The organism is Glycomyces artemisiae (assembly GCF_003002955.1).
Lineage (GTDB): Bacteria > Actinomycetota > Actinomycetes > Mycobacteriales > Micromonosporaceae > Glycomyces > Glycomyces artemisiae.
The window spans coordinates 338173-453515 of sequence record NZ_PVTJ01000001.1 but is presented as its reverse complement, the minus strand read 5'-3'; the positions used below and the strand labels follow the sequence as shown (position 1 = coordinate 453515).

The window sequence follows — 115343 nt, the reverse complement described above, 5'->3', positions numbered from 1 at the left end:
CGGCGACCAGGCCGTACTCGGTCAGCTGCTGGCGGACCTTGGCCGGGTTCGCGTCGGGCAGGTCGACCTTGTTGACCGCGACCACGACCGGGGCGCCGGCGGCGCTGGCGTGGTTCAGGGCCTCGATCGTCTGCGGCATGACGCCGTCGTCGGCCGCGACCACGAGCACCACGATGTCCGTGACGTTCGCGCCTCGGGCGCGCATGGCGGTGAACGCCTCGTGGCCCGGGGTGTCGATGAAGGTGATCGCGCGGTCTTCGCCCTCGTGCTCGACGTGCACCTGGTACGCGCCGATGTGCTGGGTGATGCCGCCCGCCTCGCCCGCCACGACGTTCGTGTGGCGGATCGCGTCGAGGAGCTTCGTCTTACCGTGGTCGACGTGGCCCATGACCGTGACGACCGGGGGACGCGGGACGAAGTCGTCCTTGTCCTCGGCGTCGAGGTCGATGCCGAACTGCGACAGCAGCTCGCGGTCCTCCTCCTCGGGGGACACGATCTTGATGTCCCAGTCGAGGTGGGCGCCGAGGAGCTCGAAGGTCTCCTCCGACACGGACTGCGTCGCGGTCACCATCTCGCCCAAGGAGAACAGCTCCTGGACGAGGGTGCCCGGCAGGGTGCCGATCTTGTCGGCGAAGTCGGAGAGCGACGCGCCGCGGGCGAGGCGAATGGTCTCGCCGTTCCCTCGGGGCGCGCCCGACTGCATCCTCGGCGCTGCGAGGTTGTCGAACTCCTGGCGCCGCTGGCGACGCGACTTGCGGGACTTGCCGCGGGGTCCGCCGCGGCCGAACGCGCCCGCGGCACCGCCGCCGCGCGCCTTGCCGCCGCCGCCCGCGCGACCGCCGCCGCCCCGGTACGGAGCCGGCGCGCCGGTCGAAGGACCGGAACCGCCCGCACCGCCCGCGGCACCGCCGCCGCCGGAACCGCCGAAGTTGCCGCGGTAGTTGCCGCCGCCCCCGCCGGGACGACCGCCGCCGCCACCGGGGCGACCGGCACCCGCACCTGCACCGCGACCGCCGCCGCGGCCCCCGCGGGGACCGCCGTCACGACCGCCGCCGGCAGGGCGGCCGGGCATCATGCCCGGGTTCGGGCGCGGAGGCATCATGCGCGGGCTCGGACGGGGACCGCCCGGGCGCTCGCCGCCGCCGTCCGCGGGACGCGGCTTCGCGGCGGGCGTGCCGCCGCCGACGCCGAACGGGTTCTTGGGGCCGGGCTTCGGCGCACCCGGACGGGCCGCCGGGGCCGGAGCGGGCTTGGGGCCCGGCTTCGGCGCCGCCGCGGCGCGCTTGGCGGCCTCGGCCTGCTCCTGCTGGCGCTTGAGCAGCTCCTCGGCGCGCTTCTGCTCCGCGGCCACCTCGATGTCGCGGGCGGACGCGGGCTTGATCTCGGGCTGGGCCGGAGCGGCCGGGGCCTTCGGGCCCGGCTTCGGCGCCGCCGCGGCGGGCGCGCCCGGCTTCGGGGCGGCCTTCTTCGCGGCCTTCTTGGCCACGGACTCGACCTTCGCGTCGACCTTGGCCTGCATGATCTTGGACGGGCTCGGCGCGGCCGGGCGCGGCTTGGAGGCCGCCGCCGACTTCGCGGGCTCGGGCGTCGGGGATTCACTCTTCCCGGCCGACGCTGCCGGGGCGCCCTGTGCGGCGTCGTACTCCTGCCGCAGCCGACGCGCCACCGGCGCTTCGACCGTGCTCGACGCTGACTTCACGAACTCGCCCATGTCGCCCAGGCGCGAGAGCAGTTCCTTGCTCGTCGTGCCCAGTTCCTTGGCAAGTTCATGTACGCGGGGCTTTGCTGCCACTGCACTCCTCACATTCGAGGCCGTACGGGCAGCGCCCGCCGACCTCAGCCTTCCACTGACAACCAGTTCATCGGGAGAACTTCATCGCGTGGTCTTCATTCGGTCTCTACCTGCTTTTCGTGTGCGGGAGCCGGCCTCTCGGCCGACTCCGACTCGACAAGGGCTCGCACCGCGGCGACGTCCACCGTTCCTTCAATCCTGAGGGCCCTGGCGAACGCACGCTTACGAACTGCCTGGTCAAGGCAGTTCGAAGAGTGGTGCACATGGGCTCCGCGGCCGCTGAGGCGGCGCTGCGGGTCCGGAACCAGGCGGTTCTGGGAACCCTCAGAGCGTCGGACGACGACGCGCAGCAGCTCGGAAGCGGAAGCACGTCTGCGGCATCCCACACAGGTGCGGACTACCGCTGCGTCACGTTGCGATCCGTTAATAAGTCTACCTCCCGGAGCGGCGGCCGCCACCGGCCGGGCCGGTCTCCTCCTTCGTGCCGCCGGACACGTGCGCGTCCGACTTGATGTCGATCCGCCAACCGGTGAGCCTGGCCGCAAGGCGCGCGTTCTGCCCTTCGCGGCCGATCGCCAGCGAAAGCTGATAGTCGGGCACGATCACCTCAGTGGACCGCGTGGACTCGTCCACCACCCGCACCGACAGGGTCTTCGCCGGGGAGAGCGCGTTCGCGACGAACTGCGCCGGGTCGGCGCTCCAGTCGACGATGTCGATCTTCTCGCCGCCCAGTTCGCTCATGACCGCGCGCACCCGCGAGCCCATGGGGCCGATGCACGCGCCCTTCGCGTTGACGTCCTTCGTTGTGGCGCGCACCGCGATCTTGGAGCGGTGACCGGCCTCACGTGCGATCGCCGGGATCTCCACCGCGCCCTCGTCGATCTCGGGGACCTCGAACGCGAACAGCTTCTTGACCAGGGCCGGGTGCGTGCGGGAGAGGGTGATCTGGGGTCCGCGGGCCGTCCGGTTCACCTGGATCACGATGGCGCGGATGCGCTTCCCGTGCTCGTAGGACTCGCCGGGCACCTGCTCGTTCAACGGGAGCGTCGCCTCGATCTTGCCGAGGTCCACGGTGACGATGCCGCGCTCGTTGCGCTCCCCGTGGGCCTGGACGACACCGGTGACGATGTCGCCCTCCTTGCCGGAGTACTCCCCGTAGTTGACCTCGTCGGCCGCCTCGCGCAGCCGCTGGAGGATGACCTGCTTCGCCGTCTGGGCGGCGATGCGGCCGAAGCCCTCGGGAGTGTCGTCGCGCTCGGAGACGAGCTCGTCCTCCTCGTTCAACACTGGCACCAAGACATTCGCGATTCCGCTGTCGCGGTTGACCACGACTCGTGCGCGCTCATCGGCCCCGGGGGTGTGCTTGTAGGCGGTCAGCAGCGCCGATTCGATAGCGCCGAGGATTGTCTCGAAAGGGATGTCGCGCTCGCGTTCCAGCGACCGCAGCGCGGCCAGGTCGATATGCACCCGTTCTCCTTAAGTCTTGAGTTGTCCTCACCGCGGCCGTTCAAGGCGTGCGAGCCGGTGGCGTCGCCTTCGGACGCTCATCGCAGCTCGATCTGCACCTTGCCGGGCCCCAGCTCGGCATAGGTGGCCGAGCGGCGCACGCCGTCGGCCTCTAGTTCAATCCCCCGCTCGCTGGCATCCGCGATCCGCCCTTTCACGGGCTCCTCCCCGATGTTCACGGCTACCAAGCGCCCAATATTACGCCGCCAGTGCCGGGGCTCGGTCAGCGGACGGTCGACCCCCGGCGACGACACTTCCAGGGTATATGCGGTGTCCGCGAAGGGTCCTCCCGTGGAGTCGGCCTCGTCCAGGGCCTTCGAGCACGCTTTCGAGACAACGGCCACATCGTCCAGACTGATTCCGCCGTCCTTGTCCACAAGGACCCTGACGAGCAGGCGCCGCCCGGCCTTCGTCACCGTCAGCCCCTCCAGGTCGTAGCCCGCGGCGGACACCGCCGGGGACAGGATCGACTCCACTTCGGCACGCTGCTCGGATCCCATGCGCACTCCTCTCCTATCGCCTATTTCGCCGAGATTAACCGCCCGGAGTCAGAATGGAAAGGCAGCCTGGGAAACTGGGTGTGTGTTCACGACCCGACGCGGACTCCTGATAGGCGCGGCCGTCCTCACGGCCGCGGGCTGCACCGGTCAGACCGGCCAGATCACCACCGCAGACGCCGACCTCACCGCCGCGCTCCGCACCGCGCGCGCCCTCGCGCAAGGAGCAGAAGCCCTGGGATACAACGAGATCGCCGAGGACCACCGCACCCACGCGGCGACGCTGGAGCGGCTGCTGCGCCCGAACGCGATCGCCGAGGACGAGACCGCGGCGCCCGCCGACGCGGCCGCGCTCGCCGACGCCGAGACCGCCGGGAGCGCCGAGGCCGCCGAGGCGTGCATGACGACCGAGTCCGACTACGCCGTGCTCTTCGGCGAGATCGCCGCCTCCCGCGCGGCCCACGCGGCGGTGATCGCGTGACCGCGATCGACACCGGCCTCGCCGCCGAGTACGCCGCGATCTACGCCTACGGGGCCGCCGCCGTGCACCTCGACGGCGACCCGCGCTCGCAGGCCGAGGCCCTCGAATCGGAGCACCGGTCCCGGCGCGACGTGCTGCTGGACCACTACGCGGCCGCGGGCGCCGACGCGCCTCCGCCCGAGTCGGCCTACGACGTCGGCGTCATCGGCGACGCGGCCGCCGCGCAGGACCTGCTGACCACCGTGGAGGAGAGCGTCGCCGCCACCTGGCGGGCCGGCCTCGCCGCGACCGACCCGGACGAGCGGCAGTTGTGCCTCGACATGTACTCGGCCGCGGCCGTCGCACTCGCGCGGTGGCGGCTCGCCGTCGGCCAGCCCGTCGCCGACCCGTGGCCCGGACGGCCCGAGTAACCCGCTGACCTGGGGCGACACACAGAAGCCATACCGCGTATCCATCATTTGCATACCCGCTATACCCTACTGAGTATCTCTTCACGGTGAAGAGTGTCCCCAGCGATGCGAGGTTGCACATGAGTGTCAAGCACAGCCTCCTGGCGCTGCTCGAACGCGGACCGGCCTACGGCTACCAGCTCCGCTCCGCGTTCGAGAGCGCCACCGGCAACACCTGGCCGCTCAACATCGGCCAGGTCTACACCACCCTCAACCGGCTCGAACGCGACCAGCTCGTCGAGGCCCTGCCCGAGAACGACTCCGGCCAGCGCCCCTACCGGATCACCGCCTCCGGGCGCCGCCACCTCGCGGGGTGGTTCGCCTCCCCCGTGCAGGCCGCCGACCGGCCCCGCGACGAGCTCACGATCAAGCTCGCCCTGGCCGTCACCACGCCCGGCGTCGACGTCGCCGACGTCATCCAGCGGCAGCGGACGGCCACTCTCCGCCTCCTTCAGGAGTACACCCGGCTCAAGGCCGCCGAGGAGCAGCCCGAGCTGGCGTGGCGCCTGGTCCTGGAGTCGATGATCTTCCGCGCCGAGGCCGAGATCAGGTGGCTCGACCACACCGAGGCCGTCGTGGCCCGCACCGTCCGGCCCGAGCCCCGCCCCTTCCCCCAGCACGCCGACGAGACCGAGACCCAAGCCCTCCAAGAGAAGCGGTGACCCACCCCATGTCCGTTCTGCAACTCCAGCGGGTCACCCGCGTCCACGGCGACGGCGAGAACGCCGTCAACGCCCTCGTCGACACCGACCTCGCCATCGAGGCCGGCGAGCTCGTCGCCATCATGGGCCCCTCCGGCTCGGGCAAGTCCACCCTCCTCAACCTCGCCGGGGGCCTGGACGCGCCCACCTCCGGCGCGGTCCTCGTCGAGGGCACCGTCCTCGCGACCCTGAACAAGAAGAAGCTCGCCGCGCTGCGCCGCCGCAGCGTCGGCTACGTGTTCCAGGACTACAACCTGGTCCCCAGCCTCACCGCCGCCGAGAACGCGGCCCTGCCGCTCGAACTCGACGGCATGTCCGCGGGCAGGGCCCGCACGCTCGCGCACGCCGCGCTCGAAGAGGTCGGCCTCGACGCCAAGCAGGGCGACCGGTTCCCCGACGAGCTCTCGGGCGGCCAGGCGCAGCGCGTCGCCATCGCCCGCGCCCTCATCGGCGACCGGCGCCTCGTCCTCGCCGACGAGCCCACCGGCGCGCTCGACTCCGTCACCGGCGAGGAGGTCCTCAAGCTCCTGCGCCGCCGCTGCGACGAGGGCGCCGCCGGGCTCCTGGTCACCCACGACGCCCGGCACGCCGGGTGGGCCGACCGCGTCGTGTTCCTGCGCGACGGCCGCGTCGTCGACTCCTCCGCGCCGCTCGCGGACGCCGAGACCCTCCTCGAAGGGGCCCAGTGATGTTCGCGAGCCAGCGACTCGCCTTCCGCATCGCCCGCCGCGAGGCGTGGCGATACAAGGGACGGTCGGCCCTGTCGATCGCCCTCCTGGGCCTGCCCCTGCTCGGCGCCGCCCTCGCCGCCAGCGCGTACGACACCGCGGACCTCGACGACGCGGAGACCGCCGCGCAGGTCCTCGGCGAGAACGAGGCGTACATCGAGTTCGCCACCCCCGGGGTGCCGCTGGAGCAGCAGAGCTGGAACAGCACCTGGCCCGCGTTCGAGATGGACTGGGAGGACCCGGGCCGCGCGGTCACCGACCAGGAGATCCTGGCGTCGCTGCCGGTCGGTTCCTGGATCGCGCCGTACTCGGTGTCCGCCGGCTCGGGCGAGTCCGCGACCGTGGCGACCCCCGACGGGTTCGGGCAGATCTACACCTTCGGATACAACCTCGGCGACGGGACCTACGAGGACGCCGGGCTCGTGTACCGCGAGGGGTCGGCGCCGGGCCGCGGCGAGGTCGTCCTCAGCACCGCCGCCGCCGAGTACCTCGGCCTGGGGGTCGGGGACGACCTGACGGTCGAGGAGGGCGCCGGCACGGGCGACCACGAGGTGAGCGGCATCGTCGAGTTCCCGTCGGACCTCAACGGGCGCTTCGCGATCGGCGGGATGTTCGCGCCCCAGGCCAGCGGCTGGCTGGTCGACACCCCCGAACCGCTCACGATGGACGACGCGCTCGCGCTGAACGAGCTGGGGATGACGGTCTGGTCCCAGTCGCTCCTGGACACCCCGGCCACCGGCGACTACGCGACCATGGAGGTCGCGATGGAGGAGTCGGAGCTGGCGATCTACGGGCTCATCGTGGTCATCGTCGTCATGGAGGTCGTGCTCCTGGCCGGGCCCGCGTTCGCGATCAGCGCGCGGCGGCGCACCCGCGAGTTCGCGCTCATGAGCGCGAACGGGGCGACCCCGGCGCAGATCCGCACCGTCGTGCTCGCCGGGGGCGTGCTCTTCGGGGTGCTCGCGGCGGTCGCGGCCATCGCGCTCGGCGTGGCCGCGGTCTGGGCCGGGATGCCGCTGCTGGAGCAGTTCGTCGGGCACCGCAGCGCGGGGCTGCGGGTGCTCCCGGCGATCCAGGCCGCGCTGGTGGGCGTCGCGCTCGCCACGGGGCTGCTGTCGGCGCTCGCCGCGGCGATCAGCGCGTCCCGCGTCAACGTCGTGGAGGCGCTGACGGGGCGGGCGGGCCGCCGCAAGGGCTCGAAGAAGTGGCTGTTCGGCGGGCTCGCGGTCTTGGCCGCGGGCATCGCGGCGGGCATCGCCGGCGTCTACCTCTGGATCATGCCGCTGATGGCGGGCGCGATCGTGCTGGCGCAGCTGGGCCTCGTCGCGTGCACTCCGGCGCTGCTGTCATGGGCGTCGAAGCTCGGGAAGTGGCTGCCGCTGGCGCCGCGGATGGCGCTGCGGGAGGCGGGGCGCAACCGCGGCTCCGCGGCCCCGGCCATCGCGGCGGTGCTCGGCGTGGTCGCGGCGGGCATGGCGTTCTCGATGATCGTGACCGCGGACTCGGTGCGGCAGTTGGAGACCCAGGAGAACCTGCTCCCGCAGGACTCCATGACCCTGACGCTGTACGACTTCAGCGAGGAGCAGGACGCGAGCAAGGTCGACTGGGAGGCCGCGGAAGCGGAGGCCGAGCCGATCCTGGAAGGGGAGCTCGGGCCCGTGGACCTGGTGCCGGTGGACACGTACTCGACGCCGATGAACTGCGGCCTGCCCGTCGACCCTGACGACGAGCGGTCCACCGAGTGCCACTGGAACATGGTCAGGCCCGAGGAGAACGTCTGCTCGTACTGGACCGCGGACACCTCCACCCAGGAGCTGGACCGGGCGGCCGTGGAGGCCGCGCGGGAGGACCCGAACTGCGACGAGACGCCCAACGACCTGTGGGGCAGCCTCGACAGCGTGGTGGGCTCGACGGACCCGCACATCGTGGCGACCTACACCGGGCTCGAAGGCGAGGAGCTGGACCGGGCGGTCGCGGTGCTCGAAGACGGCGGGGTCCTGGTGGCCGACCGCCTGTCGATCACCGACGACGGGATGGTGACCCTGGAGAAGACCCTCTCGTACTACGACGAGACCGGCGTGGAGCTCGAAGAGGACCAGGAGACCTCCGAGATCCAGGTGCCCGCGATGTACGTCGAGAAGGGCGAGCTGGGCTACAACCGGCTCTTCCTGGGCCCGGCCGCGGCCGAGCTCATGGGCCTGGAGTCGGGCGTGTGGGGCCACGAGTACCTGGTGGAGGGCGGCGAGGTCGACCAGGCCGCGGCCGAGGCCCTCATGCAGGACTTCAGCCAGGAGCTGGCCGACGGCCAGGTGTTCGCGAGCTTCAACTACGTCGACTACACGGACGACTTCATGTTCTACTTCACGATCGCCGTGACGGGCCTGTGCGCGCTGGTCGCGCTGGGCGCGACGGCGGTGTCGACGGGCCTGATCATCGCGGAGCAGCGCAAGGACATGGCGACGCTCGGCGCGGTCGGCGCGGCGCCGGGGCTGCGCAAGCGGTTCGCCATGTGGCAGACGGTGGTGATCGCGCTGTTCGGCGCGGGGCTGGGCACGGTGGCGGGCGTGATCGGGTACGCGGTGATCCGCGAGGCCCTGAACCGGCCGCTCCAGTGGAACTACCCGTTCGAGACGCTGTACGGCTGGGAGCTGCCGTGGACGAGCTTCGCGATCATGCTGCTGGCGGTGCCGCTGGCCGCCGCCGCGGGGGCGCTGCTGTTCACGAAGGCGACGCTGCCGAGCGAGCGCCGGATCACCTAGGAGTGCAAGGGAAGTGAGGGGCCCGGTCGCGATGTCACGGCCGGGCCCTCCGCTACGCCTGTCCCGCGGGGGTCCCGGCGGGGGCGCCCTCGGTGGGGAGGGTGAGGATCTCGTAGCCGTCGCCGGTGACCAGGAGGGTGTGCTCGAACTGGGCGGACCACTTGCGGTCCTTGGTGACGGCGGTCCAGCCGTCGTCCCACATGTCGTGGTCGGCGGTGCCGAGGTTGATCATCGGCTCGATGGTGAAGGTCATGCCGGTCTCGATCTCGACGGTGAGCCCGGGGTTGTCGTAGTGGGGCACGTAGAGGCCGGAGTGGAACGCGGTGCCGATGCCGTGGCCGGTGAACTGGCGGACCACGCCGTACCCGAAGCGGGAGGCGTACGCCTCGATGACCTTGCCGACGACGTTGAGCTGGCGGCCGGGCTTGACGGCCCTGATGCCGCGCCAGGTGGCCTTCCAGGTGCGCTCGACGAGGTCGCGGGCCTCCTGGGAGACGTCCCCGGCGAGGAACGTGGCGTTGCAGTCGCCGTGGACGCCGCCGATGAAGGCGGTGATGTCGACGTTGACGATGTCGCCGTCGCGGATCACGGTGGAGTCGGGGATGCCGTGGCAGATGACCTCGTTGAGCGAGGTGCAGCAGGACTTGGTGAAGCCGCGGTAGCCGAGCGTCGAGGGGTAGGCGCCCAGGTCGCACAGGTACTCGTGGACGACGGCGTCGATCCGGTCGGTGGTGGCGCCCGGGACGGCGGCCTTCCCGGCCTCCACGAGCGCGTCGGCGGCGATGCGGCCCGCGACGCGCATCTTCGCGATCGTCTCGGCGTCCTTCACCTCGGTGCCGGTGAACGGCGCCGGGCCGGGCTTCCCGACGTACTCGGGGCGGCTGATCGACTCGGGGACGCTCCGGCGGGGACTCTGCTTTCCGGGGCGCAGGGCGGGACGGGAACTCATCGGCACATGCTAGCCGCGTGGGGCGCGGGACCTGCGGGGCGGCTGTTGCACCGTTACGGAGACGACGCGGAAAAGTGCGGTTCGCGACGAGAAAACCTCTTGCGTTTCGAGTCCCGAATGGGCATCCTGAGGGCACCGGTCCGCTCCTTGAGCAGGCCGGACCCCGCGAGGACTCTCTCCTACCGAGCCGACGCGGGGCGCTGCTCCCGCGGTAGTTCCGCCGTCCGGTTCCGACCGGGGCGGCGGTGTACGACACCTCCCGCGGTCGAGCGCCCCGCCTGTCCAACCCAGGCGGCGTGCAGTCGCCCTGCGTCGGCTCACCACTCCCCGCGAACGCCGAAGGCCCGCGTCCCCCCGTCAGGGGCGCGGGCCTTTCGGACGAAGCGGCTAGGCCGCTTCGAGCTCCTTCGTGGGCGCCTCGGCGTCGGCGTCCGCCGCCGCGGCAGCGGCCGCCTCGGGGGCCGTGACCTCCTGCGCGAGCCGCTCCCACAGCATCCCGCCGGAGTGCGCGAGGGCGCCGATGATCGAGGGCACGAACGGGAGCACCCAGTCGGCGAGGAACCCGGTGTGCGGCATGTTGAGCACCAGCATCGCCGAGCCCGCGCACAGCAGGCCCTGGAGGGTGCCGCGCCAGGCCGCGCGGGTGCCGTCGATGACGGCCTCGCGCCGCTCGGTCGCCGGGTCGTGGAACTCCGAGAGCCCCGCGGCGTCGCGGCGGCCGAGGTAGGCGCCGACGACCGCCTGGACCGCCGTGCCCGCCACGACCGCGGCGAGGAGCGTGTTCTTCGTGACGACGTAGATCAGCGCGAACAGCAGCCCGCCGCCGAGGAGCGTCAGGACGCCCCGGATCCAGTCGACCTTCTCGCCGGGGTACCAGTAGTACTTGGTGACGCCCTCGGATATCTGGCGCTCGATCTTGCCCATGTCGATGGCTCCCCTTCCACGGGTGCATGCACGACAGTCATTATGCGTGGCGCCCCGGGGCGGGCAGGCGGAATCCCCCGAGTCACCAATGTGGAATTCTGCACACGATGAGCGGGATGTCCGGTTCGCACCCGGCGTGAACTGCCGCTGTACTCCAGCGTAGGGAACCGTCCCGATGTCGGGAGTCGGCCATCCGACACTCAGTGGACCTTGACGACCGGTCCCGCGAGCTCCTTCAGTTCGTCGGGGAGGTCGGCGCCCATCTCCTCGGCGAGGCGCACGGCCTCCTCGATGAGCACCTCCACGATCTGCGACTCGGGCACGGTGCGGATGACCTCGCCCTTGACGAAGATCTGGCCCTTGCCGTTGCCGCTCGCGACGCCCAGGTCGGCCTCGCGGGCCTCGCCGGGGCCGTTCACGACGCAGCCCATGACGGCCACGCGCAGCGGGACCGGCAGCCCTTCGAGCCCGGCCGTGACCTGCTCGGCGAGGGTGTACACGTCGACCTGCGCGCGCCCGCACGAGGGGCACGAGACGATCTCCAGGCCGCGCTCGCGCAGGCCCAGGGACTCCAGGATCTGGTTGCCGACCTTGACCTCCTCGACCGGCGGGGCCGAGAGCGAGACGCGGATGGTGTCGCCGATGCCCTCCGACAGGAGCGCGCCGAACGCCGCGGCGGACTTGATCGTCCCCTGGAACGCGGGCCCGGCCTCGGTGACGCCCAGGTGCAGCGGGTACTCGCACTGCTCGGAGAGCAGGCGGTAGGCCTTGACCATGACGACCGGGTCGTTGTGCTTGACCGAGATCTTGATGTCGCGGAAGTCGTGCTCCTCGAACAGCGACGCCTCCCACAGCGCCGACTCGACGAGGGCCTCCGGCGTGGCCTTCCCGTACTTCTGGAGGAGGCGCTTGTCGAGCGAACCGGCGTTGACGCCGATGCGGATCGGCGTCCCGGCGTCCTTGGCGGCCTTGGCGATCTCGCCGACCTTGTCGTCGAACTGCTTGATGTTCCCCGGGTTGACGCGCACGGCCGCGCAGCCCGCGTCGATCGCGGCGAACACGTACTTCGGCTGGAAGTGGATGTCGGCGATCACCGGGATCTGCGACTGCTTCGCGATGACCTTGAGCGCGTCGGCGTCGTCCTGCGTCGGGCACGCGACCCGCACGATCTGGCAGCCCGCGGCGGTCAGCTCCGCGATCTGCTGGAGCGTCGGGCCGATGTCGGAGGTCCGGGTCGTGGTCATCGACTGGACGCTGATCGGGGCGCCGCCGCCGACGAGCACGCCGCCGACGTTGAGCTGGCGGGTCGTCCGGCGGGGCGCCAGGGGCTCGATCTCGTGATCGTGGCGCTTGGTGGGGATACCGAGGTTCACTGCGGTCATAGAGCTAGTCTCCACCCAGATTCGCTGGTCAGTTGAAGATAGTGATCGGGTTGACGATGTCGGCGGTGATGGTGAGCAGCATGAAGCCGCCCAGGAGGACGATCACAGCGTAGGTCAGCGGCATCAGCTTCAAGTAGTCCACTCGGCCCGGGTCGGGCCTGCCCCGCTTGGCGGCCACCCACGACCGGAACTTCTCGTACCAGGCGATGGCGATGTGTCCGCCGTCCATCGGCAGCAGCGGCAGCAGGTTGAACACGCCGATGAAGTAGTTCAGGACCACCAGCAGCATGAAGAACATCGCCCACTGGTCGTACTGGACCATCTCGCCGCCCAGGCGGGAGGCGCCCACGACGCTCACGGGCGTGTCCTCGGAGCGCTCCTCCCCCATGATCGCGTCCCACAGCGGCGGGATCTTCGAGGGCAGCTGGCCGAGCGCGACGAACGTCTCGCGGAACATGTCGCCGGTGTAGGAGACGGTCTCGCCGATCCCGGCGATCGGGCCCGCGCCCTCGGCGGTGTACGGGATGGCGGGGTCGACGTAGACGATGACGCCAAGGCGCGCAACGGTCTCGACGGTGCCGTCCTCGTTCTCGGCCTCGGCGGCGTACGGGGTGACCTCGACGGTCTTCTCCGTGCCCTCGTGGTCGACCGTGACTGCGACGGCCTCGCCCGGCTTCAGGTCGGAGACGGTGGCGATGAGCGAGTCCCAATTGTCAACGGCGGTCCCGCCGACGTTCACGATCTCGTCGCCGTCCTCGATCCCCGCGGTGTACGCGGGGCCCTCGATCTGGCCCTCGGCGCAGTCCCCGGCGGTGCCCGAGTCAGGGTCCGAGGTGACGACGCACGGGGCGACCGCGACCGCGACGTTCTTCTCCGATTCACTCTGGGCCGCGGCGTACGCGGGGTTGACACCGATCCCGACGAAGGCGACCAGGATCCACAGGACGACGAAACCGAGGATGAAGTGGGTGACCGAGCCCGCGGCGAGCACGATCGTGCGCTGCCACAGCGGCTTGCGCCAGAAGACCCGCTTCTGGTCCTTCTCGTCGAGGTCTTCCTCCTCCTCTTCGAGGGGGGTCATGCCGACGATCTTGACGAAGCCGCCGAGCGGGACGCCCTTGACGCCGTACTCCGTCTCGCCCTTGCGGAAGGACCACAGGGTCGGCCCGAAGCCCACGAAGTAGCGGGTCACCTTCATGCCGAACGCCTTCGCGGTGAGCATGTGCCCGAACTCGTGGAGGCTCACGGAGATGAGGATCGCCAGCGCGAACAGGGCGATCCCGGTGATATAGGCGGCCAATGCAGCTCCTTCTAACGCTCGGACGCGTCCAAGACTAGCCGTCGGGCGCTCGACCTCGCCCAGTTCTCCGCTTCGAGGACGTCGGCGACACTCGCGGGCTTGCCGAACTCGGGGGCGGCGTCGAGGACCCGCGCGATCGTGTCGACGATGCCGAGGAACGGGAGGCGCCCGTCGCGGAACGCCGCGACGGCTTCTTCGTTGGCGGCGTTGTAGACCGCGGGGCTCAGGCCGCCCGCGCGGCCGGCGTCCTTGGCGAGGGCGACGGCGGGGAACGCGGTCGCGTCGAGGGGCTCGAAGTGCCAGTCGGCGTCCTGCGTCCAGTCGACGGGCCGGGCGGCGCCGGGGAGGCGGTCGGGCCAGGCGAGGGCGTGGCCGATGGGCAGGCGCATGTCCGGCGGGGAGGCCTGGGCGATGGTGGAGCCGTCGGTGAACTCGACCATGGAGTGGATCACCGACTGGGGGTGGACGACCACGTCGATGTCGTCGTAGCCGATGCCGAACAGCTCGTGCGCCTCGATGACTTCGAGGGCCTTGTTGACCATGGTCGCGGAGTTGATGGTGACGACCGGGCCCATGGCCCACGTGGGGTGGGCGAGGGCCTGCTCGACGGTGACGTCGGCGAGCTCGTCGCGGGTGCGGCCTCGGAAGGGCCCGCCGGAGGCGGTGAGCACGAGCTTGGCGACGCGTTCGGGAGTCCCGGAGCGCAGGCACTGGGCGAGCGCGGAGTGCTCGGAGTCGACGGGCACGAGCTGGCCGGGGGCGGCGGCCGCGGCGACGAGGGGGCCCCCGGCGACGAGGGACTCCTTGTTGGCAAGGGCCACTTGGCGTCCCGCTTCGAGAGCGGCGAGGGTCGGGGCGAGGCCGATGGAGCCGTTGATGCCGTTGAGGACCGTGTGGGCCTGCCAGGCGGCGATCTCGGTCATGGCGTTCGGTCCGGCGATGAGCTTCGGCATCTTGAAGCCCCCTGTATCCCAGGAGCGCTCCTTCGCGGCGGCGAACAGGCGCAGCTGGACCGCTTCGAGGGCGGTCGCGTCGGCGACGGCGACGGCCTCGACGCCGAGTTCGACGGCCTGCTCGGCGAGGAGCGCGGGGTTGGACCCGCCCGCGCCGATCGCGGTCACGCGGAAGCGGTCGGGATTGGCGCGGACGATGTCGATGGCCTGGGTGCCGATGGAGCCGGTGGACCCCAGGAGCACGATCTCGCGCTGCTCTACATTCGCGGCTGTCACGCGGCCATTATCCGCTAGCGGAAAACGACCGTGGAGTGGCCGTTGAGCAGAATCCTCTGATCGAGGTGGGCGGCGAGGCCGCGGGCGAGGCAGGTCGATTCGAGGTCGCGCCCGGCGGAGACGAAGTCCTCGGGGGTCATCGCGTGGTCGACGCGGGCGACCTCCTGGTCGATGATGGGGCCCTCGTCGAGGTCGGAGGTGACGTAGTGGCAGGTCGCGCCGATGAGCTTGACGCCGCGGGCGTGGGCCTGGTGGTAGGGGCGGGCGCCCTTGAAGCTCGGCAGGAACGAGTGGTGGATGTTGAGGATGCGGCCGGGGAGCTTCGCGCAGAACTCGGGCGAGAGGATCTGCATGTAGCGGGCCAGGACCACGACGTCGATCCGCTCGGCCTCGATGAGGTCGAGGATCTCCTGCTCCTGGGCCGCTTTGCCGCCGGGGCCGACGGGCAGGTGGTGGAAGGGGACGCCGGAGGACGCGGCGAGGTCGGCCCAGTCGGGGTGGTTGGAGACGACCGCGGCGGCCTCGCCGTGGAGGGCGCCGATGCGGAAGCGGTAGAGCAGGTCGTTCAGGCAGTGGCCCTGCTTGGAGGCCATGATGAGGACGCGGGGCTTGACGGCCCGGTCGGTGAGCTGCCAGTCCATGTCGAACTCGCGGGCGATCTCGGCGAATTCCACGGCCAGCTCGTCCCGCTCGTGCTCGGTCCTGAACTCCACGCGCATGAAGAAGCGGCCTGATCCGTGCTCGGAGAACTGCTGGGAGTCCTCGATGTTCGCGTCGCGGCGGGTGAGGAACCCGGAGACGGCGTACACGATGCCGAGGCGGTCGGGGCACGAGAGTGTGAGCACGAACTGGCTGGTCATCGGTCCAATGATACCCGTGCGGCATGCGGGAGGGGACGGGCGCGGCCCGTCCCCTCGCGTCGTGCGGTGCTAGAGGCGCTTAAGCGCCGATGGCGGTGTTGACCTGCTCGATGAACGACGCGGTCGACTCCTCGACCGTGGCGCTGCCGAACAGCAGGCCCTCGTAGACGCCGCGCATGATGTCCGCGGCGGCGCCGGAGCCGACCGGCGGGACCGCGGGCCCCTCGGCGAGGTCCGGGGTGATCGCCGCGATGAAGTCCGCGCCGAGCTTCTGGTCCGGCGGGAGCTGCGGGAGGATCCGCTCGCGCTGGGCGATGTTGGCCGGCAGGCCGCGGTCGCCGAGCATGAGGTCCAGGGACTCGTCGCTGTTGAGCAGGAAGTCGATGAGCTTGCCCGCCGCCGCCTGGTCGGAGGTGGTGCGCGCGGCGGACCAGAACATGGCCGACTTCAGGAACAGGCCGGGCTGGCTGCCGGTGAACTCCCCCGGCGGGCGCAGCAGGACGAGGTCGGAGCCGAGGACGGTCTGGATCGCGCCGATCTGGTTGGTCCAGTAGAACTCCGAGACGCCGGTGCCGGTCGCCAGCGGCGACTGGTCCTGGCCCGCGGCCGCGTATTCGACGATCTTCGAGGACTCGGGGATGCCCCCGGCCGCCTGGAGGTCGAGGACCATCTGCCACCACTCGTTCATGGTGGCCTCGGTGAAGCCGAGCGTGCCGTCGTCGGTGTAGAGGCTCTCGCCCTTCTGGCGGGCGAACACGTTGAACAGCGACTCGTTGCTCAGCGACAGGCCGGAGCTGCCGATCGCGTCGCCCTTGGACGAGAGGTCGGCGGTCCAGGCGAGGAAGTCCTCCCAGCTCCAGGCGGTGTCGTCGGGCATGGCGACGCCCGCGGCCTCGACCAGCGCCGGGTTGACCAGGAGCGCGAACGCGTTGACGCCGGTGGGGATGCCGTAGGTCTTGCCGTCGAACTGCCCGGTCTTGAGGGTGGCGTCCTCGATGTTCGACAGGTCGATGTCGAGCTCTTCGAGGGCCAGGAGGGCGTTCTTGTCCGCGTAGTCGCGCAGGTAGCGGTCGTCCTGCTGGAGCACGTCGGGGGCGTTGTTGCCCGAGACGGAGACGTTCAGGGCGTCCCAGTAGGCGTCGAACTCGTTGGGGCTGGGCTTGATCGTGACGCCCTCGTTCTTGGCGAGGAAGGCGTCGATGATCTGCTGGGTGTACTCGTGGCGGGGGTCGGAGCCCCACCACCAGAAGTCCAGCTCGCCGTCGCCTTCGTCGGCGCCGCCGCCGCCGTTGCCGCAGGCCGCGAGGAGGGGTGCGGCCGCAGCGCCGAAGATCCCGGCCTTGGCGAGCGTCCTCCGCGAGACGCCCGAGGGGTTGGGTTTGCGCATGCTTCGGTCCTTTCAGGACTGTGTGAGGGAATGTATGCCGGATGTTACTTGATGCCGGTTGTGGCGATGCCCCGGACGAGGTACCGCTGGCCGGCGAGGAAGAACCCGAAGATCGGGCCCAGTGCGACGATCGACATCGCGAACAGGGCGCCCCAGTTGGTGGTGCCCGTGGAGTCCATGAACAGGCGCAGCGCCAGGGGCACGGTCTGGAGGTCCACGTCGCGCAGGTAGATCAGCTGCGAGTAGAAGTCGTTCCACGTCCAGATGAACGTGAAGATGGCGGTCGTCGCGAGCGCGGGCATGCACAGCGGCATGATGATCCGCAGGTAGGTGCCCCAGTAGCCGCAGCCGTCGATCGAGGCGGCCTCGTCGAGTTCGCGCGGCAGGCCGCGGATGAACTGGACCATGAGGAACACGAAGAACGCGTCGGTGGCGAGGAGTTTGGGGACGATGAGCGGCCAGAACGTGTCGACCCAGCCGAGGTTGTTGAACAGGATGTACTGCGGGATGATCACCACGTGGATCGGCAGCATGATGGTCCCGAGCATGATGGCGAACATCATGCCGCGCAACGGGAACCGCAGCCGCGCGAAGGCGTAGGCGGCCATCGAGCAGGACACCAGGTTCCCGACGATGGAGCCGGCCACGATGACCATCGAGTTCCAGATGTACTTCTCGAACGGGTGCGGCAGGGCGTTCCAGCCCTCGGAGTAGTTGGACCACTCCCAGGTCGAGGGGATCAGGCCGGGGTCGGTGAAGATCTCGTCGATGGGCTTGAAGCTGGCGGAGAGCATCCACAGCAGCGGGTAGATCATGACCATCGCGGCGACGGTCAGGAGCAGGTGGAAGACGAAGCGGCGCAGGCCGGTCGCGGCGCCGCGCTCACGGCGGCGGGCCGGGGCGGCGGGGAGCGTCGTCGTCTCAGTCGTTGTCGCCATAGAACACCCAGAATTTCGACATCAGGAAGTTGAGCGCGGTGAAGATCGCGATGATCGCGAGCAGGAGCCAGGCGATCGCGGAGGCGTAGCCCATGTCGAACTGGGTGAAGCCCTGGTCGTAGAGGTACAGCGTCAGGAACATCGTGGAGTCCGCCGGGCCGCCCTTGCCGCTGGAGATGATGAACGCCTGCGTGAAGGACTGGAACGAGTTGATGATCTGGAGCACCAGGTTGAAGAAGATGATGGGCGTCAGGAGCGGGATCGTCACGCTGAAGAAGCGGCGCACCGGTCCGGCGCCGTCCACTTTGGCCGCCTCGTAGTACATGGTGGGGATCTGGCGCAGTCCCGCGAGGAAGATGATCATCGGCGAGCCGAACGTCCACACGTGCAGGATGATCAGGGTGCCGAGGGCGTAGTCGGGGTGGGAGACCCAGCCCTCGCCCTGGATGCCGAACATCGCCAGCAGCTGGTTGACCAGGCCCTCGGTGCCGAAGATCTGGCGCCACATGATGGCGATCGCCACCGAACCGCCGAGCAGCGAGGGCAGGTAGAACACCGAGCGGTAGAAGCTCATCCCGCGCAGGCCCCGGTCGAGGACGATCGCGAGCAGGAGCGCGGCGGCGAGCTGGAGCGGCACCGACACGAACGTGTAGACCGCGGTGACCTTGACGGCGTTGGCGAGCCGCGGGTCGTCGAGCATCCGGGCGTAGTTCTCGCCGCCGACCCATTCGCCGTAGCCGAGGCTGTAGTCGGTGAACGAGAGGTAGAACGAGGCGACCATGGGCCCGATGGTGATGGCGAGCAGGCCGATGATCCACGGGGACATGAAGCTCAGGGCGGCCCAGCGTTCGCGCGTGCGGATCGTCCCGCGGCCCTTGTTCGGGGCCGGGGGCGGCGCGGGCGCGGCGGTCTCGGGCGGTGGGCCCGAGCTGCGCTGCTTCGGGCGCACCACAGCGACATCGTTGTCGGTCATAGGGTATTGGGACCTTTCGGAGGGGGTTGGCTCCTAGATCACATCAATCTATGCAACCGCTTGCCTAAAGTCAATGGCTCAACTTAAATTCTTGGATATTGTTCGGACGGGCGCCCTGGTCGGGCCGCATACCGGGACGCGCCGGGAACGCGCCACTCCCGCAACGGAACGGGCCCGCCCGGATCGCTCCGGACGGGCCCCTGGTTCCCGGTGTGCAGATTCGGTCGGCGCTCAGACCTTGACGGGCGTGCGCTCCTCGGCCGCGGGGGCCTCGTCGGACTCCTTGATGCCGTACTTGGCGTACAGGCGCCCCAGCGGGCCGGGGACCCACCAGTTGGCGCGGCCCAGCAGGCGCATCGTCGCGGGGACGAGGAGCATCCGGACCACGGTGGCGTCCAGCAGGATCGCCACGGCCATGCCGAGGCCGATCATCTTCATGAACGTGATGCCGCTGAACGCGAACGCGCCGACCACGACGATGAGGATCGCCGCCGCGGCGGTGATGATCGAGCCCGTCGACTGCATGCCGCGCAGGACGGCGGTCCGGTTGTCGGCCCCGCGGTCCCACTCCTCGCGCACCCGCGACAGCAGGAACACCTCGTAGTCGGTGGCGAGCGCGAACAGCAGCGCGATCATGAGCAGCAGGTTCGACGGGTCGATGTAGCCCGAGGGCGTGAAGCCCAGCAGGTCCGAGAGGTGGCCCTCCTGGAAGATCCACACCACGATCCCCAGGGCGGCGCCGAGCGAGACGGCGTTCATCAGGACCGCCTTGATCGGCAGCAGGACCGAGCCGAACGCGAGGAACAGCACCACCATCGTGACGATGACGATGTACCCGAGCATGTACGGCAGGCCCTCGCCGATGGCGTCGAGCATGTCGACCCGGTCGGAGGCGCCGCCGGTGACGTACAGCTCGGCCCCGTCGACCTCGATCGCGCGGGCGTCCTCGATGAGGCCGCGGGCGTCGGCGCTGAACGGGTCGAGGTCGTAGAGGACCTCGAAGAGCGTCGCGTCGGCGGTCGGCTCGGCCGCGGGCCGCACCCCGTCGACGAAGTCGAGCGCTTCGAGCTCGGACTGGACCTCGGCGGCCGCGGCCGCGTCGCCGACCGCCATGACCTGGAAGGTCTCCTCGTCACCGCCGGGGAAGTCGGCGGCGATCGTCTCGGTGACCACGCGGGACTCGGCGTCCTCGGGCATGTCGCGCTCGTCGACGCCGCCGAACTGCATGTCGAGCATGGGGCTCGCCAGGAGCGCCATGAACGCGAGGACGGGGAGCAGGACGAGCACGGGGCGGCGCATGACGCCCGCGGCGAGGCCGTGCCAGAAGCCGGTGTCGGTCTTCGGCGCGGCGTTGCGCCGCCACGGCAGGCGGCCCTTGTCCACGTTGCCGCCCAAGAGGTACAGGACCGCGGGGAGGGCGACGAGCGCGGCGAGCATGGCGACGCCGACGGCCGACATGACGCCGTACGCGATGCCGTGCAGGAACGGCACGTCGACCAGGAGCAGGCCGCCCATCGACAGGACGATGATGAGGCCCGAGACCATGACGGTGCGCCCGGCGGTGGCGACGGTGTTCAGGACGGCGGTGCGCTTGTCGCGGCCCTGCGCGAGTTCTTCCCTGAATCGGCGCAGCACGAACAGCGAGTAGTCGATGGACATGCCGAGGCCGATGATGGTGATGACGTTGGCGGCGAACACGGACACGTCGGTGAACTCGGTGATGACGCGGGTGATCGCGAAGCCGCCGAGGATCGACATGCCGCCGATGAGCAGCGGCAGCGAAGCGGCCACGAGCGCGCCGAAGACCAGGATCATGATGAGCAGCAGGATCGGCATGGAGATCATCTCGGCGATCTCCAGGTCGTGCTGGACCTGCTCGTTCAGGTCGGCGAAGATCGCCGCGCCGCCGCCGAGCCGCACCTCCAGGTCCCCGGTGTCGCCCGCGTCGCGCAGCTCCTGCTCGATGCCGGAGAAGACGCCCGCGCGCTCCTCGTCGGAGGCGCCCGCGAGGGTGACCGGGACGAAGGTGGCGTGCCGGTCCTCGGCGACCCAGCCCTCCTGGCCGGTCTCGTAGTAGGACGCGGCGCTCTCGACCTCGTCGATGCCGTTGATGTCGGCGACCGCGCTCTGCACGGCGTCGGCGAAGGCCGGGTCGTCCACCGTGAGGGTGTCGGAGGAGTACAGGACCACGACCTCGGCGCCGATGGAGCCGAACTCGTCCTCGATCGCCTCGGCATCGACGACGGAGCGGGACTCCTGGGAGACGTACCCGCCGTCGGTGAACTCGTCGAAGACGCCGAGGCCCCAGGTCGCGCCGATGGCGAAGACCGCGAGGACGCCGGCCAGGATCACCCAGCGGGTCTTGATGACCGCCCGGCCTAGCAGGGAATACATGAGGTTTCTCCTATGGGTGTTCAACGGAGAGGGAGGCTGCGACCGCTGGTGCCGAAGCGCGACCCGGCGGTACGATGGTAAGCGTCGATAATTTAGCTAACGCCGTTTACTCTAATGAACGCCCCTCATAGAGTCAACGCCGTTAACTGAATCGTAAACAGAGGAGAGCAGTGACTTCCAACACCGCGGGTGGCCCGACCCGCCGCGAGCGCATGCGGGCGGAGACCATCGCCGAGATCAAGGCGAGCGCCCGGCGCCAGCTCCAGGAGCACGGTCCGAGCGGGATCTCCCTCCGCGCCATCGCACGGGAGGTGGGAGTCACCCCGGCGGCCCTCTACCGGTACTTCGACAACCTCGACGCGCTGCTCGTCGCCATCTGCTGCGACCTCTACGACGAACTTATCGCCGAGACCAGGAAGGCGATGGACGCCTCCCCGCCCGACGCGCACCTCGAACGGATGAAGTCCTGGATCTGGGCGTTCCGGGCCTGGGCCGTGGGCAACCGGCGCGAGTTCGAGCTGATGATCTCCTACCCGGAGTCCAACAGCGCCATGGGGATCAACGGCGTGCGCCTGGAGCAGTCCCCCGAGAACGTCGACCCGGTGACCCTGAAGTCCCTGGAGCACTCGCAGCTGTGCGGGCGCGAGATGGCCGCGTTCTACCGCAAGACCGAGACCGGCGAGCTGCCCGCGGCCGGGCCGGTCGAGATGCCGGAGATCTCCGAGGACCTCCAGCGCGAGCTGACGGACAAGTGCTCGGTGTTCATCGTGGGCGAGCCGCTGCCGCTGTCGTGGATCTTCACGTTCACGTCGGCATGGGTGCGGGTGTTCGGGCTGGTCGTCATGGAGGCGTTCGGGTCCCTGCCGGTGCAGGAGAACATCGACGAGTTCTACAAGACGCAGATCGTGGCGATGATGCACGACTTCGGCATCGAGGGGTAGCGCGAAGGGCCGGAGCGCGATGCGTTCCGGCCCTTGGGTTCTCGTCCTAGGAGGCGGCGGGCGCCTCGTCGGCCGGGCAGGAGCGGATGTCGTGCCCGACGGAGGTCATGCACTTGCCGGACTTGAGGTTCCACTTCCAGCCGTGCATCTGGCAGGTGAGGACGCCCTCCTCGATCTTGCCGAACACCGACAGGTCGGCCTTGAGGTGCGGGCAGCGGCGCTGGAGCTGCCACCCGTTCATGGTGATGTCCTCGTCGTCGGGGCGCTGCTCGGCGTACCAGCCCTCGGCGTACTGGAGGCGCTCCTCGCTGAGGCACTTGAAGAACGCGTACACGTACTCGTTGTACTGGCCGATGCGCGCGGCGGTGAAGCGGCACGACAGGAACAGCGAGTTGACCCAGTCGACCTCACGGATGTGGAGCAGGTGCTCGATGAGGCGCCGCTCGGTGCGGAACCGGTAGCGGACCTTCCCCCCGTCGTCGGGGTGGATCTTGCGCTCCAGGAAGTCGAAGACGATCGACTCGACGACCTCGTCGGAGTCCGGCGCGGTCAGGTCGAAGCGCACGGGGCCGCCGATACCGGTGGCGATGTGCTCGGCGGACTCCATGAGCGGCTGGATGCGCTCGCGGAGGGTCTCCAGGACGTCGATCTCGGGGTGGGACCAGGACGCCTTCTCCGCGGCGATGCGCGGCTGCATCCGCTCCTTGAACTCGTCGAGGTGCTGCTTCTTGTTCTCGAACCACTGCTTGATGTCGTCCACAGGGTGCTCGACCGAGCCCCGCCCGTCGGCGAAGACCTCGGCCACGGACCCGGGCAGCAGGATGATGTTCTTGTCGTGCCCCTGCTGCTCCAGCCATTGGACGTACGACATCTGGTCGGGGAAGATGTTCCCCTCGTCGCCGAACACGTCGTTGAACTGGTACAGCTCGTCGTCGAGGAAGCAGGGCGGCCCGGCGATGGGGAAGACCCAGTCGCCCTTGACGTCGTCGATGTAGCGCAGCGAGCGGTCGAAGCCGCGCTCGCGCTTCTGCTTCCCGAAGGCGCGCTTGGCGTTGTCGGGCAGCTCGTAGACCATCGGGAACCAGATCGCGCCGGAGAACTGGAGCAGGTGGGCGTGGATCCTGCCGTGCTTGAGGAAGACGCTCATGTCGGTGGGGCGGGCGTCGTTCTGGTTGAGCAGGCGCGTGCCGTCGGCGTCCTCGACCCACAGCGACGAGTCGCCGATGGGGCCGTCCGTGGGGCTGGTGAGGGCCTGGATCATGACCTTGACGCCGCCGGGGAGCTCCACGATCTCCTCGGACACGGTCTTGATGAACTTGTGGAAGCCCAGGGCGCGCAGCTCGGACTCCAGTTCGGAGGTGGGGTACTCCGGCAGCAGGACCGTGGTGTCCTTGCTGATGTGCTTCGTGAGGTTCTCCTCGTCGAAGTGGTCCCGGTGCAGGTGCGAGACGTACAGGTAGTCGGCCCGGCCCAGCGCGTCCCAGTCGAGCTGCGAGTTGTCGGGGAAGGGGAACCACGACGCGAAGTACGCGGGGTTCACCCAGGGGTCGCACAGGATCGTTCCCGCGGCGGTCTCGATGAACATGCTGGCGTGGCCGGTACCGGTGATTCGCACGGTTACCCTTCCGGACATGGGGACGAGGACGCGTCCAGACTACAAGTCACAGCTCCGGCGGGGCCGGGACGTTGGTCCTTGTGGCGTGGGAGACTGTGCGGGATCAAACGAACGGTTGGAGGAACCAGCATGGCTGCCGAAGAGCAGATTCTCTCGCCCGATCAGCGCAAGCCCACCAGCCGCAAGGCCCTCTACTCCGCGCTGACCGCCGGCATCGTCATCAACCTGGCGTACCTGTTCGGCAACCACCAGGGCTGGGTCGAGGACGCCTTCATCCTCATCACGGTCACCGTGCTGCTGGCCGTCATCGTCACCGACGTGTGGCTCGTCAAGGCGGGCCTGCGCTGAGCGAGCGCTGAACGAAGGGGGCGGGGCCGCGAACGCGGCCCCGCCCCCTTTTCCGTTGCGTCTCAGTGCATCATGCCGCGGCGGGCGAACATCTCGCGGACCTCGCGGAGCGCGGAGTCCACTTCGGCCTCGAAGTAGCCGCCCTGGACGAGCGAGAACTGGCTGGTGTCGAGTTCGCGGTCGGAGAGCGGGACCGGGTTGCGGCCGGTCATCGCCGCGGAGACGGCGTCGAACATCTGGTCCACCTGGCTCGGGTCGTACCCGGAGCCGAAGCGCCGCGGCTGGAAGGCGCGGCGGAGCTGTTCGAGGCGCTGCACGTCGTCGGGCGTGAAGGGGGAGTCCGACGCCCGCATCTCCGTGGTCATCTCTTCGCGGCCGTGGCGGCTGGGCGCCTCGAAACCGCGGCCCTCGTAGGGGTTGCGGCGGCCGAAGTCCGGCGGGGTGGCCGCGCCGCGCGGGCCGGGCCCGGGGGGCGGACCTGCGGGTCCGCCGGCGGGCGCTCCGAAGGCGGACGGGTCGGGGCCGGGCGGCGGGCCGACGGGCCCCCCGAAACCGCCCGTGGGCTCGTGCTGCTGCGGCCCGCGGTCGAAACCGCCCGTGGGCTCGTGCGGCGAGCCGAACCCGCCGGTGGGTTCATGCGGGGACCCGAAGCCGCCCTGGACGGGCGGGCTGGGGACGCCGCCGCGGCGGCCGTACCCGGTGTCCTCGGGCTGCGGCGGGGAGCCGAATCCGCCCTGCTGCCCGTACTCGCGGCCCCTCGGGGCCCCGTAGGGCTCGGGCTGCTGCGGTTCGGGACGGCCCATCGGGCCGCCCTGCTGCATGCCCGGGACCAGGCTCTGCGGAATCGCCTGGGTCGGGGCCGCGGGCGGCATGGGCTCGGGTTCGGGCTGGCCGTACCGGTCGGCGCGCGGGATCGCGCCGGTCTGGTGCGGCGGCTGGCCCATCGGGGACTGCTGCATCGGCGACTGGTGCGGCGGGGCCGCGCGGCGGCTGCCGGTGTCGCTGAACTCGTCGTCGTAGGCCGCGCCGAACCCGGGGGCGGGCTCGGGGGCGCCGCGCCGCGGGCCCTGTCCGTACACGCCCGGCTGGTCGGCGGGGCCGAAGCCGCCGCGCCGCGGGTCGGACTGGAGCGGGAGCTGCTCGGTGGCGCCGTGCGGGGGCCCGGCCTGGGGGCCGTCGTGGCCGCCCGCGCGCGGACCGGCCTGCGGCGGGGGCGCGAAGTCGCCGCGCGGCGAGCCGTACTCGCCGCCGCCGCTGGGACCGCCGCCGTAGACGCCCGGCTCGGGGGCGCCGCCGCGGGGGCCGTAGCCGTTGGCGCCGCCCGGGCCCCGCTGCTGGGCGAAGTCGTCGCGGCCGAAGTCGTCGCGGGGTCCAGGGCCGAAGTCGTCCCGAGGTCCAGGGCCGAAGTCGCCCGGGCCGGGGCCGAAGTCGTCCCGCTGGGGCGCGAAGTCGTTCTGGGGGCCGCCGAAATCGTCGCGCGGACCGAAGTCGTTCTGCGGCCCGCCGAAGTCGCCGCGCCCGCCCGGGCCGCCGAAGTCCTGGCCGCCGCGGGGGGCGCCGCCGCGCTTGGCGAACGGGTCGTCGTAGTCGTCGCCGGGAGGACCGGCGAGGAAGCCGAAGCCCTCGTCGTCACCGCCGCCGCGGAGGTCGCCGAAGCCCTCGTCGTCGGGCGGGGCCGCGGCGGCCCTGACGGGGCCGCGGCCGCGGCCGACCGGTTCGGGGGCGGGCGGCGGGGGGGCCATCTCGCGGGCGGCCATCATCTCCTGCGCGGGGATGACCTGCGTCGCCTGGGTCTCGGGGGCGCGCCGCGAACCGGGGCCCTGCTGCATCGGGGGCTCGTCGAAGCCGCGGCCCTGGGCGGCGGCTTCGGGCTTGCCGTAGTCGGGGGCGGGGGCGGATCCGAGGACGCCGCGCTCCTCCAGTTCGGCGAGCTGCCGCGCGACCCGGTCGAGGTAGACGTCCACCTGCCACTCGTCGTATCCGCCGAAGCGAACCCTGAAGACGACATCGTCGACCTCGTCCGCCGAGACGGGACTGCCCACCGGCTCGCCGGCGAGCGTCGCCTCGACGCGGTCAAGGAACGCGTCGACCTCATCGACCTTGTAGCCCCGGCTCAACGCCCGGCGCCGGAACCGGTCACCATGACTCGCCACTACCAAGCCACCCTTTCCGCCTACTCCGCGGCGCCGGAGGCGCCGGGCGGCTCGGCAGCGGTGCGGCCGGGCGTCCCGGCCTCCCGTACCGAAGCGGCCAGCTGCCCGCAAGCGCCGTCGATCTCTTGGCCGCGCGTATCGCGCACCGTCGTGGAGACGCCCGCATCGCGCAGCCGCCGCACGAACTCCGCCTCAACCGGCTTGGGACTCGCGTCCCACCGGCTCCCCGGCGTGGGGTTCAAGGGAATCAGGTTGACGTGGACCAGTCGGCCCTTCAGGAGCCTCCCGAGCAGGTCGGCCCGCCACGCCTGGTCGTTCACGTCCCTGATCATCGCGTACTCGATCGAGACGCGACGTTTCGTCACCCGAGCGTACTCCCAGGCCGCCCCGAGGACCTCGGCGACCTTCCAGCGGGTGTTGATGGGGACGAGCTCGTCGCGCAGCTCGTCGTCGGGCGCGTGCAGGGACACGGCCAGCCGCACCGGCAGGCCCTCCTGCGCGAGCTTCTCGATGGTCGGCACGAGGCCGACGGTGGACACGGTGACGTTCCGGGCGGAGATCCCGATCCCGTCGGGCACCGGCTTCGTGATGAGGTGCAGCGCCGACTTCAGGCGCGCCCAGTTCGCGAGCGGCTCGCCCATGCCCATGAAGACGATGTTCGACAGGCGGCCCAGGCCGCGCTCCTCGGCGAGGCGTGCGGCGGCGACCACCTGGTCGACGATCTCGGCGGTGGTGAGGTTGCGGGTCAGGCCGCCCTGGCCGGTGGCGCAGAACGGGCAGGCCATGCCGCATCCGGCCTGCGACGACACGCAGGCGGTCACCCGGTCGGGGTAGGCCATGATCACGGACTCGACGAGCGCGCCGTCGTACAGGCGCCAGACGGCCTTGACCGTCTGCCCGTCGTCGCACGAGTCGACGCGGACCGGGTCGAGGAGCCGCGGGAGCAGCGCCTCGCCGATGGCCTCGCGAGCGGCGGCGGGGAGGTCGGTCATGAGCGAGGCGTCGCCGACGTGGCGGCCGAAGTACTGCTGGCGCAGCTGCTTGGCGCGGAAGGCGGGCTGCCCGATCTCGGAGAGGACGGACTGGCACCCGGCCAGGTCGAGGTCGGCGAGGTGCCGGGGCGCGGCCTTGCGGGGGCGCGGTTCGGTCAACGTGAGTGCTACAGACATGTCACGACCTAGTCTCGCATGACAGGCCCGCGGCCCGCCAACCCCGGATCGTCGAATTCACCCCGGGCCCTCCTTCACCGGATACACCAATCAGGACACATCACCCGAGCAGGTAACGGAACCACACATAGGCCACCGGGGCCACCATGAGGATCGAGTCGAGCCGGTCCATCACCCCGCCGTGGCCGGGAATGAGATTGCTCATGTCCTTGATGCCCAGGTCCCGCTTCAGCAGCGAGACCGACAGGTCCCCCAACGTAGCGGCAAGGGCGACGCACACGCCGAACGCCACGCCCAGCGGGAAGGACACGCCGAAGAACAGCCAGAGGGTGACCGAGGCGCCGAGCGCGGCGGCCACGACGGACCCGGCCAGGCCCTCCCAGGACTTCTTGGGGCTGATCCGCGGCGTCATCTGGTGGCGGCCGAAGAGCACCCCGGCGGTGTACCCGCCGGTGTCGGACATGACGACCGCGAACAGGTAGATGAGGACCTGCGCGGCGGCGCCGTCGATCCAGCGGGCCTCGGAGGCCTCGGAGGTCGCCAGGAGCATCACGAACCCGGCCAGGAACGGGACCTGGACGAGCACGAGGGCCGCGGCGGGCACGTCGGTGCGGTAGCCGGTGGCGCCCTCGGAGAGCCGCCACACGTACAGCGCGGCGACGCTGACGGCGGTGCCCAGGAGCAGGCCGGTGGCCCCGCCGAACCAGGCGAGGACCACGATGAGCACCCCGGCGGCCGCGAGCGGGATCACCGGGACGTTCTTGCCGCCCTTGCGCATCGCGGTGCCGGTCTCCCAGCAGGCGACGCCGACGGCGATCACCGCGAGGACCAGGAACGCGACCGGCTGGATCAGCACGGAGGCGATGACGACCGCGGCCATGCCGAGCCCGGCGCCGATGGCGACGGGGAGGTTGCGTCCGGCCTTGGGCCGGGACGCGGGGACCGCCTCGGCGGTGCCGGGCCCGCTCCCGGGGCCGTCAAGCGACGGGCGGGGGCGACGGCCGGGCGGACCGTCGGGAATCGTGCTCATCAGATCTCAAGCAGCTCTGACTCTTTGGAGCCGACGAGCTCGTCGACGTGCCCGGTGAAGCGGCCGGTCAGGTCGTCGAGCTCCTTCTCACCGGAGCGGCCCTCGTCCTCGGAGACCTCGCCGTCCTTGACGGCCTTGCCGATCTCGTCCTTGGCCTTGCGGCGGACGTTGCGGATGGCGATCTTGGCGTCCTCGCCCTTGGTGCGGACGACCTTGATCATCTCGCGGCGCCGCTCCTCGGTCATGGGGGGCAGGTTCAGCCGCAGCTGGGTGCCCTCGTTCGAGGGGTTGACGCCGAGGTTGGAGTTGCGGATGGCGTCCTCGATGTCCTTCATCTGGGAGGTGTCGAAGGGCTTGACGATGACCATGCGCGGCTCGGGGATCGCGATCGAGGCGACCTGCGGGATCGGGGTGGGCGCACCGTAGTAGTCGACGGTGATCCGGTTGAACATGGCGGACGAGGCGCGGCCGGTGCGCACCGCGGCGAACTCCTCCTTGGCGTGCTCGATGGCCCGCTCCATCTTCTCCTCGGCTTCGAGGAGGGTGTCGTCAATCACGGTTCTACTCGCATTCTCTCGCGGCCTGACAGCACTTCTGACCGTACCGTCCCGCCGTGGGTCCTCGGTGGCGCGGAGGTCCCCGGGCGCGGGGTTCGCCGCTTCTGCTGGGTCTAGTCCTGGGCGGCGTGGATGAGGGTGCCGATGGGGTCGCCGACGATGGCGCGCCGCAGGTTCCCGTCGTCGTCGGCGCCGAAGACGCGCATGGGGAGGGAGTTGTCCTTGCAGAGGCTGAACGCGGCCTGGTCGACGACCATGAGCTCGCGCTTGAGCGCCTCGTCGAAGGTGATGTCGTCGAGCCGCTGCGCGTCGGGGTCGGTGCGCGGGTCGGCGGTGTAGACGGCGTCGACGCCGTTCTTGGAGACCAGGACCTCCTGCGCGCCGATCTCCAGCGCGCGCTGGGCGGCGACGGTGTCGGTGGAGAAGTACGGCATCCCGGCGCCGGCGCCGAAGATGACCACGCGGCCCTTCTCCAGGTGGCGGATGGCGCGCAGCGGCAGGTACGCCTCGGCGACCTGGGCCATGGCGATGGCGGTCTGGACGCGCGTGTCGACGCCCTCCTTCTCCAGGAAGTCCTGGAGCGCGAGGCAGTTCATGACGGTGCCGAGCATGCCCATGTAGTCGGCGCGGGCGCGATCCATGCCGCGGCGCTGGAGCTCGGCGCCGCGGAAGAAGTTCCCGCCGCCGACGACCACGGCGACCTGGACGCCCGCGGCCACGCCCGCGGCGATCTGCCGGGCGACGGCCTGGACGACGTCGGGGTCGACGCCGACGGAACCGCCGCCGAAGGACTCACCGGACAGCTTCAGCACGACCCTGCGGAACGTGGCTTGACTCATGGGATCTCCCCTGCTCTGTCTTTCCTTCGCGGCCGTCCGGCCCGCTGTGGTGCGGACATGGAACGAGGCGGCGGCCTGCGCCGCCGCCCCTTCCCATGCTTACGGCTGGAGCCAGTGTAGTCCGCGCCCGCGGACTACCCGCTACTCCTGGCCGACTTCGAAGCGGATGAAGCCGGTGACCTCGGTGCCGGCGTCGGCCAGCACCTGCCGCACGGTCTTCTTGTTGTCGAGGACCGAGGTCTGGTCGAGCAGGACGAAGTCGCGGTAGTAGGCGTTGACCTTGCCTTCCACGATCTTGTCCCAGGCGCGCTCGGGCTTGCCCTCTTCCTTGGCGGTCTCCAGGGCGACGCGCTTCTCGGTCTCCACGATCTCGGCGGGCACCTCGTCGCTGGTGAGGTACTTCGGCCGCATCGCGGCGGCCTGCATGCCGGCCTGGCGGGCGGCCTCGGCGTCGCCGGTGTAGGAGACGAGGATGCCGACGGCGGGCGGGAGGTCGGCGGCCTTGCGGTGCATGTACACCGAGACCTCGCCCTCCAGCGAGCCGACGCGGCCCAGGGCCAGCTTCTCGCCGAGCTTCACCGACTCCTCGGCGATGACCTCGGCGACCGTCTTGCCGTTCAGCTCGGCCTGCGCGAACGCGGGCCCGTCGGCGGGGCGCACCTCGTCGGCGCGCTCCACGAGGGTCTGCGCGAGCTCGATGAACGCGCCGTTCTTGGCGACGAAGTCGGTCTCGCAGAGCAGTTCGAGGATGGTGTTGCCGGACTGGGCCACCAGGCCCTGGGCGGTGGTGCGCTCGGCGCGCTTGCCCACGTCCTTGGCGCCCTTGATGCGCAGGGCCTCAAGCGCGGTGTCGTAGTCGCCGTCAGCCGCTTCGAGGGCCTTCTTGACGTCCATCATCCCGGAGCCGGTGGCTTCCCGGAGCTTCTTGACGTCAGCCATCGTGAAGTTGGCCATTGCTCCCCTTCTTACTTCTCGTCTGGGATCGATTACTCGGCGGAGGGCTGCTCGGTCGCCTCGGGCGCGGCGGCCTCGGCGGCCGGGGCCTCGGCCGGCTTGTCCTCGACGAGGAGCTCCTTCTCCCACTCGGCGAGGGGCTCGCCCTCGGCCTTCTCGCCGACCTGGCCGCCCGAGCGGGCCAGCAGGCCCTCGGCGGCGCCGTCGGCGATGATCTTGGTCAGCAGCGCGACGGAGCGGATCGCGTCGTCGTTGCCGGGGATCGGGAAGTCGACCTCGTCGGGGTCGCAGTTGGTGTCGAGGATCGCGACGACGGGGATGCCGAGCTTGCGGGCCTCGTCGACGGCGATGTGCTCCTTCTTGGTGTCCACGATCCAGATCGCGGCCGGGGTCTTCTCCATGTCGCGGAGGCCGCCGAGCGTGCGCTCGAGCTTGTCCTTCTCGCGCATGAGCTGGAGCATTTCCTTCTTGGTGCGGTTGGCCGCACCGTTGGCCTCGATGATCTCCAGCTCCTTGAGGCGCATGAGGCGCTTCTGGATGGTCTGGAAGTTCGTGAGCATGCCGCCGAGCCAGCGGTGGTTCACGAAGGGCATCCCGACGCGCTGGGCCTGCTCGGAGACGGCCTCCTGGGCCTGCTTCTTGGTGCCGACGAAGAGGACCTCGCCGCCCTCGGCGACGACGTTCTTGACGAAGTCGTGGGCCTTGGAGGCGTAGTCGACCGTCTGGCGCAGGTCGATGACGTAGATGCCGTTGCGGTCGGTGAGGATGAACCGCTTCATCTTCGGGTTCCAGCGACGGGTCTGGTGGCCGAAGTGCACGCCGCTTTCGAGCAGCTGGCGCATGGTGACAACCGACACGGTTGTATTCCTTTCGTTCCCTGGTTCATTCGCGGGAGGCGCCCGAAGTCCGGGCGTCCCGCGCCTGGCGCCCGTCTCCGGCGATCCGCAACCGGGAAGCACCCGGACCTGGGGGATCGCGAGGGCCGGACCGCGCCACCGCAGTGCTCAGGCAATGAGCGGGCGATGGAGGTCGGGCCGCGACGAACGCGCGAAGTCGGTTCGGCGCACAGTGGTGCCGTACCGCTCCGATCAGTGTACTTGGACCCGCGGCGACACCGTCGAGGCGGTGGACCGCAGTGACAGACGCAATGCGCCGACCAGGACGAACGAGTTATCCACAGGCCCAAAAGATTTTTCTGGACGATTCCGGGCACCCGTCTCAACCTTGAGTCATGCGACGACTACACCACGCGATCATCTTCGGCCTCATCACCACCGTGATCCTCGTTGCGTCCGCCTTCACGCAACCCGCCACCGCATCCGCCGCCGAACGCACCTCGGGCCCGTGGCTCCCTCCCACCGGCGGCCTCGACCTCCGCACCGGCTTCGATCCACCGCCCCTCCCCTGGCTCCCAGGCCACCGCGGCGTCGACCTCGCCGCCGCCGACGCCCAGCCCGTGGTCGCCGCCGGGCCCGGGCGGGTCGTCTACGCCGGCGACCTCGCCGGCCGCGGCGTCGTCAGCATCGCCCACGCGAACGGCCTGCGCACCACCTACGAACCGGTCGAACCCGCCGTCGCCGCAGGCGACACCGTCACCGCGGGCCAGACGATAGGAACGCTCCAAGCGGGCCACGCCTCCTGCACCGCCGCCGCCTGCCTCCACCTCGGCCTCAAACGCGGCCCCCGCTACCTCGACCCGATGCTCCTGTTCGGCGACGGCAAAGTCCGCCTCCTCCCCCGCCCCGGCCGCCCCCACGCCGCGTCCCTCACCGAAGGAGCCCGGTCATGACCGCACCGCCCGCTCCCGCCGCCACCGACCTGCGCCGCCTCCGCCCGCACGAACTCGGCCGCCTCGGCGAGCAGCTCGCGGCCGCCCATCTCCAACGCCACCGCATGCAGATCCTCGCCCGCAACTGGCGCCACCGCACCGGCGAACTCGACCTCGTCGCCCGCGCCGCCGACACCGTCGTCGTCTGCGAGGTGAAGACCCGCCGCTCCTCGCGCTTCGGCGGCCCGCTCGGCGCGGTCGACGGCGAGAAGCTCCACCGCGTCGAACGGCTCGCCCGCGCCTGGCTGCGCGAGCACTGCCGCCCCGACCAGCCGTGGCGCATCGACCGGCTCGCGCTCACCGTCACGGGCGCAACGCAACTGGCACTCGAACACCGCAAAGGAGCACGCCGTGGGTTACGCGCGCACCACCACCGTCTGCACCATCGGCGCCTCGTCCGTCACGGTGACCGTCGAGGCCTCGGTCTTCAAGTCCTCCTCCAAAGGCGCCGACACGGTCCGCATGTCGGGCCTGCCCGACAGCGTCGTCAACCAGGCCCAGACCCGCGTCCGCTCCGCGATGGCGAACTCCGCGCTCCGCTTCCCGGACAAGTCCATCTCGGTCAACTTCGCCCCGGCCTCGGTCCCCACGACCGGCTCCGCCGCGGACCTTGCGCTCGCGGTCACCATCATGTGCGCCGACGACCTGCTCCCCGTCGAGCGCCTCGCCGACACCGTCCTCCTGGCGGAACTCGGCCTCGACGGCGGCCTCCGCCCGGTCCCCGGCACGCTCCCAGCGCTCCTGGAGGCCCGCCGCTCGGGCCTGCGCACCGCGATCGTCGCCCCGGAGAACGCCGCCGAGGCGTCGATCGTCGAGGGCCTGACGATCCTCGCCCCGCCGGACCTCGCCACCCTCGTCGCCTGGGTCTTCGGCCAGACTCCCCTCGACCCGGTCCCCCGTCCGCCCCGACCCGAACCGCCCCGCCTCCCGGACCTGTCCGACGTCCGCGGCCAGCCGCTCGCCCGCCGCGCCTTGGAGATCGCCGCCGCCGGAGGCCACCACATGCTCATGGTCGGTCCCCCGGGAGCAGGCAAGACGATGCTCGCAGAACGCCTTCCGTCGATCATGCCGCCGCTCTCCGACGCCGAAGCGGTCGAGGTGACCTCGCTCCATTCGCTCCGCGGCAGGTTCACCGGCGGCTCCGCCGCCCTCATCCACCACGCCCCGTTCGAGGCCCCGCACCACTCGATCACCATGCAGGCCCTGGTCGGCGGCGGCACCGGCGCCATCGGCCCCGGCTCGCTGGCCCTGGCCCACCGCGGCGTGCTGTTCATCGACGAGGCCCCCGAATGGCCCCGCTCGGTCCTCGACTCGCTGCGCCAGCCCCTGGAATGCGGCGAGGTCCGCATCCGCCGCGCCAACACCGCGATCAGCTACCCGGCGAAGGTCACCCTCGTCCTGGCCGCGAACCCGTGCGCCTGCGCACCGAACAAACCGGTCGACTGCACCTGCCCACCGCTCAAGCGCCGCGGCTACCTGACCCGGATCTCCCGCCCGCTCCTGGACCGCATCGACCTCCGGGTCAACCTCCCGCCGGTCCCGCCCTCGGCGATCCTCACCGACCTGACCGAGGCCGAACCGTCGGAGTCCGTCGCGAAACGGGTCCAACGAGCCCGCGAGGCAGCCGCCGCCAGATGGGCGGAGGCGGGCGAGACCTGGGGCCTGAACAGCGAAGTCCCGGGCCCGGCCCTCCGATCGGCCAGGTGGCGCCTCCCCGCGCCGGTCCGCAAGTACGTGGACGAGCTGCTCATGAAGGAGCGCATCACGGCCCGCGGCTACGACCGGGTCCTGAAGCTGGCGTGGACCATCGCGGACCTGCGCGAACACGCCAGCCCGACCGCCGACGACGTGGCCGAGGCGAGCGAACTGCGCCTGGGCTACTCGGTCAGATGAACAGCCGACGAATGTTCGACGACGAGGAGGACCAGTGACCAACCTGCCGAACGACGACCGCCGAGCACTGATGATGCTGTCCGAGCTGATCGAACCCGGAGACGCCGAGCTCGACGACCTCCTCGCCGAGGTCGGCCCGATCGAGGCGGTGAAGCGCATCTGGACGGGCGACGTCCCCGAACGCCTCCACCGCCTCACCAGCGCCGCGGTCTCCTGCACCCCGGACCCCGCCGACCGCGCCGCCCAGATCGCCGCCGCTACCGAGGCAGCGGGCGCCAGAGTCCTCATCCCCGGCGAACCCGGCTGGCCCGAGCAGCTCCGCGACCTCCAACTCGTCTGCGACGCCGACGAACCGCATGTGCGCCCGCCCCGCTGCCTGTGGGTCCGGGGCCCACACGACCTCGCGGAGCTCTGCGCTCGCTCGGTGGCGATCGTCGGCTCAAGGGCCGCAAGCGAATACGGCCAGCACCTCGCCGACGACCTGGCCGCGGACCTGACCAGCGCGGGCTGGACGATCGTCTCCGGAGGCGCCCTGGGCATCGACAGGGCGGCCCACCTCGGCTCCCTCGCGCGGGGCGGCGCCACGGTCGCGGTCCTGGCCTGCGGCCTGGAGATGCCCTACCCCAAGGCGAACCACTCGATGTTCAACATGATCGCCGAACAGGGCATGCTCATCAGCGAGTGGCCGCCGGGCTCGACCGCGATGAAGCACCGCTTCCTCACTCGCAACCGAGTGATCGCCGCACTCACCGCCGGAACGGTAGTCGTCGAAGCGGCCGACCGCTCAGGCGCGAGGAACACGGCCCGATACGCCGCAGAACTGGGCCGGGTCCTGATGTTCACCCCGGGCCCGGTCACCTCATCCCAATCGGTCGGCGTCCACCGCCTCGCCCGCGAACCGTGGGAAGCCCGTCTGGTCACCTGCGCCGAAGAGGTCATCGAAGACGTCACCGGCATCGGCGGCCCGCTCGCCAGCGCCCCGCCGCCCCAGCGCCGCCCGATCGACCGCCTCACCGAAGTCGAAGCCCGCCTGGTGGAGTCCCTCCCCCGCGGCTACGTGGTCGAGACCGCCCGCCTCGCTGCGGTTGCGGGCCTCCCTGCCGACCTCGCGGCCGAGACCCTCCACCGCCTCCAGCGCATGGGCTGGGTCGACAAGATCGACGACCGCTGGCGCCTCGCCAGGAATCCAAGGCCCGCGTTAGGGGATCGGCGGGGTCGGGGGGAGGGGGTATTCGGTGATGACGGTGCGGGGGTCTTCGAGTTCGGCGAGGGGGGCCCAGCATTCGTAGACGCCGCGTTCGACGCAGGTGGCGTCGGCGGCCATGATCGCCTCGATGTCGGGTTGGCTGAGGCGCAGGCGGACCCAGTCCTCGTTGCGGCCGAGGGCGAGGACCTCGATGTCGCGCCAGCGCGCGCGGGTGTGGAAGCGGCGCGGGGCGGTGATGGGGCTGCGGCTGGCGGCGCCGCGGGCGTAGGCGTGGAAGCCGTGGCCGGGGTCGGCGGTGATGGGGACGCGTTCGCCTTCGTGCTCGCCGGTGAGTCCGGCGTGGACGGAGGGGTTGACGCGGAAGAGGGTGCGGCCGGTTTCGAGGCCGGGGATGCGGTTGACGAGGTCGCGGTGGCGGGCGCCGGCGACGCGGTTCCACACGTTGGTCTGCGGCTGGTACTGGAACAGCGCGATCTCGGCGCCGTCGGGCGTGTACGCGAGGATCTCGGCGCGCGCGGAGAGCGGCAGGTCGGCGAGTCCGGCGGTGGCGTATTCGGCGATGAGGTGCGTGCCGCTGGGGAGGAAGCCGGTGCCGAGGACCATGGAGCCGCGGCGTGCGCGGCCGGGGATGCCGACGAGGCCGGGGAAGTTGGCGAGCTCGGAGCTGGTGTAGTCGTCGGGTCCGATGGCGCGCCAGCGGAGGCAGAAGGCGATGTCGCGGACGTCGTCGGGGTCGCCGGAGAGGACGATGCGGTCGCTCGGGAAGCGGAGGTGGGCGACGTCGAACTCGCGGAAGCAGAGGCCGCTGACGAGGGGCGCGGAGGTGAGCTGGCGCGAGACCTGGTGGCGGCTGAGGGGTTTGACCATGCGGGTGCCTGGGGTGATGAAGGCGGTGGCCCGGGTGGCGGAGACGAGGGCGCGTTCGGCGGGGCCGATGCGGGGGTTCTGGCTGTACTGGTGCACTGTGGACGCGGTGATCCCGGGCATGACCGGGATCGACAGCGGTGCGACGCCGGCGAGGAGCATCTCCCCGCCGGGGCTGGTCACTTCGGAGGCGTGGACGAACCGGTGGTAGGTCGATCCCGCGGGCTGGAACCCGGGTTCCGAAGTGTCCGAATAGATCTCGAATGCGGCGCCTCCGGCGGCCGCACGGGCCCGGTATCGCCTGTCATGCCAGACGATCTCGGTGATGCCGGTCTGCGCGGCAGGTGGGGCCTGCATGACGCTGAGTGTACGGAGGCGGGGGAACGTCTCGGTGAACCGAAGGTGAACAGCAGCGGTTGCGGCCCTTCGGAGCTGGGATCACACCGTCTCCGTGACCTTTTTGAGACCTCTTGGGGCGTCGGGGTTCTCGCCGCGCTCGATGGCGAGATGGAGCGCGAGCCGTTGCAGCGGAAGGATGTCGAGGAGCGCGGCGATGCGCTCGTCGACGGCGGGGGTGGCGAGGCGGGCGGTCTGGCCGGGGACGTCGGCGGCGCCGACGATGACGACGTCGGCGCGCTGCTTCTCCAGCCGGGTGAGGACGTTCCACATGGCGTGGCCGCCGGGGCCGGAGCCGACGACGGCGAGGACGGGGACGCCGGGGTCGGCCATGGCGAGGGGGCCGTGGAGGAGGTCGGCGCCGGAGAACGCGAGGGAGGGCAGGTAGGAGGTCTCCATGAGCTTGAGGGCGGTCTCGCGGGCGGTGGGGTAGGCGTAGCCGCGGCCGGTGGTGACGAAGCGGGACGCGAAGCGGTAGCGCCCGGCGAGGTCGGCGGCGCCGGGGTCGTCGAGGACGCTCTGGGCGAGTTCGGGGAGCTTGTCGAGGGCGGCGGCCTCGGCGGTGTCGAGGCGGCCGGTGCCGGTGCGGATGCCTTCGATGAGGAGCAGGAGGGTGAGGAGTTCGGCGGTGTAGGTCTTGGTGGCGGCGACGGCGCGCTCGTGGCCGGCGCGGACGTCGAGGTGGAGTTCGGCCTCGTGGGCGAGGCGCGAGCCGGGGTTGTTGGTGACGGCGAGGGTGAGGGCGCCGCCGGCGCGGGCGGCGGCGACGACCTGGGCGAGGTCGGGGGAGCCGCCGGACTGGGAGACGGCGATGACGAGGCTGTCGGACCAGTCGGGGCGGGCGTCGTAGACGGTGACGACGGAGGGGCTGGCGAGGCTCGCGGGGAGGCCGAGGCGGATCTCGGTGAGGTAGGCGGCGTAGAGGGCGGCGTGGTCGGAGGTGCCGCGGGCGGTGAACACGATGGAGCGGGGGCGCCGCTGGGCGATGAGGGCGGCGATGCGGGCGATCTCGGCGGCGCCGTGGTCGAGCACGTCGGCGTAGACGCCGGGCTGCTCGGCGATGTCGGCGGCCATGCCGGTACCGGGAGCCTCGTCGGCGCCGGTCGAGTCGGGGAGGCCGGCCTGGGGCTGGTTCACGGGTCGCTCCTTGTCGTGTGTACCGCCTGGGGTACCGCAGTAAATATTAAACAAACCTTCAAAATGAAGCCTAGTCCACGCGGGCCACCACCGTCCACCGCCGCCGGGGCGTCCCGCGGACCGGGCGGGAGCCCTTCGCACACCCCCCAAGCGTCCGTCGATTTCACCCCGTCGTCAACGCCCTCCGGACGGTCGCGCAGGTACCGGTAAGGTTGACCCACTGAATTCCCGAGACCACCAAGGAGGAAGCGATGGCGAAAGCAGCTCGCAAGCGCAAGTCGCGTAAGAAGAAGGCCGCGAACCACGGGAAGCGGCCGAACAGCTAGCGCTTGGCGGGGCAGGCGGCCGTGGCCGCGACTGCCCCGCGATGGCACTGGCCGCACCGGACAAGAACGAGACTTGCCCAGATGACCGAGTCGCCGCGCGAACCGCGCGAGCAGAACCAGCCGAGCACCCGCGAGCGGATCCAGCAGACCGCGATCGCGCTCTTCAGCGAGCACGGCTACGAGCACACCTCTCTCAGGGAGATCGCCGAGCACCTCGGCGTCACCAAGGCCGCGCTGTACTACCACTTCAAGACGAAGGAAGACATCGCGGCGAGCTTCTTCGAGTCCTACGCGAACGACCTGGACGGCATCTGCGACTGGGGCGACACCCAGCCGAGGGTCCTGGGCACCCGCACCGAGCTGCTGCGCCGCTACGCGGAGGTCATCCGCGCGCACGTGCCGGTGCTGCGGTTCATGCAGAACAACCAGGCCGCGCTCACCCGCCTCGACCGCATGTCGGTGTTCCGGCTGCGCCAGCGCCGGCTGCACGCGCTGCTGGTCGACGGCGACGCGCCGCTGATCCACCGCATGCGCGCGTGGGACGCGATCACGACGCTGTACAGCAACTGGATCACGTATCCGCGGGTCGACGACTCGGAGGACGAGATCCGCGAGGCGTCGCTCCAGATCTCGATCGGCATGATCGAGGCGAACGCCGCCTGAGCGCAGGGCGCCGGGGCGCGGTCAGCGATCGCGCTCGGCGACCTCGCTGAACAGCTCGCTGACCTGCTCGATGGCGTGGAGCTTCTGGCGGAGGCGCTCCTTGACGTCGTCGGGGGCGACCTCCTTGGAGCAGCAGCGGTGCACGATGGTGCGCACCTCCTGCTCGATGCCGTACTCGGAGAGGCACGGCGAGCATTCGTCGAGGTGGTCCTTGATGACGCCGCGGCGCACGTCGGAGCATTCCTCGTCGAGGTAGAGGTAGACCTCTTCGAGCACCTCGCGACAGTCGAGGTGGGGCTTGTCCGCTTCGCTGGTCACGACTGGCCCTCCTGTGCGGGCGAGAGGCCGCGGTCGGCGGCGTAGGAGCTCAGCAGCTGGCGGAGCTGGCGCCGTCCGCGGTGGAGGCGGGACATGACGGTGCCGATGGGCGTGCCCATGATGTCGGCGATCTCCTTGTAGGAGAAGCCCTCGACGTCGGCGAGGTAGACGGTGAGGCGGAAGTCCTCGCCGAGGCGCTGGAGGGCGTCCTTGACGTCGGAGTCGGGCAGGTGGTCGAGGGCCTCGGTCTCGGCCGAGCGCAGGCCGGAGGCCGAGTGGGACTCGGCGTCGGCGAGCTGCCAGTCGGTGATCTCGTCGGTGGGCGAGGTGAGCGGCTGGCGCTTCTTCTTGCGGTAGGAGTTGATGTACGTGTTGGTGAGGATCCGGTACAGCCACGCCTTGAGGTTGGTGCCCTCGCGGAACTGGTGGAACTTCGAGTAGGCCTTGAGGAAGGTCTCCTGGACGAGGTCTTCGGCGTCGGCCGGGTTGCGCGTCATGCGCAGGGCGGCGCCGTAGAGCTGGTCGATCAGGGGCATCGCGTCGCGTTCGAACCGCGCGCGCCGCTCCTGGGCGGTCTCGCTTCCTGCCTCGGTCACCGTCTCCCTCTCGTCGGCCTCAGAAGCCGAGCCTACGGCAGGGCCCTGGGCGGGGACGGCGGAAATACCTGCGGCGGTGACGCCGCCGACGGGATCGGTCCCGTAGGCGGGGGACCATTCGGGTCCGCTCAGCAGAGCGGCCAGGCGCTCGTCTTCGCGGCCGCGGACGGTGGTGGTCATATGCGATGCGCTCCTTACAGCGAGGTCGGAGACTCGTACCGCTCAACAGCGGCGGGGGCGGGTTCATTCCGCCGGGAGCTGAATGCGGGAGTCGGATCCGCCACAGTGCGGGAACCGGGCTCAGGGTGGGGTGCGAAGCGGGCGATGGGTCGTGGAACCATCCGAAATGATTACTTTGTGGATTGAATCGGTAACTTTCGGTGCGCGGGATCGTTAACGTCAGTGGGCCCGGCAGGGCCTTGATCGCCGCGGCGCGAGCCGGGGCGTGAACTCCCAGTACCTGCCCCGGGCCGGCGGACCAGACACCGCCGCCGGTCCGGGGAGGTTCCTCCCCCTGAGACGGAGAATGGCCGCGACGGTCGCCCCGGGCAGGGCGGTCGCGGCCGATCAGGACCGGGGCGCGCTAGGCGCCGACGGCCAGGGGGTTGATGTCCTTCCAGACCTCGATCATGGCGCGGCGCTCGCGGGGCGCGGTGGCCCCCCAGACGCCGTGGCGGTCGCGGGCTTCGAGGGCGCGCACCAGGCAGGGCGTGCGGACCGGGCAGGACGCGCACATGGCCAGGGCCTCGTCGATGGGCTCGCGGGGCTCGGGGTACATGACGTCGGGCTCGGCCTCGGCGCAGTTGCCGCGGCGGAGCCAGTCGTCGCCGCTCATCCGGTACGAGCCGCCGATGTTCTCGTTGCGGTACTCGGCGGCGTCGAGCAGCCGGGGGTCCTTACGGGCGCGGGCTACTTCCTCGGGGCGGATTCGCCGCATTGCTGCCTCCCTATTTCACTGCCGCCGCAGCCCTTCCGGGCGTCTACGCCGAGACGCGGGGAAGCGTTCCCTTCAGCCGGCGACGGCTTGTACACGAAAGACCGACGAGCTGTGGTACAGATACCGACGCAGCGGTGTGATTGAGTTCACAATCCAGGCGTCACATTCCAGGGAGTGTGGACGGCCCCTCCTCGCCGTCCGCGGGGCGGATGAGCTCCGGCCCGTCGTTCGCGGCGCGGCCGACGCCGCGGCCGACCTTGCGGATCTCCAGGTCCCCGGGCAGGGACGGGAGCGGACCCGCGAGGAGTTCCCCCTCGTCGGCGTCCTCCTCCCCCAGCCAGGCGGCGAACCGCTCGGGCGGGAGGACGTAGGGCATGCGGTCGTGGATGGTCTCCATCGCCTCGCCCATGGCCGGGCACGTGAGCACCGTGAACGTGAGGAGCGTCAGGTCCCCGTCCTTCCAGGTGTCCCAGAGCCCGGCGAGCACCACGCCGCCGGGGCGGGTGAAGAAGTACGGCTGCTTGCCGCCGCCGGGGAGCTTGCGCCACTCGTACCAGCCGTCGGCCGGGACGAGCGCGCGCCGCGTCGCGAACGGCCGCTTGTACGCGCGGGAGGTCGACACGGTCTCGATGCGCGCGTTGAACATCCGCGCCCCGATCGCCGGGTCGGAGGCCCACGGCGGGACCAGCCCCCACCGGGCCAGCTCCACCACCCGCTCCTCGCGGGACTTCGAGCGGCGCACCAGCGGCGCCTGCACCGTGGGCGCGATGTTGTAGCTCGGGGTCCACGCCCCCGCGATCAAGTCCTCCGCGTCGAAGAGCGCCGCCATCGACGGGCTCGACTTGCTGTTCGCGTACCTTCCGCACATGCCCGTACCGTAACCCCCGCCCCCGACAGTCCGGCTCCTCAATTCCGGGCGCGCAGCCGGACGCGGGCCCCGGGCCGCCACCCCGGTCCGGCGACCACCCGGTTCCCGCACACCGGACCACTAGACTGGCGGGTGTGAACGCAACCGCCGCCCCCGACAAGCGCCGCTGGGAGGCCCCGTACGCGGAGGCCGAGCTCGACGCGGTCGTCCGCGTGCCCGGCTCGAAGTCGATGACGGCCCGCGCCCTCATCCTCTCCGCGCTCGCCGCCGGACCCAGCACCATCGAGCGCCCCCTCATCGCCCGCGACACCCTCCTCATGGTCGAAGGGCTCAGAGCGATCGGGGTCGGCGTCGACACCTCGGACGACGACGCGTGGACCGTCACACCGGGCGCCTTCAAGGGCGGCACGTCCGTGGACTGCGGCCTCGCCGGGACCGTGATGCGGTTCCTGCCGCCGGTCGCCGCGCTCGCCGACGGGCCCGTCGCCTTCGACGGCGACCCGCACGCCCGCAAGCGACCCAACGACGGCGTCATCAAGGCCCTCCGCGGCCTCGGCGTGGGCATCGAGGACGGCGGACGCCTCGCCCTGCCGTTCACCGTCGAAGCCACCGGGACCGTGCGCGGCGGCGCCCTCGACGTGGACGCGTCCAAGACCTCGCAGCTCGTGTCCGCGCTGCTCATGGCCGCGCCGCGGTTCACCGAGGGCATCGACCTGCACCACACCGGCGACCGGCCCGTGCCCAGCCGCCCCTACCTCGACATGGTCGTCCAGATGCTCCGCCAGGCCGGGGCCGAGGTCGACGACTCCGAGCCGAACCGCTGGCGCGTCGCCCCCGGCGAGCTCCAGGGCCGCACCTGGACCATCGAGCCGGACCTCCAGAACGCCGCGCCGTTCCTCATCGCCGCCGCCGCCGCGGGCGGCACCGTCACCGTCGAGGGCTGGCCCACCGAGACCACCCAGGCCGGGGACGCCGTCCGCGACCTCCTCACCGAGCTGGGCGCCCGCGTCGAATGGAGCCGCGGCGGCCTCACCGCCGTCGGCTCCGGCGAGCCGATCCCCGGCGAGCTCGACCTCGCCGACGCCGCCGAACTCACCCCCGCGCTCGCCGCGCTCTTCGGCGTCAGCCAGGGGCCCTTCACGATCCGCGGCGTCGCCCACATCCGCGGCCACGAGACCGACCGCGTCTCGGCCCTGGTCACCGAGCTGCGCAAGATCGGCGCCGACGTCGACGAGTACGAGGACGGCTTCCGCGTCAACTCCGGCGGCCGCGGCCCCGGCGGCACCTGGGCGACCTACGCCGACCACCGCATGGCCCACGCCGGCGCCGTCGCCGGACTCGTCGTCCCCGGCCTCGTCCTCGACGACGTCGCCTGCACCTCCAAGACCTGGCCGGAATTCGCGGAGGTCTGGGAGCAGGCCGTGCGCGGGAAGGAGTAGCCGTTGCCGAGGCCGGACTGGGACGTCGACAGCGACGACGACGAGGAGTGGGACGAGGACGACGTCAAGGTGCGCGCCTCCCGCCGCTCCCGCCCCCGCACCAAGATCCGGCCCAAGCACGCGAACGCCAAGGAGGGCTTCGTGACCGCGGTCGACCGCGGCCGCTACACCTGCCGCGTCGGCGACACCGCGGTCACCGCCATGAAGGCCCGCGAACTCGGCAAGCAGTCCATCGTGGTCGGCGACCGCGCCGGACTCGTCGGGGACCTCAGCGGCAACCCCGGGACGCTCGCCCGCATCGTCAGGATCGAACCGCGCCACGGCGAACTGCGCCGCTCCGCCGACGACGAGAACGCCACCGAGCGCGTCGTCGTCGCCAACGTCGACCGCCTCGTCGTCGTCGCCTCCACCGTGGACCCGCCGCTGCGGTACGGGTTCGTGGACCGGTGCCTCGTCGCCGCCTACGACGCCGGGGTCTCCCCCATCCTGTGCCTCACCAAGAACGACCTCGCCCCCACGATGGTCGACGAAGTGCGCGCCTACTACTCGCAGCTCGACCTCACCATCGTCGCCACCGAGCCCGACAGCCCCCTCGACGAGCTCATCGGCCTCCTGCGCGACAAGGAGAACGTGTTCTTCGGGCACTCCGGCGTCGGCAAGTCCACCCTCGTCAACCGCCTCGTCCCCGGCGCCGGGCGCGCCGTCAGCGAGGTCCGCGCCATCGGCAAGGGCTCCCACACCTCCACCAGCACCGTCTCCTTCGAGCTGCCCGGCGGCGGCTGGGTCATCGACACCCCCGGCGTGCGCTCCTTCGGCCTCGCCCACGTCACCGCCGACTCGATCCTCAAGGCCTTCCCCGAACTCGCCGAGGTCGCCCGCGACTGCCCGCGCGGCTGCACCCACACCCCCGAGATCGGCGACTGCGCCCTCGACGCCGAGATCGGCCCCGACGACCCGCGCGCCGGACGCCTCGCCTCCTTCCGCCGCGTCCTCGCCTCCCTGCACGAAGCGGACACGAAGAACTGACCGCGGGGGCCGGGTCAGTAGGATGAGCCCATGCCCTCTTCCAGCTACAACGACGATCTCGGCCTCGCGCATCTGCTCGCGGACTCGGCGGCCCAGATCGGTACGAGCCGGTTCCGGTCCTCGGACCTCCGGGTCTCGTCGAAACCGGACATGACCGAGGTCTCCGACGCCGACACCACCATCGAAGAGGTGCTGCGGTCCACGCTCGGCCGCGCCCGCCCCCGCGACGGGATCTTCGGCGAGGAGTACGGCGACAACCCGGGCGCCTCCGGCCGCAAATGGGTCATCGACCCCATCGACGCCACCCGCAACTACGTGCGCGGCGTGCCGATCTGGGCCACGCTCATCGCCCTGTTCGACCGCGGCGAGCCCGTCGTCGGCGTCGTCTCCGCGCCCGCCCTCGGCCGCCGCTGGTGGGCCATGAAGGGCGCCGGGGCCTTCGCCGGGCGCGACCAGCGCGCCGGGAAGCGCATCAGCGTCTCCAAGGTCGGCAAGCTCGGCGACGCCTCCGTGAGCATCTCCTCGATCACCGGCTGGGCCAAGATCGACCGCCAGGGGGCCATGCTCGGCCTCCTCCACGAGGCCTGGCGCGAACGCGGCTTCGGCGACTTCTACTCGTACTGCCTGCTCGCCGAAGGCGCCGTCGACGTCGCCGCCGAACCCGAAGTGGCCCTGTGGGACCTGGCCCCGCTCGCCCTCATCGTCCAGGAGGCCGGCGGCACCTTCACCGACCTGCGCGGTCGCCCCGGACCCGACGGCGGCTCCGCGCTCGCCACGAACGGGCTCCTCCACGACGAGGTGCTGGAGCGGCTCAAGATCCGCGAGGCATAGGAAAGGGCGGGACCCGCGGGCCCCGCCCTCCTTCGTTCTCCTAGCGCAGTTCGGCGAGGAACTTCAGGTGCTCGCCCCGCTGGTGGACGCCGCCGCCCTCGTGCTTGTTCCAGGGCCACACGGTGATCCGCTTCTCGCCCTGCCAGCGGTTGTACGCGGCGAAGACCGTGGACGGCGGGCAGACGTCGTCCATCAGGCCCACCGAGTACAGCGCCGGCGCGGTGCCGCGGGCCGCGAAGTGCAGGCCGTCGAAGTAGTTGAGGGTCGCGAAGACCCGGTCGGCGCGCAGGCGCTGGCCCGAGAGGAACTCGACGATCTCCTGGTACGGGAACGCGTCGGTGATCGTCACGGCGCGCTGGAAGTGCGTCAGGAACGGCACGTCGACGATCGCGCCCGCGAGGTCGCCGCGCAGGCCGCCCACGGCCTGGGTGATGCCGCCGCCCTGGCTGCCGCCCGCGACCACGATCCGGTCCGGGTCGATCCCGTCGAGGCCCTTCGCGACGTCCACCGCGCGGTACGCGTCGGTGAAGACCCGCCGGTAGTAGTAGTGCTCGGGCGATTCGAGGCCCTGCGTCATCCAGCCCTTGTTCGTGGGACCGGTGGTGCCGTAGGGGTCCGCGGTGTCGCCGGGCTGCCAGTTGCCGTAGCCCTGGCCGCGGGTGTCCATGACGAAGTGGGCCCAGCCCGCCGCCGGGAACGTCGTGTGCGACCACGGGTAGGAGCGGCCGCCGGAGTAGCCGATGTACTCCACGACGCACGGCAGGGGCCCCTCGATCCCCTTGGGCTTGACCAGCCACGCCTTGATCGGGTGGCCGCCCCACCCGGCGAAGGTGACGTCGTGGACGTCCACGGCGACCAGGCCGGCGTCGAAGGGTTCGAGCCGCACGTCGAGGCCGAAGGAGCCCGCCTCGCTCAGGGTCGTCTTCCAGAACTCGTCGAAGTCGGCCGGTTCGGGCACGTCGGGGCGGTACTCGCGGAGCTGTTCAAGGGGGAGGTCGAAAAGAGCCATGGAGAGTTTGTAGCACGACGCAACAAAATTGTCGACTGCAACCGGTTGCCTTTTCAGGCTTGCCTTGTTAGCATATCGATTCATTTCCATGTATTTCTGGGCAAATCCCGGAAATGCCACGAAACGTCAACCGAAAGGAACGCAACGTGAGCACCAACCCGGCAGTTCCGCGAATCAAGCGGCGCGTGCTCCTCGCCTCAAGCGCGGGCGCGGCGGCGGCCGCCAGCGGCATCGGCGCCTGGGCGGCCCAGCACGCCGGCGCCGAGGAGGCGGACCCCGCCGACCTCGGCGCGGCACAGAACGGACCCGTCGGCTGGGCGAGCCAGAACGGCGGCGTCACCGGCGGCTCGGAAGAGGTGAGCGTCTCGAACGCCTCCGACTTCCTCGCCGCGATCGGCGAAGGCGGCCTCATCGTCCGCCTCACCGGCTCAATCAGCATCTCCGGCATGAACGACGTCGCGTCCGACACGACGATCGTGGGCGCCTCCGGTTCCCGGATCACCGGCGGCGGCCTCGACGTCTCGGGCCAGTCGAACGTCATCGTCACCAACCTCGTCTTCGACGACTGGGACGACGACGCGGTCAACGTCCAGGAGTCCTCCACGAACATCTGGATCCACCACAACACCTTCGGCGTCGGCTACGACGGCTGCGTGGACGTCAAGCGCGGCTCCGACTTCGTCACCGTGGCGTGGAACCGGTTCGACGGGCACGACAAGAACATGCTCCTGGGCCACTCCGACGACAACGGGAGCCAGGACGAGGGCCACCTGCGGGTGACCTACCACCACAACTTCTTCAACGGCACGAACCAGCGGAACCCGCGCGTGCGCTTCGGCGAGCAGGTCCACGTGTTCAACAACTACTACAAGGACGTCGGGTCCTACGGGATCGCGACCACGATGGACGCGGGCGTGATCGTGGAGGCGAACTACTTCGAGAACACCGAGGACCCGACCCACATCGGCGAGGGCGACTCCGCCGACGGCCGCCTGGTCGCGTTCGACAACGTGCTCGACGGCTCCGGCGAGATCCTCACCAACGGGTCGGTGGACACGAGCCTGCCGTACTCGTACTCGGCGGACCCCGCGGACCAGATCCCGGGGATCGTGGAGGGCGGCGCGGGCGCCTCGTAGCGACTGCCGAGGCAGGCGCCGCCCCGCCAGTACCAGCGCTTGCCACCAGTCAGACGGGGCCGGTGCCTTCCCGCCGGCCCCGTCTCTTTCTATTTCGGACGGACCCCTTGCAAACGCTGTCCGGTCGGGCCTACCGTGAGAAATAGACGCATATCGATATGTTGCGTCTCCCCCCTCCAACGAAAGGAAGTCCGTCAATGTCGACGATCGTCTCCCTCGCGGCCAGACGGGTCCTCGGACTCGTCGCGGCGCTCGCGCTGGCCGCGCTGTCGGTCACCGCCCTCGACCCGGCACCCGCGTTCGCCCAGACCGGCCTCACCGGCTGGGCCACGCAGAACGGCGGCACCACCGGCGGCGCGGGCGGCCCCACCACGACCGTGTCGAGCGCCTCGGCGTTCACCTCCGCGGTGGCCTCCAACAGCGCCAAGATCGTCCGCGTCAGCGGCACGATCGCCCTGTCCGGCATGGTGAACGTCGGGTCCAACACCACGATCATCGGGAACTCAGGCGCCACCTTCACCGGCGGCGGCCTGAACTTCGACTCCGACCGCAACGTGATCGTCTACAACATGCGGTTCAACAACTGGTCCGACGACGCCATCAACGTCCAGGACTCGTCCACGAACCTGTGGTTCGACAACAACACCTTCGGCACCGGCTACGACGGCGCGCTCGACATCAAGCGCGGCTCGGACTTCATCACGGTGTCCTGGAACCGGTTCAACGGCACCGACAAGACGATGCTGCTGGGCCACTCCGACGACAACGGCGGCCAGGACATCGGCCACCTGCGGGTCACCTACCACCACAACTGGTTCAACGGCACGAACCAGCGCACCCCGCGCGTGCGGTTCGGCTCGACCGTCCACGTCTACAACAACTACTACGTCAACATCGGCTCGTACTGCGTCGCCACCACCGAGAACGCGGGCGTCCTGTTCGAAGGGAACTACCTGGAGAACGCGGACGACGCCGTCCACATCGGCGAGGGCTCCTCGGACCCGGGCCGCATCCTCTCCAGGAACAACTACCTGGTGAACACCGGCACGCCGGCGTCGAGCGGCTCGGTCAGCGGCGTCCCGTACGGGTACTCGCTGACGACGCCCTCGCAGGTGAAGTCGGTGGTCACCGCCAGCGCCGGGGCCAGTTAGCGGTCTTGGCAATCGAATGCACGACGGCCCCCGGCGCGAGCCGGGGGCCGTCTTCGCTTCAGGCCCAGGGGAGGCCGAGCTCGCTGTAGAGCTTTCCCTGGGTCGCGGCGTCGACCACGGCCCGGTCGACGCCCTTGAGGATGGTCACGGGGTCGTCGCCGACCCGTTCGAGGTGCTTCTCGTCGACGAGGCGCGGCACGGGCGAGGTGAGGACCTGCTCCAGGACGCCGGTGAAGGGCTTGGAGCGGCGCAGGCCGGAGATGAGGCCGACGCCGCGGCGGCGGTGGGCCAGGAGGTTGTCGAGGAGGTTCGTGGAGCCGTACTGCTTCGCCTCGGTCTCACCGGGGAGGCGCAGGAGGTCCTCGCGGAAGCCGTACCAGGCCTCGCCCTCGGTGCCCTTGATGTAGATGTCGCCTTCGACTTTCCTGTCGCCGCAGAGGGTCACGGCGACGGTGATGCGCACGCCGTTCTTGTTGACCGCGCGCCAGGCGGCGGTGTCGTCGACCTGGATGGATTCGCGGGTGCGGAGGCGTTCGAGTTCGACGGGGCCTTGGAGGGGCCAGTCGCCCGCGAGGGCGATGGCCTGCTGGGAGGCGTGGGCCCAGGGGTTGGCGAGGGCGCCGTCGGCGACGAGGGTGCCGTTGAGTTCGCGCTTGCCGGCCCAGGCGGAGCGGCGGTAGTAGGAGTCGGGGCGCTGCCAGGACCCGGCGACGCCGATCGACTCGATCTCGCCGAAGCGGCCCGCTTCGATGGCGTCGCGGACGGCGTTGAACGCGTGGGAGCCGAGGGCTTGGAAGCCGACTTGGACGTTGCGGCCGGTCTCGGTCATGACGTCGTAGAGCCTGCGGTACTCGTCGAGGTTGGTGACCGGGGGCTTCTCCAGGTAGATGTCGGCGCCGTGGCGCATGGCGTCGCCCGCGATGGGCAGGTGGGAGGGCGGCGGGGTGGCGATGATGACGACGTCGGGGTCGGTGGCGTCGAGCATGGCCTTGTAGTCGTCGAAGACGGGCGTGTCGCCGATGGGGGCGCCGGGGCGCTCCTGGATCTCGGCGGTGTCGCACATGCCGACGAACGCGAGTTCGCCGCGTTCGACGCGGGGGGCGAGGTTGTGCTCGCGGTGGTGGAGGCCGAAGCCGTTGGCGCCCACGAGGGCGACGCGCGGGATGCTCGTTGTCACAGGTGCTCCAGGGTGGTGGCGACGCCGTGCCGGTCGAGTTCGCGCAGCCATTTGGCGGCGGCCCGGCGCAGCTGGTGGTTGTCGGCGAGGGGTTCGGGGACGATCTGGCGGAGGCCGAGGATCGCGTCGATTCTCGCCGCCGGGTTCGGTCCGGCCGCGGCGAGGCTCTGTCGGATGACGTCGCGCAGCGGGTCGTCGAGCGGGAGGTCCGCGCCGTCGTCGGTCTTCCCGGCGCAGAAGCGGGTCCAGGCGGCGAGCGGCAGGGCGATCAGGTCGAGGTCGACGTGCGCTTCGGCGAGGTCGCCGATGGTCGCGAAGAGCCGCTGCGGGAGCTTCTGGGAGCCGTCCATGGCGATCTGGATGCAGCGGTGGCGGATGCCGGGGTTCGCGAACCGCTCCAGGACGCTGTCGCCGTACGCGATGGTGTCCTGCCCGTCGGGGGGCGTGAAGGACGGCGCGATCTGCTCGGAGATGAGCCAGCGCGCGAAGTCGGCCGCGCCGGGGAGGGCGAGGGCTTCGGCGACGGTCTCGGTTCCGGCGAGGGCGCCGAGGTAGGCGAGCGTGGAGTGGACGCCGTTGAGGGTGCGCAGTTTCAGGCGCTCCCATCCGGCGACGTCGGCGGTGTAGGTGGCGGCCCAGCCGGGGCGGGGCCCGGCGAAGTCGTCTTCGATGACCCACTGGGAGAACGGCTCCGCTTCGACGGCGGCGAGGTCGGGGACGCCGAGTTCGGCGAGGGCCCGCTCGTAGGTGGCCTGTGTGGAGGCGGGGACGATGCGGTCGACCATGCTGGACGGGAAGGTGACGTTGGTCTCAGCCCAGGCGCGGGTGGCGTCGTCGAGGAGGGGTTCGACGGCGGCGCGGGTGGTCTTCCCGTTGTCGGGGAGGTTGTCGCAGCACAGGATCGTGAGCGGCGGGCCGTCGGCGGCGGCGCGGCGGGCGAGGCCGTCGGCGAGGAGGCCGGGGACGCCGCGCGGGTCGCGGTAGGCCTTCTCGGTGACGGTGAGGGTGACGACGTGGGTGGCGGGGTCGGCGACGAGGTCTGCGGCGCGGTCGCGTTCGGTCGCGACGTGGACGGTGTCGACGATGGAGCCGATGACGCGGAGCGCGGCGCCGTCGGGGCCGAGGGTGGCGACGGAGAAGAGGCCGTCCTGGGCGGCGAGCGCGTCGATGACGCCGCGGGAGTTCGGGGCGGCGACGGTGATGCCCCAGTCGGTGTCGTCGGTGTAGACGGCCTGGTGGGCGCGGTGGAAGGCGCCCGCGCCGAGGTGGAGGATCCCGGAGCGGTCGGGGCGGTCCCCGGGGACGGTGACGTCCCCGGGGAGCCGCTTCAGGACCTCGTTGGTCAGGACGGGGTTCAAGAGTTCAGCCACGCCGGGCCGTTCGGGTAGGAGTACTCGGCGATCGACTCGGCCTTGAGGGTGACCGAGTATCCCGGCTGCGTGGGGAGCCGGTAGCGGCCGTCCACGACGGTGACGGGGTCGGTGTAGTGCTCGTGCAGGTGGTCGACGTACTCGATCATGCGTCCCTCCAGGGTCTTCCCGATCCGAAGGTATTCGAACATGCCGAGGTGCTGCACGTATTCGCAGAGTCCTACTCCTCCCGAATGCGGGCATACGTCCACGCCGTGCTTGGCGGCCATGAGGAGGGTGGCGAGGACTTCGGGGACGCCGCCGACGCGGCAGGCGTCGATCTGGCAGACCTTGATGGCCTCGGCCTGGAGGAGCTGCTTGAAGATGACGCGGTTGGCGGCGACCTCGCCGGTGGCGACGCGGATCGGGTCGACGGCCTTGGCGATCTTGGCGTGGCCGAGGATGTCGTCGGGGTGGGTGGGCTCCTCGATCCAGTACGGGTCGAACGCGGCGAGTTCGCGCATGTTGGCGATCGCTTCGGGCACCGACCAGATCTGGTTGGCGTCCATCATGAGGAGCCGGTCGGGGCCGAGGACGTCGCGGATGATGCGGGCGCGGCGCACGTCGTCGGCGACATCGGGCGAGCCCACCTTCATCTTCGCGGCGGTCCAGCCTTCGGCGACGGCCTGCTCGGTGAGGGCGCGGACCTTCTCGTCGGAGTAGCCGAGCCAGCCGACGGAGGTGGTGTAGGCCGGGAAGCCGTCGTTCTCCAGGACTTTGAGGCGGTCTTCGTAGCCGATGCGGCCTTCGTCGAGGATCGCGACGGCCTCGTCGTAGGTGAGCTCGTCCTCGATGTGGCGGTAGTCGATCTGCGCGGCGAGCTCGGCGGAGTCCATCTCGGCGAGGAGGCGCCACATGGGCTTGCCTTCGAGCTTGGCGCGCAGGTCCCACACGGCGTTGAGGATCGCGCCGACGGCCATGTGGGTGGCGCCCTTCTCGGGGCCGAGCCAGCGGATCTGCGGCTCCTGGACGATCGAGCGGGAGAACTCGACCGGGTTCGCGAAGATCTCCTCGACGGTCTTGCCGACCACCAGGGGCGCGTAGGCCTTGACGGCCTGGACGCAGATCTCGGTGCCGCGGCCGCCGGTGAAGGTGAAGCCGGTGCCGGTGGGGCCCCCGTCGGTGAACAGCTCCACGTAGCAGGCGGAGTAGTCGGCCCGGTTGATCGAGTCCGAGCCGTCGCCTGCGGTCGCGGTCGGGAACCGGACGTCGTGGACTTCGAGGCGTTCGATTCGAGTCGGCACTTACTGTTCCAATCCGTAGATCTTGCGGGGGAGGTGGTACGCCAGGTCGATCGCCGTCTCGGCGGCCTCGCTGTCGGTCATGCGGTGCTCGGCGACGAGGCGCGCGAGGTAGGACGCGTCGATGCGGCGGGCCAGGTCGTGGCGGGCCGGGATCGAGCAGAACGCGCGGGTGTCGTCGACGAACCCGGCGGTGTTGTAGAAGCCCGCGGTCTCGTGGATCGCCTCCCTGAAGCGGCGCATGCCCTCCGGGGAGTCGAGGAACCACCAGGGCGCGCCCGCGAAGACCGCCGCGTAGCCGCCCGCGAGGGGCGCGATCTCGCGGCTGAAGACCGTCTCGTCCAGGGTGTAGAGGACGATGCGGAAGCGCGGGTCGTTGCCGAACGCGTCGAGGAGGGGCTTGAGGGCCCGCGTGTACTCGGTGGCGTCGGGGATGTCCCCGCCGACGTCGCGACCCCAGCCCTCGTACAGCCACTGGTTGTGGTTGCGGTTGGCGCCCGGGTGGAGCTGCATGACCAGGCCGTCGTCGACGCTCATGCGCGCGAACTCGACGAGCATGAGCGCGGGGAAGCGCAGCACCTCGTCGTCGGTGGCCTCCCCGGCGAGCGCGCGGGCGTAGATGCCCGCGGCGGCCTTCGGGTCGTCTTCGGTTGCGGCCGTGAGGTTCCCGTGGTCGGTGCAGGTGGCCCCGGCGGCGATGAAGTCCTGGCGCCTCTTGCGCAGGGCGGTGAGGAACCCGTCGAAGGTCGCGGTGTCCTCGCCGGTGATCGCGGCGAGCTGCTCGACGCGGTCCTTCCAGCCGGGCCAGCCCGGTTCGACCAGGTTGTCGGGCCGGAACGTGGTGACGACCTTGCCGCCCTTGCCGCCCCACTTGCGGCCGTCGGCGCCCTGGAGGGCCGCGAGGGCCGCGTGCGGCTCCAATGAGTCCACAGGGGACTCGGTGGTGGCGAGGACCTCGATGTTGAACTTGTCGAACAGGGCCCGCGGGCGGAACGCCGGTTCGGCGAGGCGCGCGGAGAGGTGGTCGTAGAACTCGTCTGCGGTGTCGGGGCCGAGGTCCTTGTAGATGCCGAAGACCTCCGCGAACGTGTAGTCGAGCCACAGCTTCGACGGCGTGCCGCGGAACAGCCTGTAGTGCTCGGCGAACCGGCGCCAGATCGTGCGTCCGTCCGCTTCGGCCGGCTCGCCGGTCGCGGAGGGGACGCCGAGCTCGTCGGGGCGCACGCCCTGGGAGTACAGCATCCGGGTCAGGTAGTGGTCGGGGACCACGAACAGGCGGGCCGGGTCGGGGAACGGCCGGTTCTCCGACATCAGCCGCGGGTCGACGTGCCCGTGCGGGCTGACCAGCGGCAGGTCCGCGGTGTTGCGGTGGAGCTCCCGCGCGATCGCGCGGGTGCGCTCGTCGGCCGGGAAGAGTCGGTCGGGATGCAGGGCCATGCGTTATTTCTCCAGCTTGAAGAGGTCTGCGACGGCAACCGATTGCCCAGTGCGGATCGACTCGTTGGACGCGAGGCCGGCGGCCAGCGCGTTCACGCCGTCCTGGGCGTTCGCCGAGCGGTCGTGCGGGTCGGTGTCGCCGTCGAAGAGGACGCCGAGCATGCGGGTGTCGCCGCCGCCGTGCCCGGCGCGCTGGTACTCCCCCAGGTCGATCTTCTCGGGCTTGGCCCAGAACGGGTGGACGGTGAGCTCGTACCAGCCCTCCTCGGCCGCGGCGTGGGTGCCGTGGATGCTGGCGCCGTTGGGGCCCTTGAGGGCCGGGTTGACGTGGTCGTTCTCGACGACGAGGAGTTCGAGCCGCCCCTGGGTGCCGTTGAAGTGGACCCGGTAGCCCTCCCAAGGGGAGTAGGCGGTGAGCCGGTACGAGAGCGTCACGCCCGAGTCGTAGTCCACGAGGGACATCATGTCGTCGTAGATGGTGATGCCCGGTGCGAACACGGACTGGTCGCGCACGTAGCCGTCCTCGTCCTCCGCGTCGAGGTACAGGGCCTTGAGGGTCGGGTTCTCCTCCATGTGGAGCGCGAACGGGTCGTCCTTCGCGGCCTCGGCGCCGTGGACGCGGGCGTAGCCGCGGTCGTGGCCGCTGGCCTTCCCGTTCTCGCCGTAGAAGGCGAGCTTCCCTTTCGCGAAGGCGCGCACCGGGGCGGCGTCGAGCCACCAGTTGACGAGGTCGAAGTGGTGGCCGGACTTGTGGACGAGCAGGCCGCCGGAGTTGGCCTCCTCGCGGTGCCAGCGGCGGAAGTAGTCGGCGCCGTGGCGGGTGTCGAGGAGCCAGTCGAAGCCGACGGAGGTGATCTCGCCGACCGCGCCGTCGCGCAGGAGCTCGGCGACCTTCTCGTGCAGCGGGTTGTAGCGGTAGTTGAAGGTGACGGTGACCGTGCCCTCGGACTTCGCCTCCGCTTCGAGGATCTGGGCGGCGTGCTCGGCGGTGGTGGTCAGCGGCTTCTCGGAGATGACGTCCTTGCCCGCGGCGAGCGCGGCGAGGATGTACTCGTGGTGGGTGGCGTCGACCGAGGTGACGATGACGGTGTCGGGGTCGGTCTCGGCGAGGAGGCGCTCGAAGTCCGCGGCGGCGTACAGGGCCGGGGCGGGCAGGCCCGCTTCGGCGACGGCGGCGGCGTGGTGGGCGATCCGCTTCGGGTTCGTGTCGGCCAGCGCGACGAGCGCGGTCCGGTCACCCCGCTCGATGATGGCCCTGACGTACATCGTGGCGCGCGATCCGGTCCCGACGATGGCATAGCGGTGCGGGGTGCCTGACATGTGACTCCTTCGTCTGCGAGGTTCTGGTAAACGCTATCTGAGAACGTCGCGCCAGGCAAGGTCAGGGTAAAGGCACGTCTATTTGGGAGTGGCTTTCGTGAAGGGGGGCTTGACGACTCGCACCGGCAGGCGCCGCCCGCGCACGTCGAGTTCGAGCTCTGCGCCGGGCTTGTAGGCGGCGTCGAGGAGCGCGAGCGCGACCCCCTTCTTCAGGGTCGGCGCGTGGGTGCCGGAGGTGGTCTCACCGACTTCGGCGTCGCCGTCGAGGACGGTCATGTGGGCGCGCGGGACGCCCTTGCCGGTGGCCTCCAGGCCCCACAGGCGGCGGCGCGGCCCGGCGGCCTTCTCGGCGTCGAGCGCGGCCTTGCCCCAGTACTCGGGCTTGTCCCAGCCGACGGCCCAGCCGAGGCGGGCCTGCACGGGGGTGATGTCGAGGCTCAGGTCCTGGCCGTGGAGCGGGTAGCCCATCTCCAGGCGCAGGGTGTCGCGGGCGCCGAGGCCGCACGGGGAGGCCCCGGCGACGAGCATCGCGTCCCACAGGTCCCCGGCGGCCTCGTTCGGGACGACCAGCTCGAAGCCGGTCTCGCCGGTGTAGCCGGAGCGGCAGACGATGACGTCGGCGTGGTCCACGAGGTGCTCGCGGAAGCTCATGTAGTCGTGCTCGTGGGGCAGGCCGAGGTATTCGAGGATGCGCGGCGACTCGGGGCCCTGGACGGCGAGCACCGCGAAGGACCGGTGGACGTCGCGGACCTCGATCCCGGCGGGGGCCGCGGCGGCGAGGCGGCGGGCGACCTCGGCGGTGTTGGCGGCGTTGGGGATCAGGAAGACCTGGTCGTCGGCGAAGCGGTAGGCGATGAGGTCGTCGACGACGCCGCCGCTCTCGTCGAGGCACAGCGTGTACTGGGCGCCGCCGGGGCCGATCCGGTCGAGGTCGTTCGCGAGGCAGCGGTTGACGAACGTCGCGGCGCCCTCGCCGGTCACCCAGACCTTGCCGAGGTGCGAGACGTCGAAGACGCCGACCCCGGTGCGCACCGCCTGGTGCTCGGCGAGCACGCCGCTCGGGTACTGGAGGGGCATGTCCCAGCCGGCGAACTCGGCGAACTTGGCGCCGTGTTCGATGTGGCGGGAGTGGAGCGGTGAGGTGAGCAGCGACGGTTCGGACATGGGACAGAGCCTATCGCGTGCGTCCCAGTGGCTAGGATCGGAGCATTTGGTCCCCGAAACAGCTAAGGAACGATCGTGACTGATCTGCTGAGCGCCTCCGGCGACGCCGCGAACGCGGACGTCGAGGTCCTCGTCGTGGGCGTCTTCTCCGGCGAGGACGCGCCCGTGCTCCCCGAGAGCCTCGCGGGCGTCGACGCCGCGTTCGACGGGCGGCTCGCCGCGCAGCTCGCGGCCCTCGGGAACACCGGGTCGGCCGGGTCCCTCACCCGCCTGCCCGCGCCCGAAGGGCTCGGCGCGGCGCTCGTGTACGCGGTGGGCCTGGGCGACGCCGACGACCTCGACGACGAGACGCTGCGCCGCTCCGCGGGCGCGGCCGTGCGCGCCGCCTTCGGGAAGGGCTCGGTCGCGATCGCGTTCGAGGGCGACCCGGAGGCGACCGCCACCGGCGCGGTCCTCGGGGCGTACAAGTACGAGGGCTTCAAGACCGACGGCGGCGGCGACGCGGCCCCCGGGACGGTCAGCGTCTACGGCGCGTCCGAGGAGGCCGTGACGCGGGCGCGCGTCCTCGGCGAGAGCGTCGCCCTCGTCAAGGACTGGGTGTCCTCCCCCGCGAACCTGCTGCGCCCGCCGACGTTCGCCATCGAGATCGAGCAGGCCGCCGTCGCCGCGGGCCTGGAGGTCGAGATCCTCGACGCCGAGGCGCTCTCGGCGGGCGGGTACGGCGGCGTCCTCGCCGTCGGCGGCGGCTCCTCCGCCGAGCCGCGCCTGGTGCGGCTGTCGTACCGGCCCGAGGGCGCGCGCAAGCACATCGCGCTCGTCGGCAAGGGCATCACGTTCGACTCCGGCGGCTACTCGATCAAGCCGACCGCGGGCATGTGGGAGATGAAGTACGACATGGCCGGGGCCGCGGCCGTCGTCGGCGCGACCCTCGCCGCCGCGAAGCTCGGCCTCGACGTGAACGTCACGTGCACCGTCGCGCTCGCCGAGAACCTCGTCTCCGGCTCGGCGTACCGCCCCTCCGACGTGCTCACCATTCGCAACGGCATGACCGTCGAGATCCTCAACACCGACGCCGAGGGCCGCCTGGTCCTCGCCGACGCGCTCTCGCGGGCCGTCGAGGACGAGCCCGACGCGGTCTACGACGTCGCGACCCTCACCGGCGGGCAGCTCATCGCCCTCGGGCGGCGCACCATGGGCCTCATGGGCACCGACTCCGAGACCGAGCGGGTCCGCCGCATCGGCGAGGAGACCGGCGAGCACGGCTGGCCCATGCCGTTCCCCGACGACCTCGTCAAGCTCATGGAGTCCTCGATCGCCGACGTGTCGCAGTGCGCGGCCGGCCTCAAGCGCGACGGGCACATGATCCAGGGCGGGATCTTCCTGTCGAAGTTCGTGCCCGAGGAGATCCCGTGGGCGCACCTCGACATCGCGGGCCCCGCCGACTCGGACTCGGCGCACGGGTACACGGCGAAGGGCGCGACCGGCGTGCCGGTGCGGACGCTGGTGGCGCTCCTGGAGGAGCACGCCCGCTAGTCGACCGCGGCTCACCGCCATGTGGCGGGAGAGTGCACGAGGATTCACGAGCGGCCGGTCCGAGAGGACCGGCCGCTCAAGTCACTGGCGGCGCTGCTGTTCCAGCTTCTTGCGCGCATCGTAGTCGCGCTTGCGCTGCGGGTACCCGACCTTCGCGACCTCGTACACGGGGACGTTGTACTTGCGGCCCAAGGCGAACGCGCCCGCGGGGCCGTCGACGCGGCGCCGCGTCCACTCGCCGTCGTGCGCGATGAGCATGACCGTGGTCTCGGTGACCGTGGTCTTCGGCTCCACGTACGCCTCGACACCGGTGCGCGTGCCGATGAACTCGACCAGGTGGCGCTGGTCGCCGTTGTCCGAGGCGCGGTCCAGCGTCCCGTCGCCCTGCTTCTTCTTCCGTCCGAACCAGCCCACGACCGCTCCTCACGCACCCGCCGATGTCGACTTTCAAGCGTACACATGCGCTATGACGCCTGTGTCCAGCCGCACACGAACTTGACTTTCCGAAGCTCCCAGCAAGCGGTTGAATGGTGTTGCACACTCCAAGCACCGGGTCTGGGCGACCACGAGACGCGCCCGGTGGAAGGATGGGCAGCGAACCTAAGCATCGTTAAGTGGGGAGAGCAATGAGCGACCCGAACGCAGGATACGACGTCGTCATCCTGGGCGGCGGCAGCGGCGGCTACGCGGCGGCGTTCCGCTCCGCTGAGCTGGGCCTGAAGGTGGCCCTGATCGAGAAGGACAAGGTCGGCGGCACCTGCCTCCACCGCGGCTGCATCCCCACCAAGGCGCTGCTCCACGCCGGCGAGGTCGCCGACACCGCCCGCGAGTCCGAGCAGTTCGGCATCCTCGCGGAGTTCAAGGGCGTCGACATGCCCGCGGTGAAGAAGTACAAGGACGACGTCGTCTCCAAGCTGTACAAGGGCCTCCAGGGCCTGGTCAAGGCCCACAAGGTCGACTTCATCCAGGGCACCGGCAAGCTCGTCGGACCGAACGCGGTGCAGGTCGACGGCGGCCAGACCGTCACCGGCAAGAACGTCATCCTCGCGACCGGCTCGTACTCCAAGACCCTCCCCGGCCTGGAGATCGACGGCGAGAAGATCATCGCTTCTGAGCACGCGCTCGAACTGACCGAGCTGCCGAACAAGGCCATCGTCATCGGCGGCGGCGTCATCGGCGTCGAGTTCGCCTCCGCCTGGAAGTCGCTGGGCGTCGAGGTCGAGATCATCGAGGGCCTCCCCCGCCTCATCGCGGCCGAGGACGCCGACTCGTCCAAGCAGCTGGAGCGCGCGTTCCGCAAGCGCGGCATCAAGTTCCACACCGGCAAGTTCTTCGAGAAGGTCGAGAAGACCGCCTCCGGCGTCCAGGTGACCATCCAGGGCGGCACCGTCGTCGAAGGCGACATCGTGCTCGTGGCCGTCGGCCGCGGCCCCGTCACCGCGAACCTCGGCTACGAGGAGCAGGGCATCACCCTCGACCGCGGCTTCGTCCCGGTCAACGAGCACCTCCAGACGAGCGTCCCGGGCGTCTACGCCGTCGGCGACATCGTCCCCGGCATCCAGCTCGCGCACCGCGGCTTCCTCCAGGGCATCTTCGTCGCCGAGCACATCGCGGGCCTGAACCCGGCCGTCATCGACGAGACCGGCATCCCGCGCGTCACGTTCACCGAGCCCGAGGTGGCCTCCATGGGCCTCAACGAGGACAAGGCCAAGGAGAAGTACGGCGCCGACAAGATCAAGTCGGTCAACTACAACCTCGCGGGCAACGGCAAGTCGAACATCCTCAAGACCCAGGGCTTCATCAAGCTCGTGGCGGTCGAGGACGGCCCGATCGTCGGCGTCCACATGGTCGGCGCGCGCATCTCCGAGCAGATCGGCGAAGCGGAGCTGATCTACAACTGGGAGGCGTACGCGAACGACGTCGCCCAGCTGATCCACATGCACCCCACCCAGAACGAGGCGATCGGCGAAGCGGCGATGCTGCTGGCCGGCAAGCCGCTGCACGCCCACGACTAATCCACAACCGCAGGAGTTGAACGAACGATGCCGACATCGGTAACGATGCCCGCTCTCGGTGAGTCGGTCACCGAGGGCACTGTCACCCAGTGGCTCAAGAAGGAAGGCGACACCGTCGAGGTCGACGAGCCGCTCCTGGAGGTCTCGACCGACAAGGTCGACACCGAGGTTCCTTCCCCGGTTGCCGGCGTGCTGCTGAAGATCGTGGTCCCCGAGGACACCGACGTCGAGGTCGGCGGCGAGCTCGCCATCATCGGCGACCCGTCCGAGGCCGGCGGGGACGCCCCTGCGGCCCCGGCGCCCGCGCCCGCCCAGGAGCCGCTGCCCGAGCCCGAGGCGCCGAAGGCCGAGGCCGCTCCGGCCCCCGCCGCCGAGCCCGAGCCCGCCGCGGCCCCCGCTCCGGCCGCCGCCGCGTCCGGTACCGAGGTGCTGCTCCCCGAGCTGGGCGAGTCCGTCACGGAGGGCACCGTGACCACTTGGCTCAAGGCCGTCGGCGACACCGTCGAGGTCGACGAACCGCTGCTGGAGATCTCGACCGACAAGGTCGACACGGAGATCCCGTCCCCGGCCGCCGGGACCCTGCTGGAGATCCGCGTCGCCGAGGACGAGACCACCGAGGTCGGCTCCGTGCTCGCGATCATCGGCTCCGGCGACGCCGCCGCTGCCGCCCCGGCTCCCGAGCCGACGCCCGCGGTGAAGTCCGAACCGGAGCCCGCTCCGGCTCCGGCGCAGGCCGAGTCCACGCCGACCGCCCCGGCCCCGGCCGCCCCCGAGGTCGCCGAGGCCCCGGTCAGCGCCCCGGCCGCTCCGGCTCCCGCCGCGCCCGCGTCCAAGCCCTCGGGCTCGTACGTGACGCCGCTCGTGCGCAAGCTCGCCGCCGACAACGGCGTCGACCTCGCGCAGGTCACCGGTTCCGGTGTGGGCGGACGCGTCCGCAAGGAGGACGTCCAGGCCCTCATCGACGCCAAGAAGGCCGAGGCGCCCGCGCCCGCCGCTGCCGCCCCGGCGAAGGCCGCCCCGGCCCCCGCCGAGGTCAGCCCGCTGCGCGGCCGCACCGAGAAGATGTCTCGCCTGCGCCAGGCCGCCGCCAAGGCGCTGCTCCAGTCGATGCAGACCACGGCGCAGCTGACCACGGTGCGCGAAGTGGACGTCACGAAGGTGGCGAAGCTCCGCGCGGCCAAGAAGGACGAGTTCCTCGCCCGCCACGGCGTGAAGCTCTCCTTCCTGCCGTTCTTCTCGATCGCCGCGATCGAGGCGCTCCAGCAGTACCCGGTCGTCAACGCCACCATGAACATGGAGGAGAAGACGATCACCTACCCCGAGGCCGAGCACGTCGGCTTCGCGGTGGACACACCGAAGGGCCTCATCGTCCCGGTCGTCAAGAACGCCGGCGACCTGAACATCCCGGGCCTGGCCAAGCGGATCGCCGAGATCGCCAAGAAGGCCCGCGACGGCGGCCTCGCGCCCGACGACCTGTTCGGCGCGACCTTCACCATCACCAACACCGGCTCGGTCGGCGCGCTGTTCGACACGCCGATCGTCCCCGTCGGGCAGTCCGCGATCCTCGGCACCGCCGCGATCGTCAAGCGCCCCCGCGTGATCAACGACCCCGAACTGGGCGAAGTGATCGCGGTGCGCTCGGTCATGCACCTGACGCTGAGCTACGACCACCGCCTGATCGACGGCGCCGACGCGGCCCGCTACCTCGAAGCGGTCACCAAGCGCATCGAAGAGGGCAACTTCGAGCACCAGCTCGGCCTGTAAACAAGATCCACAGGGGCGCGGCGGGAGTCATTCCCGCCGCGCCCCTTGGCGTTTCAGAAGTTACCAGCGAGGAACATGACCCATCCGCAAGTTTCCTCCCCAAACCGCGCCGATTACCCGTAACCGGAATCTCGTGTCTTCGTTGTTCCTACAACCCACCTTTTGTGACCCCACGCGGAAGTTAGGAACTCGAATGTCGATCGAGTACAACGAACTCCTCGCCATGCTGATGGAGACCCGCCCCGAATTCGCCACAGAGCTGTACAACTTCACCGACGGCCCCGACCTCCCCGACTACGACGACATCGCCATCAGCCGCAGGACCCTCACCCTCCCCGAACAGCAGGGCCGCCTGCGCGTGTGCGTGGCCGCGGCCTACTCCAAAGGCGGCGAGCGCGTCATCGCGCTCCTCTTCGACGCCGTCCTCGAACCCGATCCGGCGCAGGCGGACTCGTGGCTCCAGTTCATGACCGACGCGCAGCGGGCGCTCAGCTGCATGGTGGCGTTCGTGGTCCTGTGCCGCGACGCCAGCACCGCCCGCTGGGCCCTCACCCGCAGCGAAGTCGGCGACATCGGCTGCTATGTACTGCCCGTGGTCATTCCATCCTTGCTCGCGAGCGCCTAGAATAGACCCCGGCCCTCGCAGCCGCCCCCACCACGGCCGCGAGGGCCCCTTCCTTCCCCCTAAACCGATTGCGGCCCCGCTGAACTGCGGCCACACTCTCCACATGCCCCGATTCGGACCCCCGGTCCCCTACGACGCCACCGCCGACCGCGCGGGCTGGGAGACCCTCCCGGAACCCGTGCGCGCCATCATCACCGGGGAACTCGGCGCCCCGCCCGCCGACATCCGCACGGCCGGAAGCGGCTTCGGCAGCGCCTTCGCCGCCCGCGTCCGCTCCGAGACTGGCGCCGAACTCTTCATCAAGGCCGCAGGCCCCGACCGCCCCTGGGCCCTCGCGGCCTCCCGCCAGGAAGCCCGCATCAACGCCGCCCTCCCCGCCGCCGTCCCGGCCCCCCGCCTGGAGTTCGCGGCGGACATCGACGACTGGAGCGTCCTCGGTTTCGAAGCGGTGCAGGGCAAAGCCCCGACGCTCCCGATGACCCCGCACGACCTCGATCTGATGCTGCAAGCCTGGGCCGACGCCGCCGAAGCCCTGACCCCGGCGCCGCGGTCACTGCTCGACATCGGCGTCACCGCCCGGCCGATCGGCCCCGAGCTGCGCCAGTTCGCGTCCATCGACGCGGGCGAGATCCCCCCGTTCCCGCTCCCGCCGGCGTTCGACGGCCGCATCCCCGAACTCGCGGCGATCGAGCAGGACATCGACGCCGCCCTGACCGCCGACTCCGTCATGCACTTCGACCTGCGCCCGGACAACATGATCGTCGGGGCCGACCAAGCGTGGATCTGCGACTGGAACTGGGTCGGCGTCCACTCGACCTGGTTCGACACCGTGTGCTTCCTCATTGCGGCCCACGGCGACGGCCACGACGCCGACGCCCTCTTCCGCGACCACCCCACCGCCGTCGGCGTCACCGACGACGACCTCGACACCGCCCTCGCCTCGATCACCGGCTACTACCTCAGCCGCTCCGCCGAACCCCCGCTCCCCAACACCTCCCCGCACCTCCGCGCCCACCAACGCTGGAGCGGCCTCGCAGCCGCCGACTGGCTCGCCCGACGCCGCGGTTGGTCATGAGCCGCTTCGGACCCGCACCGAGGATCGACGCCACCGCGGTCAGGCCTGCGTACACGGACCTGCCGGTCCCGGTGCGGGAACGCATCCAGCGCGAACTCGGCGGCGCTCCGGTCCACGTCGGCATCGCGGGTGGCGGCTTCACGAACGGCTTCGCGGCCCTCCTCCGGTCCGACTCGGGTGCGGCGCTGTTCGTGAAGGCGGCGGGCCCGGACTCGCTCCACCGCCCGGCCTACGAGGCGGAGGCGCGGCACACTGCCGCGCTCCCTGCGAAGGTGCCGGCGCCGAGGGTCGAGTTCGCCGCCGACGTCGACGGCTGGGCCGTGACCGGATACGAAGCGGTCCAAGGCGTCCCTGTGGCGCTCCCGATGAGTCCGGAGACCGTGCGACTGCTGCTCTCCACATGGGCCGATGCCGTCGAGGCCCTCAACCCGCCCCCAGCAGCGCTCCGGGGCCTCGCCGTCAAGACGGGAAGGAGCTTGAAGGCGTTCCGCGACGTCGCCGCGGGAGCACAGCCGTTCCCGCTCCCTGCATCGCTGTCCGGCAGGCGCGACGAACTCGCGGCGCTCGAATCCCGGATCGACGAGGTCCTCTCATCGGCCGAGATCGCCCACACCGACCTCCGTCCCGACAACATGATCGTCGGCGACGGCCGCGCGTGGATCTGCGATTGGACCTCGCCGAGGCACATGGCGCCGTGGGTCGACACGGTGCTGCTCCTGCTCACCGCCCACGCCGACGGCCATGACGCCGACGCCCTCTTCAGGGGCCATCCGACCGCCGCCGAGGTCTCGGACGAGGAGCTCGACACCGTGCTCGCGGCCATGTCGGGCGCGCTGCTCCGAGGCTGGCGCGACCGCCCCGCGAGCCTCCTCTCCCCCGCGATCGACGACCACATGCGCTGGAGCGGCCTGGCGGCCGCCGACTGGCTCGCCCGGCGCCGCGGATGGTGACCACATAATGAAATCGTTCTCCCATTAGCTGATACGGCAGAGGTAGTCTCTGCGGCATGGCACACGAGACTGCGAAGTACATCCACGGCCACCACGAATCGGTGCTGCGCTCGCACGCTTGGCGCACGGCCGAGAACTCGGCGGGGTATCTGCTCCCGTACCTCAAGACGGACCACACGATCCTCGACATCGGGTGCGGGCCGGGCACGATCACTGCGGACTTCGCGGAGATCGCGCACGGCGGGCAGGTGACCGGGGTGGACTACGTCGCGGACATCCTGCCGAAGGCCGAGGCCGCGGTGGCCGAGCGCGGGCTCACGAACACGAGGTTCGAGCAGGCCGACGTCCACAGTCTCCAGTTTCCGGACGACACGTTCGACATCGTTCATGCGCACCAGGTGCTCCAGCACGTGAGCGATCCCGTCCAGGCCCTGCGCGAGATGCGCCGCGTCGCGAAGCCCGGCGGCCTGATCGCGGTGCGCGACAGCGACTACGCGGCCTTCACCTGGTTCCCGGAGTCGGAGGGGCTGACCGCCTGGCTCGACCTCTACGAGACCGTCGCCCGCGCGGGCGGCGGCGAGCCCGACGCCGGCCGCCGCCTCAAGTCCTGGGCGCTGAAGGCCGGGTTCCCCGAGACGGCGATCGAGGCGACCTCGTCCACTTGGACCTTCTCCGACGAGCCTGACCGCACCTGGTGGGGCGGCCTCTGGGCCGACCGCAGCCTCCACTCCGACTTCGCGAAGCAGGCCCTCAACGGCGGTCACGCCACTGCCGATGAGCTCCAGGCGATCTCCAACGCCTGGAAGGCCTGGGGCGCCGCCGAGGAATCCTGGCTGATGATCCCCCACGGCGAGATCCTCTGCCGTGCATAGGTTCCCGTGAACCGGGCAGACAAGAGCCCGGTTCACGGAGAGACCCTGACCACACCACCCTCGCAATTAGTCGAGAACTGTCGGTAGTCGTCCATACCCTCTGAGTTGCCGCAAGCACAACTGCACACCCAAAGGAGCAACCCGATGGAGACACCCAAGGCCGAATACCCCGAACTCGATCAACTCGCCGACGCCATCACCACCCTCGCCGGGGCGCGCCACCGCATCCCGCTGACGCAGCTTCTGCGCGAGACGGCCCTCAACGTGCTGATCCTCTCCCGCATCGCCACCAACCGCCTCCCCGACAAGCTCCGCAAGGACGACGTCGAGGCCGCGGCCGACCACCTGGTCACCCAGCTCCGCCACGCCGCCTGGGAGCTCCCCCCACCCCCGACCGAACTCCCGGGCCCGCCGCAGTAGTCGAAACTCTTCAAGCAAGCCTGGTAAAGAAGGCTTGAACAACTAGGCGCTTCGCATGTCAAGCCCAGGAGACTCGTCGCCGAACATCGCCCGCGACCTGCGGGCGGTGTTCGGCCGCCTCTACCGGCGCTTCAAGGAGCTCTCCGACAACCAAGGACTCACACCCTCCCAGGCCTCGCTCCTCAGCCGCCTCGGCAAGGAGGGCGACGCCTCGGTCAGCGCCCTCGCCGCCGCCGAACGCATCCGCCCCCAAGCGGTCGTCCCCACCCTCGCCGCCCTCCAGGAACGCGGCCTCATCGAACGCCGCCCCGACCCCTCAGACGGCCGCCGCCAACTCATCTCTCTCAGCCCCACCGGCCGAACCATGTTCCAAGGCGCCCAGCTAGAGGGCGACGAATGGCTGGGAACAGCCATCCGGGACCGCCTCACCCCGGCAGAGCGAACCACGCTCGCCGAAGCCCTCAAGCTCCTCGAACGCCTCACCACCGACTAGAAAGCACCCAGGAACATGCCGATCACTAAGCTCGACGAGCGAACCGCGCTCCTCATCATCGACCTGCAAAAGGCAGCGAATCACGCCCTACGGCCCCCAACAAGCTCGCCGACGTCGTCGTCTCGACGGCCTCGCCCACCCCGCCGACACCGTCATCACCAAACGAACCTGGGGCTCCTTCCACGCCACCGACCTCGACCTCCACCTCCGCCGCCACGCCATTACCCACCTCGTCATCACCGGCATAGCCACCACCCTCGGAGTCGAATCCACCGCCCGCTCCGCCCACGAACACGGCTACAACCTCACCATCCCCGCCGACGCAACAACCGACCTCACCACCGAATCCCACACCCACGCAACGACCAAGATCTTCCCCCTAATAGCCGAAACCGGCACCACAGAAGAAGTCCTTCACGCTCTGCAGGCTAAGCGCTGTCCCGTAAGTTGACTGTCCGCCTGTTCCGTTGAGGTGCTCGCGGTGTGTCAGTCTTCGAGGGTGAGGTTGTGGAGCCGGGCGATGCCGGCCATCGCTTCGGCTGATCCATTGCCGCGTAGTCGGCAGTCGCGCAGCACTTTCCAGACCTTCATCTTCGCGAAGGTGTGTTCGATACGCGCGCGGACCTTTCGGTGGGAAGCGTTGTGCGCCTCCTTCCAGTCGACAAGTGACTCGTCCTTAGCCCTGCGCCGGTGGGGGATCACCGCTCTGGTGCCTTGGTAGCCGCCGTCAGCGATGACTGTTGCGGTGCGGGTGGCGTGGTCGACGCCGGAGGCGGCGAAGGCGATCGAGTCGTTGCGGTTGCCCGGCAGGGGCTCCCCTACGACGACCACCAGTCGGGTGTCAGCATGGATGACCACCTGATGGTTGGTCGAGTATCGGTAGTTCTTCGACTTGGCCGCGACGGCGTGATCCCTGGTCGGAACCAGCGTGCCGTCAACGATCAACACCGTCTCCGGCGCATACCGCTGCCTTGGGCGGAGCGCGAGTTTCGGCGCAAGGTCATCGATGATCCGGTCGGCAGCCGACTTCGAAGTGCCGAACAACGCCGCAATCTGACGCATCGTGAGGTTGGTACGCCAGTAGGCTGCGACCAGCAGCACCCGATCCTCAAAGGTGAGTTTCCAAGGGCGGCCCCGGACTGCAGGATCGGCACCTTCCCGGCGAAGCTGACGGACCAGGTTCGCGAACCGGCCAGGACTCAGCCCGCTGAATAGGAGCACCATCGAATCGTCCCCCGCCGAGATCACTCCTGACACAACATCATGATCTATTGCGCTCCAACGGCGTTCGATTCGGGAGGCTCGAAATCAGCGAGCGGTCGGAGATACCCGTTTGATCTGCAGGATGTCTGTGAGAACCTGTCGCAATGAGTACGTATGGCGAGGTAGAGGTGGGCGAGCTGCTGCATCGGGACGGCTGGCGGAAGGCGTTCACCGTCGCTGAGATGGTCGACAAGTGGGAGCGACTGGTGGGCGAGGTTGAACAGGGCTACAGCCACACCATCCACGAGTACACCAACGACCTCTACAGCCGGAATTGGCTCTGGGAGGCGTCTGGGCTGCTCCATGACTTCGTAGTCCAGGATTGGACACCGAGGTTGATGGCCCTGGACAACCGCTTCACGGCCGCGACCATCGCCGACGACGGCGCAGCGCTCTCCCATTTCCATAAGCTCCGCGAGCCCGACTGGTGGTGGTGGCGCCGGTATCCCCGCAACCTCACCGGGCCGCTGGGGAAGTCGCTGCGCGATGCTGGCGCCACCGGAAGCGCCCCAGAAGCGAACTGACCAAGGCTCCACCGAGCACTTACGGGACAGCCCTTAGCCGGTAGTGACCTTTGCATAATGGAAGACGTCCGCAGGTAGCTCATGTTCGAGCTCCCATTCAATCTGGATAGGGTTCTCGCCTTGATGGCTTCGATAGTGCATCGGGCCGCAATACAGGAAGGGTCCGGAGTCTTCTTTGATGTGACGAATGAAGAGGTGGATCGAGTTCTTCAGCTGGTCGTGATTGATGTACCGCTGGCCGGTAGGAGAAGCCAACGAAGTGTTACCTTGCGACTCCCATTGAAAGCGGGTAAGTGAAATTGCCCTGTCGTTGTACATCGTTGATGGCTTGAACCCTGTACCACTCTTGTCGATGGTAACCATGAAGACATCAGCCGCTTCCTCGGGCACATACCGGACTCCTGCGACCCAGTAACGAGGCCTGTCCATACCGAACGCCGTCAACAATTCGTCCTTCGTGTAACGGGCATGCAATCGGAGCGGCAAGTGAGCAACTACATCAACTGGCTTCGCAACTCGGTGGACCCGGTCTTGGAGGATCTCCGTAATCTCAATGAGTTCGTCTTTTCGGACGGGGTTTCCCCACAGTCGTTCCAGAGTCGTGCTGATGCTGGCGATCGGCTTCGTGCTGTCGATACCCACATGCAGCATCGCAAGCATCCGCTTCTCGAAGTCGCTGAACTCGGAGTACTGAGGCGGAGTGTCACCTTGGAGAATGCCCCGGAGGAACTCAAGGCGACGCGGGTCATCGATGTGGAGCATGCGGTTGAATGCTTTTCCAAGCTGCTTGTCAAATGCCTGGTCACTGAGCGGTCGCGATTCCATGCCTGCCTCGCGTCGCAGGCGGGCCCAACCACCTCGGTCTCCGGCGTAGAGGTCCTCAAGTTCTCGGCCAGACTCATGCAGGTACTGCCGAAGGCTGATCCTGCCCAGGCTGCGAAGCTCCTCGCTCGCATCCCTGATGCTGTAGGCCAGCGACTGCTTGATGTTGGCGAGCACGATCCGGCTGACTTCACGGTCGAGGTCGATCGAGCAACCGGCAGGCAAAGTCGGGAACCCCGCCTCGACTCCATCTGCCAGTCGACCCCGGGCGATGCCGGTGAGCGCAGTGAAGCGCTTGTCAAATCGAAACTCCCGGTGTTGGTTCCCCACGAAATCCAGGACCGTGAGGACCGCCTTGTCCTTGGTCAGACGGAGCCCCCGGCCAAGCTGCTGGAGGAACACCGTTGCACTCTCCGTAGGCCGCAAGAACAGGACCGTGTCGATGTCGGGTACGTCGACACCCTCGTTGAATAGGTCCACGGTGAATACAGCCTTCAGCATGCCGTTCTTGAGCTGCGCCAACGCCTCTGCTCGTTCCACCGAGGTCATCTTGGAGGTGATGGCTCGTGAAGGGATACCGTGGTGTTCGAACCGTTCAGCCATGAAGTTGGCATGTTCGATGCTCACGCAGAACCCCACCGCCTTCATCGCGCCTATATTTCCGACCTTGTCTTTCAGCGCCTGTACGACGAGGGGCACTCGGGTATCGATGCTCATGTAGCGTTGGGCCAGTTCGGCGGGAACATACCCCTGACCACGTCTCCAGGCAACTCCGGAAAGATCGACGTTGTCATGGATCCCGAAGTAGTGGAACGGAACAAGGAGACCTCGTTCGAGCGCCTCCCAAAGTCTGAGCTCCACCGTCGGCTTGTTGTCATCGAACCAGTGAAGGATGTCCTGCCCGTCAGTCCGCTCCGGCGTTGCAGTAAGGCCCAGCAGGACCTTCGGGTCAGCGTGGTCGAGGAGCTTCTCGTAGGACTTCGCAGCAGCATGATGGAATTCATCAATGATGATCATGTCAAAATGATCTGGTTCTAGATCAGTCAGAGAACCAAGTGATTGAATTGATGCGAACACATGCTGCCACTTTGAAGGTCGGTTGCCGTCGACCATGAGTTCACCAAACGAGCCATTCTTCAGTACGGTTCGAAAGGTTGCCAGGCTTTGTTCGAGGATCTCCTTGCGGTGTGCGACAAAAAGCAAGGTTTTCACGGTTCCCGCTCGTTGCAGCCGGTCATAGTCCAGCGCAGCAACAATCGTCTTACCCGTCCCGGTTGCCATGACAGCCAAGTTCCGCCAGTGGCTGTGTTCTTCCCTTGCCGCGGCTAGCTCATCCAGGATTTCACTTTGATAGGGATATGGGATGACGTCGATGTTAGCGATCGTCAGCTGATCGATCTTGACTCCATTTTCCGCGTCGAGCGCTTCCTTCAGTCGAACACGATCGTCTTCGGACTTGTATGGCTCGAATGAAGGATCGTTCCAGTACTCCTCGAACGTCGCAGCGAAGGTGTCAATGAGATGCGGCTGCTCAGCACGCGCCAGCCGGACGTTCCATTCAAGGCCATCGAGCATGGCCGATCTTGAGAGGTTCGAGGAACCCACGTAGGCGGTGTCCAGGCCCGATGCGCGGTGAAATAGCCACGCCTTGGCGTGCAAGCGGGTTCGGCGCGTGTCGTATGAGACCGCAACCTCGGCCCCCAGGTCACGCAGACGTTCAACAGCCGCCGCGTCAGTGGCGCCCATGTAGGTGGTCGTGATGACCCGCAGCCGACCACCTCGGTCGATAAAGTCGGTCAGCTCTTTCTCGATAAGTCGAAGGCCATGCCACTTCACGAAGGCACACAGGAGATCAACTCGATCAGCCGTCCGCAGCTCCATGGCGACCTCATGTCCGATTTGTGGTTGCTCCCGGCCGTTGACCAACAAGGCGCTGCTGGTGAGGGCAACCTGCGGCCGGGACGGGAAGTTCACCGATCCATCAGGAAGCCGATTCTCCGCGATATCGAGCAGGACCTTCGGATGCTCCGTGACCAGCCGTGAGTCGTTGTCTCCTTCGTCCTCGTGGATCGCAGCGAGGGCCTCAACAATGCGATTCGTGATACTGACTTGGTTCGCCAGCTCCCCGTCTGAGCCTCCGGCCCGCCTGAGCACTTTGCGCGTAAGGTCTCCGAGGAACCGCGCCAGCATCTCCTCATAGTCGAATTTGTCGAGATCCGCCTGTCTGATCAAATCCGCATCGAAAGACGCCAACTTCTCTCGAATCGCTTCCGTCACAAGGGCCTCATGCACACCGGGTTCGAGCTCAGACATGCGCAAAGTCTAATGGCACAAGGACAAGCCGGCTCACCACGCATTTTCCAGGTTGGTTGACGGAGGTTCGAGGTACTGATATACCTCTGCTACGCGCCGGTAGGGGTGTATTCGCTGCTTGGGAAGGTGGTCGGGCGATGGGCAGTGACGTCGTTGTCGTCGGGGGTGGGTTGGCGGGGTTGGTTGCTGCCTCTGAGTTGGTGCGGCTGGGGAAGACGGTCACGGTTGTCGATCAGGAGGGCGAGCAGTCGCTTGGGGGGCAGGCGTTCTGGTCGTTCGGGGGGTTGTTCCTGGTTGATTCGCCGGAGCAGCGGTTCATGGGGATCAGGGACTCGCGGGAGCTGGCGTGGCAGGACTGGGTCGGGACCGCGGGGTTCGATCGGGATGAGGACGCGTGGCCTCGCAAGTGGGCCGAGGCGTATGTCGACTTCGCTTCGGGCGAGAAGCGGGCGTGGCTGCACTCGTTGGGGGTGCGGTTCTTCCCGGTGGTGGGGTGGGCCGAGCGCGGGGGGTACACGGCGCAGGGGCATGGGAATTCCGTGCCGCGGTTCCATATCACCTGGGGGACCGGGCCGGGGATCATCGAGCCGTTCGTCAGGTTGGTGCGGCAGGCCGTCGGCGATGGGCGGTTGCAGCTGAAGTTCCGGCATCGCGTCGATCGGCTGGAGGTCGAGGGCGGGCGGGTCACCGGAGTCTCCGGGACGCTGCTTTCTCCTGACGAGTCCGCTCGCGGGGTGTCGACGAGCCGGGAAGCGCTCGGGGAGTTCTCCATCAGTGCCGGCGCCGTCATCGTTGCCTCCGGGGGGATCGGCGGGAATTTCGATCTGGTGCGGCAGAACTGGCCGGAGCGGTTGGGGACGCCTCCCAAGCGGCTGATTTCCGGCGTGCCAGCGCATGTGGACGGGCGGATGCTGGGGATCGCCGAGGACGCCGGGGCGGAGGTGATCAATCGGGATCGGATGTGGCATTACACGGAGGGGATCGAGAACTGGGATCCGATCTGGCCCAAGCACGGCATCCGGATCCTGCCGGGGCCGTCGTCGCTCTGGCTGGACGCGACGGGGCGCCGGTTGCCCGCTCCTTACTTCCCGGGGTTCGACACCTTGGGGACCTTGGAGCACATCATGACGACCGGGCACGAGTACACCTGGTTCGTGCTCACGCAGAAGATCCTGGAGAAGGAGTTCGCCCTGTCGGGGTCGGAGCAGAACCCCGATCTGACGGGGAAGGACGTCAAGCTGCTGCTGAAGCGGGTGCTGCCGGGGGCGCCAGGGCCGGTGGAGGCGTTCAAGAAGCACGGGGCCGACTTCGCGGTGGCCCGGACGCTGCCGGAGCTGGTGGCGAAGATGAACGCGATCACCGGGGAGGGCCTGCTGGAGTACGAGACCGTGCGGGCGGCGGTCGAGGCGAGGGACGCCGAGATGGGGAACAAGTTCACGAAGGACTTGCAGGTGACGGCGTTGAGGGGCGCCAGGAACTACCGGGGCGACAAGCTGATCCGGGTCGCGTCGCCGCACCGGCTGCTCGATCCGAAGGCGGGGCCGCTGATCGGGGTGCGGCTGAACCTGCTGACGAGGAAGACGCTGGGCGGGCTGCACACCGACCTGGACAGCAGGGTCCTGAAGGCCGACGGGGAGCCGCTGCCGGGGCTCTTCGCGGCCGGGGAGGCCGCCGGGTTCGGCGGGGGCGGGATGCACGGATACCGGTCCTTGGAGGGGACGTTCCTGGGCGGGTGCCTGTTCTCGGGACGGCAGGCCGCCAGGGGTGCCGCGAAGTAGCGGGTGAAATGGGTCACGGGGACGGAACGCCGTGATCGGCGGTGGTGTCCGGAATGTCGCCGCAAGGGGCGGTACCAGGCGCGGTGGGACGGAAGCAGAGTCGCACCGGCGGTCTAAGGTGGGCGATAAGCGGCCTTCCTCACCCGCGAATCCGAGCACTCCTCGCCTACCGGGCGTGGTCCGCTAGCATCCAAGGTTCTGCGGGTGCCGGCCGGACCCACCACCCTTCGGCAGCGCTCGCCGAAGCCGACTCGGACCGCGCGTCGAGGACCGGCACCTCACAACTCGTGGATGGTTGAGCATGAGCGACGTTTACCGCCCCGCCCAAGGCCCCTCGGCCGGACCTCCCGGACCACCCGCAGGGCCTCCGGCAGGGCCGCGACCCGGCTTCCAGGCGAGCCCGCCGCACGGGCTCCCGCCGGGCCACGGCGCACCGCCGCCGCCGATGGGCCCGCCCGCCGGGCCGCCGCCCGGACCGCCCGCAGGGGCCCCCGCCGGGCCCCCGCCGGGCCCCGTAGCAGCGGGCCGCGCCGGGGTCGGGCGCGCCTCCGTCGTCGGCGCCGCCAGGCCGAAGTCCGGCCCGGGCACCCCGCCGCCGGGCGGCAGGAAGCGGAAGAAGAAGATCTCCGTGCGCCGCCGCCGCGTCTACGCGGCGCTCATCATGGTGTGCCTCATGATGCTCGGCGCGGTCACCGTGGCCGGCTCCTGGTTCTTCCAGAACGTGCCGGCCCCGAAGGACCTGAAGTTCGGCGAGTCCACCTCGATCACCTACTCGGACGGCACGCTCGTGGCCGGGTACGGCGAGTACACCCGCAAGCTCGTGGACTCCTACGAGGACCTCCCCGACCAGGTCGTCTGGTCGCTGCTCGCCCTGGAGGACAAGGACTTCTTCGAGCACGACGGCGTCGACTACAAGGGCACCATGCGCGCCCTCGTCAACAACGTCACCGGCGGCGACACCCAGGGCGCGTCCACCATCAGCCAGCAGTACGCGGGCATGGTCATGGACATCCGCGACGACCTCTCCTACGGCCGCAAGGCCCGCGAGGCGGTCATGGCGATGAAGCTGGAGCAGCAGTACTCCAAAGAGGACATCCTGTTGCACTACCTGAACCTGAACTTCTACGGCCGCGGCAGCTACGGCATCGCCGCCGCCGCCGAGGTCTGGTTCGGCGTGCCGGTCGACGAGCTGACCTGGGGCCAGGCCACGATGCTGACCATGCAGGTCAAGGCGGGCGACGGGTCCTTCGACCCGCGCCTGGCGGGCGAGGACAGCACCGCGCCCCTCGACCGGTGGACGCACGGCATGGAGTCGCTGCTGACCATCGAGACCCTCAGCGACGAGCAGAAGGCCGACATCCAGGCCGAACTGGACGCCGGGATGCCCGAGACCCGCGAGGCGCTGGAGAACCCGGGCACGTGGGGCCACGACGTGGCGACCGGCTTCATCACCAACCCGAACGACGGCTACATCTGGGACGAGCTGGAGAGCCGCTACGGCCTCACCCAGAACGACTTCTACGGCAAGGACGCGGGCACCGGCGGCTACACCGTCCAGCTGACCCTCGACCCGCAGATCCAGCAGCTCGCGTACTCCACGGCCAGCCGCGGCGACCTCAAGCGCGTCACGGACGAAGACGGCAACATGCTCAACGTCGACGGCGAGATCGTCACCGACATCAACGAGGCCGAGGTGTACGTCAACGACGACGACTTCTTCGAGTTCACGAACTCGAACGACGACGCCGCGCTCGCCGACCAGAACAAGTCGATGGCCGACGCCGTCGTCGCCGTCGAGCCCGGCACCGGCCGGGTCCTCGGCTACTACGGCGGCGAGAACGGCCTCGGCATCGACAAGGCCGGCATGGAGAACCCGCACCCGCCGTCCTCGACGTTCAAGATGATCACCGCGGCGACCGCGATCGAGCACGGCGCCTCGATCGACTCGTGGTGGAATTCGGACTCGCCGCGCGAGTTCGACACCATGGAGGGCATCGGCGACGGCACGATCTCGAACGCGGGCCGCAACGAGAACACCGACATGACGCTGACCGACGCGGTCCGCAACTCTCGCAACACGCCCATGTACGCGATCGCGGAGAAGTACGGCGCCACCGCGATCCTGGAGAACGCCATCCAGATGGGCCTGCGGACCATGACCCAGAACGAGGACGGCGTGGCCGTCACGTACCGGTTCTACATCGAGGGCGACGGCACGATCACCTACTCGCGCCACGGCACCAAGCAGAACGAGGACGGCTCGTACGTGACCGACTCGAACGGCAACGTCGACCCGCTCGCGCCGCTCGACGAGGTCAACGAGGACGGCTCGCCCGTGCGCACCCCGCTCGACCTGGACTCGCCGAACTCGCCGTTCTACTACCACATCGCGTTCGGCCAGTACCCGACCTCGGTGCTGGACATGGCGTCCGTGTACGCGACCATCGCGAACGACGGCACCTACAACGAGACCCACTTCGTGGAGAAGGTCCTCGACCGCGACGGCAACGAGATCCAGCCGATCCGCGAGCTGGAGGAGACCCCGGCCCTGGACGCGAGCATCGCGCGCAACCTCCAGTGGGTCGGCTCCGAGATCGACGGCGACGCCGGCCCGATCGACCGGCCCTTCACCGGCAAGACCGGTACGTGGGAGGCCACGGCCGAGGGCTACGAGGACGCCAACGCCCACACCTGGTACGTCGGTGCGATCCCGCAGCTGAGCATCGCCTCATGGGTCGGCAACGCGACCGCCGAGTCGGCGCCGCTGCTGAACAAGAACGGCGGCACCGACAACGTCTTCGGCGGCACCCTGAGCTATCCGGTGTGGAAGCAGTTCATGGAGGGCGCCATCGACGCGAAGCAGTACGAGACCCAGGGCTGGACCGACGCCGAGCACGTGGGCTCCGCGATCATCGACGACATCCTCAACGAGCAGGGCATGGTCGACGCGGACAGTCCGTACTGCGCGGCGAAGCCGGGCGACTCGCACTGCGTCCAGGAGGGGCCGCCGGGAGGCGGCGGGAACGAGGAGTGCACGCCGATCATGGAATGGCTGGGCCAGTGCACCACCGGCGGCGGGAACGGCAACGGCAACGGCGGCCGCGACGATTAGCACGACGTGAACGGGCCCGGCGGGAGTACTCCCGCCGGGCCTGTTCGTTCGCGTTGCGGCTCAGACGAACGCGCGGCCCTCGCCGCGGTAGGTCGGGACCTCGTCGACGACCTCGCCGCGCCGGATCAGGTGGATCGTGTTGACGCGCTCGGCGAGCTCCCCGGCCTTGGCGTGGCGCATCCAGATGCGGTCGCCGATGGCGAGCGCGTCGGCGGCGCGGCCGCGCAGGGGCGTCTGGACCTCCCCGGCGCCCTCGGTCTTGGAGTAGCGGAGCCCGGCGGGGAACGCGGGCTTGGGGAGGCGGTCGGGGCCCGGGACGCCGGAGGCGATCCAGCCGCCGCCGAGGGCGGTCACGATGCCGCGCTTGGGCCTGCGCACGACAGGCAGCGCGAAGAACGCGGCCGGGAGCGGCCGGATCGAGCGGTAGCCGTCGAACAGGGCGGGCGAGTAGAGGCCGGACCCGGCGGCGATCTCGGTGACCGACGGGTCCGCCGCCGTGGAGGCGACCGAGCCGGTGCCGCCGCCGTTGACGAATTCGAGGTCGGTGACGCGGCGGACCGCCGCGACGGCCTCGGCGCGGCGCTCGGCGAGTTCGGCTTTGGAGACGGTCTGCATGAGCCGCACCAGGGGCGAGCGCAGCGCAGCGGCACTGAAGGCGTCCTGGACGCCCGCGATCTGGCCCTCGTAGCCCATGATGCCGACCAGGCGCACACCTGGGCGCTTGTCGATCTCGTGGGCCAGGTCGAGGGCCTGGTCGGGGGTGCGGACCGGGGACCGGTAGGCGCCGATGTGGATGCGGCCGCCGAGGAGTTCGAGCGAGACGTCGAGTTCGAGGCACAGGCGCAGCGGCCGCGACGGGCTCGGCTCGACGTGCCGGGCGAGGAAGTCGAGGTGCTCGACGGAATCCACCATGAGGGTGATGCGGCGGGCGAGGCGCTCGTCGGCGGCGAGCGCGCGGAGCGCGTCGGTGTCGGCGGTGGGGTAGGCGACGACGACGTCGTCGAACTCCTCGGCCAGCCACAGGGCCTCGGGCAGCGTGAACCCGAGGATGCCTTTGAAGCCGGGCTGGGCGAGCGCGCGCCGCATGAGCGGGCGGCAGCGCAGCGACTTGCTGGCGAGGCGCAGCGGTTTGCCGATCGCATTGCGGCGCAGGATGGCCGCGTTGGTGTCGAACGCGTCCAGATCGACCGCGGCGAACGGGGGCTGTATCCCCCGCGTCGCCCGGTTGAGGACGTCGAACCGCTGGTCGGCGGCGCCTTCGACGGCGGCCCCTGGCGAGCCCGTTGCTTCCTGATAGCCCATCCGACTTCCCTTCCGCAGGTCAAGTGGGGTTAGATGAAAGCTACCGTGAAGTACACCTCGTATTCAACAGAGCCGTTGGAAGGACCGCCGCCATGGGGACCCCCGTCGCCGAGAACGCACACTGGCAGAACTGGTCGCGCACCGAGGGCGCCGAGCCGGTGCGGACGGTGCGCCCGTCGACGTCCGAGGAGCTGGCGGCCGCGGTGGCCGCCGCCGCGGAGGACGGGCTGCGGGTGAAGGCGGTCGGCTCGGGGCACTCGTTCAGCGCGATCGCGGTGCCCGAGGGCGTGCGGGTGGACATGGGCGGGCTCGATCAGGTCGTGGCGGCGGACGCGAAGTCGGGGCTGGTCACGGTCGAGGCGGGGATGACGCTGGCGGCGCTGAACACGGTCCTGGACGCGCACGGGCTGGCCCTGGAGAACATGGGCGACATCGACGCGCAGACCGTCTCGGGGGCGATCTCGACGGGGACGCACGGCACGGGCGACCGGTACCGGGGCTTCGCGTGGCAGGTCAAGGGCCTGAAGCTGGTGCTGGCGAGCGGCGAGACGGTGCAGTGCACGGAGTTCGAGCGGCCGGAGCTGTTCGCGGCGGCGCGGCTGGGCCTGGGCGCGGTGGGGGTGATCGCGGAGGTGACGCTCCAGTGCGTGCCGGCGTTCCGGCTGCACGCGGTGGAGCGGCCCGAGCGGCTCGGGGCGGTCCTGGAGGGCCTGGACGAGCTGGTCGCGGAGAACGACCACTTCGAGTTCTACTGGTTCCCGCACACGGACCGGACGCTGACGAAGCGGAACAACCGGCACGCGATGTCGGAGCCGTCGCGGGCGCCGAGCCGCCTGTCGTACTGGTGGAACGAGACGTTCACGGAGAACGCGCTGTTCTCGGCGAGCAACCGGGTCGGGGTGCGGTTCCCGTCGATGGTGCCGCGGCTGAACCGGGTGGCGGGGCGGGTGTGGAGCGCCCGGGAGTACACGGACCGGTCGCACCGGATCTTCACGTCGCCGCGGACGGTGCGGTTCCGGGAGATGGAGTACGCGCTGCCGCGGGAGGCGCTGCCGACGGTGCTGCGGGAGTTGCAGGCGATGGTGGAGCGGGAGGGGCACACGGTGTCGTTCCCGGTGGAGGTGCGGTTCGCGGCGGCGGACGACATCTGGCTGTCGACGGCGCAGGGGCGGCGGACGGCGTACGTGGCGGTGCACCAGTTCTTCCGGCACGACCACGTGCCGTACTTCCGGGACTGCGAGGCGGTGTTCGACGCGGCCGAGGGGCGCCCGCACTGGGGGAAGATGCACACGCTGGGCGCGGAGCAGCTCTCGCGCCGGTACAAGCACTTCGAGGACTTCCGGCGGGTGCGCGACGAGGTGGACCCGGAGCGGCGCTTCGCGAACGCGTACCTGGAGAAGGTGCTGGGGGCCTGACGCGGGTTCGGGGCGCCGCTGTCGGAGGGGTGGGCTAGGTTTCAGCGGTGGCAGACGTGCTGTACCGAAAACTCGATGAACTGACCGACGACGAGGTCTACGAGGCCTACGCGCCGCCCGGACCGGACTGGCTGCGGGTGAACTTCGTGTCCAGCGCCGACGGAGCGGCGACCCTGGAGGGCCTGTCGGGTCCCCTTTCGGGTGAAGAGGACAAGCGGGTGTTCAAGGTCCTGCGGGCGCGGTGCGACGTGCTCCTGGCGGGGTCGGGGACGGTGCGGGCCGAGGGGTACGGGCCGCTGGTGCTCTCGGAGGACCGGATGGCGTGGCGGCGGGCGCAGGGCCTGCCGGAGGTGCCGGTGATGGCGATCGCCTCGCGCACGGCGAGCCTGGACCCGGGGGCGGGGATCTTCACGCAGGCGCCGCGGCGGCCGATTCTGATCGTGCCCGCGGACCTGCCGGAGGCCGCGGTCGAGCCGTTCCGGGACGTCGCGGACGTGATCGCCGCGGGCACGGGCGAAGTGGACTTCACGGCGGCGGTGGCGGCGCTGCGCGAGCGGGGGCTGCGGCAGGTGCTGTGCGAGGGCGGGCCGCACGTGTTCGGGTCCTTGATCGCCGCGGGGCTCGCGGACGAGCTGGACCTGACGATCTCGCCGCTGCTCGTCGGGGCGGGCCCGATGCGCGTCGCCGAGGGCGAGGCGGCTCCGGAGGCGGTGCCGCTGCGGCTGCGACACGTCCTCGAAGCCGGGGGCAATCTGATCCTGCGCTACGTGCGAGGATCGAGCGATGAGTGAATCGGTGGGCCGCGTGCTGGGCACGGAGGACGCGACGCCCCTGTCGTTCTGGGTCGGCGTCGGGCCGGAGGCGTACGCGCAGCTCGACGACGTGCTCACCACCGAGCGGCAGGTCCCGGGGGTCGGCACGGTCCGCATCTCCGGGGTGGTCACGTCGGTGCGCAGCCGCCACGAGGGCGCCCAGTTCGACTCCGACGTGTTCGACATCGCCGGGGGGCTGCTCCCGGCGCAGGTGCAGGAGGCCGCGGAGGTCACGGTGACCCGCGTCGAGCCGGAGGTGTTCGTGCCGCCGCGCCCGGGCGCCGAGGTGCAGCGGGCCTCCGGCGAGGACCGCGACCGGGCCCTGTACTTCGACGGCATGGCCCGCCAAGTGCCCCTTGGGTTCTCGCGCGACGGCCAGCCGGTGTTCCTGAACCCGGACTTCCTCGACGGCACCCGCGGCGCGCACGTGTCGATCTCGGGCATCTCCGGGGTCGCCACGAAGACCTCGTTCGCGACGTGGATGCTGTACTCGCTGCTGCACTCGGGCGCGCTGGGCGCGGAGGCCGCGAACACGAAGGCGCTCATCTTCAACGTCAAGGGCGAGGACCTGCTGCTCCTCGACCACGACAACACGAAGATCGACGAGACGGTGCGCGACTCGTACCGGCGCCTGGGCATGGAGCCGGGCGCGTTCAAGTCCGTGGAGGTGCTCGCGCCGCCGCGCGAAGGGGACTCGAACGGGGTGCCCGACGTGGCGTGCCGGTCGACGGGCGTCGACGCGTTCTACTGGACGCTCGCCGAGTTCTGCCAGCTCAACCTGCTGCCGTTCGTGTTCGCCGACGGCGACGACGACCGCCAGCAGTACACGATGGTCGTCCACCAGGTCGCCGCGCGGCTGCGGAAGGAGGCCCGACCCAAGGACAACGGCGCGATCAGCGTCGACGGGCGGCTCCTCACCAGCTACCGGGACCTCGTCGACCTCATCTGCGAGCGGCTCGCCGACGACGAGACCCGCACCGAGTGGGCGGGTTCGGCGATCGGCCTGGGCACGGTGAACGCGTTCATCAGGCGGCTCATCGCCTCCGGGCGCGACATCGGACGGCTCATCCGCGGCGACCTGCCGCCCCGCGGCGCGGCGTTGTCGTCCGACGCGCAGGTGACGGTGGTCGACCTGCACAACCTGCCCGACCGGGCGCAGCGGTTCGTCGTCGGCGTGGTGCTGCGCAGCGAGTTCGAGCGCAAGGAGAAGGCGGGCACGGCCCGGCCGCTCCAGTTCGTGGTCCTCGACGAGCTGAACAAGTACGCGCCGCGCGAGGGCACCAGCCCGATCAAGGACATCCTGCTCGACATCGCCGAGCGCGGCCGGTCCCTCGGGGTGATCCTCATCGGCGCCCAGCAGACCGCGTCCGAAGTGGAGCGGCGCATCGCGTCGAACTCGGCGATCCGCGTCGTCGGCCGCCTGGACGCGGCCGAGGCCACGCGGCCCGAGTACGGGTTCCTCACGCAGGCGCAGCGCATGCGCGTGCTCATGGCCAAGCCCGGCACCATGTTCGTGGCGCAGCCCGAGCTCCCGGTCCCCCTCGTGGTGAACTTCCCGTTCCCCGCGTGGGCCACCCGCCCCGCCGAGGCCGGGTCCGCCCCGGCCGCCACCGCACGGTCGGTTACCGCCAAGGTCGACCCCTTCGACCTCGCCGGCGACGACGAAGACGACATTCCGTTCTAGGGGTTCAGCAATGCGGATTCTCCACACGTCCGACTGGCACGTCGGCGTCACCTTGAAGGGTCGCCCGCGGCTCGACGAGCAGCGCGCGGTCTTCAAACAGCTCGTCGACGTCGCCAAAGCCGAGGACGTGGACCTCGTGATCGTCGCCGGGGACCTGTTCGACACAGCCTCGCCCTCCAGCGAGGCGCAGAAGCTCCTGACGGCGGCCCTGTCGGCCCTGCGCCGCACCGGCGCCGAAGTGGTCGTCGTCGCCGGGAACCACGACAACGGCAAGGCCCTCGACGCGCTGCGCGAATGGGCCCACGCCGCCGGAATCCACCTGCGCGGCAGCCTCGGCAAGGCCGCCGACCACCTCATCACCGGGGAGACGAAGGACGGGGAGCGGTGGAAGTGCGCGGCCCTGCCGTTCATCGCCCAGCGCCACGCCGTGCGCGCCGCCGAGCTGTTCGAGCTCGGCGCGGCCGGGGCCGAGGCGAACTACGCCGACCACCTGCGGCGCCTCGTCGCCGCGCTCACGCAGGACTTCGGCGCCGACACCGTCAACCTGTTCACCGGGCACCTCACGGTGGTCGGAGGGAAAGTGGGCGGCGGCGAGCGCGAGGTCCACACCGTGGCCGACTACGCCGTGCCCGCCGCGATCTTCCCGCCCACCACTTCGTATGTGGCCCTGGGGCACCTGCACCGGGCGCAGGCGATCGTCGGGCCGTGCCCGATCCGGTACTCCGGGGCGCCGATCGCGGTGGACTTCGGCGAGGAGGACCACACGCCGGGCGTCGCGATCGTCGAGGTCAGCGCCGGCATCCCCGCGAAGGTCCGCACCGTGCCGCTCACCGAGGCCGTGCCGCTCCAGACCGTGCGCGGGAACCTGGAGACCCTCGCGAAGACCGAAGTGGACGAACGGGCGTGGCTGCGCGTGTTCGTCACCGAGCCCGCCCGGGCCGGGCTCCGCGCCGAGGTCGCCGACCTGTTCCCCAGCGCGGTCCAGATCCACATCGACCCGGTCATGCGCCTGGAGCAGAAGACGCCGCGCGAGCGGCGGTCCGGGAGGAGCCCGGGCGAGCTGTTCGGCACGTACCTGACCGAGAACGGGCACGACGACCCGGCGGTCGCCAAGCTGTTCTCGGTCCTGTACGAGGACACCCAGACCGTCTCCGAGGAGGCCTGATGCGCCCGATCCGGCTGGACCTCAACGGTTTCGCGTCCTACACCGGCACCGAGACCTTCGACTTCACCGACGTCGACTTCTTCGCGCTCACCGGGCCCACCGGCGCCGGGAAGTCCACGGTGCTCGACGCGATCTGCTTCGCGCTGTACGGGCGCACGCCGCGGTGGCGGGTCAACACCACGCAGAACGCCCTCGCGCCGTCCGCAGTGGAGGGACGGGTGCGGCTCGTGTTCGCCGCCGCCGGAACGCACTACGTGGCGACCCGCATCCTGCGCCGCGACCGCAACGGCAAGGTCAAGACCACCACGGCCGCTTTGGAGCAGCTCCCCGACGGCGTGAACCCCGCCGACGACGAATCGCTCGTCGAGGGCCTCGGCCGCGCGCTCGCGGGCAGCCCCAGCGAGGTCAGCAGCGCCGCCGAGCGCGTCATCGGCCTGCCGTTCGAGCAGTTCACCAAGTGCGTGCTCCTCCCCCAGGGCGAGTTCGCGGAGTTCCTCCACGCCTCCCCCGCCGACCGCCGCAAGATCCTGGAGAACCTCCTCGGGCACAGCGTGTACCGGCGGGTCCAGCAGCTCGCGGGCGCGAAACGGGACGCCGCCACGACCGCGATGAAGACCCTCGAAGCGCAGCTCGCGCGCGTGCCCGCCGTCACCGACGCCGAACTGGCCGCCGCCGCCGAACGCGTCGAGCGGCTGGAGAAGCTCACCGAGCCCGTGCGCGACAAGGCGAACGCCCTCGACGGGCTCGCCGCGGCCGTGGACGCCGCCCGCAGGCGCCTCGCCGAAGCGGAGTCGAACCTCGCGTCCCTCACCTACATCAAGCGGCCCGAGGGCGTCGCCGACATCGCCGCGCAGGTCGCCGACGCCGCTGCCGCCGCCGCGGACAAGGCGTCCGAAGTGGAGACCACCGAGGCCGAGGACGAGCGCCTCCGCGGCGAACTCGACGGCCTCGACCTCGCGCTCATCGAACGCCAGCTCAAGGCCTGGGCCGAACTCGCCGAGACCCAGTCGAAGCTGAAGACCGGCCTGGAGCTGACCGAGGAGCTGCGCGACCAGTTCGCCGAGGCGAAGGAGCTGGAGGAGGCCGCCGGGGAGGAGGTCGAGATCCAGCACGCGTCCCTCCACAAGGTCCGGATGGCCGAGCTCGCCGGGACCCTCCGGGCCGGGCTCAGCGTCGGCGACGAGTGCCCCGTCTGCGACCGGCCCGTCGACACGGTGCCCGAGCACGACCTCTCCGAGTCCATGCAGCAGGCCGAGGAGGCCTCCCGCACCGCCACGATCGAGCACCGCGACGCGCAGGCCGCCGTCGTCGCGCTCCAGACGAAGCTGGAGAACTACGAGGAGCGGCTCACCGAGCTGCGACTCGCCGAAGGGCGCCTGAAGAAGCGCCTCGAAGGCGTCGACGACCCGCCTGCGCTGCAAGCGAAGCGAGCGTCCTCCGAGGAGGCCCGCCAGCAGCTCGCGGGCACCGGCGCGGCCCTCAAGGCCGCCCGGCGGGCCCTGCGCGAGGCCGAGAAGCGCAAGCAGGCCGCCGACGAGCGGCAGCAGCGCGCCTGGAAGGAGTTCCAGCACGCCCGCGACCAGGTCGCCGCACTGGCCCCGCCCGCCGCCGGAGACGACCTGGCCGCGAGCTGGGACGCCCTCGTCGGCTGGGCCGCGGCCTCGCTGGAACGGGCCGGGGCCGAACGCGAAGCGGCCCGCACCGAGCTGACCGGACTCGACGGCCGCGCCGCGACCCTCCGCGGGGAGCTGCGGCTCTCCTTGGGCGAGTTCGACATCGAAGTGCCGCGCACCGGCACCGGCGGCGACTACGTCGGCAGGCACGCCGCCGCCGTCGAGTCCGCCAAGGCCGCGTCCGCGCGGCTGCGGGACGCCCGCGCCCAGCGCGTGGACCTGGAGGCCGAGACCCGCCGCTTCGCGCACGAAGCCGAGGTCGCGAAGGCCCTCGCGTCCCACCTGGAGGCGCGGCGGTTCATGGAGTGGCTCCTGTCGGAGGCCCTCGACGAGCTCGTGGCGGGCGCGACGGTGATGCTCAACCAGATCACCTCGGGCCAGTACGACCTCATCTACCGCGAGCAGGACTTCTGGGTCGTGGACCACCACGACGCCGACATGGCCCGCCCGGCGCGGAGCCTCTCGGGCGGCGAGACCTTCGCGGCCTCGCTGTCGCTGGCGCTCGCGCTGAGCGACCAGCTCGCGAGCCTCGCGCGCCACGGCGCGTGCCTGGAGTCGATCATCCTCGACGAGGGCTTCGGCACGCTCGACCCCGAGACCCTCGACGCCGTCGCGACGACGCTGGAGGCCCTCACGCTGTCGGCCGGGCGCACCGTGGGCCTGGTGACGCACGTGCCCGAACTCGCCGAACGCGTGCCCGTGCGCTTCCGGATCACCAAGGACGCCAAGGGGTCCCACGTCGAGAAGAGCTGGACCTAGACGCGGGCCCGCCCCGGCGTATGCCGGGGAGCACATCGGAATCGTTCACCTCCTGTTCGCCCGCGCGGCAGGAGTATCCCTGAATCGTGAAATCTCTCAACGTTTCCGGCAATCGCCGCAAGCTGCTCACCGGCGCCGCGGCGATCGGCACCGGTTCCGCCCTCGTGCTCGCCCTCGACGCCTGCTCCACCGACACCGGGGGCGCCGCAGCCTCCGAGACCGCTTCCGCCGCAGCCGAAGTCCCGGACCTCAAGGACCTGGAGACGGCCGAGGAGATCTGGGACGCCCTCCTCGAAGGGAACCAGCGGTGGGCCGCCGGGGAGTCCGCCCACCCCGACGCCGACGTCGAGACCCGCCAGGAGCTCGTCGAAGGCCAGGCGCCGCGCGCCGCGGTCTTCACGTGCGTCGACTCCCGCGTCGCCCCCGAACTGGTCTTCGACACCGGCGTCGGCGACATCATGGTCACCCGCACCGCCGCGAACACCTTCGACCCGCTCGTGTCCGAGTCCGTGTCCTACGGGCCCGCGGCCCTGGAGGCCCCGCTGCTCGTCGTCCTGGGCCACCAGAAGTGCGGGGCCGTCACCGCCGCCCACGACGCGCTCGCCGCCGCCGACGCGGGCGAGGAGGCCGAGGAGGCCGAGGACCACGGCTACCACCTCCCCGAGATCGTGGAGGCCCTCACGCCCGCCTACGAGGCCGCGAAGGAGGAGTCCGGGGACCCCGTGGACGCGATGATCGCCGCGAACGTCGCCCTCACCGTGCAGGCGCTCAAGGAGCACCCGAACCTCGCCGAACTCGTCGCCGACGGGGAGCTGACCGTCGTCGGCGCCGTGTACTCGCTGGAGACCGGCGTCGTCACCGAGATCGAGGTCTGAGCGTGCAGGGAGGGCCCCGGCCCTCCCTGCGCGCCGCGCGCGTCGACGATGGGAAGTAGGCTGGGCCGCAATCGACCTGAAAGCAGGTGCGCCTTGCAGATCACCGTCGACGCGTGGGACCCGTCCTTCGCCGACAACCCCGAGTCGCCCTCGCGCACCGGGGGCACCGTGCGCACCGAGATCGAGCTCGACCCCGAGGACTGGCGCCCCATCGACGCGCCCGCGACGGGCCCGCGCCGCATCGTCGTGGTCGACGGCGTGCGCCGCATCGACGCCCGGGTCGAGCTCCTGGAAGGCGGGGAGCGCTGGCCGGGCCTGTGCGTCTCCTGGGCCGCCGGGGCGGTGGCCTGCGACCTCGACGGGCACGTCTCCGCCGTCGCCGAGGCGGACGTGGAGCGCGGCCTGTTCGCGGCCGTCGACCCCGGCGCTGACTTCGGGCGGTACCCGTACCGCAAGGTCGAGTCCGCCGACCCGGGCGAGCTGATCTCCGCGGCCCAGCACGCGATGGCCTCTCTGGAGGCGAAGGTCGCCTCGATGGTGGCGATGGACGCCGAGCTCGCGGTCCTCGACGGGCCGCTGCGCGGGCGCGACCAGCTCTCGAACTCGGTGGGCTACATCAAGAGCCACTCCAGGTCCTACCTCAAGGGCGAGCAGAACGCCGTGGTCGAGAAGCTCGCCCCCGGCCAGCGCACCCCCGTGTTCCACCTGGTGTCGGGCTGGCCCCGCTACACGTGGTACCTGCGGCTGCCCGGGACGAGCTCGCGCGGCTGGTCGGGCGTGGCGCGCCTGGAAGCCTCCGACGACCTCACCGACGAGGCCGCGATCGCCCTCGCCGACGCGACCGCCGCGGCGCTCCCGCCGCTGGGGTCCGCGGCCCACAAGGACGCCCGCGCGCCGCAGAACCTGACGCCGATCGCGGGTCTGGAGCGGCGCCTGAAGCGGATGCTCGGCGACCCGCGGCTGCTGCTGCGCTCGGTGCGGGCGGCGTCGATGGAGACCGGCGGCTGAGGGAAGCGTTCGGGCCCTGGCGGTGTTCGGTCTGGCATGACCGACGCACCCGTGCACGGCACGGCGACCCTCTCGCGCGACCTGGACGCCCCTCCCGAGCGGGTGTGGGCCGCGTTCGCCGACTTCGCGCTCCGCGACCGCTGGTTCCGCATCCCGGGCAAGGACGGCACCCATGAGCTGGACTTCCGCGTGGGCGGCGGCGAGACCTCGACGGGCGTGTTCGCGGCCTCGGGGGCGCCGGAGCTGGTGGAGTGGCGGTCGCGGATCTTCGACCTGGAGGAGCCCCGGCGGATCGTCTTCGGGTACGAGCTGAGCGTGGACGGCTTGCGCCGCAACGTGTCCCTGGTGACGGTGGCGCTCGCCCCCGTGGGCGGCGGCACGCGCCTGGACTACACCGAGCAGTACGTGCTCACGGCCCTCACCGGGGAGCCGGGCCAGGACGAGGCGCACCTGCGCGGGTCGCTCCAGTTCCTGCTCAACCGGCTCGAAGGGGCGCTGCGGGAGAGGCAGGAGGCCCCGGCGCGGCTGCGCCGGGGCCTCCCTGGGTCAGCGAACTCCGGGTTCGCGTCGGATCGAGACTAAGGGACTGCTAGTACCAGCCGTTGGACTCGCTGTGCGACCATGCGCCGCACGGGCTGCCGTAGCGGCCTTCGATGTAGTCGAGGCCCCAGGCGATCTGGGTGGCCGGGTTGGTCTCCCAGTCGTCGCCGTTGGCGGCCATCTTGTCGCCGGGGAGCGCCTGCGGGATGCCGTAGGCGCCGGAGCCGGAGTTGTAGGCGGACTCGTCCCAGCCGGACTCGCGGTTCCACAGGTCCACGAGGCACTGGAACTCGCCCATGTCCCACCCGGCGTCGAGCGTCATGGTGCAGCCGATGGCCTGGTTGCCGGAGTAGTCGGAGCACTCGGCCGAGATGTCGACGCTCGGCCCGGACGACGAGTCGTCCGAGGTCTCCGCTTCGGCGGCCGGCTCCTCTTCCTCGGGGACCTCCGCGGGGTCGGACTGCGCGGTCCCGGGGGCCGCTTCCGCCTTCTCGGGCAGGATGCTGTCCATGGACTCCACGTCGTCCCACTGGCGGTCGGCGGTGCCGGCGTCGGCGACGATCTGCTCGGCGAGCCGTTCCTCGGCGGTCGGGTCGTCGGTGGCGATGATCGCGGCGCTCGCGCTGCTCGCCGAGCCGACTGCGAGCAGTACGGCCGCCGAGGACACGAACACCCGGGTGCGCACCACGTGCCGGAGGCCGCCGGGGCGGCGCTCGTCGGAGCGGTGCTTGGCTCGGGTCGTCTTCATGCGGGTAAACATCGGGGGTAACCCTAAAAGGACCCGCAGCCGGTTCCGTACCGCTCGGTAACGGCGACATTACGGCACATTGCCGCCTGTACCGCAAGGGCTTCCGTGCCCGTCTCGCCCGATAGCGGGAGTATCGCGAAGGGCACCCCAAAGGCCGGGAACCGCGGGCCGGCGACTCGGCCGAACGGGCCATTGACAGTGCCCGGGACGCTTCTTCTTTCTTCCACTTAGGTCCACGGAGAGCAATGTCACAGGAGGCAACGGACCGGCCCCGCCCTGGTGCGGGCGGGGCCGGTGTGGCGGGTGGGGGCTAGTCGGTGGTCGGGTCGGCCTCGCTCGGGGTGGCCTCTGCCGTGGTCGGCTCATCGGACGCCGTCGGGTCGGGCTCGTCGCTCGGGGACTCCTCCGGGGCCTCGGTGGTCTCGTCGGCGGTCGGGGACTCGCTCGGTCCGGCGGTGGGCTCCCGGTCGTCGGAGGGCGTGGCTTCGCCCAGGGCCTCTTCCGGGGTAGGGCACAGCGGGTACAGGTAGCCGTGTTCGCCGTACGGGTCCGTGTACTGGTCCCCCGAATCGCACCGGTACGGGTCGCCGAGGAGCACCGGGTCGCCGTTCTGGTCGAAGAGGTAGAACCCGTCGATCGGCTCGCCGTTCTCGTCGTAGGCGCGGAGGTCCTCGATCTCCAGGGAGCCGTCGTCGTAGGAGTAGGACGCGGACGGGACGTACCGGTCCGGCAGCCCGCCGGTGTAGACCCACGCGAACTGGTAGGCGGCCAGGGCCATCAGGCCCGCGCCGAGCCAGGCGGTCCACAGCTGCGAGGTGCGGCCCCAGCGGGTCGAGGCGGTGCCGATCCGCAGGGAGATCCAGACGCCGAGGAGCACCGCCGCGAGCCCGAAGACCAGGCCCGGGAACGAGCCGAAGATCCAGAAGTCGGTGAAGCCGTACTGGACCGAGGAGAACCAGTAGAGCAGGAGCAGCGCGCCTACCGCGCCGCGCACGGCCCACCAGCCGGGCCTGACCTTCTCGCGGAACTCGGCGAAGTCCCCCATGCCCGCCGAGCGGGTGGCCGCGTCGGCGGTCCTGGCGACGGCGGCGCGGGCCTCCGCGATCCGGTCGCGGCGCGCCGCGACCGGCTCGGAGTCGCCTTCGACGACGACGGTCTCCCGGAGCTCCGCGGCGTACGCCGCCGGGGCGCCGAGGCGTCCGGCGAGCGTGGCGCCCGGTTCCAGGTCGGCGGCGACCTCGTTCAGGTGGGCTTCGAGGTCGGCGAGCAGGTCCTCGCGGACCGCGGGCGGCAGGTCGGCGAGGTGGCGGCGGACCTCCGCGAGGTAGGTCGCCGCCTCGGTGCCGCGGGGTGAGTCGGTCATCGTCAGCCTTTCTCGGGGGAGTCGAGGAGGGCGCGCATCTTGCCGCTGACGTCCTCCCATGCTTCGCGCATGGCGCGCAGGCGGGTGCGGCCGGTCGCGGTGAGCGCGTAGTACTTCCGGTGCGGTCCGGCGTCGCTGGGCATCACGTAGGTGGACAGGTGTCCGGCCTTGAACAGCCGCCGGAGCGTCCCGTACACCGTGGCGTCCCCGAGCTCCTCGAACCCGGCCTTGCGCAGGCGGTGGAGGATCTCGTAGCCGTACGCGTCCTCGTCGGCGAGGACGCGCAGCACGATGATGTCGAGCAGTCCTTTGAGCAGTTGCGATCGGTCCACGCATACGACAGTACCATGCATTGCACAGTAGTGTGCTAAGCGGAGCCCCTGGAGACAGGACCGGCCCCGCACGCCAGTGCGGGGCCGGTCCTCCTTGCGGCGCTTACAGAGTGGCGCGGGCGGCGCGCAGGCGCGCCATACTCACGTCCTTGCCGAGCAGCTCCATGGACTCGTACAGCGGCGGCGAGACGGTCTTGCCGCTGATCGCCACGCGGACCGGCCCGAAGGCCTTGCGCGGCTTGAGGCCCATGCCGTCGACGAGCGCGGCCCGCAGGGCCTCCTCGATGCTCGCGGTCGTCCACTCGATGCCGTCGAGCGCGGCGATGGAGGCGTCGAGGACCTGCGCGGCGTCGTCCTTGAAGGTCTTCTTCGCCGAGTCTTCGTCGATCGCGACCTCGGTGCCGCAGAACAGGAAGCGGAGCATCTCCACGGCCTGCGCGAGCGTCGAGCAGCGCTCCTGGACGAGCGGCACGGCCACGTCGAGGACGTGCGCCTCGGCCGCGGTCGGGGCGTCCCCGATGAGCCCGGCGTCGCGCAGCCGCGGCAGCAGCAGGCGGGTCAGCTCCGCGGGGTCGGTCATGCGGAAGTGCTCGGCGCAGATCGCGTCGAACTTCTTCTCGTCGAACCGCGCCGGGTTGGATTTGACGTCGTGGAGGTCGAACGCCGACAGGAACTCCGCGACGGTGAACGTGTCGCGGTCGCCGGAGATGGACCAGCCGAGCGTCGCCACGTAGTTGAGGACGCCCTCGGGCAGGTACCCGGCCTCCTTGTACTGCAACAGGTTCGAGCGGGGGTCGCGCTTGGACATCTTCTTGCCGCGCTCGTCGACGATGAGCGGCAGGTGCGCGTACTCGGGCTCGGCGTCGGCCAGGCCCAGCTCGATGAGCGCGTGCCACATGACGATCTGGCGGGGCGTCGAGGGCATGAGGTCCTCGCCGCGGGTGACCATGTCGACCTTCATGAGCGCGTCGTCCACCGGGTTGGTGAGCGTGTACAGCGGCGAGCCGTCGCCGCGCGCGACCACGTAGTCGGGGACGGTGCCCGCGGGGGTGCGGACCTCGCCGCGCACCGCGTCCTGGAACACGATGTCCTCGTCGGGCATCCGCATGCGCAGCACGGGCTTGCGGCCCTCGGCGCGGAAGGCGGCCTTCTGCTCCTCGGTGAGGTCGCGGTCGAAGTTGTCGTAGCCGAGCTTCGGGTCGCGGCCCGCGGCCCGGTGCCGGGCCTCCACTTCCTCGTTGGTGGAGAACGCCTCGTAGGCGTAGCCGCCGTCGAGGAGGCGCTTGAGGACGTCGGCGTAGATGTCGAGGCGCTGCGACTGCCGGTACGGCGCGTAGGGGCCGCCGATGTCGGGCCCCTCGTCCCAGGTCATGCCCAGCCACGAGAGCGCTTCGAGGAGCTGCTCGTAGGACTCCTCGGTGTCGCGCGCCGCGTCGGTGTCCTCGATGCGGAACACGAACGAGCCGCCCTTCGCGCGGGCGTAGCCCCACGAGAACAGGCAGGTGCGCACCAGGCCGACGTGCGGGGTGCCGGTCGGGCTGGGGCAGAAGCGGGTGCGGGCGTTACTCACTGGCGATCACCTTGTTGGTCAGCGTGCCGATGCCGGCGACGGAAACGGAGACGGTCTCGCCGGCCTGGATCGGCCCGACGCCCGCGGGCGTCCCGGTGAGCACCACGTCCCCGGGGAGGAGGGTCATGATCTGCGAGACGTACGCGATGAGCGCGGGCACGTCGAAGATCATGTCCTTCGTCGAGCCGAGCTGGCGCACCTCGCCGTTGACCTCGCAGCGGACCTCCGCGTCGGCCACGTCGGCGTCGGTCTCGATCCACGGGCCCAGCGGGCAGAACGAGTCGAAGCCCTTGGCGCGCGTGAACTGCACGTCCTGCTTCTGGAGGTCGCGCGCGGTCACGTCGTTCGCGCACGTGTAGCCGTAGATCGAGGACTTCGCGGCCTCGCGGTCGAGGCCGCGGGCGCCGTGCAGGCCGATGACGACCGCCAGCTCCGCCTCGTGCTCGACCTGGTCGGACACGGCCGGGAGGCGGATCATCTCGCTCGGGCCGATGACCGAGGTCGAGGGCTTGAGGAAGATCAGCGGCTCCTTGGGGACCTCGTTGCCGAGTTCGGCGGCGTGCTCGGCGTAGTTGCGGCCCACGCACACGACCTTCGACGGGAGGATCGGGGCGAGCAGCCGCACGTCGTCGAGCGCCCAGCGTTGGCCGGTGAGCTTGATCTGCGCGAACGGGTGCCCCTCGATCTCCGCGGCGGTGGCCCCGGGCCCCTCCCCTTCGAGGACTGCGAACGACATGCCGGTGGGGTGAGCGATCCGCGCGATCCGCACAGTCGGCCCCTCTCTAAGACTGGTTCGAAACCTTGCGGGCCCAGCTTAGTTCGCGCGGCGGCTGCGGGCGCGGCGCTCCCGCGCGCCGGACTCGCCGGTCACGCCGAGGCCGCACTAGCGCAGGAGCAGGAAGAGGCCCGCGATGACGACGGTGCCGACGAGCGCGCCGACGACGATGCCCATGCCCATGCGGCGCACGCGGCCGAACATGCCGACGAAGAAGCCCAGGACGCACGTGAGCGGCGCCGCGACCAGCAGCGACAGCGAGGTCGCGCCGAGGCGCACCCGGAGGGTCTCGCTCAGGCCGCCGACGAGCACGAAGCCCAGGACGACGGCGAGGACCACGACGATCACCAGGCCCAGGAAGAACCCGGCGCCGAAACGGCGGCGTCCGTACACGGCCGAGTCCGCGGCGAGTGCAGCCGCGCGGGCGCGATCGGTCTTGTAGGAAGTCACACCTCAACTGTAGTACGACGGGGCAATCGGGCGGGTCACCGCATTCCTCCGCTGTCCCCTGACGCGCCGTCACGAATCCGCCGCGGGGCGCCGTCCGCGTGGAAGACTGCCGCAATGCGCCGTCTGATCACCATCTCAGCACTTTTTGCGGCCCTGCTGTTCGTGCAGGCCCCGGCCGGGGCGATCGACTCGAACCTGCCGCAGGCGACCGCCTCCTTCAACGACCAGGTCGTCAAGGTCGCCTACAACGGCGACACCGTCTACTCCGGCGGCCTGTTCACCCGGGCCAAGCAGACCGACGGGACCTACGCGGACCGCACGTACCTGGCCGCGGTGAACTCGCGGACCGGCGCGCTGCTGCCGTTCGCGCCGGTCCTCAACGGCACCGTCCACGAGGTGAAGACCGGCGGCGGGTACCTGTACGTCGCCGGGAAGTTCACCGAGGTCGACGGCACCGCGATGTCCCGGATCGCCCGGTTCAGCCTGTCCACCGGGAAGCTCGACACGGCGTGGCGGCCGAACCCGAGCGCCACGGTCTACTCGATCGAGCCCGTCGGGTCCACCGTGTACCTCGGCGGCACGTTCACGAAGGTGGGCTCGCTCGCGCAGCCGCGCCTCGCCGCCGTCGACGCGTCCACGGGCGCTCCCATCGCCGCGTTCAAACCCGAGGTGTCCGAGGGCGGCGTGCGCGACGTCCAGTCCGGGCACGGCCGCCTCTACGTCGCGGGCGTGTTCTCGATGATCGGCGGCGACAAGAAGTACGGGAAGCTCGGCGCGGTCGACCCGGTGACGGGCGCGGTCGACACGGGATTCTCCGCGAAGGTGTACGTCCTCACCCGCGAGGTCGTCGTCGCCGGGGACCGCGTGTACGCGGCGCTCGACGGGCGCGGCGGCGAGATCCGGGCGTTCACGACCACCGGCGAGACGCTCTGGTACCAGGCCGTGGACGGCGGGATGCAGACCGTCGCCGTGTGGGGCAACACCGTCATCGGCGGCGGCCACTTCGACGAGGCGTGCAACACCAACCACGCAGGTCCCTTGGGCCAGTGCGTGGACGGCATCAAGGCGCACCGCGGGAAGCTCCTCGCGGTCGACATGAACGGGAACCTGCTGCCGTGGAACCCGGGCGCGAACGGCGTCGTGGGCGCCTGGGACGCCACGGTCCACCCGTCGGGCGCGAACATGACCGTCGGCGGGTCGTTCACGACCTTCGGCGGCGGCGCCATGGAGCAGAAGAGGATCGCGGTCTTCAACTGACGCAACGCAAGCGATAGGGGCCCGATCATCGATCGGGCCCCTTCATTCGTTCGCCCTCCCGCACGGTCGGCGCGGGCCGGGCAAGGGGGACGGTCTCGTGGACCGTCCCCGGTCTCGGCGGCTCGTGGCCTGAAGTCAGCGGCGGTTCAGCCCGTAGGCGAGGCCGTCCGCGAGGGCGTTCCAGGACGCCTCGATGAGGTTGGGGGCGACGCCGACGGTGGTCCACTCGGCTTCGCCGTCGCTCATGGAGATGAGGACGCGGGTGACCGCGTCGGTGCCGGTGGACCCGGCGAGGATGCGGACCTTGAAGTCCGAGAGCGTCAGCTCGGCCAGGCGCGGGTGCCGGGCGGCCAGCGCGGAGCGCAGCGCGGCGTCGAGGGCGTTGACCGGGCCGTTCCCCTGCGCCGTGGAGATGACGCGCTCGCCTTCGACGTCGACGCGGACGGTGGCCTCGGCGACGGTGGCGCCGTTCGGGTCGTGGTCGACGATGACGCGGTACGTGTCGAGTGTGAAGGGCCGCGGCAGGCCGCCTTCCACTTCGTCGCGCACGAGCAGCTCGAAGGAGGCGTCGGCGGCCTCGAAGGACCAGCCTTTGGATTCGAGTTCCTTGACGCGCTTGGTGATGCGGTCGAGGGCGTCCTTGTCGCCGGCGAGGTCGATGCCGAGTTCGCGGCCCTTGAGTTCGACGGAGGCGCGGCCGGCCATCTCGGTGACGAGGATGCGCATGTCGTTGCCGACGAGCTCGGGCTCGATGTGGTTGTACAGGGCCGGGTCGGCCTTGATCGCGGAGGCGTGGATGCCCGCCTTGTGGGCGAACGCGGCGTGGCCGGTGTAGGGGGCGTGCTCGTCGGGGGTCATGTTGGCGATCTCGGCGATGGCGTGGGAGACGCGGGTGAGCTTCTCCAGGCCGCCGTCGGGGAGGACCTTGCGGCCGAGCTTGGTCTCCAGGTTCGCGATGACGGTGAAGAGGTTCGCGTTGCCGGGGCGCTCGCCGTAGCCGTTGGCGGTGCCCTGGACGTGCATGGCCCCGGCCTCGACGGCGGCGACGGTGTTGGCGACGGCGCAGCCGGTGTCGTTCTGGGCGTGCATGCCGAGGCGGATGCGCTCGGGCGGGAGGTCGGCGGCGAGGCGGGCGCGCAGGTCGGTGAAGGCCGCGGTGATGTCGGAGGGGATGGAGCCGCCGTTGGTGTCGCACAGGACGACCGCTTCGGCGCCGACGTCGAGGGCGGTCTTGACGACGAGGGCGGCGTAGACGGGGTCGTGGCGGTAGCCGTCGAAGAAGTGCTCGCAGTCGATGAAGACCTGGCGGTCGTGCTCGCGTCCGGTGCGGACGGAGTCGGCGATCATGGCGAGGTTCTCTTCGGGGGTGGTCTTCAGGGCCTGCTCGACGTGGCGCATGTCGGACTTGGCGACGAGGCACAGGACGGGCGCGCGGGAGTCGAGGAGGGCCTTGAAGCCGGGGTCCTCGGCGGCGGTGGAGGCGGCGCGCCGGGTCATGCCGAAGGCGACCAGCCTGGCGTGCTTGAAGTTCAGCTCGTCCGCGGCGCGGGCGAAGAATTCGGTGTCCGAGGGGATCGCGCCGGGCCAGCCGCCCTCGATGTAGTCGACGCCGAGCTCGTCGAGGAGCTCGGCTACCGCGAGTTTGTCGGCGACGGAGTAGCGCAGGCCCTCCATCTGGGCGCCGTCGCGGAGCGTGGTGTCGAAGACGTGGAAGTCCCCGGCGCCGGTCTCTGCCTCGCCGGGTTTGGTAGCGGAGTCTGCTTGCGTCACTTGGTGCTCCAAGTCCTGTCTGCCGATGGGTCCTGTGCTGCGCGTCGGACCTGAACGTTCGTTTGCCCTGAACGAAAAAGACCCCCTGCGGGCGCAGGAGGTCTGGCGTTCGGCGATGGCATTACGGCCTCGCGGAACGCCCGCAGCTAATCATGAGCTGGAAAGTCACGAGAGGAAGTATGCCACCGGCGGACCGGGCCGCCCAGCATTTCCCACATCTCGGGAATCACTGTGTCGCTGTGGACGATGCGCTACCAGTCCGAGCGGAAGGCGCGGCGGCGCTGCCACCACAGCAGGAGCGCGGTTCCTCCGGCGAGGGCGATGGCGCCCGCTGCGAGGACGGCGCCGAGTCCGGCTCCGGTGGTCGGCAGCTGCGGCTGGGCCGCGGGCGGCGTGGTCGATGGGGCCTCCGACGAAGGCGTCTCTGAGGGCGTGGGCGTCTCGGGCGGGACGGCGGCGAACAGCCACTCTTGGAAGTGGCGGGAGGGGCTGGCGCCGTCGCCGAGCGCGACGGCGACGACCTCGGCGCCTTCGACGGCGTCGGCGTCGTCGGTGAGGCCGAGGTAGTAGCCGTCGGTACCGATGAACCGGAAGTCCTCATTGGACTGAGCGTCGTCGAAGACGACGTTCCAGGCGTCGGCGCCCGCGCAGTCGGCGAGGAACACGGGGGCGGTCTCGCCGCCGCCGGAGACGTCGGCGGAGAGGCACTTCCCGTCGCTCTCGCGGACGACCTGGTACTCGCCGAGATCCTGGAGGGCCTCGACGGCGCGGAGCGTCCACAGGTCGCCGTCGGCGGCGAGGCGGACCGCGCCGTTCTGCTGGGCGAGCGTCAGGTCCGGGTGGTCCTTGAGGTACATGCGGACCGGTTCGTCGGGGACCGGGTCCGCGGCTTGGGCGGGCGCGGCGGGAAGCAGGGCGGCGGCAGCGGCGAGCGTGGCGGGAAGAATACGGGCTTTCACCCGGAGATTACACCAAATTAGACATATTCACGTACGAGGGCTCAGGCGCGCTGCTCGCCGATCCGGCCGCGGATCTCGCTCGCCGCGTCGCCCGCCGCGCGCAGCCGGTCGGCCGCGTCGGTGAGCATGTCGAGGGTCTCGTCCGCGCGGTGCGCGGTCAGCTCGTGCTGGAGGCCGATCGACCCGGCCAGGCACTCCCCCGCCGCGGTCACCATGTCCTCGTAGGCGGTCACGCCCGATTCGAGCCGCTCGACCATCCGGTCCAGGCCGTCCTGGAGGCCCGTGCGCTTCATCGACGGCGACACCGCGAGCGCCTGCTCGACGTCCTTGACGCTCAAGGCGAGCTGGTACAGCTCGCGCCCGGCCTGGCCCGCCCCGGCGAGGATCGCCACGGCCTCCTCGTTGCCCTGCAAGCGGTTCGCCATCCGCTCGGCCGCGATGGACGCCTGCTCCAGGCGCTCGTAGGGCCGCAGCGCCCGGCTGCGCTTGAACTGGTCCCGGATGCGGCCCCGGCGGATCGCGTCGGCAGCCTCGCCGAACAGGCCCTTCGCCTCACTCGCGAGCTTCGCCGGGCCGTGCAGCTCCAGCGACGCCCGCTCCGACTCGGGCAGCGCCCGCGCCAGGCGCCGGTAGTCGAACCAGCGGACCACGGCCATCGCCGTGGAGAACCCCGCGACCGTCACCCAGATCCCGTCGGGCGCACCGAGACCCGCATAGGGAATGAAGAACGCACTGCCGGCGGCGGCGCCGCCGGCAGTGGTGGTCCAGGACTTGGCGGAAGCCAGGCGGGAGCGCAGGCGCTTGAACGCGCGCTTGCGTTCCTTGGCGTCCACCGGGCGTCCTTAGCTGTTGGTCTTGTCCGCCTCCGCGGTCCCCTCGTCGAGGGACGCGCGGATGTCGGCGAGGCGGGCGTTCGTGACCGACTCCTTCGACTCGATCTGCGCCTTCTCCTTGCCGCCCGAGAGCTGGTCGCCCTCAAGGGAGGCGCGGATCTGCTCCAGGCGCGAGGCCCCCGCCATGTCGCGGGTGGCGCGGTTCACTTCGAGGAGGCGGCCCTCGACCGAGTTCGAGGCGAGCTCGGCGCGGCCCATCGCGTTCGAGTACCGGCCCTCGATCTTGTCGCGGATCTCGTCGAAGTTCGGCACGTTCCCGGGCGCGGCGGTCTGCGACATCTGCTCCAGGGACGAGGCGATCGTCTCCTGCATCTTCGCCTGCTCCAGCTGGCCGAGCAGCTTCGTGCGCTCCTGGAGCTTCTGCTGGAGGATCATCTGGTTGTTCTCGACGGCCTTCTTCGCCTGGTCGGCGGCCGTCAGCGCCTGGTCGTGCATCACCTTCATGTCCTCAAGGGACTGCTCGGTGGAGACCAGCTGCCCGGCGAGGATCTCGGCGGTCGACTCGAACTGCTGCGCCTTCGCCTCGTCGCCGTCGGCGCGGGCCTTGTCCGCCAGCACGAGCGCCTGGCGCGCCTGCGCCTGGAGCCGCTCCACCTCGGACATCGAGCGGTTCAGCTTCATCTCCAGCTGCCGCTGGTTCCCGATCACCGAGGCGGCCTGCCCCACCAGTGCCTGGTGCTGCTTCTGCGCCTCCTCGATCGCCTGCTGGATCTGGATCTTGGGGTCGGCGTACTCGTCGATCTTCGCACCGAAGAGCGCCATCATGTATTTCCAGCCCTTGACGAACGGATTGGCCATTATCGGGGTCCTTCCGGTGCTCACTTGGCGAAGCTTGCGAGCCATACATTTTGCAACTGCAACGCCGACTTGCCTCTAGTGTCGGACATCGGCGCCACTCTTGCGGGACAGGGGTGACGCCTCCATCGCAAAACTACATCATCGGGTACGGCGTTCAGGTACGCAGTCAGGCGGCCGCGCGGACCACCGAATCGGACACCTCGCCACGGCGGTGGCGGGACCGGACCTGCGCTATGGCGGCGGCCGGACGGCGGCGCCGCGACTCCTCCGCGGCGGCGGCCTGCTCCCGCGACGGCAGCAGCACCGGCACCTGCCTGGCCTGCGGGTGCTGCGGGGCCTCGTCGCCGCGCTCGTGCGCCGCGACCTCCCGCGACACCTCCGCGAGCACCTCCGACAGGCGCACCTGGAGCGCCCCGCACACGGACGCCAGCAGCTCGCTCGACGGCTCCTTGTGGCCCCGTTCGATCTCCGAGAGGTAGCCCAAGCTCACATTCGCCTGCTTCGACACGTCACGCAGCGTCCGCTTCTGGGCGCGGCGACGACGACGCAGGGTCTCTCCCAGCAGTTCCCTCAACAACACCATAGGGTTCTCCTCCACGCCGCGGTCGCTCATATGAGCCTAAACGGGTCCTGCAAGCCTAGCTCGACCGGTTCGGCTCGCTCTCCCTAGATTTGAATGCTTTCCAGAGGTAATCCATTCCCGTCAGGACCGTGAGGATCGCCGCCGCGTACATCAGCCACAGCCCCGCCGCGTCCAGCGGCGCCGGCCACGGGAACAGCATCCACGACACCGCCGTGATCTGGAGGACCGTCTTCAGCTTCCCGCCGCGGTCCGCCGCCACCACCGTGCGGTTGCGGATCGTCATGCGCCACACCGTGATCCCCAGCTCGCGCACCAGGATCACCACCGTCACCCACCACGGCAGGGCGCCGTAGTAGCTCAGCAGCACCAGGGCCGTCCCGATCAGCGCCTTGTCCGCGATCGGGTCCGCCAGCTTGCCGAAATCGGTCACCAGGCCGCGCGAGCGCGCCAGCCACCCGTCCACGAAGTCCGTCGCCGAGATGAACACGAACAGCAGGCAGGCCGCGACCCGCCACCCCGTGTGCTCCATCCCCGACAGGACCACGAACACGGCGAACACCGGCACCAGGAAGATCCGGGCCACGGTCACCACGTTCGCGATGTTCCACGGCGAGACCGGGGGGTCGGCGGTCACCAGGCCTCCTCGACGAGCTCCGCCACCAGGTCCACGCCGTGCGAGTCCACGACCTTCGCGGTCACGAAGTCGCCGGGCTCCAGGCCCTCGACCTCGCCGACCAGGGCGACCGTGCCGTCGACCTCCGGCGCCTGGTGGGCGCCGCGGCCGTCCACGCCGTCGTCCTCCACGGACTCGACGAGCACCGTCATCGTCTCCCCGACGCGGTCGGCGGCGCGCTGGCTCACCAGCTCGTCGACGAGCATCGCGACCCGGGTGTGGCGGTCCTGGACCTCGTCCTCGGGGACGTGGCCGTCGAGGTCGACCGCCTCGGTGCCGTCCTCGTCGGAGTACGCGAACACGCCCGTGGAGTCGAGGCGGGCCGCTTCGAGGAAGCCCATGAGCTCCTCCACGTCCTCCTCGGTCTCGCCGGGGAAGCCGACGATCACGTTCGTGCGGGCGCCCGCGAGCGGGGACACCGCGCGGATCTGGTCGAGCAGCGCCAGGAAGTTCTCGGTCGATCCGAAGCGGCGCATGCGGCGCAGGACCTTCGCCGAGGAGTGCTGGAACGACAGGTCGAAGTACGGGACGACCTTCTCCGTGCGGTGCATCGCCTCGATGAGGCTCGGGCGCAGCTCCGCGGGCTGGAGGTACGACAGGCGGATCCACTCGATGCCGTCGATCGCGGCCATGCCTTCGAGGAGGTGCTCCAGGGCCTGCGTGTCGGGCAGGTCCTTGCCGTACGAGGTGGTGTTCTCCGAGACGAGGTTGAGCTCCTTGACGCCTTCGGAGGCGAGCCACGCGGCCTCGGCGAGGATCTCCTCGGGCGTGCGGGACACGAACGAGCCGCGGAACGTGGGGATCGCGCAGAACGTGCAGCGCCGGTCGCACCCGGACGCGAGCTTCAGGTTCGCGACGGGGCCGTCGGTGAGGCGCTTGCGGACCACCGCGAGGTGCTGCGGGGCGCCCGCGGCCGGCGCGGCGCCGTCGGCCTGCGCGGCGCGCGAGTGGCCGGGCACGACCGCGGCCGCGGCCTGGCGGGCGGCCGGGGCCAGCGGCAGGAGCTTGCGGCGGTCACCGGGCTGGTGCGACTCGATGGTGCGGCCCGCGAGGATGTCGTCGAGGCGCGCGGCCATGTCCGGGTAGTGGTCGAAGCCGAGGACGGCGTCCGCTTCCGGGAGGCTCTCGGCGAGCTCGCGGCCGTACCGCTCCGCCATGCAGCCGGTCGCCACGACCTTGGCGCCGGTGTTCGAGGCCTCCAGCAGCACGTCGATGGACTCGGTCTTGGCCTGCTCGATGAACCCGCAGGTGTTGACCATGACCACGTCGGCGTTCTCGCCGTCGTCGCTGATGCGCCAGCCGCCGGCGGCCAGGCGCGCGGCCAGCTCCTCGGAGTCGGTCTCGTTGCGGGCGCAGCCGAGCGTCAGGAGCGCGACGCTCTTGCCTGCGGCGCGGGAGTTCGAATCGGCGGTCGAATGAGCTGATGACACCCAGAAAGCGTACCCAGGGGCGGCAGGTGAACGCCCGGGGCGGCGGGCAGCGTCACGGTGGTCCGGGGCGTAGAGTGGCCGACCCCACTCAGGGGCCGCTCCGGGCCGGTCACGGACGGTATGCGCCGAATGCCCGGCGGACGAATCGGGCCGTTCCCGGCCCTCCTGCGCTGGGGCAACATCGGATCACCGGGCGTCGCACCCATACTTTAGGCTGGTCCCATGTCCCCCAAAGGCATCGCCCCAGCCGACAGGATCCCCCGGAACAGCCCCGCCCGCAGGGCCGCGTTCGCGGCGCTCGCCGCGGCCGCCGCGCTCGGCGCCGCCGCGTGCGGCGAGGTGCCCACGGGCACGCTGAACACCCGAGCGGGCTACTCGGTCGCCAGCGACGAAGTGCCCGTCTCGATCTGCCCGAGCGAGGGCGGGCACCGCTTCGAGGGCGACGAGGGGCTGCTGCGCGGCGCGCACTTCGCGCTCCGCGTCGAGTGCGTGGCCTCGTTCGACGAGGTCCCCGCGGACTTCCAGCTGGAGTACCTCATCGGCGAGGACCACCCGATCACCGTGCCGCCGCCGCCCGGGTACGAGTTCACGCTCGTGCAGTTCGCGCCCGAGCCGGGCGTGGAGGCCCCGTACGCGGTGGACGACCTCACCGAGCTCTCCGGGAAGCTCGTCATCGGCTCCGAGGAGTGGGAGTTCGCGGGCACCGCGCCCGTGGCCGGGGCCGCGTACCTGGCGGTCGTCGAGAAGGACGCGCCGGTGACGCTGGAGATGACCGACTCCGAGCGGACCCAGACGATGGACCTGCGCGCGCGCACCCGCGAGGGGCTCGTCCAGGCCCTGTACAACGGGTCCGCGGACACGGTGACCACCGACGTCGTGGAGAACTCCGTCGACGGCTACACGTCGACCGGCTCGTACGAGTACTGGTTCGACGACTGGGTGTACTCCACCGAATTCACCCTCACGCGTGAGGTGTACCAGCCCGGCGAGGGCTGGGTGGCCGAGAACGACGGCGCGGTCCTCGCGCTCCAGTTCGGGTGGCTCCAGTCCGGGTCGGGCCTGGAGTGGAACATCGATCCCGAAGAAGCCCTCGCCGTCGCGGACGCGAACGGGGCGCTGACGGCGGCCTCGGTGGAGCACACGGACGAGGAGTGGGGCGACGGGATCTGGCGCACGTACTTCCTGGAGTACGCGGTCCCGGCCGACAGCCTCGTGTTCACGCTGACGTTCCACCCCGAAGGGCCGGTCGAATGGCCCGAGGAGGGCATCTCGATGCCGATCAGCGGCGACAAGACGCACGAGCTGACCGCCAGCTTCGAGTAGGGGCCCGGTCCGGTCGGACCGGCCCCTCCTCGCTTCCTACGCCTGCTCGCCCTGAATCGAGGCGATGACCGAGTCGAGCTCGTCGGGCTTGACGAGCACGTCGCGGGCCTTCGTGCCCTCCGAGGGGCCGACCACGCCGCGGGTCTCCATGAGGTCCATGAGCCGCCCGGCCTTCGCGAAGCCGACGCGCAGCTTCCTCTGGAGCATCGAGGTCGACCCGAACTGGGTGGTGACGACCTGCTCGATCGCCTGGATGAGCACTTCCAGGTCGTCGCCGATGTCCGGGTCGATCTCGCGCGTCGAGCCGGGCGCGGCGGTGACCTCCTCGATGTACTGGGCGTCCATCTGGGCCTTCGCGTGCGCCACGACCGCCTCGATCTCGTCGTCGGAGACCCACGCGCCCTGGATGCGCTCGGGCTTCGAGGCGCCCATCGGCAGGAACAGGCCGTCGCCGCGGCCCACGAGCTTCTCGGCGCCGGGCTGGTCGAGGATGACCCGCGAATCGGCGAGCGAGGAGGTCGAGAACGCCAGACGGGACGGCACGTTGGCCTTGATGAGGCCCGTGACGACGTCCACGGAGGGCCGCTGGGTGGCGAGCACCAGGTGGATCCCGGCGGCCCGCGCGAGCTGCGTGATGCGCACGACCGAGTCCTCCACGTCGCGGGCCGCGACCATCATCAGGTCGGCCAGCTCGTCGACGATGACCAGCAGGTACGGGTGCGGGCGGAACTCGCGGCCCGACGCCGGGTGCTCCTTCAGCTCCCCGGAGCGGACCTTCCGGTTGAAGTCGTCGACGTGCCGGACGCCCGCCGCCGCGAGGTCCTCGTACCGCATGTCCATCTCCTTGACGACCCATTGCAGCGCGTCCGACGCCTTCTTCGGGTTCGTCACGATCGGGTGGACCAGGTGCGGGATGCCCTCGTAGTTCGACAGCTCGACCCGCTTGGGGTCGATGAGGAGCAGGCGCACCTGCTCGGGCGTGGACCGCACCAGGATCGACGTCAGGAGCGTGTTGATGCACGAGGACTTGCCGGAGCCGGTGGCGCCCGCGATGAGCATGTGCGGGGTCTTCGTCAGGTTCGTGAGGACGTAGCCGCCCTCGACGTCCTTGCCGAGGCCCACGATCATCGGGTGCGCGTCGGCCTGGGCGGTCGGCGAGCGGAGCACGTCGCCGAGGGCCACGTCGTCGCGGTCGGTGTTGGGGATCTCGACGCCGACGGCGCTCTTGCCGGGGATCGGGTTGATGATGCGGATCTCGGCGCTCTTGACGGCGTACGCGATGTTCTTCGAGAGCTGGATGATCCGCTCCACCTTCACCGCCGGGCCCAGCTCCACTTCGTACCGGGTGACCGTGGGGCCGCGCGTGAAGCCGGTGACGGCGGCGTCCACGTTGAACTGCGCGAAGACCTCCTGGAGGGCCGCGATGACGACCTCGTTTGCCTTCGAGCGCTTCTTCGCGGCCGGGCCGGTCGGGAGCATGTCGAGCGGCGGCAGGCGGTAGTCGCCGTCCATCGCGCCGTCCGAGAGGGTCGGCTGCTCCACCTTCTTCGGCGCGGGCGTGTGCTTCGGGGGCTCGCGGACCGGCTCGGGCGCCGCGATCGGCGCGGACCGGCGCGGCGGCGGGGGCTCCTCGTCCTCCTGCCCCAGCTCCGGGACCTCCTCGGGCGCGAGCCGCGGCAGGACCGTGGTGGGCCGGTGGACGCGGCGGGCCTCTTCCTCCTTGAGGCGCTTGGCCTCCCGGCTCTCGGCGCGCGTCATGCGCGGCTCGGCGCCGCCCTCCTCGTCATCATCCTCATACGACTCCACTTTGCCCGTGGCGAGGCCCCACAGGTGCGCGAGCTTCGTCGGCACCTGGTTCAGCGGCGTCGCAGTGACCACGAGGACCCCGAACAGCAGGAGCAGCACCAGGAGCGGGAACGCGACATATGCGGAGACGGCCAGCGCGAGCCCGCCGCCGACGAGCCAGCCGAGCTGCCCGCCCGCGACCATGCGCTCGCCCATGTCGGCGGGGAGCCCGGACATGAGGTGGAGGAGGCCGAGGCTGGAGAGCCAGATCGCGGTCCAGCCGACGAGCGAGCGGCCGTGGGCGCCTTCGGGGGGCGTCTGGCGCATGACGCGGATGCCCCACAGCACCAACAGGACCGGGAGCGCGCGGGTGGCGAGGCCGAGGAGCCAGTCGAGGATGAACGCGAAGCGCTCGCCGACGGGCCCGGCTACGTCGAACCAGACGGCGCACGCGAGGACGATCGCGGTCGCGACGAGGAGGAGCCCGAGGCCGTCGCGGCGGTGCGCGGGGTCGATCTCGCGGGCGGTGGCGGCCTCCTTGCCGACGGAGCGGGCCATCCAGCCGGTGGTGCGGGCGGTGCCGATCCACAGGCCGCGCAGGCCCATGCCGAGGGCTTCGAGGGGACCGGGGATCGCGTCGGCGCGGGTGCGGCGCTTGGCGGCCTTCTTCGCGGTGCGCTTGGCGGCGTTCGCGGTCGTCTTCTTGGCGGGCCTTCGGGCCGCGGTCTTCTTCGCGGCGGTCTGCTTGGCGCCGCTTGAGGAGGCGGTGGGCTTGCGGCGCGCCGCGGGCGCGCTCGACTTGCGGGCGGTGCCGCCCTTGCCGCTCGTCCTGGCCATCATGGCCCTTACGTTACCGCCCGCACGCCGGTCGGCGTTGACGTGAAGGGCTACACGGGAGGGGCTAATGTGACGGCATGTCAAAAACTATCCTGGTCACCGGCGCGGGGCGCGGCCTCGGCCGGACCCTGGCGGAGCGGCTGAGCGCGCGCGGCGACACCGTGATCGCGCACGCCCGCAGCGAGTCGGCGCTCGCGGGTGTGCCGCACGCGAAGGCGCTGGTGGCGGATCTCGCGGAGCCGGGGACCCTGGCGGACGCGGTGGCGGCGGCGGGCGTCGAGCGCCTGGACGCGCTCGTCCACAATGCGGGTGTCCTCAATGTCAACTCCGTGGAGGACGAGACCCTGGAGTGGTGGCAGCGGACGCTCGCGGTGAACGTGGTGGCGGTGGCGGAGCTGACGCGGCTGCTGCTGCCCGCGCTGCGGGCGGCGCGCGGGCACGTGGTGTTCCTGAACTCGGGGGCGGGTCTGAACGCGGCGCCGAAGCTGGCGTCGTACGCGGCGAGCAAGCACGCGCTCAAGGCGATCGCGGACGCGCTGCGCGCGGAGGAGCGCGGGAACGGGCTGCGGGTGACGAGCCTCTATCCGTCGCATTTCGACACGGACATGCAGCGGGGCCTGCGGGACCAGTACGACTCGGACTACGACCCGGCGCGGGCGATGAGCCCGGAGTCGGTGGCCGCCCAGATCACCGCGGTCCTCGACGCCCCGGCCGACATGGTCGTGAACGACCTCCGCTCGGAACCCCCGAACCCGCTCCCGATCAGCCCCAAAAGCTAGTAAATACCACTATAAGCTGATAAATCCCCCTTAAGGGACCCCTGGCGCAACAGTAGCGCGGGGGTACGACAGCGAGGCGGGGCCGCTCCCTCCCGGGAGCGGCCCCGCCGCTTACATGAGACTCACTCAGACATCGGGGCGGAGCCGCCCCGGTCGTTCTCTCATATGCCGAGGCCGGTCGGCCTCAAGTCCGTGCGCCCCTCAAACTTCAAGGACGTGGGGAACGATCATAGGCCGTCGCCGGTACGTGTCGTTGACCCACTTCCCCACAGTGCGCCGCAGGATCTGCTGGAGCTGGTGAGGATCGGTGATCCCGTCCTGCGCGGCGCGCTCCATGGCGTCGCCGATCAGCGGCAGGACCCCGTCGAACGCCTTCGGGTCCTCCGAGAACCCGCGCGCCGACACCGTCGGGCCGCCGACGACCTTGCCGTTCTCGGAGTCGATCACGACCGTCGCGGCGATGAAGCCGCCGTCGCCGAGGACGCGGCGCTCGTTGAGCACCGGCTCGCCGACGTCGCCGACCGACAGGCCGTCGACGTAGATCAGGTTGTTCGGGATGTGCCCGACCAGGCGCGCGCGCCCGTCGATCAGGTCCACCACGTCGCCGTTCTCGATGACGATGACCTGGTCGGCCGGGACGCCCGACTCGATCGCGAGGCGCGCGTGCGCCTGGAGGTGCCGGGCCTCGCCGTGCACCGGGATCATGTTCGAGGGCTTCACGACGTTGAGCACGTACAGCAGCTCCCCCGCGGGGGCGTGCCCGGAGACGTGGACCTTCGCGACGTCCTTGTGGATCACCGTCGCACCCGTGCGCGCCAGGCGGTTGATCACGCCGTACACGGCGGTCTCGTTGCCGGGCACCAGCGACGACGCGAGGATGACCGTGTCGTCGGGCTCGACGGTGATGTGCCGGTGGTCGCCGGAGGCCATGCGGCCCAGGGCGCTCATCGGCTCGCCCTGGGAGCCGGTGCTCATGTAGACGATCTCGTCGGCGGGCAGGCGCACCGCCTCGTCCATGCTCACGATGAGGCCGTCCTGGACGTGCAGGAGGCCGAGGTCGCGCGCGATCGCCATGTTGCGCACCATGGAGCGGCCCACGAACGCGATCTTGCGCCCGTGCGCGTACGACGCGTCCATGACCTGCTGCACGCGGTGCACGTGGCTCGCGAAGGACGCGACGATGATGCGGCCCTTGACGTCCTCGAACAGCTTGTCGAGGACCGCGCCGATCTGGCGCTCGGAGGTCACGAACCCGGGGATCTCCGCGTTCGTGGAGTCCGACAGGAGCAGGTCCACGCCCTGGTCCCCGAGGCGCGCGAACCCGGCGAGGTCGGTGATGCGCCCGTCGAGCGGCAGCTGGTCCATCTTGAAGTCGCCGGTGTGGAGCACCAGGCCGGCCGGGGTGCGCACCGCGACGGCGAGCGCGTCCGGGATGGAGTGGTTGACGGCGAGGAACTCGCACCCGAACGGGCCGAGCTGGAGCGTCTCGTTCTCGGCGACGACGATCCCGGCGGGCTTGATGCGCCGCTCGCGCAGCTTCGCCTCGACGAGCGCGACGGAGAAGCGGGAGCCGACGACGGGGATGTCGTTCTTGTGCTCCAGCAGGAACGGGATCGCGCCGATGTGGTCCTCGTGACCGTGGGTGACGACGATGGCCTCGATGTCGTCGAGGCGGTCGAGGATCGGCGTGAAGTCCGGCAGGATCAGGTCGACGCCGGGCTGGTCGACGTCGGGGAAGAGCACCCCGCAGTCGACGATGAGCAGGCGGCCCTCGTACTCGAAGAGGGTCATGTTGCGGCCGATGGCGCCGAGGCCGCCGAGCGGGATGACCCGGAGGGCCCCGTCGGGGAGGGCGCCGGGTTCGCCGAGGTTCTTGGGTCGGGTCAGGCCCATCGGGCCTCCTTCAGGTCGGCGAGTCGGGCGGCGATGAGGGCGGAGAGGTCGGCGTCGGCGGGGAGCAGCGGCAGGCGCGGCTCCCCCGCGGGCAGGCCCGCGGTGGCGAGGCCGGACTTGACGGCGGCGAGGCCGGGCCCGCTGAAGACCGCGTCGGTCAGCGGCAGCAGGGCGTCGTTGATCGCCTGCGCCTTGGCGGTGTCGCCGTCGTCGAAGGCGTCGAACATCGCGTTGATGTGGCGGCCGACGAGGTGGGCGGTCACGGAGACGACGCCGACCTGGCCGGTGGCGTACGCGGCGAGGTTGAGCTCGTCGACGCCGCAGTAGGCGGCGAGGCCGGTCTGGACGCGGACGCGCTGGGCCTTGACGACGTCGCCGGTGGCGTCCTTGAACGCGATGATGTTCTCGTGCTGCGCGAGGCGCGCGAAGGTGTCCTCGGCGATGCCGAGGACCGAGCGCGGCGGGATGTCGTAGAGCATCGCGGGCAGCGAGACGGCGTCGGCGATGGCCTCGAAGTGGGCGGCGATCCCGGCCTGGGTGGGCTTGTTGTAGTAGGGGGTGACGAGGAGGAGCCCGTGCGCGCCGGCCTTCTCGGCGGCCTGCGCGAGGCGCACCGAGTGGCGGGTGTCGTAGGTGGAGGCGCCCGCGACGACGTGGGCGCGGTCGCCGACGGCTTCGAGGACGGCCTCGATGACCTGGGTCTTCTCGGCGTCGGTGGTGGTGGGCGACTCGCCGGTGGTGCCGTTGAGGACGAGGCCCTCGCAGCCCTGCTCGTCGACGAGGTGGCGCGCGAGGGCGGCCGTGCCGGGGACGTCGAGTTCCCCCGAGGGCGTGAACGGCGTGATCATGGCCGCGAGTGTTCGCCCGAAGGGGCGCGTTGTGTTGCGCATCTGCTTTCACCAATGCTGGTTCCGGCGGCGGGGGCGCTTGCCCGGCCGCTCGTTTCGTATAACTGTCTCAAGTTCGTGGCGCCCGCGGCTCGGAACCGGGCCCCGCGCGGAGGCGGGGGCCGGAGGCTGCGGGCGGTGCGCCTGGCGGCTCTACCCCTCGGTGACGTAGGGGCTGGAGGCGACCTCGGTGCCGTCGTCGAGCTTCGCGATCTGGAAGTCGGCGAAGACGTTCGCGGCCTTGTCCTTGAGCTGCTTGAGGCATTCGACGGCCAGCGCCCGGATCTCGACGTCGGCGTGCTCGGAGGCGCGCATGGCGATGAAGTGCCGCCAGGCGCGGTAGTTGCCGGTCACGACGATGCGGGTCTCGGTGGCGTTGGGGAGGACCGATCGCGCCGCTTGGCGCGCCTGCTTTCGGCGCAGGGTGCCGTTCTTGACGTCGGCGAACTTCTTCTCGAGTCCTTCGAGGAGGTCGTCGTAGGCGCTCTGGGCGGCGTCGGCCGCGGCGAGGAAGCGCTCGTGGAGCTCGGGGTCGTTCGCGATCACTTCGGGCTCGACCATGTGGGCGTCGCGCTCGGGGACGTAGCGCTGCGAGAGCTGGGAGTACGAGAAGTGGCGGTGGCGGATCAGCTCGTGGGTGAGGGAGCGGGAGATGCCGCTGAGGTAGAAGCTGACGGTGCCGTGTTCGAGGACCGAGAGGTGTCCGACTTGGAGGATGTGGTCGAGGTAGCCGGCGTTGGTGGCGGTCTTGGGGTTGGGCTTGGTCCACGACTGGTAGCAGGCGCGGCCGGCGAACTCGGCGAGGGCCTGTCCGCCGTCGGCGTCGGTGTCCCAGGGGACGTCTGCGGGCGCCTCGAAGTGCGTCCAGGCGATGAGTCGGACGTCCATCGGTACGATTTCGGGCATCCCCGCTCCCCCTCGTTCGTGTTCGCTGGCTGTTAGTGCTGGTTCTCGACTCTCTGAGGGTACTCGGCGGCGGAGTGTGGTCCTGCACGCGCCCGGCCGCGGGGTGCGTCGGGGTGTGCCCTGTGGGGCGGGCGGGGCGGGCGCCGCGTCCCGGCTCCAGCGCGCCGCTTGACAGACGTCAGAAATGATGTCATCATGGTGTCATGGACTTGACGCCGTATATCGAATCGCTCCGCCGGAGCCTCACCGCCGCCGCCGCGCCGGGCGGGGAGGACGCCGCGCGGACTGCGGAACTGCTGTCGGAAGCGCTCGACGCGGGTGCGCGCCTGGCGCTCATGGAGGCGCTCTCGGAGGCCGCCGCGGAGATCACCGCCGGGTTGGACCAGGCCGGATCTTCGGCGTCGGTCGATCTGCGGGTGCGCGGCAAGGAGGTCGACCTGCGCGTCAGCGGCGGCGAGACCGCCGAGGCCGCGCCGCCGCCGGCCCCGCCGGTGGACGACGACGTCGCCCGCATCACGCTGCGCCTGCCGGAGTCGCTCAAGGAGGACGTCGAGCGCGTCGCCTCCAAGGACGGCGCGTCGGTCAACGCCTGGCTGGTGCGCGCGATCAACAACGCGGTCCACGCCTCGCGCACGTCGGGGCAGCCCGCTGGCGCGAAGTACAGCCAGCGCATCACCGGCTACGCCCGGGCTTAGGAGCAGCAAGGATGAACGAGTACACCGAATTCACCCACGACGGGCCGGTCACGGCGGCGATCACCCTCGCCGACGGCTCGGTCACCGTCACCGCCCACGAGCTGGACACGGTCCTCGTGGAGGTGAAGCCCGCGCAGCGCCGCTCGGACGGCGACGGCGACGCGGCCGACCTCGCGAGCGTGTCGTTCGAGAACGGGCACCTGCGCGTGGTGGCCCCCGAGAAGGCGCAGAACTGGTTCTTCCGCAAGGAGATCGGCGTGCACCTCTCGGTGAAGGTCCCGGTCCGCTCGGAGGTGTCGGTCAAGACGACGTCGGCGCCGATCAGCCTGCACGGCAAGCTGGGCGCGGTCTCGATCAACACGGTGGCCGGGTCGGCGACCGTGGAGAGCGCGACGAGCGTCAAGGCGAACACCGTGTCGGGTTCGATCAGCGTCATCGACGCGATCGAGGACTTCCGCGCGAACACCGCCTCGGGGCAGGTCAAGGCCGACCACGTCGGCGGGGACTTCTCGGCGAAGACGGTGGCGGGCTCGATCTCGGCCGAGCGGCTGGACTCGAACGCGAACGTGAACACCCTCTCTGGCGGGATCGAGCTGGGCGCGCTGCGCTCCGGTTCGGTCCGGGCGAACACGGTCTCGGGGCGCATCAGCCTCGGCGTGGTCCCGGGCACCGACATCTGGGTGGACCTGGACGCGAAGGCCGGCTCGGTGACCTCGGAGCTGGCGACGGGCGACACGTCCCCGGCGCCGTCGAGCGACGGGACGAGCCTGGAGGTGCGGGCGCGCTCGGTGTCGGGCGACATCTACCTGCACCGCGCGAGCGCGTTCGCGTAGAAGCTTCGATCAACACCCACTAGCGGGCCCGGTCACCTCGGTGGCCGGGCCGCTTCGCGTTCAGACGTAGAAGAACGTGAAGGGGTCCCAGGGGAGGTTGCGGAGGATGAAGAACGCGGCCCAGGCGGAGAGGAACGCGGTGACGACGCCGGGGGTGAGATGGACCGTGGGGAGGCGCCAGGTGAGGCGGGGGAACAGGCGCGGGAGGGCCCAGGCGAGGTACATCCAGGCGAGGAACGGGGCGGCGAAGACGGCCATCATGTGGTGGCGGGCGGCTTCGGGCAGGTTCAGGGTGAGCACGTAGTAGAACGCGCGGGTGCCGCCGCAGCCGGGGCAGTCGAAGCCGGTGGCGAGTTTGAACAGGCACGTGGTGGGGCCGGTGTCGTCGGTGGGGTTCGTGGCGACCACCCCCGCGGCCGCGCCCGCGAAGCAGGTGAGGATGAGCAGCGGCGCGAACCACGGCCGCACGACCATGTCGGCCACCCAGCGTTTGACCGGGTTGCCGCGCCCCGGTTCCGGCTGCTCCGGTTCGGGCCGCGACTCCAGGGTCGCCTCATCGACTGCGCACACGGGTCCTCCTCCCCCACAGACTAACCTCCGCGCGCGAGTGCGCAAAAGCGCTGTTTCGTCTGTTTCGCGGGCTTAGGCTCGGGGGCATGCTGGGTATTGCTCGACGGGTGCTGACCGGTGCCGCCGCGGTGGGAGTGCTGGCCGCCGCCTCCGGGTGCGTCAGGCTCGACCTGGGGCTGGAGGTGCGGCCCGACGACACGGTCGGCGGGGAGTTCACCGCGGCGTGGAGCGACGACTTCCTGGAGCAGGCGCAGGACGAGGGGCTGAGCCGCTCGGAGCTCGACGCGTTCCTGGACGCGCTGCTCGACGGCGTGCCGGGGACCGAGCGGGTGCCGTACCGGGAGGGCGGGTTCACCGGGCAGACCGCGTCGTTCACCGACCGGCCGCTGTCGGACTTCGCGGAGTTCGGCGGCGACGAGTGGGGCTACCTGCGCATCGACCACGACGGGCGCGAGTACGGGCTCGAAGGCTACTGGGACCTGCGCGCGGCCGGGTTCATCGACCCGGAGGCGTTCGAGGACGCCGAGATCCTCATCAGCGTGAACTTCCCGGCCACCGTCACCGAGCACAACGGGGAGCTCGACGGCCGCACCGTCACGTGGCGGATGGTCCCGGGCCAGGACTACGACCTGAACGCGACGGCCGTGGAGAAGAACGGCTGGGCGTTCGTGATCGCCGGGATCGGGTCGGTCGTCGTCATCGGGGCGCTCCTGTGGCTGTGGCAGTGGTTCGCGCTGCGGCGCCACTCCACGGGCCTCACCCGCTGACCCGTCCGCGGGCCCCTCTGCGGACCCGTTAGTTCGCGCACAAACCGTAGTCGCTCCGTGCACGGCCCGTATCCTGGTGAGTCCGTCCGCGTCGCGGAACGATCACGACAACGGGGAGGGCCGTTGACTCAGTACCGCTCGAAGAGCAAGGGCCACAAGGACAAAGAGCCCGGCCTGGAACTGAGCATCGGACAGGTCCTGGCCGCGGCCGGCGCCACCGTCATCGGCGCGCTCCTCGCGAAGGTCCTCAACATCTGGGGCACCGTCGCGGGCACCGCCGTCCTCAGCGTCTGCTCCTCGATCGGCGCGGTCCTCATCCTCCGGGCCATGCGCTCCACCGGCGAGCGCATCAAGTCGCAGATCGCGGCCATGGCCCCCACTGCCCGCGGCAAGGTCACCGCGGCCACGGTCGAGCACGCGGCAGAGCAGGCCCCCGAGACCGGGAGCGCCAGCGCGACCGCGAAGATCCCCGAGACCGCGCAGCTCCACTCCACGCGGGACGAGACCGTCGAGATGGAGGTCCCCGACCTCGAACCCGAGGGCCGCGTCACCGACGTGAACTCCCGCAAGAAGACCGTCCTCGCGATCGCGATCTCCAGCGTCCTCGTCTTCGGCCTCACCGTCGGCACCCTGTTCCTCCTCGGGATCTTCACCGGCGACCCCGGCCGGTTCATCCACGACGACAACCAGGCCACCGTCTCCGACACCCCCGACGAGACCGCCGACACCACCGAGACCGACGCGGTCGACCCGACCGAGAGCGCCTCCGAGGACCCCACCGACTCGGCCACCACCGATGAGCCGACCGGCGACGCGACGCCCTCGGAGTCGACCTCCCCCAGCGACGACGCGTCGACGCCGAGCGAGGAGACCACCACCGAATCCGGGCAGGGCGGCTCCGAGCCGACCCCCAGCACCAGCCCCGAGGAGCAGGCGGGCACCGAGAGCCCCACGGCCTCGGAGTAGACGGCGCGCGAAAAGGCGCCCGCCGTTCTGGCGGGCGCCTTTTCGCGAATACTTCAGTCGAGCAGGTCGTCCAGGCCGACCGTCAGGCCCGGGCGCTTGACGACCTCGCGGATCGCCAGCAGCACGCCCGGCATGAACGACTCGCGGTCGAGCGAGTCGTGGGAGATGACGAACCGCTCGCCGGGCCCGCCGAAGCGGACCTCCTGGCTCGCCACGTACCCGGCCGAGCGGATCGCGTGGACGTGGACGCCGTCGACGTCGGCGCCGCGCGCCCCCATCGGGTCGGTCTCCGTCGCATCCGGCATCCCGTCGAGCCCGGCCTCGGCGCGCGCCGCGGCGATGAGCCGCGCCGTGTGCACGGCCGTGCCCGAAGGCGCGTCGACCTTGCGCGGGTGGTGCGCCTCGATGATCTCGGCGGAGTCGAAGTGCTTCGCGGCCTTCGCCGCGAACTGCATCATCAGGACCGCGCCGATCCCGAAGTTCGGGGCGATCACCGACCCGACCTCCGGGTCCGCGGCGAGGATGCCGCGGGCCGCGTCCAGGCGCTGCGCGTCGAACCCGGACACGCCGACCACGGTGTGGATGCCGCGGTCGGTGCACCACGCGAGGTTGTCCATGACCGTGCCCGGGAGCGTGAAGTCCACGACCACGTCGCATCCGGCGACCTTGTCGAGCGGCTCGTCCCGCACCACCGTCGCCGTCAGCTCCAGGTCGTCCGCGGCGTCCACGGCCTCGCACGTCGCCCGGCCCATCCGGCCGCGGGCGCCGAGCACCCCCACCTTGATCATCGGAAGTCCTTCTCGTCGAACGGCCCCACGGCCGCGATCGTCATCGGCTGCGACAGGATCTCCGCGGACACCGACCGGATCTGCTCCGACGTGACCGCCTCGATGTCCGCCAGCTCCCGCTCCAGGCTCAGGTGCTCGCCGTACAGCAGCTCCGCGCGGCCCAGCGCGTTCATGCGCGAACCGGAGTCCTCCATCGACAGGACCATGCCGCCGCGGCTCATGCCCTTGCCGCGCAGCAGCTCCTCGTCGGTGACGCCCTCGGACGCCATCCGCTCCAGCTCCGCGAGCACGAGCTTGCGCACCTGGTGGACCTTGTCGGGGTTCGACCCGGCGTAGACGCCGAACGAGCCCGTGTCCGCGAAGTACGAGGTGAACGAGTACACCGTGTACGCCAGGCCGCGCTGCTCGCGCACCGACTGGAACAGCCGCGAGGACATGCCGCCGCCGAGGATGTTGTTCATGACCTCGAACGCGTCCTTGCGGGGGTCGTGCCGCGAGAACAGGCGGCAGCCGACCACCAGGTGCGCCTGCTCGGTGTCGTGGCGCTCCACCAGGAGCCGCCGCGGCCCGGGCAGGACCGACTCGTCGTGGCGGCGCTGGCGCGGCACGTCGGCGCCGCCCAGCAGCGGCGCGAACGCCTCCTGCACGAGCTTGACGGTCTCGCCGTGGTCGACGCCGCCCGCGGCGCACACCGTCAGGTTCGGGGCCTGGTAGTGGTGCCGGTAGAAGTCGTTGATCTGCGCGCGCGTCAGCGCCCGCACGGTCTTCGGGTCGCCGGCGATGTCGCGCCCGAGCGCGCCGTTCCCGAACAGCGCCTGGGAGAACAGCTCGTGGACGACGTCGGAGGGCTCGTCCTGGGACGCGGCGATCTCCTCCAGGATCACGTCGCGCTCGACCTCGACGTCGGCGGGCGTCACGAGCGACGCGCACATGGCGTCGCCGAGCACGTCGACGGCGATCGGCAGGTCGTCGTCGAGGACCCGCGCGTAGAAGCAGGTCAGCTCCCGCGCGGTGTACGCGTTCGATTCGCCGCCGACGGCCTCGATCGCCTCGGCGATCTCCGTGGCCGTGCGCTTCGCGGTCCCCTTGAACAGCAGGTGCTCCAGGAAGTGCGAGACGCCGGCGAGCTCGGGGGCCTCATCGCGGGCCCCCACCCCGACCCACACGCCGACGGAAGCCGAGCGCATGGTCGGGACGGTTTCGGTGAGCACACGCAAACCGCCGGGCAGCACGGTCACTCGGACCGTGCCGCCCAGCGGATCGTCGATGAGCGTGCGAGTCTGGGGGCGACTCATCTACTCTTCCGAGCCTCCGGCGTCCTCGGTGCGGCGGGTGCGGCGACGGCGGCGCTCGCCGTCGCGGTCCCCGCCCTCGGAGCGCTCGGAGCGCTCGCCGCGGTCGCGGCGCTCGCCCCGGTCGCCACCGCGCTCGCGGTCGCGGCGCGGACCGCGGTCACCGCGGTCGCCCCGCTCGCCGCGGGACTCCTTGCGCTCGGCCGGGCGGCCCTTCTTGTAGCCCTCGGGCTCCTGGCCCTCCGGGTAGACCTTGTCGAGGTAGATCTTCCCGCGGTTGTCGATGTCGCCGATCTCGACCTCGATCTTGTCGCCGACGCCGAGGACGTCCTCGACCCGCTCGACGCGCTTGCCGTCGCCGACCTTCGAGATGTGCAGGAGGCCGTCGCGGCCCGGCACCA

The 115343-nt window shown here is 70.5% G+C and carries 105 protein-coding genes and 3 pseudogenes (2 of these 108 only partly in view); 46 read left to right on the top strand and 62 right to left on the bottom strand.

What is annotated here, in order from left to right:
* From infB to rimP, 4 genes are all read right to left on the bottom strand, one after another.
* Positions 1-1792: the 5' portion of a translation initiation factor IF-2 gene (infB, locus tag B0I28_RS02095; protein WP_106362146.1), read on the bottom strand. It extends 1121 nt beyond the left edge of the window; 1792 of the gene's 2913 nt are visible here — the first part of the coding sequence; it begins with the start codon at positions 1790-1792; its stop codon lies beyond the left edge, outside the window.
* 95 nt (positions 1793-1887) lie between these two features.
* On the bottom strand, positions 1888-2178 hold the full coding sequence (locus tag B0I28_RS28410; protein WP_342761190.1) for a YlxR family protein: 291 nt from the start codon (positions 2176-2178) through the stop codon (positions 1888-1890).
* A 46-nt stretch (positions 2179-2224) separates the two neighbouring features.
* The gene (gene nusA / locus B0I28_RS02085; RefSeq protein ID WP_106362145.1) at positions 2225-3259 is read right to left on the bottom strand and encodes a transcription termination factor NusA; all 1035 of its coding nucleotides are present in this window, start codon (positions 3257-3259) and stop codon (positions 2225-2227) included.
* Positions 3260-3336: 77 nt separating this feature from the next.
* Positions 3337-3798 (bottom strand): ribosome maturation factor RimP, encoded by a 462-nt coding sequence (rimP, locus tag B0I28_RS02080; RefSeq protein WP_106362144.1) that lies wholly within the window; start codon positions 3796-3798, stop codon positions 3337-3339.
* An 82-nt stretch (positions 3799-3880) separates the two neighbouring features.
* On the opposite strand from rimP, the gene B0I28_RS27050 reads away from it, so the two are divergent.
* From B0I28_RS27050 to B0I28_RS02060, 5 genes are all read left to right on the top strand, one after another.
* The gene (locus B0I28_RS27050; protein WP_181245604.1) at positions 3881-4276 is read left to right on the top strand and encodes a hypothetical protein; all 396 of its coding nucleotides are present in this window, start codon (positions 3881-3883) and stop codon (positions 4274-4276) included.
* Positions 4273-4686, top strand: coding sequence for a DUF4439 domain-containing protein (locus tag B0I28_RS27045; RefSeq protein ID WP_181245603.1), 414 nt, complete (start codon positions 4273-4275; stop codon positions 4684-4686). The genes B0I28_RS27050 and B0I28_RS27045 overlap by 4 nt, the downstream gene beginning before the upstream one ends.
* A 119-nt stretch (positions 4687-4805) precedes the next feature.
* Positions 4806-5387 carry a PadR family transcriptional regulator gene (locus tag B0I28_RS02070; protein ID WP_106362142.1) on the top strand — a complete coding sequence of 194 codons (582 nt, stop codon included), beginning with the start codon at positions 4806-4808 and terminating at the stop codon, positions 5385-5387.
* Between the two features lie 8 nt (positions 5388-5395).
* Positions 5396-6115: an ABC transporter ATP-binding protein gene (locus B0I28_RS02065; protein ID WP_106362604.1), complete on the top strand. Its 720-nt coding sequence runs from the start codon at positions 5396-5398 to the stop codon at positions 6113-6115.
* A complete protein-coding gene (locus tag B0I28_RS02060; protein WP_106362141.1) occupies positions 6115-8913 on the top strand; it encodes an FtsX-like permease family protein in 2799 nt (932 codons plus the stop codon). Before B0I28_RS02065 ends, B0I28_RS02060 begins: the two co-directional genes overlap by 1 nt.
* A 52-nt stretch (positions 8914-8965) precedes the next feature.
* Here the strand turns inward: B0I28_RS02060 and map are convergent, their stop codons facing one another.
* From map to B0I28_RS02010, 10 genes are all read right to left on the bottom strand, one after another.
* Entirely contained in the window at positions 8966-9862 is an 897-nt protein-coding gene (gene map, locus B0I28_RS02055) for a type I methionyl aminopeptidase (RefSeq protein WP_106362140.1), read from the bottom strand.
* 387 nt (positions 9863-10249) lie between these two features.
* On the bottom strand, positions 10250-10786 hold the full coding sequence (locus tag B0I28_RS02050; protein ID WP_106362139.1) for a hypothetical protein: 537 nt from the start codon (positions 10784-10786) through the stop codon (positions 10250-10252).
* A gap of 200 nt (positions 10787-10986) precedes the next feature.
* On the bottom strand, positions 10987-12168 hold the full coding sequence (gene ispG / locus B0I28_RS02045; RefSeq protein WP_106362138.1) for a flavodoxin-dependent (E)-4-hydroxy-3-methylbut-2-enyl-diphosphate synthase: 1182 nt from the start codon (positions 12166-12168) through the stop codon (positions 10987-10989).
* A 28-nt stretch (positions 12169-12196) separates the two neighbouring features.
* Positions 12197-13468 carry a M50 family metallopeptidase gene (locus B0I28_RS02040; RefSeq protein ID WP_106362137.1) on the bottom strand — a complete coding sequence of 424 codons (1272 nt, stop codon included), beginning with the start codon at positions 13466-13468 and terminating at the stop codon, positions 12197-12199.
* 11 nt (positions 13469-13479) lie between these two features.
* Complete coding sequence (gene dxr / locus B0I28_RS02035; RefSeq protein ID WP_342761189.1) at positions 13480-14664, bottom strand: 1-deoxy-D-xylulose-5-phosphate reductoisomerase; 1185 nt, start codon at positions 14662-14664, stop codon at positions 13480-13482.
* Between the two features lie 47 nt (positions 14665-14711).
* Complete coding sequence (purU, locus tag B0I28_RS02030; protein ID WP_106362135.1) at positions 14712-15557, bottom strand: formyltetrahydrofolate deformylase; 846 nt, start codon at positions 15555-15557, stop codon at positions 14712-14714.
* 79 nt (positions 15558-15636) lie between these two features.
* Positions 15637-16944, bottom strand: coding sequence for an ABC transporter substrate-binding protein (locus B0I28_RS02025; protein ID WP_106362134.1), 1308 nt, complete (start codon positions 16942-16944; stop codon positions 15637-15639).
* Positions 16945-16988: 44 nt separating this feature from the next.
* On the bottom strand, positions 16989-17882 hold the full coding sequence (locus B0I28_RS02020; protein ID WP_106362133.1) for a carbohydrate ABC transporter permease: 894 nt from the start codon (positions 17880-17882) through the stop codon (positions 16989-16991).
* Positions 17866-18855: a carbohydrate ABC transporter permease gene (locus B0I28_RS02015; protein WP_106362132.1), complete on the bottom strand. Its 990-nt coding sequence runs from the start codon at positions 18853-18855 to the stop codon at positions 17866-17868. The genes B0I28_RS02020 and B0I28_RS02015 overlap by 17 nt, the downstream gene beginning before the upstream one ends.
* Positions 18856-19086: 231 nt before the next feature.
* Positions 19087-21249: an MMPL family transporter gene (locus B0I28_RS02010; protein ID WP_106362131.1), complete on the bottom strand. Its 2163-nt coding sequence runs from the start codon at positions 21247-21249 to the stop codon at positions 19087-19089.
* A gap of 170 nt (positions 21250-21419) precedes the next feature.
* On the opposite strand from B0I28_RS02010, the gene B0I28_RS02005 reads away from it, so the two are divergent.
* The gene (locus B0I28_RS02005) at positions 21420-22190 is read left to right on the top strand and encodes a TetR/AcrR family transcriptional regulator (protein WP_106362130.1); all 771 of its coding nucleotides are present in this window, start codon (positions 21420-21422) and stop codon (positions 22188-22190) included.
* Between the two features lie 46 nt (positions 22191-22236).
* Here B0I28_RS02005 and B0I28_RS02000 read toward each other — a convergent pair whose 3' ends face one another.
* Positions 22237-23805, bottom strand: coding sequence for a Rieske 2Fe-2S domain-containing protein (locus B0I28_RS02000; RefSeq protein ID WP_106362129.1), 1569 nt, complete (start codon positions 23803-23805; stop codon positions 22237-22239).
* A gap of 129 nt (positions 23806-23934) precedes the next feature.
* On the opposite strand from B0I28_RS02000, the gene B0I28_RS01995 reads away from it, so the two are divergent.
* The gene (locus B0I28_RS01995; protein WP_106362128.1) at positions 23935-24153 is read left to right on the top strand and encodes a hypothetical protein; all 219 of its coding nucleotides are present in this window, start codon (positions 23935-23937) and stop codon (positions 24151-24153) included.
* A gap of 1859 nt (positions 24154-26012) precedes the next feature.
* Here B0I28_RS01995 and B0I28_RS28585 read toward each other — a convergent pair.
* From B0I28_RS28585 to rpsB, 7 genes and pseudogenes are all read right to left on the bottom strand, one after another.
* Positions 26013-26306: pseudogene (locus tag B0I28_RS28585) on the bottom strand (DivIVA domain-containing protein); the annotation flags it as partial.
* A 20-nt stretch (positions 26307-26326) separates the two neighbouring features.
* A complete protein-coding gene (gene rlmN, locus B0I28_RS01985) occupies positions 26327-27475 on the bottom strand; it encodes a dual-specificity RNA methyltransferase RlmN (protein WP_106362127.1) in 1149 nt (382 codons plus the stop codon).
* A gap of 100 nt (positions 27476-27575) precedes the next feature.
* On the bottom strand, positions 27576-28505 hold the full coding sequence (locus B0I28_RS01980) for a phosphatidate cytidylyltransferase (protein ID WP_106362126.1): 930 nt from the start codon (positions 28503-28505) through the stop codon (positions 27576-27578).
* Entirely contained in the window at positions 28505-29062 is a 558-nt protein-coding gene (gene frr, locus B0I28_RS01975) for a ribosome recycling factor (RefSeq protein ID WP_106362125.1), read from the bottom strand. Before frr ends, B0I28_RS01980 begins: the two co-directional genes overlap by 1 nt.
* Before the next feature lie 113 nt (positions 29063-29175).
* On the bottom strand, positions 29176-29901 hold the full coding sequence (gene pyrH / locus B0I28_RS01970) for a UMP kinase (protein WP_106362124.1): 726 nt from the start codon (positions 29899-29901) through the stop codon (positions 29176-29178).
* 141 nt (positions 29902-30042) lie between these two features.
* Positions 30043-30855, bottom strand: a complete 813-nt coding sequence (gene tsf, locus B0I28_RS01965) for a translation elongation factor Ts (protein ID WP_106362123.1) — start codon at positions 30853-30855, stop codon at positions 30043-30045.
* A gap of 32 nt (positions 30856-30887) precedes the next feature.
* Positions 30888-31712 carry a 30S ribosomal protein S2 gene (gene rpsB, locus B0I28_RS01960; RefSeq protein ID WP_106362122.1) on the bottom strand — a complete coding sequence of 275 codons (825 nt, stop codon included), beginning with the start codon at positions 31710-31712 and terminating at the stop codon, positions 30888-30890.
* A 374-nt stretch (positions 31713-32086) separates the two neighbouring features.
* Here rpsB and B0I28_RS01955 point away from each other — a divergent pair, with 374 nt between their 5' ends.
* The 3 genes and pseudogenes from B0I28_RS01955 to B0I28_RS01945 all read left to right on the top strand — a co-directional run bounded on the left by B0I28_RS01955 (position 32087) and on the right by B0I28_RS01945 (position 34576).
* A complete protein-coding gene (locus tag B0I28_RS01955) occupies positions 32087-32644 on the top strand; it encodes a murein hydrolase activator EnvC family protein (RefSeq protein WP_106362121.1) in 558 nt (185 codons plus the stop codon).
* Positions 32641-33018, top strand: a pseudogene (locus B0I28_RS28405) (YraN family protein); the annotation flags it as partial. The gene B0I28_RS01955 and the pseudogene B0I28_RS28405, both read left to right, overlap by 4 nt.
* Positions 33019-33034: 16 nt before the next feature.
* Positions 33035-34576 (top strand): YifB family Mg chelatase-like AAA ATPase, encoded by a 1542-nt coding sequence (locus tag B0I28_RS01945; protein ID WP_106362120.1) that lies wholly within the window; start codon positions 33035-33037, stop codon positions 34574-34576.
* Here B0I28_RS01945 and B0I28_RS27760 read toward each other — a convergent pair.
* Positions 34569-34934, bottom strand: coding sequence for a hypothetical protein (locus B0I28_RS27760; RefSeq protein WP_245888849.1), 366 nt, complete (start codon positions 34932-34934; stop codon positions 34569-34571). The two genes, B0I28_RS01945 and B0I28_RS27760, sit on opposite strands and share 8 nt — an antisense overlap.
* On the opposite strand from B0I28_RS27760, the pseudogene dprA reads away from it, so the two are divergent.
* Positions 34824-35465: pseudogene (dprA, locus tag B0I28_RS28580) on the top strand (DNA-processing protein DprA); the annotation flags it as partial. The gene B0I28_RS27760 and the pseudogene dprA overlap by 111 nt on opposite strands.
* Here the strand turns inward: dprA and B0I28_RS01935 are convergent.
* The 3 genes from B0I28_RS01935 to B0I28_RS01925 form a co-directional block, all read right to left on the bottom strand.
* Positions 35436-35702 carry a hypothetical protein gene (locus tag B0I28_RS01935; protein ID WP_106362119.1) on the bottom strand — a complete coding sequence of 89 codons (267 nt, stop codon included), beginning with the start codon at positions 35700-35702 and terminating at the stop codon, positions 35436-35438. The pseudogene dprA and the gene B0I28_RS01935 overlap by 30 nt on opposite strands.
* Before the next feature lie 72 nt (positions 35703-35774).
* The gene (locus B0I28_RS01930; protein ID WP_106362118.1) at positions 35775-37004 is read right to left on the bottom strand and encodes a hypothetical protein; all 1230 of its coding nucleotides are present in this window, start codon (positions 37002-37004) and stop codon (positions 35775-35777) included.
* A gap of 81 nt (positions 37005-37085) precedes the next feature.
* Positions 37086-38117: an SIS domain-containing protein gene (locus B0I28_RS01925; protein ID WP_106362603.1), complete on the bottom strand. Its 1032-nt coding sequence runs from the start codon at positions 38115-38117 to the stop codon at positions 37086-37088.
* A gap of 314 nt (positions 38118-38431) precedes the next feature.
* On the opposite strand from B0I28_RS01925, the gene B0I28_RS28575 reads away from it, so the two are divergent.
* Complete coding sequence (locus B0I28_RS28575) at positions 38432-38506, top strand: 50S ribosomal protein bL37 (protein ID WP_374209694.1); 75 nt, start codon at positions 38432-38434, stop codon at positions 38504-38506.
* Between the two features lie 81 nt (positions 38507-38587).
* Positions 38588-39169 carry a TetR/AcrR family transcriptional regulator gene (locus tag B0I28_RS28180; protein ID WP_106362117.1) on the top strand — a complete coding sequence of 194 codons (582 nt, stop codon included), beginning with the start codon at positions 38588-38590 and terminating at the stop codon, positions 39167-39169.
* Between the two features lie 21 nt (positions 39170-39190).
* On the opposite strand, the gene rsrA is transcribed toward B0I28_RS28180, so the two are convergent.
* The 4 genes from rsrA to B0I28_RS01900 form a co-directional block, all read right to left on the bottom strand.
* Complete coding sequence (rsrA, locus tag B0I28_RS01915; RefSeq protein WP_106362116.1) at positions 39191-39487, bottom strand: mycothiol system anti-sigma-R factor; 297 nt, start codon at positions 39485-39487, stop codon at positions 39191-39193.
* Positions 39484-40263, bottom strand: a complete 780-nt coding sequence (locus tag B0I28_RS01910; RefSeq protein WP_106362115.1) for a sigma-70 family RNA polymerase sigma factor — start codon at positions 40261-40263, stop codon at positions 39484-39486. The genes rsrA and B0I28_RS01910 overlap by 4 nt, the downstream gene beginning before the upstream one ends.
* A gap of 403 nt (positions 40264-40666) precedes the next feature.
* On the bottom strand, positions 40667-41020 hold the full coding sequence (locus B0I28_RS01905) for a WhiB family transcriptional regulator (protein WP_106362114.1): 354 nt from the start codon (positions 41018-41020) through the stop codon (positions 40667-40669).
* Positions 41021-41180: 160 nt separating this feature from the next.
* Positions 41181-41888 (bottom strand): SOS response-associated peptidase, encoded by a 708-nt coding sequence (locus B0I28_RS01900; RefSeq protein ID WP_106362113.1) that lies wholly within the window; start codon positions 41886-41888, stop codon positions 41181-41183.
* Positions 41889-42022: 134 nt separating this feature from the next.
* Here B0I28_RS01900 and aroA point away from each other — a divergent pair, with 134 nt between their 5' ends.
* Genes aroA through hisN form a run of 3 tightly spaced genes read left to right on the top strand, consistent with a single transcriptional unit; the run spans position 42023 to position 45184 of the window.
* Positions 42023-43327: a 3-phosphoshikimate 1-carboxyvinyltransferase gene (aroA, locus tag B0I28_RS01895; RefSeq protein WP_106362112.1), complete on the top strand. Its 1305-nt coding sequence runs from the start codon at positions 42023-42025 to the stop codon at positions 43325-43327.
* A 3-nt stretch (positions 43328-43330) separates the two neighbouring features.
* Positions 43331-44353, top strand: coding sequence for a ribosome small subunit-dependent GTPase A (gene rsgA, locus B0I28_RS01890; protein WP_106362111.1), 1023 nt, complete (start codon positions 43331-43333; stop codon positions 44351-44353).
* 30 nt (positions 44354-44383) lie between these two features.
* Entirely contained in the window at positions 44384-45184 is an 801-nt protein-coding gene (gene hisN, locus B0I28_RS01885; RefSeq protein WP_106362110.1) for a histidinol-phosphatase, read from the top strand.
* A 40-nt stretch (positions 45185-45224) separates the two neighbouring features.
* Here hisN and B0I28_RS01880 read toward each other — a convergent pair whose 3' ends face one another.
* Entirely contained in the window at positions 45225-46193 is a 969-nt protein-coding gene (locus B0I28_RS01880) for an acetylxylan esterase (protein ID WP_106362109.1), read from the bottom strand.
* A 146-nt stretch (positions 46194-46339) separates the two neighbouring features.
* Between B0I28_RS01880 and B0I28_RS01875 the strand changes: the two genes are divergently transcribed.
* Positions 46340-47329: a pectate lyase family protein gene (locus B0I28_RS01875; RefSeq protein ID WP_219926500.1), complete on the top strand. Its 990-nt coding sequence runs from the start codon at positions 46340-46342 to the stop codon at positions 47327-47329.
* Between the two features lie 197 nt (positions 47330-47526).
* Positions 47527-48480 (top strand): pectate lyase family protein, encoded by a 954-nt coding sequence (locus B0I28_RS01870; RefSeq protein ID WP_106362107.1) that lies wholly within the window; start codon positions 47527-47529, stop codon positions 48478-48480.
* 58 nt (positions 48481-48538) lie between these two features.
* Here the strand turns inward: B0I28_RS01870 and B0I28_RS01865 are convergent, their stop codons facing one another.
* The 6 genes from B0I28_RS01865 to gcvT all read right to left on the bottom strand — a co-directional run bounded on the left by B0I28_RS01865 (position 48539) and on the right by gcvT (position 56228).
* Positions 48539-49657: a Gfo/Idh/MocA family protein gene (locus tag B0I28_RS01865; protein ID WP_181245602.1), complete on the bottom strand. Its 1119-nt coding sequence runs from the start codon at positions 49655-49657 to the stop codon at positions 48539-48541.
* Positions 49654-51027, bottom strand: a complete 1374-nt coding sequence (locus tag B0I28_RS01860) for a mannitol dehydrogenase family protein (protein ID WP_106362105.1) — start codon at positions 51025-51027, stop codon at positions 49654-49656. Before B0I28_RS01860 ends, B0I28_RS01865 begins: the two co-directional genes overlap by 4 nt.
* Positions 51012-52310: an enolase C-terminal domain-like protein gene (locus B0I28_RS01855; RefSeq protein WP_106362104.1), complete on the bottom strand. Its 1299-nt coding sequence runs from the start codon at positions 52308-52310 to the stop codon at positions 51012-51014. The genes B0I28_RS01860 and B0I28_RS01855 overlap by 16 nt, the downstream gene beginning before the upstream one ends.
* The gene (gene uxaC / locus B0I28_RS01850) at positions 52311-53744 is read right to left on the bottom strand and encodes a glucuronate isomerase (protein WP_106362103.1); all 1434 of its coding nucleotides are present in this window, start codon (positions 53742-53744) and stop codon (positions 52311-52313) included.
* 3 nt (positions 53745-53747) lie between these two features.
* A complete protein-coding gene (locus tag B0I28_RS01845; RefSeq protein ID WP_106362102.1) occupies positions 53748-55064 on the bottom strand; it encodes a Gfo/Idh/MocA family oxidoreductase in 1317 nt (438 codons plus the stop codon).
* Positions 55065-55142: 78 nt separating this feature from the next.
* Positions 55143-56228 (bottom strand): glycine cleavage system aminomethyltransferase GcvT, encoded by a 1086-nt coding sequence (gcvT, locus tag B0I28_RS01840; RefSeq protein ID WP_106362101.1) that lies wholly within the window; start codon positions 56226-56228, stop codon positions 55143-55145.
* A 75-nt stretch (positions 56229-56303) separates the two neighbouring features.
* Here gcvT and B0I28_RS01835 point away from each other — a divergent pair, with 75 nt between their 5' ends.
* Positions 56304-57761 (top strand): leucyl aminopeptidase, encoded by a 1458-nt coding sequence (locus B0I28_RS01835; protein ID WP_106362100.1) that lies wholly within the window; start codon positions 56304-56306, stop codon positions 57759-57761.
* Between the two features lie 81 nt (positions 57762-57842).
* Here B0I28_RS01835 and B0I28_RS01830 read toward each other — a convergent pair whose 3' ends face one another.
* A complete protein-coding gene (locus B0I28_RS01830) occupies positions 57843-58175 on the bottom strand; it encodes an oxidoreductase (RefSeq protein ID WP_106362099.1) in 333 nt (110 codons plus the stop codon).
* Between the two features lie 212 nt (positions 58176-58387).
* Between B0I28_RS01830 and lpdA the strand changes: the two genes are divergently transcribed.
* From lpdA to B0I28_RS28400, 9 genes are all read left to right on the top strand, one after another.
* On the top strand, positions 58388-59776 hold the full coding sequence (gene lpdA / locus B0I28_RS01825) for a dihydrolipoyl dehydrogenase (protein WP_106362098.1): 1389 nt from the start codon (positions 58388-58390) through the stop codon (positions 59774-59776).
* 27 nt (positions 59777-59803) lie between these two features.
* Positions 59804-61540 carry a 2-oxoglutarate dehydrogenase, E2 component, dihydrolipoamide succinyltransferase gene (sucB, locus tag B0I28_RS01820; RefSeq protein WP_106362097.1) on the top strand — a complete coding sequence of 579 codons (1737 nt, stop codon included), beginning with the start codon at positions 59804-59806 and terminating at the stop codon, positions 61538-61540.
* 193 nt (positions 61541-61733) lie between these two features.
* Complete coding sequence (locus B0I28_RS01815) at positions 61734-62165, top strand: hypothetical protein (RefSeq protein ID WP_106362096.1); 432 nt, start codon at positions 61734-61736, stop codon at positions 62163-62165.
* Positions 62166-62268: 103 nt separating this feature from the next.
* On the top strand, positions 62269-63240 hold the full coding sequence (locus B0I28_RS01810; protein WP_181245601.1) for a phosphotransferase: 972 nt from the start codon (positions 62269-62271) through the stop codon (positions 63238-63240).
* Positions 63237-64190, top strand: a complete 954-nt coding sequence (locus B0I28_RS01805; RefSeq protein WP_106362094.1) for a phosphotransferase — start codon at positions 63237-63239, stop codon at positions 64188-64190. The genes B0I28_RS01810 and B0I28_RS01805 overlap by 4 nt, the downstream gene beginning before the upstream one ends.
* Before the next feature lie 56 nt (positions 64191-64246).
* Positions 64247-65062: a class I SAM-dependent methyltransferase gene (locus B0I28_RS01800; protein WP_106362093.1), complete on the top strand. Its 816-nt coding sequence runs from the start codon at positions 64247-64249 to the stop codon at positions 65060-65062.
* Positions 65063-65206: 144 nt separating this feature from the next.
* Positions 65207-65482 carry a hypothetical protein gene (locus B0I28_RS01795; protein ID WP_106362092.1) on the top strand — a complete coding sequence of 92 codons (276 nt, stop codon included), beginning with the start codon at positions 65207-65209 and terminating at the stop codon, positions 65480-65482.
* A gap of 55 nt (positions 65483-65537) precedes the next feature.
* Positions 65538-65975 (top strand): MarR family winged helix-turn-helix transcriptional regulator, encoded by a 438-nt coding sequence (locus B0I28_RS01790; protein WP_106362091.1) that lies wholly within the window; start codon positions 65538-65540, stop codon positions 65973-65975.
* Between the two features lie 79 nt (positions 65976-66054).
* Entirely contained in the window at positions 66055-66426 is a 372-nt protein-coding gene (locus tag B0I28_RS28400; protein WP_106362602.1) for an isochorismatase family protein, read from the top strand.
* Positions 66427-66461: 35 nt separating this feature from the next.
* On the opposite strand, the gene B0I28_RS01780 is transcribed toward B0I28_RS28400, so the two are convergent.
* Positions 66462-67232, bottom strand: coding sequence for a transposase (locus B0I28_RS01780; RefSeq protein ID WP_106362090.1), 771 nt, complete (start codon positions 67230-67232; stop codon positions 66462-66464).
* A gap of 134 nt (positions 67233-67366) precedes the next feature.
* Between B0I28_RS01780 and B0I28_RS01775 the strand changes: the two genes are divergently transcribed.
* Positions 67367-67762 carry a hypothetical protein gene (locus B0I28_RS01775; RefSeq protein WP_219926499.1) on the top strand — a complete coding sequence of 132 codons (396 nt, stop codon included), beginning with the start codon at positions 67367-67369 and terminating at the stop codon, positions 67760-67762.
* Between the two features lie 33 nt (positions 67763-67795).
* Here B0I28_RS01775 and B0I28_RS01770 read toward each other — a convergent pair whose 3' ends face one another.
* Positions 67796-70897, bottom strand: coding sequence for a DEAD/DEAH box helicase (locus B0I28_RS01770; protein WP_106362088.1), 3102 nt, complete (start codon positions 70895-70897; stop codon positions 67796-67798).
* A 137-nt stretch (positions 70898-71034) separates the two neighbouring features.
* Between B0I28_RS01770 and B0I28_RS01765 the strand changes: the two genes are divergently transcribed.
* On the top strand, positions 71035-72675 hold the full coding sequence (locus B0I28_RS01765) for an FAD-binding dehydrogenase (protein WP_106362087.1): 1641 nt from the start codon (positions 71035-71037) through the stop codon (positions 72673-72675).
* A 301-nt stretch (positions 72676-72976) separates the two neighbouring features.
* A complete protein-coding gene (locus tag B0I28_RS01760) occupies positions 72977-75787 on the top strand; it encodes a transglycosylase domain-containing protein (RefSeq protein ID WP_146147939.1) in 2811 nt (936 codons plus the stop codon).
* A gap of 60 nt (positions 75788-75847) precedes the next feature.
* Here the strand turns inward: B0I28_RS01760 and B0I28_RS01755 are convergent, their stop codons facing one another.
* Positions 75848-77089 carry an amino acid deaminase/aldolase gene (locus tag B0I28_RS01755; RefSeq protein WP_106362085.1) on the bottom strand — a complete coding sequence of 414 codons (1242 nt, stop codon included), beginning with the start codon at positions 77087-77089 and terminating at the stop codon, positions 75848-75850.
* 92 nt (positions 77090-77181) lie between these two features.
* Between B0I28_RS01755 and B0I28_RS01750 the strand changes: the two genes are divergently transcribed.
* The 8 genes from B0I28_RS01750 (at position 77182) to B0I28_RS01715 (ending at position 87062) form a co-directional block, all read left to right on the top strand.
* Positions 77182-78504, top strand: coding sequence for a D-arabinono-1,4-lactone oxidase (locus B0I28_RS01750; protein ID WP_106362084.1), 1323 nt, complete (start codon positions 77182-77184; stop codon positions 78502-78504).
* A gap of 47 nt (positions 78505-78551) precedes the next feature.
* On the top strand, positions 78552-79295 hold the full coding sequence (locus B0I28_RS01745) for a pyrimidine reductase family protein (protein ID WP_245888847.1): 744 nt from the start codon (positions 78552-78554) through the stop codon (positions 79293-79295).
* On the top strand, positions 79288-81000 hold the full coding sequence (locus tag B0I28_RS01740) for an ATP-binding protein (RefSeq protein ID WP_106362083.1): 1713 nt from the start codon (positions 79288-79290) through the stop codon (positions 80998-81000). Before B0I28_RS01745 ends, B0I28_RS01740 begins: the two co-directional genes overlap by 8 nt.
* A gap of 10 nt (positions 81001-81010) precedes the next feature.
* A complete protein-coding gene (locus B0I28_RS01735) occupies positions 81011-82165 on the top strand; it encodes a metallophosphoesterase family protein (protein ID WP_106362082.1) in 1155 nt (384 codons plus the stop codon).
* Positions 82165-84597, top strand: a complete 2433-nt coding sequence (locus B0I28_RS01730; RefSeq protein WP_106362081.1) for an AAA family ATPase — start codon at positions 82165-82167, stop codon at positions 84595-84597. The genes B0I28_RS01735 and B0I28_RS01730 overlap by 1 nt, the downstream gene beginning before the upstream one ends.
* Positions 84598-84683: 86 nt before the next feature.
* The gene (locus B0I28_RS01725; RefSeq protein WP_106362080.1) at positions 84684-85472 is read left to right on the top strand and encodes a carbonic anhydrase; all 789 of its coding nucleotides are present in this window, start codon (positions 84684-84686) and stop codon (positions 85470-85472) included.
* A 93-nt stretch (positions 85473-85565) separates the two neighbouring features.
* Positions 85566-86480 (top strand): hypothetical protein, encoded by a 915-nt coding sequence (locus B0I28_RS01720; RefSeq protein WP_106362079.1) that lies wholly within the window; start codon positions 85566-85568, stop codon positions 86478-86480.
* A 36-nt stretch (positions 86481-86516) separates the two neighbouring features.
* Complete coding sequence (locus tag B0I28_RS01715; RefSeq protein ID WP_106362078.1) at positions 86517-87062, top strand: SRPBCC domain-containing protein; 546 nt, start codon at positions 86517-86519, stop codon at positions 87060-87062.
* Between the two features lie 7 nt (positions 87063-87069).
* Here B0I28_RS01715 and B0I28_RS27040 read toward each other — a convergent pair whose 3' ends face one another.
* From B0I28_RS27040 to B0I28_RS01685, 6 genes are all read right to left on the bottom strand, one after another.
* Positions 87070-87768, bottom strand: a complete 699-nt coding sequence (locus B0I28_RS27040) for an aggregation-promoting factor C-terminal-like domain-containing protein (protein WP_181245600.1) — start codon at positions 87766-87768, stop codon at positions 87070-87072.
* Positions 87769-88078: 310 nt separating this feature from the next.
* Positions 88079-89131, bottom strand: coding sequence for an HAAS signaling domain-containing protein (locus B0I28_RS01705; RefSeq protein WP_106362077.1), 1053 nt, complete (start codon positions 89129-89131; stop codon positions 88079-88081).
* Positions 89132-89133: 2 nt separating this feature from the next.
* The gene (locus B0I28_RS01700; RefSeq protein WP_106362076.1) at positions 89134-89463 is read right to left on the bottom strand and encodes a PadR family transcriptional regulator; all 330 of its coding nucleotides are present in this window, start codon (positions 89461-89463) and stop codon (positions 89134-89136) included.
* Positions 89464-89566: 103 nt separating this feature from the next.
* Positions 89567-91033 carry a glutamate--tRNA ligase gene (gene gltX, locus B0I28_RS01695; protein ID WP_106362075.1) on the bottom strand — a complete coding sequence of 489 codons (1467 nt, stop codon included), beginning with the start codon at positions 91031-91033 and terminating at the stop codon, positions 89567-89569.
* Positions 91026-91802: a fumarylacetoacetate hydrolase family protein gene (locus B0I28_RS01690; RefSeq protein WP_106362074.1), complete on the bottom strand. Its 777-nt coding sequence runs from the start codon at positions 91800-91802 to the stop codon at positions 91026-91028. The genes gltX and B0I28_RS01690 overlap by 8 nt, the downstream gene beginning before the upstream one ends.
* 114 nt (positions 91803-91916) lie before the next feature.
* Positions 91917-92258: a hypothetical protein gene (locus B0I28_RS01685; protein ID WP_106362073.1), complete on the bottom strand. Its 342-nt coding sequence runs from the start codon at positions 92256-92258 to the stop codon at positions 91917-91919.
* Positions 92259-92372: 114 nt separating this feature from the next.
* On the opposite strand from B0I28_RS01685, the gene B0I28_RS01680 reads away from it, so the two are divergent.
* Positions 92373-93515, top strand: coding sequence for a PQQ-binding-like beta-propeller repeat protein (locus B0I28_RS01680; RefSeq protein ID WP_106362072.1), 1143 nt, complete (start codon positions 92373-92375; stop codon positions 93513-93515).
* A 135-nt stretch (positions 93516-93650) separates the two neighbouring features.
* Here B0I28_RS01680 and cimA read toward each other — a convergent pair whose 3' ends face one another.
* The 7 genes from cimA to rimO form a co-directional block, all read right to left on the bottom strand.
* Complete coding sequence (gene cimA, locus B0I28_RS01675) at positions 93651-95285, bottom strand: citramalate synthase (protein WP_245888846.1); 1635 nt, start codon at positions 95283-95285, stop codon at positions 93651-93653.
* Between the two features lie 251 nt (positions 95286-95536).
* The gene (locus tag B0I28_RS27035) at positions 95537-96244 is read right to left on the bottom strand and encodes an RICIN domain-containing protein (RefSeq protein ID WP_181245598.1); all 708 of its coding nucleotides are present in this window, start codon (positions 96242-96244) and stop codon (positions 95537-95539) included.
* A gap of 41 nt (positions 96245-96285) precedes the next feature.
* A complete protein-coding gene (pspM, locus tag B0I28_RS01665) occupies positions 96286-97077 on the bottom strand; it encodes a phage shock envelope stress response protein PspM (protein WP_106362070.1) in 792 nt (263 codons plus the stop codon).
* A gap of 9 nt (positions 97078-97086) precedes the next feature.
* Complete coding sequence (locus tag B0I28_RS01660; RefSeq protein ID WP_106362069.1) at positions 97087-97935, bottom strand: PspA/IM30 family protein; 849 nt, start codon at positions 97933-97935, stop codon at positions 97087-97089.
* 166 nt (positions 97936-98101) lie between these two features.
* On the bottom strand, positions 98102-98518 hold the full coding sequence (locus tag B0I28_RS01655) for a helix-turn-helix domain-containing protein (RefSeq protein ID WP_106362599.1): 417 nt from the start codon (positions 98516-98518) through the stop codon (positions 98102-98104).
* 55 nt (positions 98519-98573) lie between these two features.
* A complete protein-coding gene (pgsA, locus tag B0I28_RS01650; RefSeq protein WP_106362068.1) occupies positions 98574-99152 on the bottom strand; it encodes a CDP-diacylglycerol--glycerol-3-phosphate 3-phosphatidyltransferase in 579 nt (192 codons plus the stop codon).
* Positions 99149-100621 (bottom strand): 30S ribosomal protein S12 methylthiotransferase RimO, encoded by a 1473-nt coding sequence (gene rimO / locus B0I28_RS01645; protein WP_106362067.1) that lies wholly within the window; start codon positions 100619-100621, stop codon positions 99149-99151. The genes pgsA and rimO overlap by 4 nt, the downstream gene beginning before the upstream one ends.
* A gap of 222 nt (positions 100622-100843) precedes the next feature.
* Between rimO and B0I28_RS01640 the strand changes: the two genes are divergently transcribed.
* Positions 100844-101944 carry a hypothetical protein gene (locus B0I28_RS01640; protein WP_106362066.1) on the top strand — a complete coding sequence of 367 codons (1101 nt, stop codon included), beginning with the start codon at positions 100844-100846 and terminating at the stop codon, positions 101942-101944.
* Positions 101945-101980: 36 nt separating this feature from the next.
* Here B0I28_RS01640 and B0I28_RS01635 read toward each other — a convergent pair whose 3' ends face one another.
* Positions 101981-104569: an FtsK/SpoIIIE family DNA translocase gene (locus B0I28_RS01635; RefSeq protein WP_245888845.1), complete on the bottom strand. Its 2589-nt coding sequence runs from the start codon at positions 104567-104569 to the stop codon at positions 101981-101983.
* Between the two features lie 74 nt (positions 104570-104643).
* Between B0I28_RS01635 and B0I28_RS01630 the strand changes: the two genes are divergently transcribed.
* Positions 104644-105345: an SDR family oxidoreductase gene (locus tag B0I28_RS01630; protein ID WP_106362065.1), complete on the top strand. Its 702-nt coding sequence runs from the start codon at positions 104644-104646 to the stop codon at positions 105343-105345.
* A 201-nt stretch (positions 105346-105546) separates the two neighbouring features.
* Here the strand turns inward: B0I28_RS01630 and B0I28_RS01625 are convergent, their stop codons facing one another.
* From B0I28_RS01625 to thyX, 3 genes are all read right to left on the bottom strand, one after another.
* The gene (locus B0I28_RS01625; protein WP_106362064.1) at positions 105547-107238 is read right to left on the bottom strand and encodes a ribonuclease J; all 1692 of its coding nucleotides are present in this window, start codon (positions 107236-107238) and stop codon (positions 105547-105549) included.
* Entirely contained in the window at positions 107229-108128 is a 900-nt protein-coding gene (gene dapA / locus B0I28_RS01620; RefSeq protein WP_106362063.1) for a 4-hydroxy-tetrahydrodipicolinate synthase, read from the bottom strand. Before dapA ends, B0I28_RS01625 begins: the two co-directional genes overlap by 10 nt.
* 150 nt (positions 108129-108278) lie before the next feature.
* Positions 108279-109031 carry an FAD-dependent thymidylate synthase gene (gene thyX, locus B0I28_RS01615; protein WP_106362062.1) on the bottom strand — a complete coding sequence of 251 codons (753 nt, stop codon included), beginning with the start codon at positions 109029-109031 and terminating at the stop codon, positions 108279-108281.
* A 203-nt stretch (positions 109032-109234) separates the two neighbouring features.
* On the opposite strand from thyX, the gene B0I28_RS01610 reads away from it, so the two are divergent.
* Complete coding sequence (locus tag B0I28_RS01610) at positions 109235-109726, top strand: hypothetical protein (RefSeq protein WP_106362061.1); 492 nt, start codon at positions 109235-109237, stop codon at positions 109724-109726.
* Positions 109727-109737: 11 nt separating this feature from the next.
* The gene (locus B0I28_RS01605) at positions 109738-110559 is read left to right on the top strand and encodes a DUF4097 family beta strand repeat-containing protein (protein ID WP_106362060.1); all 822 of its coding nucleotides are present in this window, start codon (positions 109738-109740) and stop codon (positions 110557-110559) included.
* Between the two features lie 60 nt (positions 110560-110619).
* On the opposite strand, the gene B0I28_RS01600 is transcribed toward B0I28_RS01605, so the two are convergent.
* Positions 110620-111129: a DUF2752 domain-containing protein gene (locus tag B0I28_RS01600; protein WP_219926497.1), complete on the bottom strand. Its 510-nt coding sequence runs from the start codon at positions 111127-111129 to the stop codon at positions 110620-110622.
* Positions 111130-111215: 86 nt separating this feature from the next.
* On the opposite strand from B0I28_RS01600, the gene B0I28_RS01595 reads away from it, so the two are divergent.
* Together B0I28_RS01595 and B0I28_RS01590 are read left to right on the top strand one after the other, a co-directional pair.
* Positions 111216-111896 (top strand): LppM family (lipo)protein, encoded by a 681-nt coding sequence (locus tag B0I28_RS01595; protein ID WP_146147938.1) that lies wholly within the window; start codon positions 111216-111218, stop codon positions 111894-111896.
* Positions 111897-112019: 123 nt separating this feature from the next.
* Complete coding sequence (locus B0I28_RS01590; RefSeq protein ID WP_106362058.1) at positions 112020-112862, top strand: hypothetical protein; 843 nt, start codon at positions 112020-112022, stop codon at positions 112860-112862.
* A gap of 53 nt (positions 112863-112915) precedes the next feature.
* On the opposite strand, the gene dapB is transcribed toward B0I28_RS01590, so the two are convergent.
* The 3 genes in view from dapB to B0I28_RS01575 are tightly spaced (each overlapping or abutting the next) and all read right to left on the bottom strand, a layout consistent with a single transcriptional unit that may run on beyond the window.
* Positions 112916-113650, bottom strand: coding sequence for a 4-hydroxy-tetrahydrodipicolinate reductase (gene dapB, locus B0I28_RS01585; RefSeq protein ID WP_106362057.1), 735 nt, complete (start codon positions 113648-113650; stop codon positions 112916-112918).
* A complete protein-coding gene (locus B0I28_RS01580; protein WP_106362056.1) occupies positions 113647-114945 on the bottom strand; it encodes a M16 family metallopeptidase in 1299 nt (432 codons plus the stop codon). Before B0I28_RS01580 ends, dapB begins: the two co-directional genes overlap by 4 nt.
* Positions 114946-115343 carry the final stretch of a polyribonucleotide nucleotidyltransferase gene (locus tag B0I28_RS01575; protein WP_106362055.1) on the bottom strand. It continues 2035 nt past the right edge of the window, so only the last 398 of its 2433 coding nucleotides appear in the window; its start codon lies off the right edge, out of view — the gene reads right to left on this strand; its stop codon occupies positions 114946-114948.

Bases quoted from the DNA above. Each gene is read 5' to 3' on its own strand.
- rimP (WP_106362144.1), bottom strand. From the start codon at position 3,798: ATGGGATCCGAGCAGCGTGCCGAAGTGGAGTCGATCCTGTCCCCGGCG.
- B0I28_RS02070 (WP_106362142.1), top strand. From the start codon at position 4,806: ATGAGTGTCAAGCACAGCCTCCTGGCGCTGCTCGAACGCGGACCGGCC.
- B0I28_RS02065 (WP_106362604.1), top strand. From the start codon at position 5,396: ATGTCCGTTCTGCAACTCCAGCGGGTCACCCGCGTCCACGGCGACGGC.
- B0I28_RS02060 (WP_106362141.1), top strand. From the start codon at position 6,115: ATGTTCGCGAGCCAGCGACTCGCCTTCCGCATCGCCCGCCGCGAGGCG.
- map (WP_106362140.1), bottom strand. From the start codon at position 9,862: ATGAGTTCCCGTCCCGCCCTGCGCCCCGGAAAGCAGAGTCCCCGCCGG.
- B0I28_RS02050 (WP_106362139.1), bottom strand. From the start codon at position 10,786: ATGGGCAAGATCGAGCGCCAGATATCCGAGGGCGTCACCAAGTACTAC.
- ispG (WP_106362138.1), bottom strand. From the start codon at position 12,168: ATGACCGCAGTGAACCTCGGTATCCCCACCAAGCGCCACGATCACGAG.
- purU (WP_106362135.1), bottom strand. From the start codon at position 15,557: ATGACCAGCCAGTTCGTGCTCACACTCTCGTGCCCCGACCGCCTCGGC.
- B0I28_RS02025 (WP_106362134.1), bottom strand. From the start codon at position 16,944: ATGCGCAAACCCAACCCCTCGGGCGTCTCGCGGAGGACGCTCGCCAAG.
- B0I28_RS02020 (WP_106362133.1), bottom strand. From the start codon at position 17,882: ATGGCGACAACGACTGAGACGACGACGCTCCCCGCCGCCCCGGCCCGC.
- B0I28_RS02015 (WP_106362132.1), bottom strand. From the start codon at position 18,855: ATGACCGACAACGATGTCGCTGTGGTGCGCCCGAAGCAGCGCAGCTCG.
- B0I28_RS02010 (WP_106362131.1), bottom strand. From the start codon at position 21,249: ATGTATTCCCTGCTAGGCCGGGCGGTCATCAAGACCCGCTGGGTGATC.
- B0I28_RS01995 (WP_106362128.1), top strand. From the start codon at position 23,935: ATGGCTGCCGAAGAGCAGATTCTCTCGCCCGATCAGCGCAAGCCCACC.
- rlmN (WP_106362127.1), bottom strand. From the start codon at position 27,475: ATGTCTGTAGCACTCACGTTGACCGAACCGCGCCCCCGCAAGGCCGCG.
- B0I28_RS01980 (WP_106362126.1), bottom strand. From the start codon at position 28,505: ATGAGCACGATTCCCGACGGTCCGCCCGGCCGTCGCCCCCGCCCGTCG.
- pyrH (WP_106362124.1), bottom strand. From the start codon at position 29,901: ATGAGTCAAGCCACGTTCCGCAGGGTCGTGCTGAAGCTGTCCGGTGAG.
- tsf (WP_106362123.1), bottom strand. From the start codon at position 30,855: ATGGCCAACTTCACGATGGCTGACGTCAAGAAGCTCCGGGAAGCCACC.
- B0I28_RS01955 (WP_106362121.1), top strand. From the start codon at position 32,087: ATGCGACGACTACACCACGCGATCATCTTCGGCCTCATCACCACCGTG.
- B0I28_RS27760 (WP_245888849.1), bottom strand. From the start codon at position 34,934: ATGCGGTTCGTCGGCGTCGCAGACGAGTTGGAGGTCGCGGAGCTGCTC.
- B0I28_RS01930 (WP_106362118.1), bottom strand. From the start codon at position 37,004: ATGCAGGCCCCACCTGCCGCGCAGACCGGCATCACCGAGATCGTCTGG.
- B0I28_RS01925 (WP_106362603.1), bottom strand. From the start codon at position 38,117: ATGGCCGCCGACATCGCCGAGCAGCCCGGCGTCTACGCCGACGTGCTC.
- B0I28_RS28180 (WP_106362117.1), top strand. From the start codon at position 38,588: ATGACCGAGTCGCCGCGCGAACCGCGCGAGCAGAACCAGCCGAGCACC.
- B0I28_RS01910 (WP_106362115.1), bottom strand. From the start codon at position 40,263: ATGACCACCACCGTCCGCGGCCGCGAAGACGAGCGCCTGGCCGCTCTG.
- B0I28_RS01905 (WP_106362114.1), bottom strand. From the start codon at position 41,020: ATGCGGCGAATCCGCCCCGAGGAAGTAGCCCGCGCCCGTAAGGACCCC.
- B0I28_RS01900 (WP_106362113.1), bottom strand. From the start codon at position 41,888: ATGTGCGGAAGGTACGCGAACAGCAAGTCGAGCCCGTCGATGGCGGCG.
- hisN (WP_106362110.1), top strand. From the start codon at position 44,384: ATGCCCTCTTCCAGCTACAACGACGATCTCGGCCTCGCGCATCTGCTC.
- B0I28_RS01880 (WP_106362109.1), bottom strand. From the start codon at position 46,193: ATGGCTCTTTTCGACCTCCCCCTTGAACAGCTCCGCGAGTACCGCCCC.
- B0I28_RS01870 (WP_106362107.1), top strand. From the start codon at position 47,527: ATGTCGACGATCGTCTCCCTCGCGGCCAGACGGGTCCTCGGACTCGTC.
- uxaC (WP_106362103.1), bottom strand. From the start codon at position 53,744: ATGGCCCTGCATCCCGACCGACTCTTCCCGGCCGACGAGCGCACCCGC.
- B0I28_RS01845 (WP_106362102.1), bottom strand. From the start codon at position 55,064: ATGTCAGGCACCCCGCACCGCTATGCCATCGTCGGGACCGGATCGCGC.
- gcvT (WP_106362101.1), bottom strand. From the start codon at position 56,228: ATGTCCGAACCGTCGCTGCTCACCTCACCGCTCCACTCCCGCCACATC.
- lpdA (WP_106362098.1), top strand. From the start codon at position 58,388: ATGAGCGACCCGAACGCAGGATACGACGTCGTCATCCTGGGCGGCGGC.
- sucB (WP_106362097.1), top strand. From the start codon at position 59,804: ATGCCGACATCGGTAACGATGCCCGCTCTCGGTGAGTCGGTCACCGAG.
- B0I28_RS01815 (WP_106362096.1), top strand. From the start codon at position 61,734: ATGTCGATCGAGTACAACGAACTCCTCGCCATGCTGATGGAGACCCGC.
- B0I28_RS01810 (WP_181245601.1), top strand. From the start codon at position 62,269: ATGCCCCGATTCGGACCCCCGGTCCCCTACGACGCCACCGCCGACCGC.
- B0I28_RS01805 (WP_106362094.1), top strand. From the start codon at position 63,237: ATGAGCCGCTTCGGACCCGCACCGAGGATCGACGCCACCGCGGTCAGG.
- B0I28_RS01800 (WP_106362093.1), top strand. From the start codon at position 64,247: ATGGCACACGAGACTGCGAAGTACATCCACGGCCACCACGAATCGGTG.
- B0I28_RS01795 (WP_106362092.1), top strand. From the start codon at position 65,207: ATGGAGACACCCAAGGCCGAATACCCCGAACTCGATCAACTCGCCGAC.
- B0I28_RS01790 (WP_106362091.1), top strand. From the start codon at position 65,538: ATGTCAAGCCCAGGAGACTCGTCGCCGAACATCGCCCGCGACCTGCGG.
- B0I28_RS01770 (WP_106362088.1), bottom strand. From the start codon at position 70,897: ATGTCTGAGCTCGAACCCGGTGTGCATGAGGCCCTTGTGACGGAAGCG.
- B0I28_RS01765 (WP_106362087.1), top strand. From the start codon at position 71,035: ATGGGCAGTGACGTCGTTGTCGTCGGGGGTGGGTTGGCGGGGTTGGTT.
- B0I28_RS01760 (WP_146147939.1), top strand. From the start codon at position 72,977: ATGAGCGACGTTTACCGCCCCGCCCAAGGCCCCTCGGCCGGACCTCCC.
- B0I28_RS01755 (WP_106362085.1), bottom strand. From the start codon at position 77,089: ATGGGCTATCAGGAAGCAACGGGCTCGCCAGGGGCCGCCGTCGAAGGC.
- B0I28_RS01750 (WP_106362084.1), top strand. From the start codon at position 77,182: ATGGGGACCCCCGTCGCCGAGAACGCACACTGGCAGAACTGGTCGCGC.
- B0I28_RS01740 (WP_106362083.1), top strand. From the start codon at position 79,288: ATGAGTGAATCGGTGGGCCGCGTGCTGGGCACGGAGGACGCGACGCCC.
- B0I28_RS01735 (WP_106362082.1), top strand. From the start codon at position 81,011: ATGCGGATTCTCCACACGTCCGACTGGCACGTCGGCGTCACCTTGAAG.
- B0I28_RS01730 (WP_106362081.1), top strand. From the start codon at position 82,165: ATGCGCCCGATCCGGCTGGACCTCAACGGTTTCGCGTCCTACACCGGC.
- B0I28_RS01715 (WP_106362078.1), top strand. From the start codon at position 86,517: ATGACCGACGCACCCGTGCACGGCACGGCGACCCTCTCGCGCGACCTG.
- B0I28_RS27040 (WP_181245600.1), bottom strand. From the start codon at position 87,768: ATGAAGACGACCCGAGCCAAGCACCGCTCCGACGAGCGCCGCCCCGGC.
- B0I28_RS01705 (WP_106362077.1), bottom strand. From the start codon at position 89,131: ATGACCGACTCACCCCGCGGCACCGAGGCGGCGACCTACCTCGCGGAG.
- B0I28_RS01680 (WP_106362072.1), top strand. From the start codon at position 92,373: ATGCGCCGTCTGATCACCATCTCAGCACTTTTTGCGGCCCTGCTGTTC.
- B0I28_RS01660 (WP_106362069.1), bottom strand. From the start codon at position 97,935: ATGGCCAATCCGTTCGTCAAGGGCTGGAAATACATGATGGCGCTCTTC.
- B0I28_RS01655 (WP_106362599.1), bottom strand. From the start codon at position 98,518: ATGGTGTTGTTGAGGGAACTGCTGGGAGAGACCCTGCGTCGTCGTCGC.
- B0I28_RS01640 (WP_106362066.1), top strand. From the start codon at position 100,844: ATGTCCCCCAAAGGCATCGCCCCAGCCGACAGGATCCCCCGGAACAGC.
- B0I28_RS01635 (WP_245888845.1), bottom strand. From the start codon at position 104,569: ATGATGGCCAGGACGAGCGGCAAGGGCGGCACCGCCCGCAAGTCGAGC.
- B0I28_RS01630 (WP_106362065.1), top strand. From the start codon at position 104,644: ATGTCAAAAACTATCCTGGTCACCGGCGCGGGGCGCGGCCTCGGCCGG.
- B0I28_RS01625 (WP_106362064.1), bottom strand. From the start codon at position 107,238: ATGGGCCTGACCCGACCCAAGAACCTCGGCGAACCCGGCGCCCTCCCC.
- dapA (WP_106362063.1), bottom strand. From the start codon at position 108,128: ATGCGCAACACAACGCGCCCCTTCGGGCGAACACTCGCGGCCATGATC.
- thyX (WP_106362062.1), bottom strand. From the start codon at position 109,031: ATGCCCGAAATCGTACCGATGGACGTCCGACTCATCGCCTGGACGCAC.
- B0I28_RS01610 (WP_106362061.1), top strand. From the start codon at position 109,235: ATGGACTTGACGCCGTATATCGAATCGCTCCGCCGGAGCCTCACCGCC.
- B0I28_RS01605 (WP_106362060.1), top strand. From the start codon at position 109,738: ATGAACGAGTACACCGAATTCACCCACGACGGGCCGGTCACGGCGGCG.
- B0I28_RS01595 (WP_146147938.1), top strand. From the start codon at position 111,216: ATGCTGGGTATTGCTCGACGGGTGCTGACCGGTGCCGCCGCGGTGGGA.
- dapB (WP_106362057.1), bottom strand. From the start codon at position 113,650: ATGATCAAGGTGGGGGTGCTCGGCGCCCGCGGCCGGATGGGCCGGGCG.
- B0I28_RS01580 (WP_106362056.1), bottom strand. From the start codon at position 114,945: ATGAGTCGCCCCCAGACTCGCACGCTCATCGACGATCCGCTGGGCGGC.